A 113188-nucleotide genomic window follows, 5' to 3' on the forward strand; every position below is an offset into this window, starting at 1 on the left:
ATGCTGAGCATTGAGGAATCCGCATGGGTTGACAGGTATGTCGATGCGGGCGGCGAGCGGAATGAAGGAATCCAGCTCGTTCAGAAAATGAACGTTGCCAGAGGCATCGGCACTCCGAAGGTCAACAACGGCATTTGGCCCTCCGCGAACTCGGTTGAAGTCCCGGGCCTTTTCCCCTCCGAAGAAGTGCCTGTTTCCCCTGTTGCATCAGTACATGCCATGGGTTCGCAACATGGGGCGCCTCATGGTACCGCCGCGACCAGCCAGGCGGATTCGCCAGCGAAACGACGCGGCCGACCACCCGTGAATTGGCGCGAACGGCCAAAAACCCAGCAGGAACTTGACCTCTTTGAGCTCTCACTTGAGATCGAGAAAAAGAATGCTGCGGAACACGGGCAGCTCGGTTTTATCGCCACGGCCATGATCTATGCGTCGCTACCGCATAGCGACATCAACAGCGCAGTGTTCAAACGCAAGAACGGCAACATTGCGCTTACCATCATGAATGACCCCGACATCGGGCTGCCGTTCGGCAAGATTCCACGCATCATCACTACCTTCCTGTGCACAGAGGCCAAGCGCACAGAAAAGCCCGAAATAGAGCTCGGGCGGTCGCAAGCCGAGTTCGCCCGAAAGCTGGGCTTAAACAGCGGCGGCGGCGAACGCGGCGACCTGACCCGGCTTAAGGACCAGGCCGTGAGGCTGTTCACATCACGCATCACGCTGACAGGGACACCAGACTCCCAGTTTCACTGGAAGAACGTGGACCTCACACGCGACGGCATGTTGCTATGGAGCCCACATCAGCCACACGAAAAGTCAGCCTGGGAAAGTCGCCTTACGCTTTCCGAGATCTTCTTTCAAGAGTGCATGGAGCACAGCGTCCCGATCGATTTGCGCGTCGTTCACAAGCTCACCTCCCCTCTAGCCATCGACATATACGTGTGGCTGACATATCGCCTGAATTCGATTGCCTACCCCACTCCCATTTCATGGGACCAAATCAAATGGCAATTCGGCGCCAACTATGCCAACGATGCGCAGGGCCTCCGCAACTTCATCTCGGCTTTCAAAACGCAGCTCAGACGCGTCATGGCCGTGTATCCAGAGGCGAAGGTCACAACCGACTCGAAAAAACTCACCCTCATCCCATCCAAGAGCCACATCTCTTCCATCTCGCGCTAGAAGATGAAACTCAAGTACCTATTCGTCACCCTTGCACTTCTGACCTTTATCGCGTCCGTCAGGTGGTTTCTCGCCCAAGATGAGTTTGTCGCTTCCTTATTTCTTATGATGGGACTGGCTTGCTTGCTCAATGCGGCGAGGCCCGAGGCCAATAAGCCGGTCAAAGTCAAAGACCTCATAGCCCTGGTCCAGCCGCCGAAGTAGGCCTCAAAGGCGGGCCACCGAATACGGAGCCGCGCAAGCGGCTTTTTTTACGTAAGGATGGGTCGCTGCTGATTCCCTGAGGTCGTCAAGCCGAGCTTGTCCTCCCTGATATCTGGGGAGCGCACTTCAAGCGCTTTTCGCTGGCCGTCCCAACTTCTCAGGACACACATCAGAGGCACCTTTGTCTTTCCGCAAGCCGAGAAACGACGAATGTCTCAGGTGGCCTCCCTTCGTGCGCTCTTTGTAGGCAACTTCAACTACGACCTCGGGCCGCACCCAGTTAAACGTCACGTTACGCCCGACTGCCGAACGTGCAGATGGAATTCTCTCCTTGATAGGCGCCTTGTCGGCAGCTAACGGCTTCAGGAGCTTCAAGAGCTGGTTAATCGTTTTGCCGCCGAGGCCCGACCCTACTCTGCCGGCATAATGGACCTGGCCGGCATCGTCATACTGCCCAAGCAGGAGAGATCCGAACGCACTGGGAGAGCCTTCGGCCGTAGACCATCCGATGATCAAGAATTCATCTTTCTTTCGACACGGAAGCTTGATCCAGGTGTTGGTGCGCCCCGCCCGATAGGGCGCATCCCTGCGCTTTCCCATAAGACCTTCCAAGCCCATCTTGCAGGCCTGCTTGTGCAGGCCTGCCGCGTCACCAGGGTCCGAAAGGTCCACCACTTTGCTTCTTATGATCGGGCCATTGGCTGGAAGATCGCAAAGCAGCTCTTCGAGGGCGGCAGCGCGTTCGATGAAAGGCAACTCCCGTAAGTCTTTCCCGCCCCAAAAGGGGATGTCAAAGGCGACAAAACGGACGTTCCTTGCAACCTTTCTGCTGCGCATATTCTGCAGGAGGTTGAAGTCTGGTATCCCGTTCTCGTCAAGCACGACAAGTTCGCCATCCAACCAACCGGTGCCAAGTTTCAGCGCACTGATCGCGTCCGCCAACGATTGCACCTCTGCCGTCCAGTCCTTGGCGTCGCGCGAGAAGAACCGCACCGCTTTGCGATCGATGCGGCAGACCATGCGGTAGCCGTCGTACTTGATCTCGTAAACGTAACAGGGATCGTTGGGCGGCGCCCGCACAAGCGTCGCCAGTTGAGGCTTAACGAACTCGGGGAGCCGCGCCATCGTCAGGCCTGCAACGCCTCACGGACCTTTTGAACGCTGCTGGAGCCTGCCTTCTGCATCGCAGAGCGCAGAGCGCAGAGCCTCTTCAGTCACGCCCAATTCGCGTGTCCAATAACGTACTTCCCATTCCTCGTTCAGGTTGATCCGAGCCCGGTCTTGAGGTCCACGGTTCTGCAGGTCGTCTGCCATCACATCCTCGCTTGAAAACCCGCCGCCGAGCAACCGACGTGCCGAAGGGGCAACGCGCATGCGGCTTAAATCAGGATCGGCCCCCCTACCGGACCCAATGAGCTGGGATTAAGGTCACTTCTTTGATGGTGGCCGCGATGCCGTCAACTAGATGGCGAAATTGCGAACCGGTGCCATGCGATGGGCCGTGATGAAGAGCCTCAAACTTGATACCTTTTACAGGATCCTCGTCGCCGCGACCACCCGTCCCCGAACAGACATCACCGCTCTTGGCATGCCCGTTGGACGACAGATAGGGAGTCGGCCAAACGTCACTATGTCTACACACAGATCTCACTTTTCGCCTACTTTTTCACTCTTTCTTTACGCACAATCAGCGCGGTTCAAAGGCCTGGATCTATGGGCCACCCGGGATAGAGCTGTGGGCAATCCAACTTATCCACGATGAAATACCAACAAACCATAAGCTATTGAAAATAAACAGAATGTTTGTATTTCATCGCATATTGTCCACGATGAAACTCCACCGCGAAATGCGATGAAACACCAATAAATCCGGTGCGATGAAATGCCAACATGCGCTGTGACACAAGGCCTTTCTGGGCACCGCAGTCCACCACCAAGTATTTCCCAAGTATTTTTATATTCCTAGTAGTGAGGCTACGCCTCGCCGTGGATAAGCTGCCTATCCACCGACGCTACGCGTCCGTGGATAGTCGCTGCGCGATTCGCAGCTTCCCCACCGCGTCGAACCTTCGCGCCATGGACGACACTTCGTGTCGCCCACCGCCCGAAGGCTCCCAGTCGGCTGAAATAAATTCAAACCCTAAAACCAAGTTTTTAGACATAAAAAATTCGTTTTTTTGACGGGTGAAGTTGATAGTGGTGTATAGTCCACATCGCATCTGCGTGGCGCCCTGCCCGCTTCAACCTGAGCGAGAGGACTATGTTCTTCAAGAATCTCAAGATCTATCGCCTGTCTTCTGCATGGACCCTGACGAATGACCAGCTGGAAGCGAACCTGGTTAAGCAGGCGTTCCAACCAGGAAGCGAGCTTGAAATGCAAAAACTAGGCTGGGTTGCGCCTCGTGAGAACGGAAGACTTGCCCATGTCGTCAACGGTCAGATTCTGATCGTGCTGCGCGCCGAAACCAAACTGCTCCCCAATAGCGTGGTGAATCAGGTGACACGAGCGCGTGCCCAGGAGCTTGAAGAGCAGCAAGGCTACAAGCCAGGGAGGAAGCAAATGAAAGAGCTGAAGGAGCGTGTTACCGACGAGCTGCTGCCCCGCGCCTTCAGCCTGTACCGCGACACCCAGGTATGGATTGATCCCGTCAATCGGTGGCTGGTGATCGATGCAGCCGCTGCCGCCAAAGCGGACGAGGTGATCGGCATGCTGGCCAAAACCCTGGACCCGCTGCCTCTGGAAACGTTGCACGTAGCACGGCCACCCGCTTCCGCTATGACCGACTGGCTGGCCTCGGACGAAGCGCCCAGCCACTTCACGATAGACCAAGACACGGAGCTGCGTGCGTCGGGCGAGAGCCGCGCCGCCATACGGTACGTGAAGCATTCGATTGACGCCGAAGACGTGCGCCGCCATACCCAATCCGGCAAGCAATGTACGAGGCTGGCTATGACCTGGGCCGACCGTGTTTCATTCATGCTGACAGAAACGCTGGACATCAAGCGCGTCGTGCCCTTGGATGTGTTGAAGGAAAGCCCTGATGCCATCTCGAAGAATGACGATGAACGATTCGATTCCGACATGGCGCTGATGACCGGCGAGCTCGCGAAACTGCTTGCAGATCTGGTCGAGGCGTTGGGCGGCGAACATGCACCGGACGTTTCTGCTGCGCCCGAGGCGCCCGCACAGGGCGCGGGAGATGCAGGCAATGCGCGAGCGAAAGAGCGTGCTGGCATCGCTGCTGTACACCGTGCAGATTCGAAAGGGCACCGCCCAAGCATACGAAGTTCTGCCGATGGCGATGCGATATCACCCGCGTCCGACAGGCATGCCCTTGCATAGGTGGCGCGATGAACATCGATGGAGCAGGCACTGCCCACTCGCTCAGCAAAGCTGAAGTCACGATGAATCAGCACCCTGTGGCGTCAGGAAAGACCCTGCACAGGTCGCTGTGCGAGATCGCCGTCAGATGGCTCAAACGTGCGCGATCCGCAGGCGGCCCGGGTTGCGCAGTCGCGGTCAGCGAGTGCAAGACCGGACACGACGGCGAGATTCCTGATGCCATAGGCTTTCGCCATACAGGGTATGCGCCCACTGACGGAAGCGTGTTGATCGAGGTCAAGGTATCAAGGGCAGATTTTCTGGCCGATGCCCGAAAACATCATCGCAAGGCGGGCGGTGTCGGCTCCTGGCGCTACTACATGGCTCCGGAGGGACTGATTGATCCTGCCGAGCTCCCAGATGGTTGGGGACTGCTGCAAGTGAACCCGCGCGGCCACGTCAAGCCGCTTGCTGGGCACGCTCTGTATTTCAAGGGTCGGGACGACGAATACGTGAGCCAGGCCACCCAATGGCGCTTCCCAGAAGTGAATCTCACGCGTGAAAATTTTCTGCTCGTGCGGGCGCTGGCTAACACCGGAGACCCCCAAAAGGTCTTGGGAATGCTCAGGGAATCCAACAACCGGACGGCCAGGCTGTCCGCAGCAATCGAAAGAATTGCCAAGGCACTCGGTCTTCCTCAACACGCGTCATCGTTCGATGTCGAGCGCACCGCGTCAAGGCTGCTACAGCAGCTTGAGCGCTACCGGGACCACGAAAAATCCTCTCTTCTCGCGAGTTCATGATGGACGTAGTGGCAGACGTATCCAGGCCTGCAATACGCTACCATGGCGCCAAATTTCGGCTGGCATCATGGATTCTCCAATTCTTTCCCGAACACGAATGCTACGTAGAGCCCTACGGAGGCGCGGCGGGCGTGCTGCTACAGAAACCTCGCAGCTACGCCGAGGTGTACAACGACATCGACGGCGAGATAACCAATTTCTTCTCGGTTGTGCGTGATCCCGCATCGAGGGAGCGGCTTATCGAGGCCTTGCTGCTTACACCTTACGCTCGCGTCGAGTTCGACCTGGCATACGAGCCAACGGACGATCCGGTGGAAATGGCTAGGAGAACAGCAATCAAGGCCCAGATGGGCTTTGGATCCGCTGGTGCAACGAAGGGCAAGACAGGCTTTCGCGTGGACTCAGCGCGGGAATACGGCACTGCATGGAGTCTTTGGTCTCGGTACCCCGAGTCATTGTCGGCAGTAGGAAACCGATTCACCAATGTCCTTATCGAAAATCTGGATGCGCTGGATGTCATGACAATGCACGACGCGCCGACAACGCTGCACTATGTGGACCCGCCATATTTGCTTTCGACACGGCAAATGCATGGATTGAGCCGCTACTATCGGTACGAGATGACCGACACCGAACACGTACGCCTGCTGGACTGCCTGAAAGCCCTACAAGGCATGGTGGTTTTGTCTGGCTATGACTCGCCTGTTTATCGCGAGATGCTGTCAGCCTGGCCCGCGTATTCGACGCAAAGCGTTATTGCTGCTGGTCGGGGAAGCGGCAAACGAACAGAGATGGTGTGGATGAACCAGGCCTGCCATGACGCGTTGTATGGCGACGCAGGGCCGTTATTTCGAGCGCTGTAGGGCTTTTGGCCGTGTGTCGATGGTGAGTCCTTCCCCGCCTAGGAAAGTGCCGTTGCGGGCCCTACAACTCACTATCACGTTGGATAGAACTATCAATAGGACCGGACCAGGTATGAGAACGTCACAGGACGGTGTGTTTACCGTATCCGCTTTTCTCGGCGCGGCAATGCTTTTAAGCGGCTGCGCCGCGCCCCAAACCACTACGGAGGTGCTGCGCGACAGTCGTGTCTATCGGGACGATGCGATTGTGGCCAGATGCACGGTCAACGAACGCGAAGGAGTTCAAAGTAGCGGACCGTGCACCGTGGGAAGTCGTCGCGTTGTTGTCGGCGGCGAAGTGGTGTACAGACGCGGCGCCCAATGCTATCGGGACATCTACGCGCCTGACCGGAGCGAAAGCAATACGCCGGTGGTTCATGCCGAGGTGCCTTGTCCTGGCGCTTGACGCAGCGGGCACACCAAATCAAAAAGGCCGCTTTCGCGGCCTTTGACATTTGCATCTTGGAACTGTTGAACGTTCGCCACAGTTCAAATGTCATTCACCCTTTCCAGAATCGTTGCCTCCAATCGTCCACGTGCACGAAGTGGCGATTTGGATACCAACCAACTCCCCCGCCCTGGAGATACAGGCCGAGTTTAGCCAGATAGTCGGCTGGCACGTCCGGAATGGTGATGTCGGCCGCGCCACCCGTCTTATGTCTGCTGTTCTTCACAGCGCCTTCCGTATTGGCGTTCGTGGTCTCCGTGCGTAGACCCGATGTCACCACAATCAGGCGGTCTTGCTTGTAGGAGCGGAACCAGCCCTGTATGCCGGCAAGGATATCCAAAAGCCGAGGACTCATGTCCGTGGCAACGCCTGCTTTCACATCGCGTAGAAGATGGCATACACGCCGGTAGCCTGGGCCCACAATCGACCCATCCGCCCAGTATGTTTCTCGAATGAGCTCGTCGGTACCGGCGCGGCGGAGATAGAGCGTCCTGGGGCGTTGCCAGAAGTCGTTAGCCAGAACGCCAGGGGGGAACAGGAGGCCTGCTGCCGTGGCCCCTCCAAGAACGGAGGCCTTCAACAGAAATTGCCTCCTATCTGGAGACAGGAGCTCGCTTGCCTTGTGGTTCGTCAACATGGTGTCCAGCTTAGATATGTGCACCAGAAATCTTCTATCTCACATCACGTAAACCAACGAACCGTCGGGAATTGCAGCTGGGATGTCCAGCAGAACAGTGCCCGACAGGGAACCCATAAGTTTTCCTGCCGAGGCAATGCCCAGTGTGGCGGGCGCATCGCCTCCTGCAATCACGTCATCGACGGATATGCGGTTTCCATTTTCAGGCGCGATAAACACGTACGCACGTCCGCTGTGTCCTATGACCCTCACTCGTGAATCTCCCAGGAACCACGAGGGCGTGTAAGGAGCCAGCTCGGACGCCGATATCTCGCCTTCCTTCGCGGAATGCGCTGCCATGAACGACTGCGCTATTCCAGCCATAACGCGCATGCTCGCTGCGGAAACCTCCTGCGAGGAGGCTTGAGCCGAAGATTGCGATTCTGCCAGTATGGTTGCCGTAGTACCGCCCATCACCAGCAGTGCCGCGAGAACGTATGACAAGAAATACATTTTTGGATCCGAAAATCGGAGAGGACAATTCCTCGTTTAGAGGTGCAGTATGGCGTGCGCTTTGGAACATCCCATTGTGTTTTACCCGGCGCCATTATCATTGGGGGGCACGTCGCAGCGGATAGCGACGATGGTTCCGTCCGAGAACGTCTGGTAGTAGCAGAAATACGGCGACAACCTAAGATCTAGACGGTAATCTACCGAAATGACGGGACCGTGCGGCCCGGTATTCCCTGGGAAGGATCCAGGTGGGCCTTGAGGCCCTGTGGAGCCTGGCGATCCCGGTGGGCCTTGAGGTCCAGCCGGTCCTTGCGGGCCTGGATATCCGTTGAAATTGATTTGCGATAGCCACATCCCTACCGACCTGATGTAAGCGTCGTTGATGTAAAGGCTCCCCACCGCCGACTGCTTTGCGGCATTCGCATTGCCATTCTGGTCCAACGCGACGACCGACCAGTCGTTATGTGTCGTCTGCAACCGCCCGGTCATGGTGTCCCCGGTCACGTTCAGCGACCGCGCCCAGACACCCGATCGGCAATAGAGCGATTGCCCATCGGCGGCAGAGGCTACGGCACCATTCTGAAGAAGCGGGCTGCTTGCATCGCCAGCAACGGAATAGCACGGCTGTCCGACCACGGCCTTCGCCCCAGTACCCAACTGTAGGTAGGTCTCCATGGTATTGAGCTCAGGCTTCCCAGGCACACGGTGTCGGTACAGATAATCATTTGTCGCCATGCTGTCCTTGAAAAACAAGGCGCTTGCGATATGACCGGCAGGAACGGCTGCTCCGAAATCGGCAACAGGACGTTCCCACACGCCGCGTGTGCCGCACAAGGTACTCACGGCCACCTTGCTCGTTCCGCAGTAGTCTCCGGCAGCTACCGTGTAGCCCCCTTCTGCGCCGATGTACTGCGATACCATGCGAGCCAGCTCGTGACTTGCTGCCTGACCGCCCTCTCCTATCACCAGGGGATCTAGCTGCACCGCTTTAGGATCTACGCTCCTGCGAGTGACCCGTACATTCAGCGTCTGGCCCCAAACGTTGGTAGGTGAGAGAGACGACTGCACATAGCCATTCGTCACCAGAGTCGCAAAGGGGATGGTTGTCGTGCTTCCGACGCTGGGCGCGGCGGCGAGCAAATCCGAATAGTGGTCCTTGACATACATTGCTGCCGCATTCGCCACTGTCTTGTGGTGTATAGCAACAATCTGCGCTGTCTTCTGGTCGTTGCTGGTAGTCATTTGGGACATGCTAAAGCCCACCAGCAACGCGATCAGCGTCAAGCCGCCGATTGCTTCGACCGCAAAGCCACCTTTTGCTGCGCGCAGCTTCCGAAGGCGGGTCACCGCATGTTTGAGTTTCATCGTAGCCATTGCGTCCAATCCTATTGGGACTCAGTTATCACGCGGTACCACTCCAACGGACCGCGTTCTTCTGCGCGGTGATTTCATCAGCCAAAGCCCTGAAGTTTCCCTGGTTGATCTTCTCTCGAATTGCGGCTTCATTAGGTGCGCCGGATATGAGCAAAGTCTCCGACGTAAGCCTACAGTTGACGCCCTCCCCGTTAGACTTTGGAGTGCGGCGCAGAGATTGGTAGATGACCAGCGCGAGGCTTTGGCTCATGATGGCGTTTACGTCGGCAGCAGGGCCACCAATAAGGCTGCGAATTCGGATGAGACCGTGCGCGATCGACTGGGCATGTGCGGAGGCCAAAAGAAGATGACCGTTGCTGCCCGCCTGCAGGAATTCTGCCGCAGTGACCCCGTCGCGTATCTCTCCGATCATGAAGAGGTCCGCGTTGCTTCGCATGCCCCGGACAAGTTCATCAGCATACGTTTCCACTTCGAGTTGCAGCGACAGACCTTTGCCGATCGTGCCAGATAACCTGGTTTCGATTGGATCTTCCAGCACAAGCGCGAGCCCACCGTGCTTTATCAATCGGGCTTCGATCGCAGTGGAAATCGTACTTGTCTTTCCAGAGCTCATTTCGCCCAATACCAACACCGCGCCTTTCAGATCGGGATGCAGCAAAGCCTCTTGCGTTGCGGAGCTGAGACCAGATTCAGCGAGCGTGCGCTCCCACCGCTTTTTCTGACGCATGACGTACGTCACGCCTTGATGCGGGTTAGAGAAAACAGCGACGCGATAGAGAACGTCGTCGCGTATGAAAGAGAACTCGCGACGCCCAGTCCTTGAGGCCATTTCTTCGGACAGCGTTCTGAATTCGGCTATCTCTGTCTGAAACTCGTCCCCGGCTGGGGTGATCGACGCATCTTGTCCTGCAAGCCCTTTGAAAAAGGCGGATCCGGTTTGCAGGTACAGGTCGATGAAGTCAATGTCACACAGTCTTCTGGACACGATTACGCTACGAAAAGATGAAAGGGATTGGTGCACATCACGACTATTACAGCGAAGCTTATGAAGGGTCCGAACGGGAAATAGACAAACGCTTCGTGCTTGCTACCTCGCATAGCCATGATGCTGCGGACGATTAGGGCACCGACAACAGCAATACAACCGGCGATGATTACAGGCTGTGGGCCCAGCCATGTGCCACACGCCGCGATCAGCGATACATCCCCTTCCCCCACGGCCACCTGGTCACCTGTTCGCGACACGGCAAGCAGCCAGTTGGGGATGGAGAATAGGGTCCAACCAGCGGCGGCGCCGAAGATGGCTCTTTCAACCGGAAGGGGCACGATTTCACACGCAGACGCGAAGATCCCAGCCCACAGAACGCTTCCCACCAGTGAGCTGGGAAGGAGCTGGGTATCGAGGTCGATGAGACTAAGAAGAAGGAGTGCCCCAATGAATACGGAATAGGCCCATGCTGTTGGCGATGAAATACCAACGCGTAGCCAAAGCATTACGAATGCCATGATCCAAAAGCCACCAAGCACGGGTACCGCGACTCGGCGAGCTCTCGCCGACAGCACTCCAGGCATGAGTTCATCGACTGACGCATCGCGCGTCGCCTGGATGTCTCGGGCAAGTGCAGAGCGTAGGCGTGCGCCCGCCGAACGCGCAAGCCAAGGGGCGAGCATGGCAACCCAAGCGATCGCCAATGCCGATGCCCCTGAGAATAGCAACCCGTCCAGATGATTGGCGCCGGACATGATGTTAGTTTTGGCTCGTCAAGGCAATGTCCACCGCGCCGCCCGTGCCGCATGCTGCCGACGCCTCAGCAATCGTCGTGGGGATGTCCGTGATCGCGGTTGAGCCCACAGTGATGGCAGAAAATGAACCGGAGTTGGACAGCGTTTGAACCATCTTCGGACACTGCGTCGAAGGGACCGAGCCGAGCGAGATAGTAAATTTCTGCCCGCCGTCAGCGGAGACCACCGTAACAGTGCCACCCCAGTTATTGCGGATCTGCGCAGAGGCGCCAGTGCCCGTGACGTTCATGTTGCGCGGAACCACATCCGTAGACACAAGCACAGGCACTAGGTCGGTACCTTCGGGCCCATAGCCGCCGCGCGCGCTCTTCAGAGGCATCACGCCGGAATACAGACGGCTGACGTTCTCCGTTTCGGACGTGCCCCAGAAAATGATGTAGGCGGTGCCGATGGCAGCGAGGGCAAGGGCACCTATCAGAGCATACAGCCCCCACGTACCCATGAATTCGGTGATGAAAGATCCCCGAGCACGGCGCCGCTTGGAGATGGAAGATAGGGCGTTTATCTTGATAGCGGATTGCATAGTTTGCTCCTGCGCTTGGAAAAGGGTTTACATGATGCCCATCGCACTTTGCGATGCGCGTTGAATCAAGGCCGTGCCGCTCACAACAACACCTGCCACCGAAAAAAGCATGATCATCCCGACGTTTCGTACGACCTCGGCCATGTTCTCGACGTTCTTGATCGTCTCTTCGAGCCAGTCATCCGCAAACTGCGCGATGGCGGTTTCTACACCGGACTTTGCGCCGAGAATTCGCAGGTGTCTGATCGCCTCCGGATCCGGAAACTTGTAGCCGCTAACGTGAAGCGCATCGCCAAGTCCTTCGCCATGGTGTAGACCTGACCGCGCCGCTAGGATTCGTTGCCGGATGTAGGGGCTGGCATGTTCTGCGAGCTCTTTCAATGCATCGCCTGTTTGAACATTGGCCTGCATCAGCGACGACAGAGAGATGAGGAAGGTTGCACCGTTCACCGTTCGGTAAAGAGAGAACGGCCAAACATGATCCAGCAAGATCCGATGACGGCCGGTGTAATTCGGCTGCGACCAGCGAACAAGGAAGATGAAGCCGATGATCAAAACCACGGTATAGATTCCGTAGTTCACAACGAACTGCGACATCGCATAAAGCCCGTACGCGAATCCCGTCAACTGCGCAGGCTTAATCATGACCATTGACTGCGGAATCAGGTAGTACGCGGAGACGATCAGGACGGCCACCATCATGATCGATAGAAATATGTTGTAGACGAAGGCCTTGCGCATCGACGCGCCGATGCGCTGCTTGGCTTTGATGAAGCGGCTTGCCTGAACCATTGCCTCCTTTAGGTAGGAAGACTTTTCACCAGCAGATATGAGGAAATACTCGCCCTCGGGGATGTAAGGAGCCATCGAGTTGGCGAATGAAATGCCGTTATCCATTCCAGCCAAGATGTCTCTCATCATGAGAGCTACCTTGTCACGCGGCTTTTTCCCGTCGTCGCTGTAGATCTCGTACATATCCGTCAGTGCGACATCGAGCTTGTTGCCATTCTTCAGGTGTATGTAGAGCTGGTTGTATAAACGTATGCGTTGGTTGTTCGATAGCGTTCCTGCTCTGGAGCCGACGGCCAACTCTCCATTCGGAGACCCGTGCTTGTTCCTAAGCTTCCACATTGCATTTTCCTTTATGCCACCAGGAGTTCGTCGGTATCCAACAGGCATACATCGAGCTCCCCAGTCTCTGGACAGATGCGGCCCTCGTTGATCCGACGGAGCAGATGCGCACACTTCGTAATGCCGCCGTGCTGCTTCCAGTAGTCGTACGCGGCGAACTTGCTGACCTTATAGGCCTCCATCAGCGCGCGCGTTGGGGTTGCCACCTCAGCGATCACCGTCCGCCCATCGATGCCATCTAGGCATGAGCTGCATCCAGGGCCACGGAGCCAGACCGTTTCAGGCGTGCAGTACTTTTCCACGCGCTCTCGCAGGTCTTTCTGCAACTTGCCGCCGTGTTCTGTGAACTTGAGACGACAGTGCGGGCAAATAGTGCGAGCGAGCGACTGATTGACGATGCACCGTATAAGGGTGGGGTCATATAGCAAGCTGTCCGTGATGCCGAGATCACGTAGGCGGTCAAACACGGTAAGCCAGTCATTGGCGTGGATGGTCGTGTACATACCGTGCCCCGTCATCGCGGCGGCGAATGCCGCGCGGGCGCTACCGATGCTTCTCACCTCGCCGACCATCATGATGTCGGGATCCAACCGCATGCTATGCGTGATGGCATTTGCGAACTCGGCAGCAACGCCGTCGTCGTCCAAGCCGTTCTTGTCGATGATTGGCGTCTGCACTGCCCCGGAGATTGGAAATTCAACGGGGTGCTCGATGGTCAGCACACGGTGTTTCCCGCCGACATCTTCGCTGTACTCCGACAGCAAAACTTCCAAGGTAGTGGATTTTCCTGAGCCGGTACCACCGGAGAGGACGCAGATTCCCGTTCCCCGCCGCTTAGTCTCGTTAAGTCTTTCGACTTGTTCCGGTAGGTAGCCCAGCTCAGCGGTGGACGGTCTACCCGTACGTCGCTTATAGAGCAGGCGCAATGCCATCGCCACGCCACTTTCAGCAGGAGTGGTCGCAAGCCGTCCCGACCAAATCCCCGCTTTGTCCGCGTACTCTTTTCTCAGCCTCCCCTGCTGCCTTCGGTTCTCGTCAAAATTGGGATCACTCGAAGAGTCGATCATGGAGTTGTAGAGGGCGCTCATCATGTACAGCCCCTCTTCTGCCGACACTTCACTTTCAGTGTGCAGCTCTCCATGAATGCGGAATTGAATTTTCGCTTTGCTGTGAGCCACCACCATGTGGATGTCGCTCGCCCCTTTCAACATGGCATTGCGCATGAGGCGAATGAGGTATTCCTGGCGATTCGTATGCGAGTCCTGTTGACCGACGGCCTCGATTGCAAGCCCGGGGTTGCCCGCATAGATCGCTTCGATCTTGGTGAGAAAGACGAACTCCATCCGCACGCGGTCATGCCCAACCCAGCGCCGGATATCAGCGATCTCGCCTTGAACGTCGATGTCTCGTTTATGTACGCTGTTGATGTAAATGCACTCATCATCAGCAAACACGAGCTTCTGCCGCAGATCTGCCTTATGCAAATACGTGGCGTGGGGTTTGGGGTGGATCTCGTTGCTCATTTCGCTGCCCTTTCAGAAGCCTTGATTGCCAACCATCCGGCCGGGCATGGGCGGCACGGCATATCCCGAGGACTCCAGCGATGGCAATGGCGTAGGAGGACTCGCGGAGAAGCCGAGGCGAATCCGTTCCCCTTCTTTGGATAGAACGACCTGGTTAACGCTGATCGACTCGACCTTGTACCCTCCAGATATCACATCGCCCTCACGCGCATCCATGGTCATGTTGCCTGGATAGAGAAAGGTGGCGTACAGACTGTTTCCTACACCTTGGACCATCTTCACCGTTGGTGCATACGACTCTTCGATCTTGGCCGTAGTAACTCCCCTGCTTTTCAATTGAGCCTGGGCGTTCATCACTTCCACCTGAGCCTTGATAAGCAGTCGCTGTTCGTATAGGCGCCCCAGCATTCCGACGGTCGCCCCCTGAGCTTGCGGTGTGATTTGGAGGCCCGGCGAGTCAGAAGTAGGTTTCGGCACGTTGATGGCAGGATGTGCCAGTGCCAGTTGCGGTTCGCCCTTGGCGGGCGCTCGTTCTTCGCCTTGGGCCGGGAAGATCACGCCTAGTGCCAAGGACAACACAACAAGCCGTATAAAGGCGCTATCGCAGACCATATAGTTCTCCTACCGTTTTCCATGAAAAGGAGGCAGATTCCTCCTTGAATTGCGCTTCAATGATCGCTACCCGAATTCCGTCTTCGGGAAGCCCGCTCAAGATGTTTGAAGGGATGTCAGCGCTCTCGAAGACGAACGCATAGGTATTCCACGTCGGGGCCGGAGGTGCTGCATTCTTCGGCCAGGGGGCACCGTTTGGAAGAAACTCAGGAACGATCAGCTCAGACTCCTTCGCATCGACCTTGAACGGGAGATCAATGCGCTGAAAGTGCGACACGAACACGTCGCGGACGTTCTTACGCATCTGGTTGAGCTCGTCACCACCCGGAGACATGTTCATGGCCAGGGAGAACGTGGCAGTGTTGTCGTTGTTGATGAGCGTCTTGACATCGCCTGTCGGGAACACGCGCGAAAACTCCGTCAAGTAATCGACGTTGGAGGCTCCAGTCTTGCGCTCGTATGTGGCATCGAGCATCGAAGGTTTGCAAGTCGCTTTCTCGAAAGCCCAGCCGCCAATCGAAATAGGTAAGCTGTAGATGGCTTCTTGGCATAGGTGCAACATCTGACTTGACCGGGGCTTGAGCGTCCACGGCCTGGTCAGCGAGGTCGATGCGATGAGGCGCCGTTGTTCAGCGTCAAGCCGCGCGAGCTCTGCCCGGTGCGCTTCCTGCGCCTGTCGGATTCGCTCGCGCTCGGCGCGCGCGGCCATTTGATAGTAGGTCCATGCGCCGACGCCTACCGCACCGGCCACCGCGACGAGTCCGCCGATGCGAAGCCATTCCCTTTTCGATAGCCCAAAGGTGAGCTGCTTGAGCTTGTGTTTCTTTTTGGCGTTCTGTGGTGTAAGAAGGGACTCAAGTTTCTTTTCGGTACCGGCAAAGGACCACGACTCAGGCGCAATTATCTGATCGTCGGACCACTCGAACATGGAGTTCAACTCCATCATTCGCTGACGTACTCTCGCTTCGGTGCCAATGAAGTCACTGTCCGGGATGACCGCATTCTTATCCGCAGCGACTAGATAAAACAGATCCTCGGCCAATTGGAAGACGGATAGCCAGGATTGTCCAAGTACGTCGGTCAACACTGAGGCAGCGCTATACATCTCCTTCGTGACGCCTGATTTCTTGGAGACAAACCCTCCTTGAATGATCAGGCCTTCACGGATCACGACGATATCCATGCCGTGTTCCTTGCCGAACAGGCGCGCTTCACGCATGAAGTTAACCGAGCTCTTCAATGCCTGCCAGCGAAGCCCGACCACGAATTTCCGGCCATTGATGGAAAGGACGGTCACCCCACCCTTGTCATTCGGCTCCGCATCAAGCGTGTCGTGCCGCGACATCAGACACCCCCGGCTGACGAAGCCATCGTGGGCGCGGGCTCGGCGATGACCGGCGTGAGCACGATCACCAGTACTTCGCGCGTCGTGGACCGATCAAACCCGCCACCAAGAGCCATGAAACCCGGATCGCCTACCCCTGTCCTGTTGCCGGTATCGCTTGACTGCTCATAGCCTGAAAGGACAACCGTCTGGCCTGAGCGTAATGCGACTTGCTGGGAGAATGTACGCGAGCTGGTCTCCGGCGCCTCGGCGGTAACCTGGCCGTTGCTGACAGGTCGGAGCTTGGCGCGCGGCGATATGGACGCACTGAATTGAAGGATGAGATTGTCTGAGTCGATTACAAACGGCAGCACATTGGCGTTGAAGCCAGTCGTCACCGTGCCCAGCTCCAACGAACTGACCGCGCCCACGTTGGATGCGAGCGTCGTGCTGCTGTTTTTGACGTACCCCTGCTGTTCGGCGATCTGCAAAGGCGCTGGCTGCAAATTCAATGTGTTGATGGTAGGCGTTGTGACTACCGATACGGAGCCCTGCTTGGAGAGGGCTTCAAACAGTAGTTTGGTCCCGGAGAACGAGCTGTTTGCGGTATCCAGAACGCCGACGTTTCCGACCACAGAGTCCGCCGCAGGGGTCATGTTGCTTACAAGCCCAGCGCCGTATTTGCCGGTGATCTGCTTGTAGACAACGTTCCAGTCAATGCCGAAGCGATCGCTGGAATCCAGCGTCACAACCATAATGTCCACATTGATCCGCACCATCCGCCGTAGCGAAGCGTTTTCGGCTTTCAGGTATGTATCGATGCGATCCAGCACCTCCGGCGTATCCGTGACAGCCACGGAGCCAGTAGAAAAGGACACCGACAATTTGCCCTGAGGCGTGAGCATGCTCTTCAGGGTTTTCTCGATGTCCCCTGCGATATTGGTGGTGATCGCCACCTCGGTGTTTTGGGTGCTACCACCCGAGATTTCGACCGCGCTGCTCGATCCCGAACCTGAAGAAGATCCGCCGGTGCTGCCGGAACTGCTCAGTTGGTTTCCGGAAGCCACGTTGGTCTTCATCGAGGTCTTGCTCGGGATCGCGGTGATCCGGAACACGCGCGTATCGAGGTAATAGACGCTGATGATCCCGTCCGCATAGCGCCAGGAAAGACCCAGCCGTGAGGTCACCACATCGAGAAGTCCACCGACGGGCTTGCCTTGCCATTTGATATTGGCGACAAGCCCCATCTGGCCCAGATCGGCGGCATTGCCTCGCATCTGCGGCGTAATCTGATTCTGTCCGCGACCATTGCCCCCTTGCGGCATGCCAGGCGCCATGCCGGGCGGCAACGGCGGCAATGGAGGCAGCGCTGATGAGGCAAGCTCGGTGTAGGCGGTATTGGCGCTGGCACCGCTTAGATAATCCACCGCGTCTTTCGTGATGCGAACGGGCACACCGCATAGGCTCGTGATCGTCTGCCCGAACTCGTAGATCGACACCGGCTGGATAGGTGCGAAAGTCACGTTGCAGCGCAGTGCTGCGGGTAGCTTCTTTTCGACAGTGACAGGCACGGGCGTGCGCGACACCCATGGCTGTTCCATGACGCTCACGGTCTCGGGGCGTTGTGAGCGCGATCCCCGCAAATCGTCCGTAACGGTCTGTGCGGTCGTATCGTTCTTTTGCAGCGTTTCCTTCGTGCGATCAAACGATCCGCATCCAGCAAGCGTCGCGAGAGTGATCAGGGTTAGTATGGCGCGGCGCATTACTTCTTCTCCTTCACGACGACGAGCTTCTGGGAGGGATAGATTTCAACTTTGAAGGGACGCTTGGCGTCCTTGTAGAGCTCGAACGTGCGCGTGATGACATCGAGATATTTGCCGACCATCGTGAAGCGTTCCTCAATGGGATAGTCCAGCAGTTCGGCCTCCCAGCGGACATCCCAACCTTCGCGGTGAGACCAGTCTTGAACCGTCTGGCGTAGCGTGGTGCCTGCGTTAGCAATCCATGACGGCAAGGGTTCCGCATCGGCGGTAGGCTTCACTTCTACAACGTCGCTCTTTTGCTCCGCCGCCACTGCCTTGGTTTCCTCAGCTTTCACAGGCTCAGGTGAAGGTGCTGACGGCTTTCCGTTGGACTTCGGAGCCTCTGGTTTGCTGGTCTTGTCGGCAAGCGGCTTGTTGGTTGCGCCTGCCGCTTGGGCAGGCGCCTGCTTGATGATTTTGGTGGCATCCTCGGCCAACAGCTTGCGCGCTTGATCGCTACTGCCGTCGGACTGAGCTGCGCCGGGCGCAGCTTGCGACATGACCGGCTGCGCCAGAAATTGTTGGAGACTGCCCGGGGCTGGTGTCGCGGCGGCAAGCGGAGGGGCAGATGGCGCGGCCACTGGCGCAGGCGCGGTAGGAGCGGCCTGATAGGGGGCAATGGGTGCGGCAGGCGGGTAAAGGGCGGGGGCAGCGACCGGAGCGACTGGGGTGTATGGAATAGGCGCTGCCATGGGTTCCGGCTCGATCACCAGGCCCGCGTGCGCTTGGGTGATCACGGCCAGAATCGACAGCAGAAAGTAGGGTTTTCTCATAACCAGTTGCATGCTCGGGTTGAGAGCCCCATCCGGGGCGGGTAATCAAAACGCGCCCAGGGGTTGCCCCCTGGGCCAGTGCCCGCTAGAACGGGATGTCGTCATCCAGATCCGAGGGGATGCTCGCGGCAGCAGCAGCGGCATTGGCGCCCGCCAAATCCGGGCCAGGCGCGGCGCCCGTGCTGTCCTTCGGACGGCGTAACAAGCGAACTTCGGTCACGACCGGCTGAATGCGGCTTTCGCGCTTCGGGGTGCCATCTTCATTGACACGATCGCGGGATTCCCAGACCTGCTTGCGCAGATAGCCACGCACATGGATTTCCGAGCTCTTCTTGACGTATTGCTCGAAAACGCCAGCCAGCCCTTCCCGGTAGACGGTCAAGTCAATCCAGTCGGTGTGCTCGACCAGTTCCTTGGTGTCAGGCTTCTTGTACGAACCGTCCACGCCGAGAGAGACGAGGACGATCGGCTTGCCAGTGTTCGAGTTGTAGCGAATTTCCGGATCGGCCCCGACGAAGCCCGTCAGGTCGAACATATTGTTGATGCGACTCATTGCTGGTCCCCTAAAGGGTGAGGTTGGTAGATAGATACCTGCGGGTATCTGTATTGCAGCCACCGGCCCCACTGTGCGGAGAACCGGATCAATTTCTGCCGATAGGCAGCATTGAATTTGGGGGTTGCAGAGTGATAGTTCGCTGCCCACACCCAGAAGTCGGCGCCCCGCTGCTCGCGCAGACACCTTGCAAGCAACCAGGCCGCGACTTCGGCGTTGTAGCAACCGCGACTTGCCACGTCCTCAGGACGAATTCCCGCGTTGGCGAGAAGCCCGCCTGGTCTGAAATGAACGGTGTTGATCCCGAAGTGGCCCAAGTCAAGTGACTTGTTCGAGTTCCCTATTCGGTCGCCATTGGCTCCCATCTCGATGCTGGCAATTCCCAGCAATACATTTGCTGGGACGTTCTGGCGCTGCGCAGCAGCGATAACGCACTCGATGGTGGCCGGGCGATACCCGTAATCGGAAATTTGAGCGTACGATCGATTTTTTGTATTTTGGATGCCGTCCTGCGGCGCACCGTCCGAAGGGGTGGCATGCGTGTAACCGCAAGCCAGGGCCAGGAGCGCTGCGACGGCAGTAGGGCCAACGGACATCCTCATCGGAACCACCGCTCATTTCGGAGAAAGCGCAGGAACGCACCCTCAACAAAGAGGGTGCCAGTCTCGACCTGCCAGGCTCGATAGCTGGCCTTGAGTGCCACCGCGCCGCACGCCAGGCCCAAGGACGCTAAGTTCGCTGCGTAGACTAAGCTCGCGCCGGTCGCCAAGCGATAGAGAAATCCACCAAACGCCGCGACGCTCAGGACAAAAAAGATGCGTGAGTGGATCGCATACTGGCGCACGCGCTTTTGTCGCGCGGAAAACTCCAGATCACCCAGCGCCTCGACAGCTTCCTGATTGCGCATAGAGCGCACCGTGTCTCTTACTGCCTGCTTGTCCGCGACCTCAAGAAGTAAAAAATCGCAGTGGGTACACGCCCAGGGATAACGCACGTCGGAAACGTCCGCAGCGGAGTCGCGCTCATGGCTATGGCGGATCAGTACGCCGTGTTTGCACTGTGGGCACGTGACATTCCTCAGGGAGGCCCACAAGTCCCGAATGAGCCGGTTGCCCAAGCGCAACTGCGACAGGCCAAGCACGCCAAGGGGCATGTCCACGAAGACGAATTTCGCCGCTTTTCTCGGTCTATGCAAAATGCCCACGCGAACACCATCGCCCATCAAAAAAGATAAATCTGATTATCTGTCAAAAATAGGTGATGGTCAATTTCTGAGTGGAGAAGAAATAACCCTACTTAAAGTCGCTTTTCACGATGCGTTGGGCTTGGGATGCTAGGTCGTCCAGATTCAACTGCGCCTGGTCAATCGTCACGGGACTGGGCTCTGGGGGATGGATATAGGTCGTCTGCTCAGAGATCGCGGTCTGGGCTGCGGATATGCGGTCTTCAGCCGCCCAGCGCTCTTCCAGGCTGTCGAATGCCTCACCGCGCGCGACAACCTCCATCTCCAGCATCGCGTCGCGGTCGGCCACCGAGAGCGGGTCTTCCATCCAGTCAGAATCCTCGGCGATATCGAGCTCCATCAGATGTCGCCTGAGGATGGGTAGGGCACGTTCCCGGAACGATCTATGGTCCTGACCGGTCAGCATCAGGTTCGTTGTTACAAGCGCACCGTCAATGCTTATTTCGTCTTCATCAGAGGCTTGGCCAAGCGCCTGTGCGCCTGAGTAGGCGGCTGCCTGTTCATCATCGCCTGTGTTTACGTCGGCGATATCGTCTATGGCACCACTTGGCTGGGTAGCGACGCTCATGAGGGCGCGCGTCACTGCGCTGACAATTGCAGCGGTGGGTTCGGGCGTAGTGGACTCCGTGGGCGGCGTGTTGCCGTTCGACGGTGGAACTGTTGTAGGTGCCACAAGGGCGTTTTTGAGCCCCCCTGCGGTGGAACCCGACTTGGTATCAGGCGTGCCCTGCTCTGCCGCAGCGCTGCCGTCCAAGAAAATGCCGAGGGCGGCGCATATGGCGTCGCGGCGGCTCAGCTTGGGCTGGTCGCTATCATAGTTATGGGCCAACGCGGAAGCGAGCGATGTGAGCACGTGGTCCGCCTTGATGCAGCTTCGGACGCTGGCCACGAATGATCCTTCTACCAAGGACCGAATCACCATGGCCTGGTTTGCGCGGGCCATAGGAAGCTCCGAAGGCTCCGGCGGCTCGATGGGGATGAAATCGTTGATCCGCATCTCGCGCGGATTGTCGCTGGCCGTATAGAAGCCCATCCCCCGAATTACCCGGACTCCGCCGCGCTTGCCACCATCTTCCTTCTTGCCGATGAGAAACGTGAACTCGCCGTTCTCCTGTTGCGCCAGGTCGTCATAGTCCAGACGGCCCCTGCGCTCCACTGTCACGTTGTCCTGCTGCTGGAATCGCTCGGCGAGCCCGTCAGTCTTGCGCTCATAGGACGAGACCCTTGCTTCATCCGATTCGCCAGCTGCGCCCACAATGCGGTCCCAAGTTTCGGACTTCAGCCCCGAGGTAAGCCTGCCGACTGCTCGGATGTTCGTGTTCTCCCACGTCGCGTCCGCCTCTTCAGCTGATGACTTCTTCAACGACGAGAAGTCCTGTGCAGCGAACACAACGGCGAATCCAAGGGAGCGCGCTTGCGCCGGAGCAACGGCAAACCCAATAACTGCGTAGTAGCCGTATTCGTCCAGGATGCAGTAGAAGGGCACTGGCGCATTTGTTGGCCTGCTGTCAATGATCTCGCGGACCTGGCCTTCAACACGGTTGCCCAAGCAGCCTGCCATCATCTGCTTGATAGACCCGACAATCAGCTTTCCGAGCATTCGCATGGAGTCAGGCGCACGCTCCAGTGCAGGCAAAAGGGCACCAAGCAGTCGGCGATTGACCACAACATCGAAGAAGTCAACATCCCCCCTCTTCGTCTTGAAAATGTGCCCGTAGTTGAAGGTCAAGTCGTTGAAGGTGCGGGTCAACTGCATGACTATGAACCCATGTTGCTCCAGCGTCTTGGTTTCCTGCTTTTTGGCCTTTGCTTTTTGATAGCCCGGGAGCGTCAGAAGATACGAGCGCAGAGGTGCCACGATGGTGTCAAAGAGCTCACCGTATTTGCCGCCATGCTCCCACACCAGCTCTTCGATAACGTTCAACTCGAAGTAGCTCAGGTACTCTTCCGGCGAGAGATTGATGAAGCCCTTGTCGCGCATGTAGACAAGCGGCCGCGTGAGCGCCGCAACGAAGCTAATCGCGCGCCCCTTCCACATATCACCGCCACCACCGGAATCATCCAGAAGCGCAACAATCAGTTCGATCAACATGCCTGATGAGTTGTTGCCCATCATGTTCATGTTGTTCGTGACCTTATCGGCCTGCTTTTCTACGAAGTCGCGCCCTGACGTGATGAAGTTGATGAGCAGGATGTCGCATTCACGCGCGAAGAACCGTGCGAGCCTGAAGATCTCTTTTTGCAGCTTGGGATCGCCCTTCCCATCCGTGTAGATAAAGCCAGTGTTTTGCACCAGCGCATTGGCAACTAGGCCGAGCAAGAACTCGGTCTTTCCGGAACCTGTAGTGCCCAACACGAGCATATGGGTACGTAAGTCCGAATTGTTTGCGTACACCTGTTCCTTTGTTTCGAGATCACGCCCAATATATGTGATACCGGCCCCAAGTTGTCCTCCCGGAGTCGATCCATCCCGTAGCTTCGCCAGCACTGGAACACGGTACGGAAAATTGAAGAGCTGGTGGTCTAGCCGCACGTATTTGCGCTTGTATGCCCAGGCCGCGAGCAGTAGCAGCTCACCCGATAACGGGATGGCAATGAGGCCAACAGCAAGTATGACGAGCACGATAAGCCCGAGTATCACGCCCTCTCCTGTGCGAAGTCCATCGGACACGCGGCGTGAGAACGGCCGCGTGTCCTTGCGGCGGCGCGAAGTCGAAATCTCGTGCTGGCGAGAAGATCCTTTGTACTGCACCGATAAGCCCTCCCCTACCCTTTGCTGTCCGGCGCCACTAGGCCGTTGCTTCCAATTCAGTCAACTCAGCACCGCCCAAGCGATACTCTGCGATCAACTCATTACCGATCCGCTGCACGATGGCCTTGATCACCTCGTCGTCGACGAATTCAGCCTCAACGTTAGGAGCGGCCTCGCTGCGCATTCTGTCCACTGCGCCCTTGCATGACCCGCCCGGAAAGCGCCTGGCAAGCAGGCGCCGCGCAACCATGCGTGGCATCGCTTCATAGAGAATGTCTCGCAACTGCCGGTCCTCGGCTGTCGTGGAAAGTGCCCATAGGCGCTGTGGCCCGATGTTCAAGGTGAATAGCTGGCTGTACGTCTGCGTCTTGGTGACAAACCGCGCAAGATAGGTGGCGCCTGCACTACTAGGACCGTGAACGAATTGATTCAATGCGGCCTCTTCCACGTTGGAAAGCCCGATGTGCTCCCGAAGCCACCTACGTGTGCTCTCTGTTCCAGCATCCAGCAGGAAGATCGCCGTAGCGATGTTCATGATTGAGCCGAAATCCTCGGGCAGTTGACTGCCCAGGATGATCTCCATCTTCCACTTTCTTGCCTCACGGCCATCTTGGAGAAGCTGCTCCTCAAGCCCTTTTTGGCCCCCAGCCCGGTGAAGCTCGTCCATGCACATGATCTTGTCTTGCGCAACCAGGTCGGCAATCATGCGGGCGAAATAGGGCTTGGTGCGATCGCTGAAGTAAGGCAGGTCTTCTTTCGAGTACGCGAGTTTCTTCATGAAGGATTCGCGCGCGGCCATGAACATCAACGCAGTTTGCTTTTGTGCAGCGGCCGACCCTTTTGAGGTTACGTCCTGCAGATCCAAGGCGGAGACCCTTGCGGAGCCAATGTCGAACTGGGTCGGCCCGGAGAAGATGGGAAAGTCCGCGACTGTTTCACGGATTCCAACGATGAACGCTTTCAACAGGCTCCCGCCAGTGTCGGTTGTCTGCTCACCGTACTCGTTTTGCACATTCTCGCTGGATGCCACAGCCATCAGATCATTGAGCGTCGGGACGGCATAGCGTTGGGCCACCTCAGCCTCATAGAACATTTCCGCGTCAAAGAATGCATCAACGAGCTCCCAATAGCTCGTAGCGGGGCGTGTGCGATAGCCCAGCTTCGCTACCGCGCTGTCAACTGTCGCAGACTGGCCTGGTTTGTATGTCGAAGGTGTGCCACGCTCCGAGTCGTCCGAGCGGTACTCGTAGGCGAGGTCGATCATTCGCCCAACAAAGCTGCTCATGCCGGTATAGGGTGCGCCATTACGCTCCGAAGGCGTCACGAGCATGGTGATGAAGTTGCGGGCGTATTCCCGCCCACGGGGCAATGCACGACGCTGGCCCAGCGGCGTGTCGAGGGGGTTCATGCCGTCTTTCGCGGTGTTCTGCAGGCGCTTATAGAGCGCCTGGTGCTTCAGCTCTGGGGGCAACCCGTCCCGCAGCAGATCAACGAAACCGGACGATGAAATACCAATGTCGATGATCCCTATGTAGGGGAGTTGCGTGGCGCCGGGGAGCAAACAAGCCTCGACATGACTGTTGTTCATGAGCACAGACTTGCCCGATCCAGGCTTGCCTACGACGGCCTTGATCCACGTCGTCTGCTCATCGGAAAACCGTTCTTCACGCAAGATCTTGCCATCGAGCGTCCGATGGATCGCGGAGCCCCGGGTGAAGCAGGACGTGGGCCGCGAAAGAGGCAAGATGGAGATAACCTCCTCCAGAGGAGCAGGACAAGGTGTCCCGATATGCACAGGGGTAAGGCCTAACGCGCTGCTCTGCAAGGCTTTCATCGGGTTGCCGGTGCGTTCAGATGCATCGAGCTGTCCCCAACCAGAAAGCGTGCGCCACAGTTTCGCTTTGCGAAGGGCAAGTTCCTTAATGCCCTCATCCGTATGCCGGGCCCATGTCATGGCCGAGATCCGTAGCTTTGTCGTGGCGATCCCGTCGCGCTTCTGCTCCTGCAAGGCCTTTAGGCTCATCGTGATGTCGCGGTTCTGTTCGCTCGTGAAGCCGAGCAAATTTCCGAAAACAGACTGAATAAGCGTCGTGAGGCCAGACAAGCCATCCGATTCCAGCATGAAGGAGATGACGTAAGGCAATGCTCTCCGCTGCCCCCCTTCCCGAGTTTCCGCGCGGTTCAAAGCATCGAACAGGCTATTGAAATACTGCGGATCTCGCGGCGGAATAGTAACCATGAGCGGAGCGTATACCCGTGAGCCAATCCGAACTGTCGTGGGGTCCGGAAGCCTTTCATTTTTTCGGTCCCCGCCCTGGCCTAGGGCCACCATAATTTGGGAAGGCAAAGGTGGGTAGAGAAGGCCGGACGCGTCATGCTCCACGCTGTCTTCCTTCCAGCGAAGCGGGATCTTTGTGCCCGGAATAGCTGGGCGCCAGGCTTTCGACGTGTATTCGGAATATACGGAAGCACGGACTTCTCGTATTGCTTCGCCGACAGGCAGAACGTCAGCAGCACACCCCATTTTGGACGAATTCAAATCGCCCACGATCTTGCTGACGAATGAAACATGGCGGTCCCGTAGGTACGATATAGGACGCAGGAGGTTCTGTGCTTCAGATGCCGAAGGCCAATGATGTTCCTTGCGGAAGCGATTGGATGCGTCCGATGCCATTCGTTGTTCAACTGGGTCCAGCAGTGCAGGCCGCGACCAGAACACCAAGAAGCATTCTTCGTCGTACACGTATTTGGCATACGTTCTTACCGACTCGTCAATCAAGTCGTCTATTGACAAGCCGACGCGAGCTGCCGTTGCCCTTTGCTGAGCTGCATTCTCTTCAAGCGTTGACGTGGCGTCCAGATCGCGGCGGAACACCACCTGAATGGCGTGCCCACGCTGCTTGAAGTAGGGGGCAAGGGAGCTGGTCAGCATGGAAACCATATCCTCAAATGCATCTCGGCCAACGATGTTCTTCGCGCCGTGGAAGCGCACGATTGACGCCATCGAGCCGTCTTGGGCGACGAGCGCCGTCTCGTTGTCAACGGTTTCCAAGTCGCAGTAATCAGAGACATCTGTCTTCAGTGCCGAGAGCAATTGCAACAGCAGCAGTTCAAGTTTCCCGCTCATTCTTCGTCACCTCTTCAATTGCTTTTTGCACGAAACTGCGTATCACGTCGTCGTGTGTTGGCCCCATGTCCTTGCGCAGAATCAAGGCATCGAGTTCCAGGAGTCGTTTGTAGCTGCACTTAGATCGCAAGAAGCCTTCAATTGCGGCAAGGCTGTCGGCATTACTCATGCTCGTGCTCCCTCTACGCGAGCTTCGGAGAATTTCGACGCGGGTGGCATGAGCGCCAGGTCAGTCGCGATATCGAGCGTGCGCCTCAATCCGCCTTCCGGGTATCTGGCGACGACGTTTCCGACTCCGTAGCTCATCACGACGACGCCGCGAGCGTGCAGGCGCTGCGCATAGTCGAACATCGTCATCCGGTCACAAGAACGGAGCCAAGCGGCCGCTGCTGTATAGCGTGTCGTGTCCTTGTATCGTTGACGGCTTACCATGGCCGTCCAGACTTGTTCGGCGACGAGCCCCAGCGTGTAAGACAGCTGCGCCATCGACCCGGAGGGCAGCATTGCTGCTTGAGGCAACACCTGAGCCTCTTTAGAGCAGATAAGAGCGGCATGCACGTTCACATTGGCGAACTCGCGAACGATGCGCCATTCGAGATCGGTCAACCATTCGCGCACCTGTCTCGATCCACTGCCCCATGACAGCACCTCAGCCATCAGTGGGTTGACGTTGGATATTGTGCATCGGACCAGAAAGGGCGTTTTGATGGACTCTAACCACTGGTCTGAACCTGAACCGACGGATCTCTCTAGTTCCCAACCTGCGTCCGGAGGGACCGGCGTGGCGAGAACGTGTGCGGCATGAGCAAGGCGGTTGCGCCGTAGGGTGACTGTTGGCGACGACGCACTGTAGTTTGCGGTCTGTATGACACTTACCGATGGATGGTCGGCAATGCCTTCAAAGAAGGGATAGTAGGCATCTGGCAAGGCGCTTGCAGGGGCGTTTATCGCGGTGGCAAAGTCATCATTGAGGCGTGCGGACTTCACTCTGACCTTGTAGTCGTTGGTCGCCACGTCCGCTACGCGTTGCGCTACGGTTGCCATCGCGGACACCGTGATATCGGGCGAGACATCACTTCCGTGGACGCCCAGCTCGGTGGTGATCTGGCCAAAAAGCGTGCGCAACCACCCATCGCTTCTGAAATTCGGATGCCTCGACAAACCTGCCTTGAAGAAATTGTTCCAGGTCAAATTTGTCAGCCAGAGTACATCGCTTGCAAGGTCGTGCACGGACTGCACACGCCTTGCCGGTTCTCCGCCGACGGACGCCCAGGCGTCCGATAATGCCACCACTGTTCTGTCATTGGCGACAATGTTGCCGGACTCATCAAAGTAGACGGCGCCCACACGCATTAGCGAACCTCATGCATTTGGCGAGCCAGACGAGACCAGGCGCCAGGCAAGAATTGATCGCGGCAGTGTTGTGCGTAGAACTCAAGCTGCCCGGCATGGAATGCGTTCTTGGTGGATACCAAACGCAGGTCAGCCAGCGATTTATCGCGCGCTGCATAGAGATCGTCATCGGCGCCAGAAAGTATCTGGGTCAGCAGGTACGGATCGCTGAGATCGCAGTCAAAGGGCCGCTTGAGTGTGTCCATGCCACGCGACGTGAACAGCGCGAATAGCGCCTGCAGGCGATCCGCGATTGCTGGCTCTGCAAAGGAGCTGGTGACATGAATGATTCGACAGAAGTGGTTAACTTCCGTCTGGGTGAATTCGGGCAATGCTGCCAGAAACCCGGCATTTCGCATTGCAAACATTCCGAGATGATGAACCTGATGGCAGAGAGTGCACACGGTGACGAGGTTGTTCTCGGTGTTGTTCGTGTGGTCATCGTCCATGTGGTGAATCTCTTGGTACTTGGAGGCCCGAAACCCACAAAAGCGACAGGTGTAGTTGTCCCTGGCGAGGATCGTTTTGCGCATCGGCTCGAAAGCCTCATCGGCTAATGCGGCATGCTCGTCATCACGGCGCCAGATCTTGCGCTTGACGCCGATGATTGGTTGCGCGTCATTGCGCCCAGCGCGTGAGAGCTCCGGAACCTTGGGTAGCAATGGGCTCATCGCGTTCGTGCCTCGCACCTGAACAGAAGTCGGGGATGTAAGCGGCCGGAGGGGTCGGGCCCCCCCTGCCCTGGCGCTGGCAGCTCTGTACTAGTTGCCAAGGAGCGAGTTGCGGCTGATCCACATGATCGTGGGTACTGCGAGCATCAGGCCGCCAATAAAGATGCCAACGATGGCGCTGGTAGGCTTTTCGCGTTCATCCTTGGCCGCCTTCCAGATGGTGTAGGCAGACATGATGGTGATGATCAGCCCGATGAACGCCGCAATGGCGAGCATCAAGGAATTCACGCTGTCAAGAATGTTCCCGCCGTTCTCAGCGACGTTGGTCAGTGTCTTCCCGCCCGAGGCATCTTGGGTGAGGTCCACCCTGGTCAGGGCTGCTTGAGCCACGGTCGCGTGAAACGAGACCGCAATCAGCAGAAGCTTGGTGTGCGCGTTCTGCGCGATTCGACCAAGTATGTTGGCGCGATGTTGCATGGAGGTATCTCCCTGGTAGAAAGGTGGGGTGTGGTAGGGGTTACTTCAGCGAGGAAAAGAGCGAAATGAAGTTGAAGCCAACGGTGTTGTTGATCACATCGGAAAACCACTTGAAGTTCCAGGCGAGCACGCCGCCGAGAAGCCACGTCAATGACGTGCCGAAGGATGCGGCTGCCGCGCTCTGCTTGTAATACCGGTTGATGCCCATCAAGCCCTTCACGATCGCTACGAAGCCCATCGCCTGCAGCAAAGCGAGCAGCGCCAACGTGACTGCCAACGCTTTTTCTTGCGCGGTGGAGCTCGGGCCTGGCGTATATGACAATGTGTCCGCAGTCATCCGAACGGCGGCGTAGTCTCCCGTAAGCGAGCGCGAGAGAACTCCTACGAATTCCAACGTTCCGACCGAGAGCAACAAAGCCCCGATGAGAAGCTGAATCACCCCGCCTGTGGTGCTGTATGCGCGCTGACTGGATATGTGCTTCGACAGGTTGTCATTGTTGGCCCCCCAAAGTTCGACCAACGCTCCGATCGTCAGGTACATGCCCATTGCCATGGCTGCCACCTGCATGAGCATGATGATCGAAGGGATCACCTTGCCGATGCCAATCAGCATCGTCGCAAGATCCGGAAAATTTGAGGCCAAGCTTGTGTCCATGGAGTGCTCTGCTGGGTCTTAGGTCTACTGATTGGACGCGGACGAGATCATCGGCGTGTTCGTCGTCCGAATAGATTGCGTCTGTGCGACCGGGCCCGGTTTTGGAGGCGCGTCAGTTTTGAGAATGGAGATTTCGCGCTGTCCATCAGAAAGCCATACCCGGTTGCCGAGCTCCGCTCGTACTACAAAACCTTTGGGTGGTGTGTACGGGGCATTGGTGTGCTCTGGCACGCTGTCTACCGTCTTTACGGGGCGCCCGGTGTCCGAAAAGACAACGGAGACCCCCGGATTCAACATGCGGTCTTCTTCTAGTGCACGAATTCGCTTATCCAAAGATTCGATTCGTGTGATCAGGAGTTGAGCTTGTTTTGCAGCTGTCTCGTCTCGGCTGGCAAGCGCTTTGGTGAGCTTGTTCTCCAGGCTTTGCGCGTCTTCCTTGGCCTGGCGCAGAGCGCTTTGTGTGCTTTCGAGCTGGACGCTCACGATGTCTGGGCCGACAGTCGCCGGTGCAACCGCAGCGGGTGCAGCGGGCACGGGCGTGGCTATATGCGCTGCGGCGGTTTTGGCAGAGGGCGCTTCTTGGACCGTGTTGAAGTGTGCCGGTATCGAGGCTTTCTGTGCTTTAGGTTTCAACAGGTGTATGACGAGCACGGATACGACAATGAAGCCGACAAATCCGCCGCCGAAGACAGCCATGAGCTTTCCGAAAGACCAGTTTTTCATCGTGCTGTCTCAGTTCTGTACGTACACGTCAGACAAGAAGAACACTGCGATACCCTGGTTCTTCGGTGTCGAGAAGGTCGCCTGGCGATCGAAGCCACGGCGGATTTCCTGGGAAAAATTCGTTCCCAGTTCTCCTACGCTGGTAGCTATCACCTGTTTGTTTGAGGGCTCCTGTGTGCTGGTCACCGTGGTTCCAGATGGAACAATCACGGCAGTTCCAGGTGTCTGCGCGTAAGCTTTGCCGAATCCAGACAAGAGGCTTGCCGCACCTAAGGAGCCGTATCGCTCAAGCGTGTGATGGTCGATGTTCTCGGCGACTCCAAGGCTGGCATTTTCGGTTTTCATGGCGACCGCATTGATGCTCATTGAGGGCCGTCCATCTTGCGGGGCGAGCGTCGTGAACCTGAACCCAATATCGTCGGGCCGCTGCTCTACCCTGCCGATTAATATGGAGCCTTCCCACGCACCGCCACGGACAACGGCCATCACATCCATGCCTTTGTCCGTGTTCACCTCCGGAATTGTCTCTGCGTAAAGCACGTTGCCGGTTCGAATGACCGGCGTGCGCTGTGACGACTGGGCTGCGCTCGCCTGCTGAACGGTTCCGGTCGGCTGGCTTGCTGCGGCCGTGGCATTGACGGGCAGCGTGTATGCGACAACGCTGTTGCTGCCAATTTTGTTCAGCGAATCTTGGCCCAGCATTTTGTCAAGCTGCTTTAGCACGGTCTCTTGCTTCTTGGTGACGTACGCGTCGCGCTTTTTCAGCGCGTCCTCGTAGGCTTGCGTTTGCCGGCGCCGCGCCTCTTCGAGAAGCCTCCGCTGTTCGCTGTCCGTTGCGGTTGCACTGGGCACCGGCATGGTGGCCGGTGCTGCCTTGAAGCCTTGGTTTCCTCCGAAAATATCGTTTGTCCCGTTCGGCTTCTGCTGAGCCTCGTCCGGCTGAATTTGAGGTATGAAGGGAGGCTGATAGCTGCCACCGGAATTTTTGGCTTCTTCTGCCTCTCTTTTCGCGACATCGTTGCGTCGAGCAGCTTCCTTTGCGGACACTGGATTGATGTCTATGGGCGCAGAAGGGGCTGTAGGTGCCTCAAACTGCGCGGTATTCGTGTCCGCAACCTTATTGCGCGCACTGGTGAGCGTCCTCACACCCACCGCGATCATGATCAAGATGACAATGGCGGCGCCAATGATCGAGATTCGGCCGATGCCGTGGCCGAATACCGATTTGAGATTGCGGCGCCATTCATCGGTCCTGGCTCTGGGCGCGGGCCTGGCTTTGCGCGCAGGCATATCTGGTGCTTCAACAGGCGAGCTTGGCGTTACATCATCCTCGGGCTCATAGCCCGATGCTCCAATCGAGGGCTCTGAGCGCACATGCTCTTGCGGCTCGTCGTGGTTCTCGCTCATCTAATGTTCACTCGATGAAAATCGTTACGGCGCGGCCACCGGCAAGCAAGGTGACCGTATCGTGCAGGCCAGCGTAGCGATACACCGATACGCCAGATGTGCTGCGAGCCGCTGCTATGTATGCGGGGTACTGTGCGGTCGCATTTGTGCGCAAGTAGAGGTTGTTGTGGTACGACCACGCGACAGTGCCTTCGAGCCCACGCACGCGCAGCCTTTTTGCTTGCTCGGGCGGAGTTCCATCCATGAAATAGGGCAGATCGCTGTCGATCGTAGGAAGCGACGTGATGCTGACCGTGCCTGATGCATCCGGGTTTCTGCCCGGAACCTTGGCGTCAACTCGAACATCCACGTCGTCTTGGCCGCTAATAAGCGTCAAGATGACCGGCGTTGAAAGGCCATTGAGCTGTACAGACACGTTTCCGTAAACCACGGGGCTAAGTGGCTCAAGAGCGAGCACATTGGTAGGCGTCTCGTCTTTGCCCGCGCCCCCTCCTTCCGTATGTCCGTCGCTAAACAACTGCCGATTGAGCGACACCCGCTTGATCATCCATGGATTGCCATTTACGTCGGAGAAGACGATAGAGGACTGCTGCCCCCGAGATAGCCGAATAATGGGTGGTGGTACCCCTGGTTCCAGATTCACGGCGAGGGTCCGGGTAACAGGCCTTGCAGGGGCGACGTAAGGGGTGGCTTTGTAGCCCTCTCTTTGCAGATAAAGCCGCTTTACGCGGGCAGTTTGTTCAGGGGTGAGTTGCAGCTGCTCCAGATCTCGGATCATGTCCTCCGAAATCTGTGCGTCGCTTGGATACTCGACCCTGGGCGCGGCTGCGCCCAAATTATTGGGAGGCATCGGTGGCGGTGGCGGCGGTGCGTCCTGTGCTTGCCCGAGCGAGGCGTAGCTCAGGCATAGTGCGACGACGAAAGATCGGTACCGGCGCATCGCTTCAATTCCGGGGAGGCTTGAGGACGACTGACTCCACCGCGATGCCCTTCTGGTTGGCGGCGGACGCCTGTATGCGTACTACCTTCACTGAAGCGCGAAACTCCTGGCGGGAGAGCGGCTTCTCAGAGCCGCCGACGTAAAACTCGATCGCGATCGGCACAACGACCGTCCAAGATTGGGGGATGCCCGTAGCTGGGGACATTTCCTCCAGCTGCGGCGTTCTGGTGGCCATGGAACGAAGAATCAAGCGTCCATCAATCACGCGGCGCAGGTTGCCAGAGCTATCAAGTCCTTCCATGAAGGCTCTTCGGCCCGCCTCGGTGTACCAACGTGCGGCAGCCTCGTTGATCAAGCTGCGGTAATTCACGTAGTCATATGAATATGAGTTCAGGACCGCATCCTTTGCGAAGTTGGTGACATCCGCGCCGCTGACGCGCGGCGTGCTTTCGGGGGTCACCTCGCAGATGGCGCGGTTATCTGTGGTGGGGATGTACCGATACTTCGGGAAGGCGTAGAGCGTCCCAGCGATCACAATCACTAGGCCCCCAGCCAAGACCAGGTTGGTACCCCAGACGCGCAAGTTCCGGCGCTTCAGGTGCACAACTTCCAGTTGAAGCCGCGACACCTCGCGTAGTACCGATGGCGCTTCGCCTGGCGTGGTGTCGGACGCAAGCTGCAGGAGGCGATCCTCGGAACCGGCCCCATCAGTTTTCTGATCTACGCGCGTCTTTTTCTTACCGAACATGGGGGAGTCTCTGCGTGGTTCCATCCAAGACACAGACCGTCGCGGTCCCGTCGTAAAAGCTGATGTTCTCCAGATTAGAGAAGGCCAGCAGCCATGCCGTCAGAAGCAACAACAGACAAAGCAGGATGGGGTTGAGCAGTTCCCCCGCTTGCGCCACAGCGGACAACAAGCGGCAGAAGCGGCGCAAGCCTCGGGTGTCAATCTCCCTTCTCGGATGACCCCACGAGCTGCCAGATGTCCGCGTAAGCATAGTAGTTTTCTCCAATCAGCGTGACATTCTAGCGGGAAATTAGAAATGCGCAACGAGAAGAATTTGATGCAGCCTCATCAAATTCCTTATCGTCATCAAATTTTGATGTCGCGTCGGCTGGCTGATTAGAAATGATATGCGGTCGTCCTGCCACACGCTGACCCGGCTCCCAGCGCAAACTTGGCGCAAAGAACGCGTATTGAAAGCGTATGTAGTGCGGGATCTACGCGCAAGTATCGGAGCGATACAGCGTTAAAAATGCGCGTACTACCGCCATTAGAGTGCAGCCATAGCGGCTCCACCGCGCGGTGCGGCAACAAGGCGCCAGTTAGGTGGTCGCCTTTGCAATCCGCTGGCACCTGGGTCACGCGGTAGAACTTTTGACGCGTGGTTCACGTTATTACTGCCCAGGCTCAGAGCAAGCGGCTGCGCTGGTGCCAGCGCCCCGACTAGGCGGACGCGGTGGGCAGCGTTGTAGCGTTTCGAAATGGCCTTCGGCAGGGCTAAAGGGCGTGCATCACAAGGGCTATTGGTATTTCATCGGTCGGTCGAAGCAGATTGTCACATGGCGCCGGGGCTCTTGAGCCACTCCGTAGCTGCCTGGAGCGTCCGGTCGTCCGGTCGAGCCACATCGGGCTTTGGCGATTGCCCGCTGACAGCCATAAGCGACTCTGGGGATGGGCGAAATGTGTTTTTCATCCATCCACTCATTTTTTTGCCATAGTGACTCTTTGCGGTGGCCGGGCTCACATGCCCAAACAGGGCCGCAATTTCACGATCGGTCAGCCCACTGGCTTTGGCATTGGCTACAGCTTGGTGACGGCTGCTATACAGGGTTGGACGTGCGGCGGAGCCTGGTCGATACCCTGCCCTCTTGAGCGCGTTGGACATGCAGTGCCGGAGCGGGCCGAAAAAAGACTTTGCGAGCTGATCTTGAGAAAGCGTCGGGTTCTTGGCTCGATGCGCTTCGATGAGTCCAAGAAAGTGAAGCAGTGTGGCCAGGTCTTCCGCGCTGATGGAATGCAGGAGGATCTCTCGGTGGGTTCCGTTGGCACGCCCGTGTGATGCCTTGCTATTACGCACTATGAGCCCGAGGCAGGAACTGCGCGCTCGCGCATTGGGGCCAAGGTATGAAAATGTCGCCGCGTCAAACCATTCCTCCGGGCGCAACCCAACAAGCAGGTTTGCTCTCAGAAAGGCGAGCAAAGTCCCCACGTAAACCACGCCAGGGGTGCTTTTCCCATAGAGCTCCAGGGTATCGAGTGCGTCCTTGGGGAGCGCCTTCAGTTTAGGACTCGAAGTTTGTGACGTTCGGCGCGGTAAGGAGTTGGTTGCAAGCGCGCGGACGCTTTCGTAGGCCTGTTCGTACTCGCTTAGCCCATCGCTGCCATGGGCAATGACAGCCTGCGCCGTTTCTGCGAGCCAGAAGAGGACTGCCGCCTTCAAGGAGCGGGCCGTAGCCTGGGCGATTTTCTGCTGTGCGAACAGCCAGGCCAGGTGTGCAGCCATCCTGGCCGGAGTGACCTTGGTGGCATTTCCCTCAGCGGCGCGGATCTGGTTTTCGAGGACCAGAATTTTTCGGGCGTAGTCATCGCGGCTTTTGCTCTGCAGGCTGGCGCCAACCCACTCTTCGCTGCTGATGCGATCAATAAGCGTTAGCGGCGTTTTGCTGCCATCGATTCGAACGTTGCCATCATTGATTGCCATTGAGGTTCCTTGGCGGATGTTGCGGGCCCGTGGCCCCAGCGGCGAAGTGTGTCGCCAATGGGTTCGCAGCCTTCGGGGTGTGCATGGGCGGGGCGTGCCGCCAACCAGGTGTCATTGCGGCGTTCCGTGCTGACAAGCAGCTTGAGTTGATCGCATGGGGGGGCTGGCTGGTCACATGTCCCGTTACTTCCCATACGTTGCCTCGTACACATATATTCACTCGCGTGTTCATTGAAAACGTCATTCGTTATTGCGGCTATTAAGCCCATTGCGGTAACAGAAAGTCGCGTTCATTGAAGCGGCTAGTGCATGTTATTTGAGATGCAGGCGGTTTGCATAGTATGTGCAGACCTTTTTTTTGTGGTGTACAGGGACGGGAAGTAACGGGAAGCTGCTGGACCGTGACCATCCCAAGTCGGTCGGCGATCACGTTTCAATTCGAATGCCCGGCACGGCCTAAGAAATTTGTTCTCCGTATCCGCAGACGTTTCTCATACGGCGGGCAGCAATGCGTAGTTTTGTGGCAGCAAGCAGTCGTGTTGCCGTCTGAAAAACGTAATGAAGTTGCGCGCACCTGGCAGACAGAGCGTAAACATTGCGTCATAATGGCGTGAGCTGTGCGATTATAACGTGGTGGTATGAGTAGAAACCGCGTACGGAACAGTGTGACGACTGCGCGGGTACCGTGTGTCAAAAAAGCTGAGTTTTGATGCCAGGGCGTTGTCTGTGCGTCGAGAATGTGTAATGATTCGGCTGGGCTCGGAGCCACGGCCTTGTATGGCTGTGCCAGCGAACGGACGCAAGGCGTGTCGTACGGTCTTTTGCGTTCGGCGATAAACCTTAGAAAATTGACGTTATACGTTCTTGAGTGGAGCCATTACATGATCTGGAAGATAAGGCGAGCGTGGGTCGTCCTGGCGGTATTCCTCGGCGGATGCTCCTCACTCCGGCCTGGTGACGACGTGACCCCCGACGTGTACGCAAATCGCCTAATGGCGGACAAGATGGCGGTGGCCGCGGATGCTCAGCGGCAGTACGCCGCCCTAGTGGCGGAAGGCAAAGCGAGGGTTGAGCGTAAGCAAGAGATGCTGGAACTGGACCTCATCAACGTCGATTACATCGGCTTGCCCCAGGAGCTGCTCCAGACTCTCGCGTACCGGTACGGTTATCGGTACGTCGAGGTGGGGCAGCCCACCCAACTTCGCGCTATCAACATAAAGATGACGAGCGTGACCCCGACGGATGTGCTGCGTTCTATCGGGCAGCAGATTGACCGGCAAGCCGACGTGGTGCTGAGCATGCCGGCAAGGACTATCCGGCTCACCTACAAAACCCCGGTGCCAGCAGGCGGCAAAAAGAGGGGATAGGCCATGCCGATGGATATGCCGCCCATGAGCCTGGAGCAGGCCCAGCGGCTCTATGAGGGGTCTGCTTACGTCGAAGTGGTGGATCAGTCTCGTGGTGGCAGCGCGGCGACCGCTGCCGCGCTCATGGCGCAGCAGAACGATGCCCAACGCGCACGGTCGCAGGCGCTTCTGGATACCGCGTTGGGCATCGGTGTCAAGGCCGGCATTGCCTGGCAACTGGACAAGATCCGACGTGACGTGAAGGCCAACGAGCGAAAGCTGGACACGATCTACGACTTCGGCAATTTGATGATTCAGGGCCGGGTGGTGCCGCCCGTGATCGTGCAGGCGACTGATCTTTATAACCAGGACGGCGATCTTACGCTTCGACTTTCTGGGGCCTATTACAAAATCGAGTCCCAGGCAAAGTTCGCTTCCGTAGCACCGTCTTGGCGTGGTTACCTGTCATTCCCGACTGCGGGGACGTTGCCCTCATCTTTCAACATGATCAAGCCCGCGACTTCGGCGGAAAAGAGTCTGTGGGAGCAAGGGGTCGCTGATGGTTGGCGTCAAGGAATAGAGCAGGCCGACATCATGCTGGAGCACTCGATGGACAGGCTCAATCGAGACTTCATAGGCATGCTTCGCTTCCACGAGTTTGTTCTGCAGGGGAAGATAACCATGCCGCTTATTGCGAGCGAGTCCATCCCTGTGACGAACAACGGCTCGACCATGGCGGTGGACGAGACGCTGTTGCGCATTACGGCGCTATCGGAGTTCGACGGCGATATGAAGAAATGGACGGGTCTCACGCCTTCGGCAGCGCCGAACAGCGATGTTCGCACACCGTGGATCACATCGGCGCCCCGTGCGGCGGCGCCGGCGCCTAGCAGCGCCACGGCCCAGACCTTTCCCGTAGTAGGGCAGGGGAGTTCAGTCCCGAGCGGGGTGGTGGATGGACACGACAATTGACAATGGCGGCGAACCTGGAGCGCTCCTGGAGCGGCTGGAGTGGAGGACCGCATATCGAGATCCGTTCAGGTTCCAAACCTCGGAGGACTTCAAGGCTCTGATGCTGGAGACCCTTGCGCAGGGGGCCAGCGATATCCTGATTCAGCCCGGATATCCGGTTTGTGCCGAAGTGAACGGAGGCCTCCGGGCTGTCAGTCACCGCGCGCTCGATGATAGCGAAGTGCGCGAAATCCTCGTCCTGTGCGCAAACCGCGATACAGCGTGGACCGATATCGTCGGTGGAACGGCAGTCAACACTCGGTATGAGGTCTTTGATCCAAAGCTACGTGATTTCCGGGGCGACAAGGTGCGGCACAAGTATCGCGTCAATGCGTCGCCGATTGCATACCACGGGCAGACATCATGCCAAATAGTGATGCGAGCCATTGCGAAAGATCCTCCGGTTTATACGGAACTGGGGCTGACGGAAGACATTGTTCGCGCTGCATGTCCGGAGGACGGCATAGTGTACGTCGCTGGGCGTACTGGGTCTGGAAAGACGACCACCTTTGCATCGATTCTTCGCTTCATTCTTGAGAATGACACGCCTATAAAAGGCAATCTAGTTACTCACGAAGAGCCGATTGAATTCACTTTTGAGTCGATCGCCAGCAAGCACTCGATAATTGTACAGTCCCAGATCCCCACCCATTTTGCGGATTTTTACGCTGCCAACCGTGAGGCGATGCGGCGTAAGCCAGGCCTCATAATGATTGGCGAAATGAGGGATGAAGAGACAATCCGTGCAGCGGTGGAAGCCTCACAGACCGGACATCCAGTATTCGGTACGGTGCACGCCACTAACGTCGCTTCTGTTGTGCGCAGGCTTATTTCCAGATTCCCTGAGGCTGAGCGCGCTACAGCGATCTACGACATTATCGAAAGCGCCCGCTTTATTATGGCGCAAACTCTAGTGCCGGGCGCAAATGGGCGTCGAGTTGCAGCGCGAGAGTGGTTGCAATGCGATCAGAGGGTTCGAGATGAGCTCATGGTCATGTCCGATATGGGGCGAGTGACGGGTACGCTCCGAGACATCATGCGGGCGCGGGGCTGGTCGTTCGTCCAGGAGGCCGACAGGTTGCTCGCAGATGGCGCCATCAGTGCCGCCACGGCGGCACAACTGCGTCAAAAAGCCGAGGCTTAGCGTCGGCGACGGACGACAGTGCGTGACAATGGTGGCAGACAGTGTTGACACGGCGGTTGTATCGCGCGATGTTGTGTGGTACGATCGCGCCACATGTCGCCTTGATAGTGTCAAGAGTGTGTAATCAATTTGATAAGGGTGGCGTGAGGAAGCATGAATAAAGGCCGTTATCACTGGTCGAATTTGGCCCGAGAGGTTTTGTTCTTTGCTGTCCATTGGGCTGCTGCCGTGCCGTGGATTGTCCTGATTTTTTATCAGACCTGGACCATTTTCAGCGCGGCAATCCTGTCAGTCCTGGTGCTGTTTTACGTACGCTTCATTTCCAAAATGACGTTGCCTGCTGCATGGCGGTCTGTTTGGTACTTGATAAGTGGGCGTGAAAAAGCAACGAATAACTGGTTTAAAGAATTTATTCGTCAACGATAAATAAACTGCGAAGGGTAGGTACATATGGGCAAGGTAAGTGTTGTCGGCGTGGATGATGGCCACTACGCGATCAAGGTGGTCCTGGAGAACGGGACGACTTTTTCTGTGCCGTCGCGCGGCCGCGCGGGGCGCCATATGATTTCCTGGCAAAGCGACGAGGCTGGCCTGTACAAGACGGAAGAAGGTCATGATTTCACGGTGCACGAGCATCTTGAAGGCACCGACGACACGAGGTTTGCAGACTACCCGCGCTCGCCTCTGAATCGGGTGTTGGTCCATCACGCTTTGCGCAAAGCGGGCCTCTCTGGTAAAGATGTGTCCATCGCTACTGGGTTGCCGGTGTCCTATTACTACCTGGCCGATGGGCAGCGTAACGACGCACTGATCCACGCCAAGCAGGAGAATCTGCGCAAGAAGGTGAGCAGCGGTGGGCAGCCTATGGCGAACATCGTAAAGAACGTGGTGACCACGGAAGCGATTGCTGCCTATTTCGATCAACTCATCGATATGGACGGTTCCCCTTCCGAACAGTTCGAGACTCTCAACGATTCCGTGGTCGGCGTCATCGATATCGGCGGAAAGACGACCGACTGCGCCGTGATCTTCCCCGGTGGACAGCAGGTGAATACGGAGCGTTCGGGTTCTAACGATGTTGGCGTTCTCAGTCTTTACAGTGCTATCGAGTCGAGGCTGCGGTCGCAATTCGACTTGGACAACGTTCCCCCGCGAATAATCGAACATGCAATCAAGACGGGAACGGTCAAGCTTTCGGGACAGGTCGAGGACGTACGAGAGTTGTTGGTCCGCGAGAAGGAAAACCTGGCCGAACAGATTATGGCTGGTGTGCGTACCAAAATCGGCTCCGGGAAAGACTTGGATTCGGTTTTGTTTGTCGGCGGCGGCGCAATCGTGATGGAGGATCAGTTGAAGAAGTATTTCCCGCATCACCGTTTCGCCAAGCAGCCCGAGTTCGCGAATGCGCGTGGGATGTTCAAAATCGCCAAGTACGTTTTCGGCAACGAGGGTGAGTAAGATGGCGAGCAAACCGCTGAGAACCGGCGTGTTGCTTGCTCCACGCTACCCAGTGGAACGCGATGCAATAGCTCTGCTCAAGGCCGTACCCAGCGGGGAGCGCACAACGTTTTTGCGCTCGCTGGTTTTGATCGGCTACAACGATCTTCGTAAAGATCGCGAGCAGGCACGTGAGCGCGTCCAACAACCCAACCGAACAGGGAGCGATCGTGACTAATCAAGCCGCAAAAAAAGAGCGGTTCGAGATCCGATTGCGGGCCAATATCGCGGCCGAGGCGGATTTGCTGGCAGAGCTTGAGGCCCGGGATGGCGTATATGGGGGCAAAACCGAGCTGCTTCGAGAATGCCTACGGCGGGGGTTTGTCGCGCTACGCACGGCTGTCGATAAGCAGCCTGCTGACGCCACGGAAGAATCGATCCTTGACGCGTTGGCTTCAACTTTTCCGACAGGCGAATATAGCTACCGAATCGGCAAGCTATACCTGGATGCAAGGGAAGCGGTTACTCACGGTACGCCTATGGAGCCGTCGGCGTCAGACGTGACCCGGGATAACCGGGATGACCAAACTCGCAGCCCTGAGAGCGCCTTTCCTGCTTCAGAACTAGCAGAGGCCTCGTCACCTGCAGGCCCGGTGCCCCAACCTGAGGCGCCTGTATCGGCGGACTCGCCTGGCCCTGTGCAGGCATCAGAGCCCAGCGATAACCCGAAGCCAAGGCCTCCAGCGGTGGATTGGGGTCGGCTGCGCGGAATTGCGGGGCGTGAAGATGATGGAACGGAGAACAGGTAAAGCGCGGTAGACAGGCCCTCAAGCGTGCTTGAGGGCCTTTTTTGGATCTTGAGCATGGCAACAAGCAAGTCCCAAGGGACAGACCGGACATTCCAATTCAGCGATCCAGCAGCCGTAGCCGGAATCATCGTTATGGTGATTGCCGCCGTATGGATCGCATGGTATTTCGCACATACGCAAATCAGCGCGCTGTATGTATACGTGCGCTATGCAGAGGTGTGGGTTTTGAATTTGGCGGGCGCTTTTTTCAATCTGCCCGGTATTTCGTCTGCTCACAATTGGGTGCAACGGGTATGTGCGCCCGAGAGAACTATTCTGCTATGTACGCGGGATTTTTCAACGCTTAGTTGGGGAGAAATCACTTCTTCATCCATGGTCTTTAATGGTCTATGCGTCATTATTCTCGGCGGTTGGTGTTTTCGCATGTTTCGCCAAGTGTCCCGCACCCACCCCGGCTTTCGATTTACCAAGAATCACTCCATTAAGTCGTTCGTGAAAGAAAATGCCGCGCTGTACCCCCATCTAAAGCTTGTGGAGAGGCTAGACTTGGTAGCCAAGCCGCTTGCCGATCCGCTCTTTGGCATGAGCCTCACGTCTCGGCAATTTGCGTACAAACACCGCCTTATCAGCGGGTGGCAAAAAATGGCAGATGGCCAGTATGTGCCCGTTTTGAACCGGGAGGCTGCTACGGCGGTATTTCTCGCGCAGCTCGGCCCTCATTGGACTCGTTCTGCGGATCTGACGCCTGGGGAGACGCTATTGCTCGCAATAGTCCTCCCACGGGTAGCTGCGACAGACCCCCGTATGGATGATGCGGCATTCAAGAATGCGATGGCCGATAGTGATGGTCTCATCAAGTGGTGTTGGGACCACTTCACGTCGTCGGTGGAGCGCCAGGGCAGAAAGCGGGAGAGCGGCGATGACGGCTATGCATGGTTGCGGCCTGCATTTGATCTGTCCTATCCCAGGCAAATAATCGCGCGCTATCTGATGCACCCGGAGGTAAAGCAGATCATCGAGCAGCATGCATTCCGCAGGACAATTCTGTATGCGTGCTATGTCCGCGCAAGTGCCCTCGGCGTATTTCCGCCTGCGGACGTGCGATGGCTGCGGTTTTACGATCGGGAGCTCTGGTACCTACGCAGCAGCATCGGCAGGCAGGTGGCTTTTGCGGAAGGCGGCTCGGCCGTCTATTGCCACTACCTATACGAAGCAAAAGCGGGCTGCGCCATCGTTGAGCCCCAGCTCGACAAGGCCGTGAGCGGGCTGGAAGCTGCCATGCACGGGTTCCGCTACACCGAAGCCGACAAGAAGGCGTATGAGGAAGCCAGGGGATAAACGATTCGCTCTTTTGGTGATATGATCGGGCGGTTTTGTTAGAATTGTGAAACCGCTGATTTCTGACGAGAGAATAGAATCGTGAACATCGGAAAGTTGCTGGTTGCGACGGCTATTGCCGTGCTTCCCGCTGCGCAAAGCGTCGCCCAGTCCCCCGAGGCCGTCATTTCCCGCTATGGAAAGATCGTCCGCAAGCTCGATCCTGGCGTCGGCGGTTTGACGGCGTGGCAAGTAGAGAAAAACGGCAAGCAGATTACCCTATATACGACGCCCCCGGCGCCGAATATGGCGGTCATCGCAGGTGTGGTATGGGATGCGCAATCGGGACGAAACATCTCCGATATGCAGTTACCCGTGCTCACGCATGAATCGACGGGATCCACGCCACCCGCGATGGGTGTTGGAACTTCGCGCGCGTCGGCCATGTCCGGGAATTTTACGGGGGACATTCCCCAGGCCATGCATACGGTCGATTCTCTCCAGGGCGTCAAAGAAGGGCAGGGCGGCGTTGCGGACACGGTGTATGTCGTCATCGATCCACGGTGTCCCTATTGCCAACAGGCCTATGCAAAGACACGGCCATACGTCGCTAAGGGGTACTCCATTAAATGGATCCCCACGACTGCTTTGGGCGACAAGGCCAACGGCACGCCGATCGCGGCGACGATTTTGCAATCAAGTGACCCTGCGGTGTTGGCCCGGATCCTCGGCAAGCATGAGCCCATCAAGTCAGAACCGACCCCTGAAACGATAAAGGCGCTTGATTTGAACCTGGCCTTCATGTTTGCGGCATTCGAGCAGAATCAGGAGCCAGGCCAGCAAGCGGGTGTGCCCGTAGCTTTCTATATCGACCATCGGACTGGGCGTCCCAAAATGATGACCGGCTTAACCGATGATGCCGTTCTGCAAGATATTTTCGGGAGTCTCTAGGTGAAACTTTCAAAAGTCTCCGGCACGAAGACGACGGAAAGGTTTTCGCCTTTCGTGCAAATCACCGCGATGGACAACCGTATCGCAGTAATGTTTGACAGCGATTTTGCCGGGGACACCCTGCGTATGCCGCGCGTCGTGATGCTGCCTCGCCCCCCTACCGAGATCTCATGCGAAGTCGAAGGAGGGCAGTCCGAGTACAGAGTCAAGCTGCTTGCGTCGCATGATGGCAGCGTTCAGTGCCATGACCTGGCAACGATCGCAACGACGGATAACCTCCCCCTGGTCGATGTACGGCAGGCAGTCGCCAGCTCTTTCGGGCGTGCTCTTCAATCCTATCTCCGATGGGAGTGCCGTGCACTGGGAGCGTACAAGGAGCCGCAATTGACGAGCCCCGGGATGGTCGGCGCCGTCCCGGGCGAGCCGGCAATGTCGGCGCCTATCACGCAATCTGGAAAAGGCAACCGATCGGTCTGGAGGTCTGCGGCGGTGGTCGCCGCTGTCGCCGTTGTAGGGTTCTGCCTTGCCTATGGGCTATCGGCTCGGACTGGGCACGCCGCTGACCCTATCCAGGCCGCTGTCGCCGAGAACATGGCTCAGGATCCCGCCTCTATTACCGCTCAAGTTGAGCTGACCAAACAAACCCTGCGCTCCATGGGTCTGGATCCCGGGCGGGCAGGCGATCTTGGCTGCCTAGCCGCGCAATGATGCCGGTGGTTGAGCCTTCCCTGCAGGGGGATTTCGGCCTGATCTCGGTCGCCGAGCGTGTCCAGTGGCGTGAGGCCTTGCCACGCCATTTACTGGGCGCCATGAAGCAGCGTGATGGGAGCGCACTCCCGGCCTGGAAGGTCGCAGAGCATATTCAGCCCACCCTGATCACGATTCACGAATTGTTCAATACCGCCCCTCTCGCAACCTTGCACACGCTTGAAGAGTATTTCTCACCGGCCTCTCTCGCGCATCGGAGTGACTATGCATCCTGACACCGCTATGAATGACGAAGCGGAAGATGTTCGCGAAATCCAAAAGTTCGCTCAAGGCTTTCGTAGCCTGCTGATCCCTTCGCCAGCGGTGCTGGCAAATACCGCTATTCTGCTGAAGCGCCTTGTCCTCCTGAGCGACAAAGTGCTGCCGGTCAAGAGCTACTTCAACATGGTGCAGGAGATGCAGCGTGCGGCATTTCTCGCCGAAGGTATGGCAGCAGATGCGGTGCAAGCCGAAGGGCTCACGGGGGAGCGCGCGGCAGAGCGCACGCGAGAAATCATCCGCGAGGTCGAGGCCAAAGGTGCAACTTTCTGGTCTATAGCAGCCAAGGATGCCAAGGGCGAGCTCAAGGAGCGGCTTCAGCAGTTGGACCAAGATAGTCAGCGGGCCCTATGCACCGAGGATACGTTTGTGATCGTCTGCTCGTACCTCAAAGGCGAAGTTGCCAAACAGGGTAGCGTCCACTATTTGCGTGGTCAGTCGCCGGACTTCAAGGAGACCAAGAAGCATCGGAATCCTTTGGACCTGTCCAAAGAAGTGGTGCTCAAGGGGCTGTCATCCGCGCTGGCGCGACCTGATGCTGAGCGCGGCTCCATCGAGCGCGGACAGATCGACAGCGGCTTCAACCATCTTGCCCGCCTGAATAGCCTTGCAATCATCATGCTGGACGTGGTGGAGTGGATCCGCGTATGTGAGAAGAACGGCACTCCATGCCGGAAAATCGACGTGCGAGCGAAGTTCGACCTGTCGCATACCGACTACGAGCGGGTCATGGCCATGGCCAGGCGCGCGGGGCTGTACACGCTGCGAAGCCACAAGAAGGATCCGAGCAACAGGTACACGCTGAAGTCGAAGATCCACCAACGGATCGTGGATCAGGCCGCGATTTTTGGGTACACGCCTCAGAAAACGCTCAACAAAATTCTGGACGATTTTTTCCGCCTTACCGACTACTCCGCGCGTCTCGGGCGAAGTCCGGAGCAAGTTTTCAATGCGCTCGTTGACCAATCCAAAGAAGATCCGAACGCGTAGGGCAAGGAAGGGTACGGTATGGGCAAGCAAGACGGGGACGAGGGCCCCAAGATCAGCGCTGAAGACCAGAAGCGCATCGAAAAGGGGGCTCGCCAACTGGCCGCGTACGCGGCCTTTTTGCGGTGGAGTGCCAACTTCTCGCGAAACGAGATCACAACGCACCCCAGTCATCGCCAAATCATGATGCTCTCGCCTGTGCAGAGCGGCAGGTTCGCGTTCACGCTGGAAGGGAGCACAATTCTGCTCGGCACCCAGCCTTTTGAGGCAGCGTGGATGGCGCATATGCCGTTTGACTGCGCGTACCTGTCAGACCGCCTTTATCTCTGCGTGACAGGCGTGTCGCTCATGGAGGTGCACTTCCCTCCCATCGCCCTGGGCATTCATGTGGCGGGCGCGGAGAAGCGCGGGCAGTTATCGCAAGGCCGGTTTGTTCAGCCTGTCGGTGTCGAAGTGCAGAATGGCGCCGTGACGGCCGTAGGGCGTCCCTACGGCCTCGGTTTTCCCGTCAGGCAGGGTGAGATCACCTCGGGGCTATTGGAGGCCACAGCGGCCCGTATGCGGTCCCAGGATATGTCCCGGTTCTTCTGAAGAGAGGATTTCAGTGCGCCCTGTTACCCGGGCAAAAGCACCGTGTAGCGCATTAATTACCCATCCCAGCAAAAAGCCCGCGTTACGCGGGCTTTTTGCTGGCCGGACACATTCTATCCACAGAATCTGTGGAAATCTCTATGGGCGCAGTGAACGGTCGCGAAACAAGCAAGGTCAAGCTTCCGGCCGGTTCCACGAATCTTCTTCAGCGAGGCCAACTTCGTCCAGGCGACGGGTCATGCCACCTTCCGCCCATTCGCGGTCAAGGTTCACACCCTTTGCAGCGTTCTCGATCGCGAACTCTCGTCCGATGATGGCGGCTTGAACGGAAGACAGAAGGGCAGGCGAGGGCGCTTTGTATTCCGACAACAATTCCTTGGAGACTTCAGGTGGCAGCTTGCGGATGGCTTCACGTACGCCGGCGCCATATTCTGAAAGCACGGGCTGCTTGCCCAGGATGATCTCGCGATCCTGCGATGGGAACATCGAGATCCCCATGCTTTGAAATTCTTGGGCCGTAGCCATAGTCACCTCTTACCGGTTGTCGAAGTCGTCGCTACGGTCCAATGTCCTGTCGTAGCGAGAGAAGATCGCCGCCGCCTGGCGCGCCAGGCAACGCTTTTCAGCATTGTTGAGCAAGCTCCGAATGGTTTCCGGCTTCGAGCTCAAGCGCTGGGTTTGATCATGAAGCAGTCCTACGAGGGCCCGACGATCGTTGGTCGATCCAGGTGCAGCATCAATCGCTGTGTATGCCTCGCTGTAGGCTGATGTGAGCTGCTCCGCCGCAACGGCGTCGCCTGCCACCGCGCGCGGCCCGTAGGCCAGCGTCGAGACGGCAGCGCCACCAATCCGCCGCAGCGCGGCGATCTCTGCGGCACGGCTCTGCATGACACGGCCAGAACTCATTGCATGCGGCGGGTTCGATCGGAACCACTCCGCCTGGCCATCAGCCAACGTTTCAACTGTCCGGCGAAGCTGCTTTCCTTCTTCTGTCGGCTGCAATATGGCTGCCGCCACGTTGTCGAAAGACAGCATTTGCGCGTGCTCGACGTGCTGCATCGCCTGCGCTCGAAGGAGCGCAGTGCCGATTACAAAACGACTGGCCTCGCGTATGGATAGCTGCATAAGTTGGGCTTCTAGAGGGTTGGTCCGAGGTCTCCCAGACGATTATTGACCAATGCGCGCGCGCGTTCCTTTACGCCTGGGCCTCCTGGCAGAAGCCCGATTGTGTTGGACCCGAGGACACTGAGCAAAATATCATTGCTGGCATAAGGGTTTTCTGTGAACAGGCTGGCAGTGGCAGGCGTTAGCGTGCTGCGGTCAAACACCCATCGTAGCTGTTCAAGATCCTTACAGACAGGAATTATAAAGGGGCCATACCCGTCTTCATACTGCTCAATCAGCGTATTGAAAACAAGCTGCTTGTCGGCCTCTAGCGCCTTTTCCTCGATCCTCATCCGGGGGCCGATATGCGACGCCACGGCTATGCGGACATCCCTGATGGGGTGTGACGCCAGGGGTAGCAGCGTCTGTGGATGGGTGGAAGGGTTTGCGGCTAATGCTCGCATTGCCTCCGTATGATGGAACCCGTGTTCCAGAAGGGCATTTTGAAGCTCACGTGGAACGGTGGGCTGCCGCGCCGCTGCATGGGCAACGGCGCCTGATTCTCGCCCTTCCATGAACAGCGCGACTTGTTCCGCACCGGACAGGCGGTTTGATTGGGCGAAGAAGAATTCGGTGGATATCCGCTCTGAGTCCTCGGAGAACTCTGCCAAACGGGCGCGGAAGGCCTGTTTTGTCGCGGAGGCAACCCCGCGTACGAGAGCACGCAAGCCAAGGGTATTGGCCTGGGCGGTGTGCGCGCCGGTCGGCAGGCTGACGCCGGCATGCAGCGGCAGGCCGATGCGCTGCGCGATCGGCCCCCGGGCTTGCCTCTCGCTCAGGAAGTCCACCGCGCGCTGAAATTGTACGGTTCTGTCGGCCATGGCAAGTCCGCCTAGGGTTTGGTCAGGAGCGTGGTGCCGGTCGCCTTCAAGACATGGCTCCGCACCTGCGGCCGGGACACGATGATCTCCGCGCCTCCTTCGCGGTAGCGAACCATATCGTTGCCGCTCACGCGCAGTTCGGCATCCAGGGCCGACCCGATTGCGGCGAGCGCGCGTGCAGACAAGCCAGGAAGCGCGGCATCGCTCGAAAGCGAAGCGGTGCGCTGCGCGCCCGTGTTTTCGAGGTCGTGGACGTATAGCACGTCCAAGTCGATGCCGGGAAAAAGGTCGGGTATCAAAAACGTCGAATTTGCATCCTCTGCCACGGTTGCCAGGGCCTCAAAGGCTTGTCGAAGCTCGCCTGTGTCTAAACATTCGAGCAACCCCGGATAGGCTTTGGTATGTACCCATTCGGCCGCTTTGTCAAAAATCTTATGTTCAATCATTCTAACTATCCGTCCAAATATCGGCTAATATTCTATGGATTCTATATGTACCCTATCGCAAAGAAAAGGGGATAGTAATGAGCATGCCATTCGCTCCGTGCACGGATGCAGCGTGTACGGACGACACCTCGGTAGAGATCCTCAAATGGGTTTTCGGCCCCGTGATCAACGGTCTGTTGAACGGCGGAGACACTTCGAAAATTGAGACATCGGCCAATATCTTGGCGACGATGTTCAGCGTCTACGCCAGCGGAATCATGATCGTCGCCGGGTTCATCGTCAGTGGCGTGGTGATGGGCAGCGTCATGAATACGGCCAATGACGGAGAGGTCATGGGCAAAAACTGGTCAACGCCCAACACCATCATGCGGGTGGTCTCGGGCGGGGGAGTTCTGCTGCCTACGGCAAGTGGCTTTTCCATCATCCAGCTCATCGTGCTGATGCTTGCCCTTTGGGGGGTGGGCTTCGCAAACCTCACTTACCGGACTGGCATGACGATGGGGCTACTGAGCCCAGCCGGGATCGTAAGCAATGCGGCTGCGCCCGGTTCTTACTATGGCATGCGGGAATTCGCAAAACAGTACATGGGCGCAATGTATTGCGCCCGTGCTGCCAATGCCGCCTACACGATGGCCTCCGGATCACGACCCTCGGTGCAATTGAACGGCGGCGCCGGCACGCCGATAGGTAGTCGCATGGAATACAGCTTCGCAATCAGCGACACCAACAGTGCGACCAACCTAGCCGGGGGAGCTCCCATTTGCGGAGTGGTGAAGCTTTCGCTGTATAGCGCTCAGAATCTCACGGACCCGACCGAGAAGGCGCTCGATTCCTTAAGGGTCGCGGTCCAGCAGCAGAAATACACCGAGGTCCAAAGCCTCATGGCGGACATCAAGTCCTTCGTGGACTCATGGCCCACATCAATCAACGCGGATGGATGGGACAGGGTTGATTCCTCTACCTTCAACGATATCGTCAAGCGACACGAGGACCGGATCGCTACTCAGCTCCTGAATAGCCTATCGCAACAGCAAGGCGCAATGGACAAAGGCATGGAGACGTATCTCAATGACACTTTGTCAAAAGGAGGATGGGCGTCGGCTGGGGGCTGGTTCCAGCGCGTCGGCATGGCTCGCGGCACCTTGGCGCAAATCTTCGCCGAATCAGTGGGGTCTGTTTCGGCTCCGACGACGAGCGGATTGCCGCAAAGCGAGCAAACCAGGGAATTTGCGAGCAGCGTCAACACCATCCCTTATATCGTGCAAGCCAAAGCAGATGGAAAGCTGCCCGACGATGCCAAACGGAATTTGACCGCCGAGAGTTTGAACGGTCTTCTACCAAAAGACATCGATGATTCCATCAATATTTCCACCGTGCAGCAGAACATGGCTTCGGCGGTGTCACGTTGGACAAACGGGATGATGGAAGCCATTGTTGGGATGGCAACAGGAGCAGGGAATGATGGAAAAGCCAGCGCGATTTTTCCATGCGGCTCTGCAGGTGAAATTGGTGGCTCCATCAATCGCATGAAATGCGTTGGGGACTATCTGACCCTGCAATATGTCGCGGTCCTCGGCACGGACGCGTTTCTCAAAACATCAGCGACAGGAGCCCGAATAGCTGCGGGCGTAGTCAGTGGCGGCAAGTTCCTGGGCACAGGTCTTGAAGTTGACAAGGTGGTCACCCCCTTCTGGGATTGGATGATGGCCGTTCCGATCCGCTGGCTGAGCACCATAGGCACCTATCTACAAACCCTCGCATTCTATTTTGGCGTGATCATTCCCACGTTTCCTTACACGGTTTTCATGATCGTGGTGGTGGGTTGGATCCTTGCGGTCTTGCAAACGTGTGTGGCTGCACCCCTATGGGCAGTTATGCACATGACGCCCGATCGGACCTTCATTGGATCGCAAACCCAAGGCTATTTGATGCTACTTGCCCTGTTTGTTCGGCCTGCATTGGCGGTGCTGGGGCTTTTCGCGTCAATGCTGATCTCCGACCCCATCATCACCTATATCGCCAAAGCATTCTTCACCATGCACAGAGACGTGGCCAGCTCTACTGGCGCGATCGGCTCTGTGGCTTCAATAGTGACGTTCTTTTGGTGGCTGATCGTGTTTGGCTTGACCCTTATGCCCGTGCTGTGGATGACTTATGGGTTGCCCCAAGCTCTCCCAGACGAGGTGCTCCGCTGGATAAGCGCCGGCATTGGCGACCTGGGCGCAAGCGCCGCAATCCCCGAGGTGCGTGGCGGGCACCAGAACGCGCAACGTATGGTTGACCAGCTTTCCAACGGCCCCCGAACGACCAGAATCGGCGGACCTGAGCGTCCGCGCGGCGGAACGCCTCCAAATGGCGGGCCAGGCGGTGGCAGGGGAGGGGGTAGTGGGCGCAATGAAACTCTGCTGAGCGTCAACCAGCAGGGCGTGACACCAAGCCCCACCAATTCACCCGGATCCACGTCCTAGTCCAAGAAATGTCGGTGGAACCATCATGACACTACTTCCGGCGTTGCAACCTATCGTTTATGGGCTGACTTCCGAAGTCCTGGCATACGAAGCTCTTGCCCGTTGGCGCCGCGACGGCAAGATTTTAGGCCCGACGGATCTTCCTGAAGCTCCGCAATGGAGCGGAGTGGACATTGACATGCTGTCGGCCATTCTCGACCGCGCAGAAACGGTGTCGGGTATCGCACCGAGGTTATTTATCAATGTCAGTGCGAGCACGATTTCCGAGCCAGGCCGCTTGGCTACGTGGATCTCGCACCTGGCGAAGATCACAAGCTACGCCACGTTCGCCGTCGTGATCGAAATAACAGAAGGAATTGGCGACGACAAACTGCAAGAGGCATGGCCTCAGCTCAAGCGCCTTGGTGTCAAGCTGGCTTTGGACGATTTCGGTGATGGGCGGTCATCCAGGGCACGGCTTGTCCGCTATGACTGGGACTACTGCAAGTTCGAGGGTCACACTGTACGGGACCACCGCATCCAGGAAGCCATTAGGTATTGCCAGAACAGCGGCATTCTGCCCATCGTGGAGCGGGTGGAACATCAGAAAAGCAGCGAAGAGTTCGCGGATATGGGACTGCATTGGCAGCAAGGCTTCCTACACGGGCGTCCCGTGCTTGTCGATAACCTCGCCGAGAGGACTGGCAATGTCGTTATCGCATGAGCGATGCAAAGTCGCCGCTGCCATCGCGCTTTTGCAGAACGCAACCGTACCCGGATGACCATGAATAGCCATCCACGCAAGCCGCCGTAAGGCCTCCCAAAAAGTAAATCATCCAGTCCACGAGACGCCTATCTCCCGCCAAGCCATGGCGGGTAGGGATTCTTTTGCCCAAAAGGTTTGAACCTATGCCGACATCTCGCAATCAACAGGAAGGGTTTGCACGTCGAGCTCGCCGTATACGAAGCGTGAGCGCCCTAGTACTTCTCGCGTTCGCAGTCCAAGGCTGCACCGCGCCGCTGACGGGCACCCGCCTCCAGGCTGCTCCCCCAAGTGCAGCGCTCCCGGGGCAGCCTTCCTCGGCGGCAGATCCCCTTGGCAACGTCATGCCGCATCGTGTGCTTCCCCAAGAGACATCTCCCAATCAGGCGATGTCGGAGGCGAGCGCCCGAAGACAGTCTCAACAGGGAGGGGCGATTAATCTGGAAGGACAGACGATCGATATGGCTGGAAGTGGCCGCTCTGGCGCGGCCCAGTCATTCGTATCGGGCTTGGCCGTATCTGGGGCTCAGAAGGCCATGCAAGACTGGCTGAATCAGTTCGGCACGGCACGCCTGGGGCTGGATGCGGGGTCTTTTCACGGTGGAAGCCTCGACATGTTATTTCCGCTGTACGACGCCAAGAAATCGTCGCTGATTTTCAGCCAGGTGGGGGTGCGCCGTAACGATCGGTTCACGGACAGCTACCGAACCACCGTCAATGTGGGCCTTGGGTATCGCCATTTCTTCGACAAGGTGATGTTGGGGGCCAACGCCTTCTACGATGCGGACGTGACGCGAGGGAATCGGCGGTATGGCCTGGGCGCGGAGGTGTGGGCCGACTACCTCAAGCTCAATGCCAACGGGTACTTCCGCACGAGCGGCTGGAAGAAGTCGCCTGACATGGACAACATGCTGGAGCGACCGGCTAACGGCTTTGACCTCCGCGCTGAAGGCTATCTGCCGCAATTACCTCAGGTGGGTGCCAAGCTCATCTACGAGAAATACTATGGGCACGATGTCGGGCTTTTTGGATCACATGATCGCCAAGAAAACCCCTCAGCCTGGACAGTCGGGCTGACGTACACCCCGGTGCCGGCGATGACCTTCGGTATCGAGCAGCGCATGGGGCAAGGCGGTCGTAATGAGACGGCCTTAACTATTGGCATGCGGTATGCGATCGGTGTGCCGCTGAACAAGCAGTTTGCGTTCAATGAAAATGCGGTGGCGGCGAGCCGCAAGCTGAAGAATATGCGCCAGGATCTGGTTGAGCGCAACAATGACATCGTGCTGGAATATCGGCAGGATCGCATCATCGGCGTACAGCTGCCAGGCACTGCGAGCGGTATTGAAGGATCGCAGCTTACGTTTCCAGTGAATTTGGTAGCCAACAAAGGTACGCCACAAGTTCTGTGGTCGGGCTCAGCCGCAGGTTTTGCGTTGCCTTACGGTGGATCGGGTAGCGGAATCCTGACGCTGCCGGCATACAACCCGAACGGCAATAACACATACCAGCTCGTGGCAACGGCGGCCGAAGGGACATACAAAGTTCAATCCAATGCGATGACCATCACGGTGAACGCGGCGCCCGTGGCCGCTTTGCGCGTTATGCTGGAGCGCAGCAAAGCCGTCGCATCGGCCGATGGCACCGACGCGGTGACATTCACGGCCACCGTGAAAGACAGTAAAGAGCAGCCAGTGGCCGATACCGCGGTTGCCTGGAAAGTGACCAAGGGAACTGCATCGTTCAAGTCCTTGGCACGAACGACGAATCGTAATGGCCAGGCTGCGGCCGTCGTGACGAGTTTGAAAGCGGACGACGTTGCCGTGCAAGTCACGCTCGCGGATGGTACAGCGGCCCAAAGTGACACACGCTTTTCGGTCGATACGGCAAGCGCTGCGGTCATTCAGTTGGACGGCGCCCCGTCCACGCCTCAAGTTGCAAACAGCACCGACGTGTTGACGCTTAAGGCCACCATCAAGGACAAATCCGGCAGTAATGTCGGCGCGGGCATCGTCGTGCATTGGCATGCTGACCGGGGTGTACTAAGTGCGGCCTCGTCTCTGACAGATGACAACGGGGTGGCAGTGGTCAATTTCACCGCGCCCTCTACTGTCGGCGATGTGCATGTGACGGCAACCGGCGCGGCGGGCGATCCCGGCAAGATGGCGACAATTACGTATGTAGCGGACCTGGCAACCGCCACGGTGGCGCAGTTAGATGGCGCACCAGCTGGCAGTCAGCCTGCTAATGGATCGGATGTCGTGACGCTGCAGGCCACGGTCAAAGACAGGAACGGCAACCCCGTAGGGCCTGGCGTTGCCGTGAGCTGGAGTACCGACATTGGCACGTTGAGCGCCGGAACCTCTTCCACCGATGGCGACGGGAAGGCTCAAACGCGGCTGAAGGCGCCGTTGTCTGCAGGTACTGCCCACGTGACGGCAAAAGCCGCAGCGAGCGATGCAGGCAAGACGTTAGCGATTGAATATGTGCTGGATTTAAATTCCGCACGCGCTGAGATTACTGACGTTTCGGAAAATTGGGACCAGGGCGACTTCAGCAGCCGGTACTGGGACATCACGGTCAAAGCATGGGATGTCTCAGGAGACGTGAAAGCGCCGGGCGCGACAGTCACCTTCTCGTCCACCAGCGAGGGTAACTTCATGACGCCTGTTACTGTAATCGCAAGTGGATCGGGCAAGGCAAGTGCACTATTCCGAATCCCTTCGGGCGATCTAGCATGCGGGGACTCAAGGTCTGCCACCCTTACAGTCAAGGCGTCGGCCAGCGATCCGGGCGTTACCAGGGTTCTTACGGCATTCGGTGACTGCTGAGTTCGCCCCGGTTTATAGGCCGGTCCTGGGACCGGCCTACGCGCCTTGTTTGCGAGGGGATCGAAAATGCACCAGGTGCACCAGACCAATTTCTGAAGGTGCGGGGCGGCAGCGGCTATGCCGCGCCACATCACAGCGGTGGAGTGCTTCCGGCAAAGATAGGGCGTTCGCCCACTACATGCCAGCCGACAAGCTCTCCGTCTTGTCTTCCTGGGCCATGACCAGCAGATCGGCGATAAATTGCCTTGTCTTAGGCAAATATCGGTCGAAGGTGGGGTCGAGATCAGGCGCCATCTTGATGGTGCCTTGTTGGAGGCCCTTATCCACCTCACGGGCATACTTTTCCGCGAACAGCTCCCTGGCATGTTGTGCCTGGGGCGTGTTTTCGCGCGTCAATTCCTCTAGGACGCCTCCGACGGCCGAGACGAAGACCATGGTGCGGTTGTATTGCCAGAGCTGATCTGCGTACTGCTGGGTGCGCTCCCTATAGCTGGCATCTAGTTCTTTCACCTGCTGTTGCAGCTTCTCGTTCGCGCTCCGAAGCGAGATGATGAGCTCCCGCAGGCTGGTATCGGCTTTGCGAAGCAAGCCGTTCTCTTGGCGTAGCCGCTGATTCTCCTCTTCCATTGCGGCAACTCGCGCTTCCAGGGCGTCGATTATCTTGGCTTGCTTGTCCAGCTCTGCCTTCAGGCGCTCTTTGTCGGCGACATGCTGTGCAGTGAAGGCGAGCTGCTGACGCAACCGATCATTCGCTTCCCGGACTGCCTCGTCCCACCCCTCTTGACGACCTTGAGCATACGCTTGGTCTGCTGCCACAGTCGCCTCCTCAGCCAGCCTGCGCAGCTCCATGGCATGGCCCGCATCAGATGCCAAGGCATGCTGATAGGATCCGATATAGGACGTATTGCTGCGATTGCCGCCGCCTGCCGGGATGCCGTTGTTGATCATGTCGCGTCCTTGTGCACGAGAGGTGAGTGCAAATTGTACTGCGGATAGTGTGCGGCGTTAATGTGTAAACAATGCGTAAACTACGCGGCGCCTGACTTCTGCACAACTACCCGCTCTGCGGCCAGCACCGCCTTGTCGGTTGACAAGCCGAATGACGCCGCGCGGGCGAGTGCAGCTGGCACCCAGTCGGAAAATCGGCTGTCATCCAGCACAGACCGAAGCGCGAGCAAAGGGACGCAGTGTTCGACCGACGCGTCCACGTAAAACAGGGCGAACCATTCTGGGATAAGCCACCGCTGGTCGTCATGCTCTTCGATCGAGAACGGAATGGCAAGCAGACCCGGCATGGAGGCAAGCTTGGGGCTTTGAAACCCTTGGCACAGCCAGTACGCAACCAGGTCCAGCTCACCCGCCTGTATAGGCACTAGCGCGATTACTTGGCGCGAGGTGGAACGGACGTAGATCCCTGGCGCCAGTGCAAGGCTCGCGTCCTCGGTCGCCTGATACGGGAGCCTATCCATGAAGTGCCGGAGCAGCCCAAGCATCTCGGCCGCCACGGGAATGTCCTGGGCGACATGGGGATTCGATTTTCCCCCCATCAGTGCCAGTACAGATCCCGCCTCTGCGGCCTCGGCGACATCAAGCAGGTGCAGCAGCTCATTACGCATGGGGTTCTCGGTCATGCCAACGCGGGATGGTTTCGCAGGCTCAGGGAAACCGCCCAGCGCACGATGAAAGACCAGATGAGCCCTACGACAAGGGCTGTAGGAACCAAGGCCAAGAACGCCAGGATCCGGTCCTCCATGCTCAGTGCAGACACAAACATGACCGGGCACCACACAAAACAGGCCGTGATGATAGGCATAACCAACAGGCGCCGCCCCACGTCGGCGTCGCGGGGGCTCGTCCCCAGGCAGAACCACACGAAGCCCACCATGTAGGCGGGCGAGTATAGGAAAGCCAGGATGAGATAGGCAAAAGACGCAATGCCAGTGGCTTTCAAGGCGCCTGTGAAATCACTCGGCACGACCTGTTGACCGATGATGGCCGTGGCCACCACAAAGGCCATCACAGCGAGGAGGATGGGCAAGGATAGAAGCCATAAGGCGCGGCGCCGGAAGCTGCGCTGAAAAGCCGCATTGCGACCCGTAGTGTATATCGTGGAAACGAACTGGCGTTGCGCAAGCATGCGGGCCTCGATATGGTTAAAAATGTTTTTCTAACACCCAATTCTAACCAAACCAACAGATTTATTGTGTTTCCGTAGCAACTTTCTCCGGGGCGGCGCGGCAAAAAAAAAGCATCCGGGCAGGATGCTTTAAGCGAAAGGGCAACACGTTGGCATGCAGCGCATTGCAGAGGCACAGCTTACCATGTGGCTTCACCCTCAAAGGCCACTGCGCTGACGCGCTTCGCTTGTCGCCTTGCCAAAGTAGCGCGCTACTTCGCCAAGGTCCGGGGAGGGTACTCTTGTCGGGCGTGCAGCACCGATAGGACTTCGACGTAATCGGCCTGGACGCGATAGATGACGATGTAGTTGGGGTGCGCCACGATCTCCCGCGTGCCCGGCACCCGGCCGCGTTTGAAGATGTACGGGTGGTCCGCAACGGGATGCACGGCGCTTTCAATCAGCTCATGGATGGTGATGGCGGCATACACATCGAACTCTGCGATGTGGTCCGTGATGCGATCCAAATCATCGAGCGCGGGCGCACTCCAGAAGATGGGAAGCATGACCTATCGGGCTACCCGGCGGGCAGGTAAAGTCATGCCTGCGAAGGCGCTATGGGATTGCTTTCCGCATCTGCCAGCTTCGCGGCAAGTTTTTGACGAATCAGCGCCATAGCCTCGTCGTGCGGGATGCTGGGCCGAGGGTCGTCAAGACTGGCTTGCACCTTCGCACGGAACCAGCGGTCATAGCTATCCGCTTGTTCTTGCGTCTCGAACTCAGAGACTATCGGGGAGAGGGCAGTGCTCATGGCAAGCTCCTTGTGTCTCTTCATTTTAAGGCATTCCGGGGATGATAGGGGCCCCCGCTCCCCGGCCTGCATGGAGGTTTCACGCCATTCTGGGCCAGTCAGGGCAGGGCGCCAAGGTTGGCTTGCAGGTCGGCCAATTTCTGGGCATCTTCCTGGCGCTTGCGGTCAATCGTCTTGGCGTAGATCCGTGTCGTGCGCGGGTCGGCATGCCCTAGCTCGTCTTGGGTCGTTTCAAGCGAGGCTCCCGCTGCCAGGCGGTGGGTGGCATTGGTATGTCGCATCCAATGCGTGGTCATTCGCATGACTTGGCTGCGGATGTGCTCATCCGGACAGTCGCCTGCGGCCGATTTTGCCAATTCGTGCACGATCAAGCCGATGGAGCGAGGCGTCAAGGCCCGCGAACGGGCTCCCACGTTGATTGTCGCCACGAGTGGGATGTTCTCGCCAGGCAGCGGGAAATCTGCCAGGCCCCAGCTTTTTCGGTAGCGCATGAGCTCCTGCAGCAAGCTGGAATTCACGGCCACCATGCGCTCTTTTTGCCCTTTGCCAATGACGCGCAACAGCCAGCCGCTGTCCGTCCGTAAGAAATCTCCCATCACGCCGTTGGCCGCTTCTTCACGGCGCAGTCCGGCATGGTAGAGCAGGGCGAATAGCCATCTGGCGCGAGCGGCGACCGCGCGGTCGCGTGTGCTGCGCTCCGGCCGGTTGCACACCCAATCCCAAAGCCAAAACCAGCTATCGAGGTGCAGAGCTCGTTGCTGCCGCTCCGAACTGATAACAGCAGGCTTCATCGACAGCTTGAACACGTTGAATTGCAGATAGCCCGCGTCCTGCAGGTATGAGCACATGCCGCCTAGAATCGTCCTGGTCTGGGCTATCGAGGCTGATGATAGCGGCGCCGCGAGCACCTGCGTTGGTGCTAGGACAACACCGCGCGGCGGCTTTCGAGGCCGGAGCCAATGAGCTGGAGGATTGGCCAGGTGGGCGTAGAACAGATGGGCGTGGTCCACCTTCATTTCCTTAAGCGACAGGCCGTTCTCGCCTAGCCACAGCAGTAGCCTGATGGCTTCACGGCGGTACGCGTCAAAGGTGTTCGCGGTGCGACTGCCCTTGGCCCTGATCCAGACCGCAGCCGCCTGGGCATCTGTTTGGACGCCCAGGGCATCGCCAACCGCCTGATCGGCACCAGGCGCAAGCAAGCGTCCGGGATCCAGTTCGGCCAAATTCATTGCGTGAGAGTCCAGGTACCATCGGACGAGAGCCGCACGACGGTGGGGGTGTCAACGCCCTCGATAGTGACTCGAAACCATTCAGCACGACCCGGGACCGTGGGGTCAAGCGCCCAGCTTTGTCCGCGCCCATCCGCTGCCACTGCATGTTTTGCCAAGGCCGCTGCGGCTTCCTCTCCAGTCAGCGTTTTTTTCTTCATGCTCATCTCCAACAGACCGACATTGCCGCTCATGCGGCCTCGGGTTCCCATGCTTCGAGCTTCTTTTCTAGAAAAGGGATCTCTCTTTTAAGCCCCGCAATTTCGCCTTCCAATTGAGCCACGTGACGGCGGAACGCCTGGGGCCAGAGCGGATCATCACGAGTGACCCTTTCGAGAGGTCCGTTGTACATGCGTTTCACGAGCAAAAATTCGGGATGCGTCCCTCGGCTGTCATAGGCACGGGTGGCGGTCGCAAGTTGCGCGTGCAGGGTCGAGATCAGCCATTCCAGTCCTTCGCTGGAGACCTCAAGTGGCTTGAATTGGATGCCAGGGCAGCTGGCCGTCTGCCAACCGGAGCCAGGCCGCTCGTAGCCGTGATGAGCCATGGTTCCTCGCTGCACGGCAATACGGCGGAAGCATACCGGGCAGGTTTTGACGACCTTGTTGGGGTTCACCGGCTTGGACGGTGCCAGGCTCGGGGCTCGCCCTTTGACCACCTTATTTTTAAGGGACGCAACAGCCTCTGAAAGGGGCAACACCTCGGCGCAGAAGGTTCGCATCGCGTCCACGGCTGGCCCTGACGCTTTCGACCTGCTGACCTTCTTGCTCGTAGAGATGATGTCGTGCAGCCCCATAACCATGATGCTGTTGTAGAGCAGCCGCACGTCTTCCGGGTGGGATTCCCATTTTCCATAAAAAAAGGGCTCGCTCACGTGCAGCTTCCACGCCTTGTCGACAATCCGCGAGAGGGTTTCCTTGGCGTCGCGCCATACGACATTCCGAATGGAGCCTGCCTCCACCCCAGCTAGTACCTGTTCCACAGCCATATCGAACCGACTGGGATCCGCCAAGGAGTCGCGAAGGATGGGGAACTGCCGTGGAGTCATGAGCATGTCCTTTTTCTAGGCTGGAGCGGAGGGGTCGCATCCCGCTGATTTTGTTCCACGGGAATCTCGCGAGTCCGCATCTATCGCTTCAACCCATTGAAAACTAAAAAGCTTTTGGGATTTCATCGACATTGAGGCCGTGGAACATTTTCGTTGTCGGCGACCTGCCGCCGACCATCACCCCCGATATTTCCCATAATAACAGTTATGGGAAGAAGAGCGCAAGAGAAGTACCAAAATGAACCATGTACGTTCATATATGTATTGACATCGGGCCGGAGCGGGCTCACAATGCCAATACGTAAACAATGCGTAAGCAGAGAGTGATCACGATGAACAAGCCGCTTTATCCGATCGACATCGACGCGCTGGCCGAAGACGCCCTGAACGCCGCGTGCCTGCTCATCCAGCAACGCCTGGGGGTTAAAGACGGCGACCTCGCGGGCGTTTTCTTCTCCGACGACACCACCCGCAACGAGCTGCGGACCTACATCAAGCAAGAGCTGGAGATCGGTGAGGGCGATGTGGCCAGGCGCCTGCGCGGAGGCAGCGAGGATCACGATGCTGACGATGGCGACGAGGCCGAATGCCATCCTGATAACCACGGGCCGCTGTCCAACCTCCCGCACGACGCCTGAGGCAGCACGAACCGGAGCAATGACCATGCGCGCCAAAACCAAGAAAGTAAAAGACGCACTCGCTGGCCTGCCGAGGCTTTGGGTTCGCACTTGGCCGAACGGCGTGTGTTTGGTCGGCCAAGAGGGCGTGCAAAGCGAAGAACGCCGCCAAGCAGCGCTTACCGCCCTGAAGAAAGCAGGAATTGCCGGCCGCGCTATAGGTGAACGCGGAACTAGCGGCGAGTACGGTATCGAGATTGATGATTAACAACGCCGCCCCGGTTCGCCGGGGCAGCACGAAGGAAGGACCGTGAACAAAGACCGCCGTGCCAAACTGGCCGACCTGCAAGGCAAGATCGAAGACCTGAAGAGCGAGCTGGAATCGCTGCGCGACGAAGAGCAGGAGTATTACGACAACATGCCCGAAAACCTCCAACAGGGCGATAAGGGGCAAGGCGCCGAGAGCGTCGTATCCAGCATGGACGAGGCGATCTCAAGCCTGGATGACGCCATTTCCTCGATTGAATCCGCTTCGGAGTAGTCGCGATGTCCAAGACCAGCTTCAACACGCGTCACTTTCGCTGGGCCATATGCGAATGCTGTAGCGGCCACGGTAAGGTTGAGCATCCTGCCTTCAAAAATGGGTTCACATCCCAGGAATGGAGCGACATGGCGAACGACTGGGACGCCGAAGGCGAGACGAACGGCCAAGATCGCTACCTCGCCGGAGCGTATGACGTTCCGTGCGACGCTTGCGAAGGAACCGGCAAGGTGCAGCAGCCGGACTTCCGCGCCATGGGCCGTGATGAGCGGCGCGCCTATGTGAGCTACCTACGCGAACAGCGCGAGGTCGCCGAAATCGATCGCGTCATAAGCGCAGAATCGGCGGCGGAGCGCCGCCTGGGAGGCTAAAGCTATGGGGTCAAAACTGATCAGCACCGAGGATTTGGAGTCGATATCCGAACTCGAAGTGGTTTTTGGCACGACGCGCTTTCTGCCTGCGGCAGAAGAAGTACCCAGCGCGTTTCACAGCAGGGGAAGCGTCTACAGCCGCCTCGCCGAGGCGCTGTTCTATGGTGGAGAGCTGCCGAAGGGCGAAGTGCTCTTCCGCAAGGATTTGGCCGAAGATTCTTTGAAGACGGGCGCACTGGTTGTCCGCTTTGCGACGGCACATCTGCGATCGTTTGAGCCGAAGCACGAACATAAGATCGCAGGCGTCGCCTACCTCCTATCGCAACTGTGCGAAATCAGGGAGTCGATCTGATGTGCATCTATCCCTTTGCGGCGCAGCGTGCGGACCACCTGCAGGGCCATGTTGCGAAAGCCGTTGTGCGCTACACGCCCTGGTGGGGCATCCCGTCCGCCGTGCGAGTGCGGTTCAACCCCTGGTTGTGCGTGTTCCATGATGAACCAGGTGGCCCGAAGCCGTTCGTAGCGTTCGGTGGACGCGAAGGCATGGAGGCTGCCGTAGAGCACGTGATCGGACCCGCAATTTCCTCACGCCAGGAAGCCCCCCGATGAATGATCTCATCAAGACGAACGAACGTATCGAGAGCGTCGCCCGGTTTCAGTCTTTGCAAGCGGGCCAGTATTGGCGCGCCCTCGACACGATAGCCCACGAGGGCATTGACAAGGGAACGGTGCTGCTCATCCAGTCTATCCGCTGGATCGAGGACAAACCACACACTGTCGTCTTGCGGGCGCACCCTACCAAAATCGGCTTGCAGACCACGGTGAAATTCATCGACGCCGACGGCGTGGAGCAAGAGCGTTGGCTGCGCTACGACGAGCATCGCTTCCTCCTGAAGGAGTTCCTTGACCGATTCGAGCACGAGCCCGATCACCAACGAGTGCGCACTGCGGAAATTCAAGAAGTGCAAGGCCGCATCGGCGCCCTGCAGACTGAGCTGCTGCAAGCGCAGTCCGACCCGACTGTGCTTGCCCGAGTCGTGCAGGATCAACTCAATGCGCAACCTGCACTATCCAACACAGCCATTGCCGACATGGCAGTCATACCGACTAGCACATCGCACACTGATCCGGAGCTTGCAGGCGTCGTTACCGGAACCGTGGCCGACGCCATCGGCGCGGGGATCACCCCTGACTCGATCGATGCGCTCAGGCAAGCGGCCGGTCGTGAGCACCAAATCGCGACGATTAAAGCCCAGTGGATCCAAGGGAAAACTGCCGAGATCGCCGCGACGATCAAGGCCATTACGCCCTTCTATGAAGAGCAAGCTGCCGCCGCGCTGGCGCAGACCGAAGATGTCCGCACCTACGTCGCCCAGTTGATGGAGGGCATTGAATCCCTCGACCTGTATGTGGGCAAGGGCGTGGAAGTGACCACAATCCGCGAGGGCCAAGCGGCGCCGAGAGCGGTGCCCCTGACGTTTGTCCAGAAGAAACTCATGATGGACGAAGAGCTCGCCGTGTGGGCCGACATCGATGAGTGGTTCGACTTTTCCAAGGAGTCTTTGTTCTTCGACGCACTGCGAAACCACGATGACCTGGTGCGTCAAATCTTCCCGACTGAGCGTTGTGTCCTCGTGATGGCAACCACCCGACGCTATATAGACTATGGGGACACCTGGGCCAACAATGTTCGAAACAAGGAGAGCCACAACGTCTTCCTGATGATCCGCAACGGCATGAACATCCATCGGGTCTTTTCGCCGGTAGAAAGCCACTTGGGAAGCGCTCGATTGTTCCCCTCGCGCGACGATCAGGAACGGATCTTCCGTGGCCTGGACGGTAGCCAAATCAAGTTCGAGGACGTAGCCTACTCCGATCGGCATGCAGCGCACGAGCGGTTCGCATTGCACTACAAGCGATTCCTACTTTTGGCATGTGGGCTGGATCATCGGCTCAAGTTGTTCGGCGACTTCTACGAAGGCCCTCCCAATCTGGATTTTGTTTCGCAACGGTTCCAGGAGCTGTATTGCCGCTTTCTGCATGACGACGATGGCTCGGGCATGCTGCCGGGTGAAGCGCGCATGCCCCTACAGGAGTGGATCAACGAGAAAAACGCCTTTCTTCGGTCGGGCTCGCGCGTTCTATGCAATTGGGCAGAAGTGATGAACCCTTCGACGGCCCCGGCCGCGTGCAAGCCCTACGGCAACCACGACCGATTCGAGCGCCGTTACCGCCCCGCCGAGGGCATGGGCGTCGCCATCGCGTATCGGAGCGCGCAGTCATTATGCGTGGATGTTCAGGTTGCTGGGCATACGGCCAGCTATGACGATCGCACATTCAATTGCAAGGTCAACCTGACGAAATTTTCGAACGGCCATTGGGCCTATACGGACCTGCCCTACCTCTGCCTGGACGCCGTACAGCCCGAAGATCTGCACTGGTACATCCATAACCGCGACACGCGTCAAGACCACCTCTCTTACATTCGATTCTTCAAGCATGCGTTGAAGTTCCTGCAGAACGAACTGGCGCGTGAGCGAGATACTCGGCAGCGCCTAGCTCAAGCGCTACATGATGGCGCTATCGCGTCGGGCGAGGAAGCTTCCGCGATCGTCCAACAATCCGTCATCGCCTGGCGCGCGGCGCACCGTGGCAAGCCGCTGCCTCAATTTCACGATGGAGCGTCATCCGGCGCCTGGAAGTCCCTGCTCGACCAGATGTACATGCTTGCGGGTGAAGGTAAGCGCCAGGCCACGGAAGTCGCTCATTTTGTCGCCATGCTGGGCTACCAGCCACTGCGTCTTACCCTGTCGGGCGCCGCCAAGCTGGTCATATACGCGGCCCCCATACAGTCCGAGATGGATGATCGCCTTGAACCTCACCTATGGGTGCATCGAATCTCCGTACAGCGCGGCAAGACCGGGTACACGGAAAAGTCACGCGGATGGGCAATATTGCCTCAAGCGCTGGCGTCCGAAACGACGATCCACCAGTGGCCGGAGGCCGAAGCCTGGATTGGCAAGACATCCATCTTCCAGTCTTTCGAGAATAAACAGGCCTTGTTCGCTACCGTAAGGGGTTCCACTGCTCGATTGCGCCCCTTCTCGAAAACCATGGATCCAGCCACGCATGCCCGCGAACTTTCTTTGTGGGGGGACTTACGTAGGGAACTGCTCGCCGCTGATAAGAAGTACGTACTCAATCCGGATTTCGCCGTGCCATTCGGTCTGGTCTACTATCCCCGCAGCAAACAACTCGGCTTTCTGTGTGTTGGTACATGGAAGCCTCACACCGTTTTGCACCGCCTTGCCCCTGACGAGGCTTCGCGCGCACACGTGCACGCAAGCTACTTGCGGCCCTATGCCAATAAGGAAGCGGCCTCGGAAAGGCTGACCGACGATGACCCTTATCCGTGGTCCCTCATAGAGGCCGCTGTTCCGTTCACTGGCGCCCTCCATCAAAACTATGTGCACAGCAAGGTGGGCGCCAGGCTGATGACGGCCAACGGCCGCAGCCCGATCAAGCCGCTGTTGCAACAGTGGTTCGTCGGATGGAAGGCTGATGCAGCCAAGGCCGGAGCGCGCTACTGGATTTCGGAAGAAGCGATCTCTGAAAACGGAGAGCTCGTCTTTGACGAACTGTTGGGTATGAAACTGCCGGTAGACTACGAGCCCGTCACGGTGAAGGAGATCGAACTCCATGGCAGCGACCCACACACCACTATCAGCCATTGGTTTGACATCTGTCCCATCGGAACCGAAAGCGAGGCGCTATTGATTGGCGCTCAATACACGGGGTATAGCAGTCGCGAGCACATGGCCCATTCTCTGGCCGAAGCTCGGACCTTCATACAATCGCAAGCCACAGCCCATGGCGCGATCGCATTCCGCGAGACGAACGTGCCTGACGCGGCGCCGCCACCGCTCGGCATCGAACGATGGTTCGTTTCCTCTAACGCCCAAAAATAGCACTACACAAGCAAAGTTCCTCATAAAGAAAACCGATGAAAGTCGATCGAAACTTCAACAAGCGTTCCGCACCGCTAATCGATTGTGGCCCGCTAATCAAACATGGCCGAGGTGATGCCCTAGGCATCTGTGTCACGTTGATCCCCTCGGCTGACCAGGTAGACCGGGTGGATATCGGTGATCTTCGAATGCACATGACCCCAGCCGATGCCATTCAATTTGGCCTGGATCTGATCGCTGCTGGCCGCGATCGCCTCAAGGCCATTGGGAAGCTCGAATGATCGACCTGAATGAAGTTTCCACCTCCCTGGCTGCGACGGCAGGGTGGGACAAGATGAGCGCCTACGAGCGCGCAAAGCTCGCCTGCGGCGCGCTGACGCGCGCGGGCGCTGCTGTTCCAAGCTGGACGACCATCCGCGACATCATAGGCAAAGGTAGCGCCGGGGACATCAATCGGGCCAAGAAAGACTTTCGTCTTGAGCACGCGGATACGCTGCGCAAACTGGAAGGGTTCTCTGCCGATGGGGTTCCGCAGTCCCTTACGCCCTATGTCGTCGGCTTATGGCGTGAAGCCATCTCGCACGCGCAACGCGCGTTTGCCGACAAGGAGCGAGTATGGGAAGAGGAAGTCGAGCAGGCCGTGGCGGGACATCAGCACGCTGAAGCGGAGCTTGAGCGCGCCCAGGCCGCAGCGCATGCAATGCAGGCAAAAATCGATGGCCTGGAGCAAGCGCGCCTCGCCCTGCAGGAGCAGTTGCAATCGGAACAAGCAGCTCGCATTCAGGCCGAGAAAATGATTGACCAGATCCGCGCCGACCTGGTTGGACAGCGCAATCGCCTTGATGCCGCACTGGCGAATGCGCAAACTGAGCTGGGGAAAGCCATCACCAGGCTCGAAGCGACTGAGAAACGGTCGATGATGGAAATCGAGCGAGCGCGGCAGGATGCCGCGCAGAAAATCGCAGACGCGAATGCTCGCCTGAAGGGTGAGCAGGACAAGTTGCTGTTGGAAACGACGCGCCTCTCCAAGCAGCTCCAGGACGGTCGTGACAACGCCAAGCGCATACAAGACCGGAACATCGTGCTTGAACGAGAGAACCGCACGCTTATTGACCGCGCCCAGCGAGCTGAGGCGCGCGCCAATGACCTGCAGGAACAGAACGCAAAACTACTTGCCAAACTAGGAAAGCCGGAGTTCGGCAGCGGCCGGGGAATCGTGAGAAGGCTCCGTCGCAAGAAAGGACAGCGCGCCCTCCCCGGCACCAACCGTAGCTAACTTACAGCGCACCCATCGGCGAGCGCCGCGCTGGATGCAGCATGGTGTTTTCCGTCCTGTTAGGCCGATACCGCTCGGGCCACCGCGTCACGGTTCTCGGCGACGAACGCGTGAACTTGGCCCCTTACTTCCGTATCGGAGAATCCCCATGCGAGGCCCTGTCCAATCACATTGGCGGGTAGCATCATGAACAGGATGCGTCGTTGCTCAACGGTCGGATCAGAGGCGATTCCGGCCGCGCTGAGTGCATCGGACAAGGCGTATAAATCTGAATCCGACTCGTCCGTGTTGACCCAATATGCCTTGCGGACCGCATCGAGCCGCTGGGCGTCGCGACGATCCTCTTCCTCCTGCCGCATACGTGCACGCTCCTTCTGTTCGGGAGTCGGTTCCAGTCGACGTTCAAGCTCTTCATAGGAGATTCCAAGTCTGTCCGCCTCCGCTTGCAGCAGTTGGCTCCTCCCCTTGCCCGTCGGCCCGATGATCATGAAGTGCTGGGGGCCATGCCCGATGATCATGAAGTGCTGGGGGCCATCACCCTCGTTCATAGCAGCCCAAGTTGGGGTGTTCATACGTGTTTCGTTCCTTGGTTTCCGAGCTGGTTAAGCTGCCACCTTTGTATCTCACCACCCTAATGGGTATGCCGGAAAGGTCACCCAAAAGGAAAGGGTCATATTGCTTTCCGGCTCCTTCGCCCAGATATAGATCCCCGCCTCGTCGATATAAAACACCGGCTGGCCCTCGATCTCCCCGATCTTGGCCGTGTGCGCCTTATAGCGCGGCGCATTGATCACTTCACCGATCTTGGCGCCCCACTCCTCCGAGACCGCCCATTTCAACAGCGATTCACGCGTCTCGTCGGCAATGACATAAGACTTATCCAGGGCTCGCACGGTCCCCTCGACGGTGCATCCGCGATGGCGATAGAACTCCCATTGCTCGTCCGGCATAGCGGTCAAATGAGCCAGCACGATGGCGCTGAACTGCGGAAGGTACGGCTGAAGGTTGAGGCTGTCCATAGTGGCGCCCGTCACTTGATCATGCTCTTGACGGCGTTCTTGCGCGCGAGATCGGCATTGTGCTTTTCAAGTGCGGCCTGGTCAGCATTCGGCTGGCTGCTGGCAGCAGCTTTTTCATCGTTGCACCCGGAAAGAAGCGAACTGGATATCACGATCGCGGTGCACAGCAGGACGCGGCACAGAATGGCATTGGGCATGATTCCCTCCACTAAAAAGTTGACGACATACGTACTATAGTCCACAATCCTCGCATCGCAAAACGTGTTTTCTGATGGGTATACCTTGTGCTGGACACAGAAATCGAAGATCGCTGCAAGTCTGTACAAAGTGGGTGGCTTGAAGCCCTCATCGCCACCACTAAAAAGGACTGGCAGAGCTCTCTGCCGAGCTCGCATACGGCAATGCCGGCGCAAGCTGCTTTTCATCCCACTACACGCCGCAGTAGCCGCGCACGCACCCTTGAGGCCGAGCTTGTCCGCTAGGCAGATCCCAAAACCCTGCGCCGTGTAGCGGCGGCTGCTTTCCCCGGATGTACAAGAGCCTCATGAATTTTCCCTGCAATTTTCTCGTTGTGGCCCTCATTTCCATGCAGGGCGTGGCGCAGGCGCGCCCCGACGCCCAAGACCCCCAAACCAGCAGAGGTCAGTTGGAAATGGCCCTGTCCTGCCATGGCGGTGCACAGCCTCACGAGCTGATCAGTTGGATATCGAACTTGGGCGGAGGGCCCATCATGGATTCCGCTCGCTCTACCACCGGAGCGGAGTACACAATACCCAATCCCGTCTACGTCCTTGGCTTCCCCGCGACGCGGTTCAATATCCGGTCCTTTCGTGGGCAGGACCGGGATTTCGCTGTCTACGAAACGGTCTTCACAGACAAATCATTCAGGTCGATCGCAAGCATCGCGGGGCTTTCTCCCGATGTGGCGGGCAACTATGAGCGAAGGGTCGGGAACAACCACCTCTTCCTGCGGCAGCAGGGCGACGTCACATACGTGACGTGCGCGATGGGAGTGCATGGCCCCGGGCTCGCCCAAGCGCTGCATGCGCCCGAAACCGATGCTCCGCTCAGCAATATGGAGAGTCAGGATGCAGAGCCCCGGTGAGCTGAGCATCGACACGCTCAGCGCTATCCGAGAGGTCAACCTCTCATACCTGTTGGTGGCAAAGCACCTGCTGCGGGACAATCGCGCGAGCGCGATGTTTCGCCTGGGGCTGGATGAAGAGACCGCACAAATTCTGCTCGCATTGACTCCAGCTCAGACTGTCCAAATCGCGAGTGCAGGTAGCCTGCTGTGCGGTTTCCGCTTGAATGAAGCGAACCTTCGAGCGCTCGGGCTGGATGAAAGTCGCCCCGCCGCGCGAGTCGCTGGTCATTACCTCCACCACGTGACCATACTGCTTGCCAAACAGGCGCTGGCCGGCGAAACGCGGTAAAAACTTGGGTCCACAAGGAGGTATCCATGGGGGTCAACAATAGCGGTAGTGCGCGCTGCCAATTCTGCGGCGCGGAGTACCGACTGTTCACCATCTTCAATCGGGATATGCAAGGCCTATGCAAGGCATGGCGCCGCAGACATGAACGCGCGTGCAGCAGCCGCACCCCGGCCCAGCGCCGAAAATGGGCCAGGCCATACATCGGTAAAGGTATGACCGAGAGCAGTTTGACTGTGGATCTGAAGCACCCGGGTTTCCTTGAAAGCACTGCCGAAACTCCTACCGAAAGAAACCAGGTGAGCAAAGCGCGCGGTAAGCCCGCGATCGTCGCTATCACGCCGGCAGGTGCCGACCACCAAGTGGTGACGGTGCAGGGCGGGCAAATGCTATATCGGCGTACACCGTGCTCGGATTGCCCGTGGCGCGTAGACGCCACAGGTGAATTCCCCCCCGAAGCCTTTCGGCACTCCGCCACGACCGCATATGACATGGCGTCAAACACCTTCGCGTGCCATCAATCAGGTGCCAAGAAGCCTGCCATCTGTGCAGGCTTCCTATTGCGGGGCGCAGACCACAATCTGCGTGTTCGCGTCGCTCGAATCAAAGGCGAGATTCGCGATGACGTAACGGATGGTGGCCATGAGCTCCATGAAAGCTACAGAGACATGGCCGTCGCCAACGGCGTCGATGAAGACGACCCTATACTGAGACCCTGCAGGTAATCCATGATCGAAACCTGGAAGCAATATACCTGCGATGGGTGTGGCGAGACGGAACACTATCCAACGCCCAACGCCACAAACGCGGATGTCCGGCAGTACATGCGGCGTTATGGCTGGCAGAATCATGGACGCCTTGACTATTGTTCTAAATGCGTGAAAAACGGCAATGCCGCGCGCCGCGTTGATGACATGAACCATTGACGAGACACCACATGATCCAGGACGAGTTCCCCAAACCCGCGACAGCCAGCACCTTGGACCCCAGCCATGTCCGCATAACTGAGGTCAGCCAAGACCTTGCTCAGCTGCGAGCAGCCTACGATGAAACCCCACCGACAGAAGAAGAACGGACCGCGCTTCTGCGCCTGGTAAAGCACGCCCAGGGGAACACTGGTCAAAGCCGCCGCGTGGCAGACTTCCTTCTAGCGTGGTGGGATGCAGGCCGTTGTGGTGGTTTTGACATGACCAACCTGTGGGGCATAGACCGCGCCATCGCTCGTGACATAGTGACTGTGTTCGGCCTCATCGCGAGGCTGGCGAAATACCCGGACCATATCGACCAAGCGCTGGAAGCCGAATTCCAGGCTATCTCCAAGACCTGGGGGCCAGACGCATGATGTCTGGCCAGCAGTTTGAAGAACTGTCGCTGCCTGAACAAATCAAGGCAATGGGCGGCAACACTTATCTCGACGTTCGTCAGCTTGATGATGGCACGATTGTCGGCTTGGGTAAGCTGCTATACACGACTGCCGTCTATATTGATATGTCGCTTTGGGGGTGGGCCCATAGGTACTGTTTCAAGGACCGCGATCTCGCCATCGCGGAATACCGCAAGCTCAAAAACGGCGATGAAACGCCAACGGGCTGGATCGCACATCGCCCGTGAAGTCGCACCTCCTTAGGCACGTTCCGTTCTACCTAAACCGCTGTTCAACCACCAACGATAATGGACAAGAAGCTCAAGCAGATAGAAAGCGAAATCGCGAAACTGGAGGCGCAGAAAGAACGGCTTATCCGGAACAAAGCGATCCCAGCCATCATCGCCCAAATGCGCAACGCCGGCATCACGCCGCAGGATATCGCCAACGCCTGGGAGCCCTACGCCGCCAAGCGGACGCGCCAGGATGGGCGCATCCTCGCTACCAAAGCGGCTAAGAGGAAACGAACGCCCAAGTACCGGAATCCAGAGACAGGGGCTACCTGGAGCGGCATGGGCAAGCGCCCCTTTTGGTTGCGCGACGCCTTGACGGCGGGCCGCAGCCTTGAAGATTTCCTGGCCTGACCCAAGATCGGCTGCTCAACAGGCCCCGCCATAGCAGGTCATGAAGAAAGCCCCTCGTCCAGCGTGCTGGGCGAGGGGCCGACAAGCGGAGCGCGTCAGTGTTTGTATGACGCAAACCCGACATCCCTTTCGTTTTCCGTGCTGCTTTCAGACTGTCGGCGGAGCCGGTGGCTCTGGATCGCAGCAATGCGTTGGGTACTCCGAGCGCGCGTCTTCGAGCTTCGCACCGCCTTGGTAAAACCATTCGAAGTCGTCTCCGCTGTCCGCTATCGCCAGCCGAGGCTTTTCCCAAGTCGGTGCCCACACCCAAAGCACCCTTCCTGCAAACCACTCTTCCCCATCGTCAAACTCGCGCCATTCCGGTTGCATCACTTGCCTCTGCTCTTTGAAATATTCTCCGGTCTTCGTGCAGCGATTCGAGCGTGATACTAACCTGACCGGCCGGTTTTAGATGCTGGGGCTCGGGCGGGCCATCCGCTCATCGTCCACGATGCCGGCGTCCTCCGGCAGCACGTCAGACATGCCCAAGGGCATCAGCACGTCATCATCGTCCTCATCGGACGCTGTCGTCAGCGCCTTGGCTGCGGGGCTTGCGTCCACAAGACGCTGAACAAACGCCGCGTCGATCACCGCGCCGGCATTGTCCTGACCGTACAGCACCTGGTGCAATGCCTGCTGTGTCTTCTGCGCGTCCCAACGGGCGTTCACGCTTTCGACCAGTACCTTCTGATAGCGGCTGTTGATCTCCTGCAACGCCGACTCCACGACCTCGACCTCGATTCCGTTCGCCGATGTCCGCACCTTGCCGGCGAACTCCTCCCACTTTTGGTGGTGCACGTCGGCTTGCTTCATCTCGTCAATGATCTGGGCGCCGATCATCTGGTAGACCATATCCTCATCTACGCCCTTGGTTTTCATCCCATCCATGATCGTCGTGAAGTTCGGTTCGATCATGTCGAACACGGGGGCAATCGCCTCCGCGTTCAGCCCAGCTTTCTTGGCGGTTTCCAGCAGCGCTTTCTCGAATCCAGCCCAACGTGGATCGGCGCGCCCAGTTCGCACGACTGGCGCGGCCGGTTCAACGCCTGCAGGAATGAAATTGGGCAGTTCATCGCCGATCGGCAGCCGACGCTTTGAGCGATTTTCCGGCAGCATATTTGCTGCCAGTGCCCCGTCCACAATCTCACGCAACTCCGGGGCGTAGCCAAAAATGTGATCCACGATCAGCTCCGCGTCGCGCGCGGCACGGAAGATCTCGTGCTGATCACCCTTGAGCATCTCGCGCCACACACCGGCATACCTGCCGCCGTCGTCTTGTTTGCCTTGGATGCCAAGCATCGATGTCAGGAAAACCGTGGCAATATGAGCCCGCAGCTCTTCGCGCGCATGCGCCGCATCCCCGACAATATGCGGTAGGACTGGGGCTTTTCGATCCAAGCGCGACGCATGGCCGGTCCAGCGTGCCAGCATGCCTATCACCGTAGCGTAATAGTCGTCCTGGCTCTTAAAGGCGTTGCGTGGAGGTACTAAGATTTTGTCTGGCTCACGCGTGTAGTACGCGCCATTCACGACTACGTACGATCCGATCTGACTGGAGCTTTCATGCTCTATGTCGGCACCAGTGGCCCTGATCAGCTTTTCAGCCACCTCATGTGCCTGCCAGGTTCGCTCGCGCACAATCTCCGGCAGACCCAACACGTCGGCGCCGTTGAAGAGGGCGGCATAGAATGGACGGGGCTTGGTGCGAGCACGGGCCTGCTCTTCCGTTTCATCGTCTTCTGCTGAGGCATCTTTGTCATCGGCCTTGTTCAGCTTGAGCCAGGGCACGCCCCAGTCCCAGTATTCGACATAGGCTGCTTTCGCGCCTGCGCGGATGCGGTACCCGGCTTCATTGGCCTGCTTAAGCGTCATCCAGCGAGGATCCGAAGATCCGCGCCGCAACTGCTCCAGCAGCAAGCCCACATTGTTGCCACCTTTATATTTGACGCCAGACACGGGATTGAACGGGCGCGAAACCACATTGTTCCGCACCTGTGCCCAAGGAAGTCCATCGTGCTCTTCCAGCCCCTGAATGAGCCCCTTCGTCAGCCGTTGCCGAAAACTGTCACGGGTCGCCATGTCACTCTTCCTCTTCTTCCACGATGCCGATCCCGTTGTATACGGGGTTGCTCAGGATCTCCTGAGGCATGTCCGCTTCGCACATCTCGGCGGGCAGCCGCTCGCCCGTTTCCATCACTGCCTGGACGTATTCGTCACTGTATTGCATGACACACCTCAAAATGCTCAATGGTTTCGATTGCAATCAGATGGTCTTTCCCATCGGCACTCATCACATGGATGAATGGCTCCTTGGGCATGCCGACAGCGCCAACGAGCTCGATCCCCAGGAACGTCCGCATCTTCGTCTCACCAAGAATCAGATCGCCCAATGGCGAGCGCCAATCGCGGATTTTGAATTCATAGGCCTGGTTGGGCACCAGGTGTACCGCCTCGCTTAGTTCCATATCAGCGTCGGCCCACTCAACGCGGCTCGAAAACGAATTCGACCTTGCTGTTGTCGGCCGTCAATCGCAGGCCAGCAGAGAATGGTCGTTTCGTCTTGCTGCTGATAAAGCCGTGAACCGCACCCAAACTGCCATTGGTGAGGAGTTCACGAGCCTCGTCATCGGACAAGTCCCGGCCCGCGACCTTGCGCCACAGTTTGAAATCGCCGTTTTCGCACACGAACTGAGGATGCTCACCCCACTTCACGTGTACGACACTGCCACAGTTCGGGCACGGCGCTCCAATCGAATTGCCCAGCGGCACCGGCTCGCGTTCCGCGAACTCGAACTCAACCTTACTTTCGGCGCCAAGCTTCAGACCAGCTGAAAACTTCCGATTCGTCTTGCTGCTCACGAAGCCATCAAGCGGCTTGATGGACCCGTTCTGCAACAGTTCCTGCGCTTCCGCGTCGCTGAGATCGCGCTTGGCGATCTCGCGCCACATCTTCCAACCACATGCCGCCGCACACTCGAAGGTGCGAACCTTTGCCTGGACACCAGGGTTTCCGCACTTCGGGCACGGCACGGCCAGTTGCGCGACGGGCGCGACGGGCATATCTGAAGCTTTGCGCCGGATCACGTCGATCATGTCGCGCGTCATCGCGGCGATTTCGTCCATGAAGGCACGACGGCTGTATTGCCCCTTCTCCATCAGCCGAAGCTTTTGCTCCCATTCCCCTGTCATCTTGGGCGAGGTCAACGAGCCCACGCCATTGGTCTCCAGGAAGGTCACCAGGCCCATGCCCTTCTCGGTAGGCACCAGGTGCTGTTCCTTGCCCTCGCGGCGCAAGTAGGGTTCTTTTGCACGCCCCTGGCCGTCCTGGTCCGACAGCAGCCCTTCGATCGTCGCGGCACGCGTTGCCGGCGTGCCTAGCCCACGCTCGCTCATGGCGTGGCGCAGCTCGTCTTCATCCACGAGTTTGCCGGCGCCTTCCATAGCGGCCAGGAGCGTAGCTTCGGTGAAGCGTGCGGCAGGCTTGGTCTGCAACCCCTTTGCCTCCACGCCTCGCGTCTGCACGGGCTCACCCGGCTGTACGGCGCAAAGTGCCGGCGTTCTGTCGTCGTCTCCCTGGCCACCGTAAACCACACGCCAACCCGGATCCACAAGCACCTTGCCGGTGGACTTGAACGTCTCACCGGCCACCACGGATATCCGAGTGGTCAGGCTGTACTGTGCTGCCGGGTGAAACACGGCGATGAACCGCCGTACCACCAGGTCGTAAATCTTGGCTTCATCCGGATCCAGCCCGCTGGGCGCGGTTTCGGTCGGGATGATGGCAAAGTGGTCGGAAATCTTGCTGTTGTCGAAAATCCGCTTGTCTGCGCGCACCCATCCGCTGTCCAATACACGCTTGGCGTGTTCGCCAAACGCTGCACGCGAACCCAAGCTTCCGAGCACCTGCTTTGCCGTGTCGATATAGTCCTCGGGCAGCGCCGTCGCATCCGTTCGCGGATAAGTCGTGGCCTTGTGTTTTTCGTACAACGCCTGTGCAATATCAAGGGTACGCTTGGCAGAGAACTTGAACCGCTTGTTCGCTTCCCGCTGCAACGTGGTCAGATCGAACAATCGGGGCGCAGCGTTCGAAGTGGTCTTGGACTCATCGGTAACCGAGCTGGGCGCCACGCCATCGCACATCGCGACGATCGCCAAGGCTTGGCCCTTATCGAAGATGCGGGCACCCGCCGCATCAGGGTCTTCACCCTCGCCTGCCTTTTCCCCCTGTCGCATCCATCGGCCCGAATAGGTTCCGGCCTGTGCAGCGAAGGTCGCATGCACCTCCCAGTAATCCTTCGGCACGAAATTGCGGATCTCACTTTCACGATGAACCACAATTGCCAGCGTGGGAGTCTGGACCCGCCCTGCCGTCATTTGCTCATAGGCGCCTTTCTGCCGCTCGCGCAGGCGCGTGATGCCACGCGAGCCGTTGATGCCGACCAGCCAGTCCGCCTCGCTGCGACATTTCGCGGCGTCGGCCAGCGCATTGAACTCGTCCCCCGGCCGCATGCCTTCATAGGCCTGGCGGATCGCGTCCGCCGTCATGGATTGCAACCACATGCGTCGGATTGGCTTTTTGCAGCCAGCCGCCTCGTAGATCAGCCGAAAGATGAGCTCACCCTCGCGGCCCGCGTCGCAAGCGTTCACGACTTGCGTCACGTCTTCTCGCTTCATGAGCCGTGCGAGCAAATTGAATTGGGGCTTGGCGCGGTCCAGGACTTGAAGGCCGAAGCGCGGCGGAATTACCGGCAGCGTGTCGAGGTCTTTCCCTGTGGTCTGCGCTTCAGGCACATGCAGAGTTACCAGATGCCCAACGGCAGAAGACACCAGCGCGTCGCCGCGTTCGAGCCAGCCGCCCTCGGCCTTTGAGAAACCGCCCAGGGCCTGCGCAATATCGCGGGCGACCGACGGCTTTTCCGCGATGACAAGTATCTTCGACATGCCGCGCCCCTTACTGCTGGACGCTGTACTGCGCAGCGCGCGCGTGAATCCTGAGTGCCGCTGCTTCCTGTGCTTGTGCCGCCCGTACGGCCTGCCCATAGAGCGCGTCACCGGACATAGATTCATCGCTGTTCCGCGCCATTTCCCACAGCACGCGCATCACGAAAAGCGCATTACCTTCCGGGTCCAGGCCTTGATCGCGCAGATGGTCGATCACACCCTGGGCCGTATCCTGCAGACCGCTCGCCTGGAGAAAATCGGCGATGGATCCCAGACCTTTCGGATTCTGACTGGGGTGAATCACGATTGGCGTGATGCGATCCGCGTCGAGCATGTCCCAGTACGTCGAGCCGTCGCGCCCGACGCAGACGACCTTTCGGCCACCGGCCAGGTCGTCCATTTCAAGGTAAGTACCCGGCTGAAACTTCATCGTTTTCATTGTCAAAATCCTGATGTCGGTCGGTAGAAATGGTGCTCAAACCACACATTTCTATCATATCAGCAACCATCATAGATGAGTCTTTTTTATTGACTTCGAGGTAATTCTCGATCAATTTTGACAAATTTTGATGTCCGAAATGCCGCCCAACATTGGCGCTCCATTCCATGCCTTTCTTAGTCAAATCAAAGGATTGTGTGACAAGTTCGCGTGTCAGAAATTTGTTCACGTGATCGACCATCGTAGATGGTCGACCCAACCCGTTCTTGCTCATGAAATGCAGCAGCGACTGGGCCGGAGTCCACGCCTGGAATCCCGGCGAGATCGGCTCGTTCCACAAGATCGACCCCTTTGCATCCCGTCGATGCCAAGCCAGGCCTTGCGCGGAAGAAGGCAACGTCGAAGTCTGCGCGGCATTTGGCATTTGCAGCTCACACGGCACGCCGCATTCGATCAAGCGCCTTGTCAGGTGTACAAGCACCCGCTCCTCAAAAGGCAGCAAGGAAAGCTCACGGTTCAACGCCAAACCGATGACCATGGGGTTAGGGGCTTCATGCGCATACTCGCCTCCAGGTTCACGCACAGCCGTAAAGAGGCCAGGCACGAATCCGGCGCCGCTTGCGCGCGCGATCGCGGTAATTCGCCGCACCGCCTCGGGCGTAATCGCACAGTCCCTGGCCCTCGGGTAGGTCATCTGCCCACGCTCGTAGAGGTCTTGCATAGCGCTTGAGACCTCGGACACCTCACGCCCCGTCGCCAGGCTTGCGGACAACAAAATTTCATCGTGGTTCATCGGACGGCTCGCCATGGTGCCCTGTTTCACTGAACCCACGGACAGCCGCGCATCAAAGTGCGTGACATCAGGCACCGCCTCACCAGCGAAAATGGGTCTTCTGGCGATCCAATCCCCTTTCCCATCATCACTTGATGCTGCAAAAGTGACGATGCCCACGACCGGCACCTTCGATTGCAGCTCAAGCAGCAATGAACCCTGCACCCGCCCGACTGCCCCCTCTTCCCCCGACAGCGACCCGATAAGGCGATCCACAATGCGCCTGGCGTCACCACGGCAAGCCGTCATTTCATCGAATGGCCCGGCCGCAGCCAATGCAGCCTTCACTTCTGACGGGGCCAGCGATTTCAGCCGCACGCGCAACACCTTTGACCGATCCTTATCAGCGATGCAAAAGCGAAGCACGTCACGGGCGATCACGTCCCCCTCTTGGTCGTCATCAGAGGCGAGATACACGTGCTTGGCTGACCTGGCCGCTTGCTCGATCTCCAAAGCGACACACTCGCGGTCGGGCTTCAGTCGATAGGCCAACTCGCGATACCTATCATCGATACCTATCGGCTTGAAGCCATCGGGATTGGTGCCGATATGCCCCACTGTAGCCAATACGCTGACATCCCGCATTCCGGCCGCGCGCAGCGCCGCAATCAACGCCTTGCGCTTTCCAGGCGCTTCAATCACAAAGACATTGGCAGGCATAGATTCCCTTACATGCTTAGGGTCGGACGCGACTCATCGGACAGCACGTCGTTCTGTTGGGCCTGGACGGCGCGCCCTATTTCGATGGCGCCGATGACCAGGCCGTTTTCGTCTTCCACTCCTCTCTCACCAGCCAGCGCTGCCCGTGCCACCAAAGCAGCTACCTCCGATGCTGATCTTCCAGGAGAAAGCCGGATGGAGATCCGCACATCATCGTCTGCCACAGCTTGCTCCGGCTCTGCAAAAGAAATGGAACCGACCGTGTTTCCGTTGATGTCGCATACGTCAACCTCCTCCCCTGGCGTGCGGTCCATCTGCTCAGCAACCGCACGAACGATATTGGCAAGCTCATTGCGCATGCCCACGTCCATGAAAGCCGCGGTATCGGGGCGAATCGTGATCACCGCGACGGAAGGCGCAACCTCGACCTCGGCGTCCAGCCAACGATCGACCTTCAGGTGCGAGACCTCGGTAACCGCAACCCCTTTGTATTCGCCATGCTTTTTCACCTTGAAGCGTGCCGCAAAGGTGCGGTCCACAGCTTGAGGCTTGAGCAGATCGTCGGGCGGACTGGAGGTGCGCCATGACAGCCGATTTCCGTTTGAATCCCGGAAATTTAAACGCCATTGCAACCCGTACTGGGTATCCCAGCTCGTCACAGAGTGGAACGTGAGCGGTTCATCACGCTTCTGGCCAACCTCACCGACATGAACCGATGGAATCTCGGCGTCACGTTCCTTGGCGTGCTGCCGCTGGTGCCCTGCTACCGCGCCCGCCGCAAAGGCCAGATACTTGCTCTTGAGCTCTATGTTTTCGTTTGAGAACAGGGTCTTTACGTTGCTCGTGAATGAGTCGTCGTTCTCCGATTTCAGCCACCAAGCAATGATCTTATCGGCGTATTGGGCGTGACGCTCGTAGTCCTGATAGAAGCGATCGCGACGCCTTGCATCCCGTTGAAGCTCTCGATCAAGCCCAGCGGCACGTTCATACGTGGCGAGCACGAAAGCCTCTTTGGCCTTGGCAGCCGACACAAAGCCCTTATCTACTTCCATGCAGAAGAGAACACGAGCAAGATAACCTTTGACCGGCATCGCGGTCACGCGCCCGGTGTCGGCGCTGAACGATTCTTCACCGTAGTCGCTCCAGAACGCATGCATCTGCTGCGTGAAAAGCGCAATGCTCGGATCGACTCCGGCGAAATCTTCCAGGCAGGTAGAGCCAACTTCTTTGTAATTGCCTTGTCGATCTTTGAGCAAGTAACTGAGCTTCCTGGCACGCTTCGTGTTGCAGTGCTCGCAATTGATTGCGCAGTTAGCATGTGAGCGCATCACTTCCACGTCATCGGGATCGGTAGAGACGGAGAACAACAAGTTGCCCGCTTCTGTCGCCTCGATCTGACCCACAACGGACCAGTCGCCCAACTTGACAATCGGGTAGTCCAACGAAAGGCGATTGACCAGGAATACCGCGCGTCCGAAGGGCGGCTCATCTCCCTCCATGAGCCGGACAATATATGCCTCGGTACCCGCGCTCGTATCCTGCGTCTTCCAGTAGTAGCGTTGCTGGCTTGTTGCGACCACCTTTATGGGGTCGAGCCCAAAGGCCTCCGCCTTCTTGTTCAACCGTGCAAGCGAAGACTCGAAATCGTCCATCCCGTGAAGGGGAACAAGGACATCGCTTTGAAGACGCGTAGCCATAGTCACGGCTCCAGCCCGCGTGCGTCCAAATCAATTTCATTGCCATCCGCATCAGTGATGAATAGCTCCTTGTCATCACTCCCTGCGTAGTCGCCGAACCATGCTTTGCGGTAAACACCTATCGCATCGCCTCCGGCATCGCGAACATAGAACTCCTTGGTAAGGAATCCATCCAGCTCGACCCAACCCGTCAGAGACACATCGGGATAAAGCGCGCCATGCTCGTTCTTATCCCGGTTCCACGCTGCGATCTCGGCTTCCGACAGGATCTCCAAGCCGAGAGCTCGAAGCCGCCGCTCCGCTTCGTCCACACGAGCCGACACATCGTCCGGGCCCACGCTGGCGTGCTGCCCAAGCGCGGTGGCCGGGCGTACATCATCAAGCGTCAATCCGCATGCGCGCGCCGACTTCACATACTCGATGCAGAAATGGGACAACATCACGCTACCGAACACCCGCGTGATCTCCGAATCGGCCAAGCTCGCGATATCCTGAGTCCTCATCGTCTCAATCAACTGATCAAGCCATTTCGGATCATCCCCGCCCTGGGCGAGCCGATTTTTTATGCCATTAATGCGTTCGTACCGATCGACCTGAGGGCTCTTCTGCAATTCCGGCACGCGATACTTCATCAGCCATTCCGGGCCGAGCGTGTTGCGCACCCGCTGCAACGCCGCCGAGTGCTCCTCTGTCATTCCGGGATAACGGGCTCGCTCCCAGCAATCTCGCAGCGCGGATTTCCAGTTTCGGCCGTTCTTGTCGCGAAAGGTCGCCAGCGCTTCCTCCTGCAAAGGCGTCAGCGCTTCTACCTCGTGGGATTTCGGGTGCTCGGCCATACGTCACCTACATCGGGCTCGGGGCATCGTCGTCTGCACGATTGCCGTTCTTCTTGGCCGCTTCCACGGCCTCCTCCACGCTGCCGACTGAAGAAAGAAAATCGCGCATGTCTTGTGTGATCGTCAGTTGATCCGATTCGCGTACCCACTCACCCTTCCCACGAATGGTCACATAATCGGTACTCCAGCCGTCGGTGATGGCAATATGCCCGTTCGGCATTTGGGCGACATAGCTTTCGCAAGACGGCGACGTGTACAGGACGAGCTCGCCACTTTCATCGCGCAGCCCATTCCGTGCCTCACCGCTGCTAACAACCAGCTCATCTTCGATGTCGCGATCCAGCGCTGTGAGAGGATAAAGGTCATCGAGGATCAAGCCACACTGGCGCGCAGCTTTCGCATACTCAATGCAGAATCCTGACAGCACAACTTGGTCAAATACGCGCTCGATTTCCGCATCATCCAGGCTCGTAATTTTCTCGGCCTGCATCTTTCCCAAGATCCCATCCAGCCATCGGGGATCCTGGCCATTGGTGGCGAGCCGCTCCTTCAGGTCTTCTTTCCAATTGAGCGCATCGAGCAGGGCATCGCCATCGATGGCTTCGAGCATTTCGGCGCTTACGGAAATCCCCCAACTGCCGTCCATCCGATTCGCATGCCCGGACGCGAGGCGCAAATTCACGGTGGTCGCACGGGGGTCGAATCCGAACTCCACGTCTTGGATCAGTGCGAAGTTGCCGCTCTCAATCGTCACGCGGTTCACTTCTTGCAGCAGCTCCCGTACGTGAGCGCGCGCCATCTCTTTCGCGATATCCAACCGATCCTGGTCGTACCCGCCCTCTGAAGCCATTACGGCCAGCTTCGTATGCCTTTCAGCCAAGTAGGCGAGCCGTACAGAAAAATTGTGCGCGTCGGCATTCTTCATGCCGCGCTCCTGAAGGCGCAAGGCCAAATCACGATCCATGTTGTTTCCTCTCGGCTTCCGGCAAGGATGATGGTTAATTACGCTAGTTCAGGCGCATCGCCACTCATGCGGCGCTCGTACTCTTCGAAGGAGACACGCCCCAGCACGACATCTTCAAGCGATTTAAATTGGTCGCCACTGAGCTTGTCGAACTGGTTTTCTCGCACTATCTGCGGCTCTTCATAGCCGTTGGCGACCTCGCCCTTGGCGTTCACAAGCCACACCTCGCCCTCGCCCTGCCCGTATCCTGGCTCGAAATCGGGCGCAGTCACCACGTACCGATACTCGTCTTCGGCAATGCCCGAGTAGCCATCTTCGGCGAGATAGACCCGGCCCTCGGCAAGGGCCTTTCTCATGTCAATCACGCCATCTTGCTCCAACGACGGCGCGGCCTGGTACAGGTAGGAGCCGACGACATTGCCATTGATATCAGTCAGCGGAAAATCATCTTTCCCACTACGGACTGTCGAGGCAGCGTCCCGCAGGATGCGGGCCACTTCACTTGCAGCATCGTTTTCGAATGCCGCATTGCCAGTCTCGATAACAACTCGCACCGCTCCATCCTGCAAGGGTCCGTCTGGGAGCTTGTCCGCGACATCCATGCAGCCAACGCGATTGCCATTGATGTCGTATAGCTTGAAGTCGGCGCCCCAAAGGCCTGGCAGCGATTTGATCTTGTCGCCGGCATTTTGGATGATGCGAGCAACCTCTTCATTGCGTCCCGTATCGACAAAAGCGGCATTGCCCGTATCTTCGATCAAGAGCGTCACATACAGCTTTTTCATTTGAAAATCCTCCCAAAACCGTTCGTCGCTCAGTTCCCGCACGCGCTTTTCATCCAGGGGCACCCAAAGCGGTTGACCCCGAAGATCAATCTTGATGGTGCGGTCATGCGGATCGTCGTGGAAGGTCAGACCATCCACACCAGGCAAGTCACCAAATAGCGCCTTTACGCTCGCCTCGATTGTGCAAATGGCATGGTCCTCCTTACTACTGAGCCCCCCTTCGTGAGCGCTCAGCCGCGCCAAAATGCAATGTTGCGCCGCGAGCTCTCGCATCTGCTCCTGCAATTGCAACGCGGCCGAGAGCGATAGCCCAGTCCCTTCGCGCAGCGCCTCCACGAATTGCCGCTGATTCTCTGCGAGGTTTGCCATCCGCGCGGCATCGCCGACCGCTTGTATCTGCCCGATCAACTCAAGAGACTCGTCACATTGCTCTTGGGCATACTCTTGGAAGTCGCATACAACAAACGGCCCTTCTTCCGGGCACGCTTTCATGAGCTCCGCCATCGCATATTCGGCTCCTGTCTTGGAGAGAAGGGTCACGCCCTCGAAGTCGGGGTCCGGCAATTTCAGGCTTAGGGATGTCTTACCGTTCGCATATAGTCTGCCAAACGCGCGGCCATGCTTATCCAGCACGATAAGGCGGTTCGTGGTGAGTACGTTGGGAGGCCGGTTGGCGGCTTCTTGCCACGCATTTGCGTGCTGTCGCAGTGTGGCGATGGTCTCAGTGCGAAGGTCTTCGGTGTCCTTCACCACGAGCGTCTCGCCGTCCATGTCGAAGGAAAGCTGGACGGTCTCTCCAAGCTGATTTTTCACCTGCACATGCTTATGGCTCTCGACTAGCTCCGCCAATTGATCCTCTGGGACGTTGGCGCCATGGGCGGTCAAGCCGTCTTCATCCCGCGTCGTCTGCACCACCACCGGCTTTCCGTCCACCAGCCAGAAGCCGTCTTTGCCTTGCGAGATCTCCATACGAATTCCTTGCTCGTTCATAAAATAAGCGCGCACCTGCGCTGACTCTTCGGGCGACAACCGGCGAACATTCTGGATGTCCCAGACAAAGACGCTTGAAGGCGAAGCCCAATCGTCGTTCTCCCATACTTGGATCCCCCCGTACCCAAGCTGCCGCGCCGCTTGAGGAAGCGGAAGCTCGTCGGCCAGGAAGTAGTCCACGAAAGGCTTTCCGCGCTGCGCGGATTCCAGCGCTTCGGTCAGTCTCTCGCGATCCTGCTCAAACAATCCTGGGTGCTCCAACGCCCTGGTCAGAATCGACTCGGCGACATCTTTGTCTGTGGTGTCCGCTATGCGTACCTGACCCAGGTCATAGACCTCGACGCCGGCGTTGGTCGGATCGAAATAGGTGCTACTTCCCTGCGTGGAAAAATAGGCACCATTGGGGCCTATATCGCCGCGCCTGACGCCCAGCAGACCCACAGAACGTGGAAGTTCAAAAGCCATCGCGTCACTGCATCACAGATGCCGACGTGCCGCCCAGATAGCTGGCATATAGCCGGAGCACATCATCCAGGCGCCGCAAGCTGCTTTCGTCCACCTTCGCGTCGAAGTTGTAGTCCATATCGGCTTCTGACACCACATTGAGCAACACTTCCTCGTCATCGAGCACCACCGTCGCGTAGAGGACGTTGCGCGCTTCATCCCCTTCGCGCTGGAGCAGCCCGAACTCGATGACGTTATCTCGATGGCTCAGGGTCGCCGAGAGACTGGACTCATCCGGCGAACGGCGGACCACCCATTGACGTCCGAACTCCCGCACACCGTCGGGGCGCACGATCACCTCTTCGTCTTTCTCCTCGCCTGGTCCAGGCAGCGAGCTCATAAACGACAGGACGTGCTCCCGCACCATCCGGCAGGTTGCTGCGGTCATGTTGATGCTCCTTCGCAAAAAAGGCGCGACCCGTCAAAGACGAGTGCCGCGCCCGATTGATGTTCCAGTTTGGCGATCGCAACATCCAACGGATGCCCTTCAAGCCATGATGATCGCTGGTGATAAAGCCGCACGAAAGCGGCCAACCCGTCCAGGGTGTCGAACTGTTGCGCCCGCGACGCTCCCAAGCTCACCAGCTCGATAGGTAGGCCAAGGTCGAACAGGTAACGCACCGTCTGCTGCGGCGCGCGCGCTTGTATTTCAGCGTGAGTTTCCCCAAGTACTGTGGGCTGCATTTCAGCGGTCACCACAAGGAGGCGACTCGTATCCGCGCACATTGATCGCGCGAAAGTCCCGGCCACAAGGTGCCCGCCTGCGCAGGCAAAGGCTCGTGTACGGCACAAGGCCTTCCCCAGCCCTGCCGCCTCGTACTCGGGCAAGGCAAGCTCAACGATTGGGGTGCCAGGCAGCGTGGGCAAGTTTTGGCCAGGCGGAATCCAGGCCGACATCGCCTTCGCGCTTAGTTGTGGGCCAAGCAGATCCGTTCCCATGAGCCACCATTTCTTAGCATGGCCGCATGTTAACTCACATGGACATCAAAAAACAATTTTTTTGACGGGTCAGATTGACACACTACCGACGAGGCCCCGCCGTTTTTTAGAATAGCAGCGGGCCAGCAACCCACACCAAGGCATAAAGCGCACCCCCACCACAATATATGTGCTGGGGGTCTCCCTCCGGCTCAGCGCTCACTGCGAACAGCACGGCAAGCAGCGACGTGCCCACGCCAAAGAGCGCGGCTGGCAGATTCATGTTCATCCTTGATTCGACGGTGGGTGGCCCCGCATAACGTCCGCTTGTCCGGACGCTATGGTTCAAACTCCTGACGCTCAGCAGGAGCGATATCCCACACGTCATCGAGCACGGCTGTCGATGCAAGCGTTTCCTCGGCGTTCATGACGTGGGTCTGCGGCGCCCGATCAATCGCCTCTACTGTGCGCCATAGCTGTTTTCCCAGAGCTGCGGAAACGCTATCCTGGCCCGCTGAGCCGATGGCTCTCACACCAGCGCTGATGAGCGTCTCCGCGCGGCAACCCGCTTCGACGCCAAGTGCGGCCTCTACGGTTTCTATCGTCCGCGATGCACGCGCAAGCACCGCGTAGGTGTGCCCGGCCAGCCAACCCACATCTGGCGTATGCCCCACTTGGACCGATTGCTCTAGATGCTGCGCAACATCGCGTAGATAGGTTTCGTAATCCACGATGGCGCCATTAAGGAACACGGCGGCCGCACCGGCATAGCCTCGCACGCCAGTGGTTTCGTCACCCTCTTCCTTCAGGCGAGCATAAAGCTCCAGAACGGCCGCTATAACTGCACTGCGCTTGCGCGAGCTGCGCTCTTCCGGATCCTCGCTATCCCCGTTTGCCGCCGTGAATGCCTCTGCGAGCCTATCGCGGCATTCGGCGAGCACCCGCATCACATAGCCGTCCTGAGCAAAGAGCAATACATCCCGATCAAACGCCCCGCTACGTTCCGCGTCCTGCAGGTCCGCGATCACAAGCTCCTTTAGGAAGGGCTGGTAAACGGGGGTAGGACATTTGCGATCCGGTTCCATGTCCCCTCTACCTTCCCAGGCTAAGGCCCCCGGTGCCCATCACGGCGCGACGGTTGTCCATCGCCCCTGCCGGGATCGCCGGCACATCATCGCGCGCGGGCCGCTCCATGCTCTCGGGCAGGACGTAACCCATCTGCTCGACTGCCAGCGCATATACCCGCACCAGGTCGTGCCGCAGGTGGAAGATGACGCCTTCAAACACATCGGTGACGTAAGGCGCAACCTCGGAAAAAGCTCGGGGCTTCACCGGAATCGCATGCACCGGAAATACCGGATTCGGTGCGCCGAGCTCAAACTCATAACCGCAGCCACCCATGCCAAGACGGCGCGACAGCGAATCTGCCATGACCAAGGCACAAGGCAAGGCGATTTCGGCTACATCACTGGCGAAAAGCCGCCCACCGTCATAAATGAAATTTGCCCCAGCTTTGATTTTTTGGTCAGCCAAGCCCGTCATCAGCGCTGTCAGTTGCGCGCCCAATCCTACGTGTGAATCCATAATCCTCACCAGTTTCAGCGTCTCTTCTGAGACTCGACAATGAGCTCCGACATCTCGGATACTCGTTCAAGCGTCCTCGAATGGGCCTCGATAACATGGTCATACGACATGCCACCAAGGCGCTCGTACTGCGCGATCATGATGGACCGATCCACCGGCGCCATCGACCGCAGGCGCATTACGTCCCGCGCGGCGTGGTGCTTGTAGACTTCACACATCAGCCCGACGCTCACACCGTAAAGACGTTGGAGCACAGACTGCCTGGTGAACTCGATCGCGTCGGAGGGAGTCAGCATGTTTGCGTGCTTCTCCGCTTCGGCCACCACAGCCAGCAACAAACGATTTACCAGGGCCTCATGGTCGGCTTGGTAGTAGTCAAAGAGATTGACCAGCCCATAGACCTTCGGCAAAGCCTCCATCGCGCATAGCTTGCGCGCGCGCTCAAGATCAGGCGCCTCGGGGTATCCGACCATCACCCCGATGGCCTGATGGTTCACGACCTGCTCGAAAAGCCGCAGTAGCACCGGTTTGGATAGCGAACGGCTCTTGCCAGGAGCAAGTTGGGCCCACTTCCATTCCTCTGTCACAACATCCAACGCAATGTTGGTCAAAGCGTTGAAGGCGGGCGCAAAGTCGCTGCTATCGGAACGGACACCAAGCAAGCCGAGCCCAGCCTCGCGAATGGAGGCGACACGATCCATTATGGAATCCAAACTGCGCAGCAGATCGGCATCGATCACGTCACCGCTCATCGCCGTGGCCATGCCCACGACGCGCGACGCGAGTTTGATTCCGGCGCACCGGCGCCGCGTCTCGGCCGCAGCGATCCGACGAACCTCGTCGTCATCGACCTGGACGATTGTGCTGTCATCGTCCAGCGTCTGATCAAGGCCATACAGCGCCTGGGGATCAAAGTTGGTCACAACAACTCCACCACTGAATCAAAACGTATCATTTGATACTTTATATGAATTTATCAGTTCTTTTCTGTTTATCGGCTTACGGAAGGCCTTCTTAAATTTGTCTGCTTTCCAAGACAAAGCGCCCATATTCCCCGAACTTGGCCCTTACTGAGACAATTTGGCCCACATCATCACTCCAACGCACGTTACAAAAAAAATCACAAGTATGTTGAATTGATACCGCATCCATAGCTGCCGACATGCCCAGCGCAGCGGCCTGGCCCGAGCAGCCTCAATTTCGGCCACCAAGTCGCGACGGACGCGCTCCAGGCGATTGTTGCTATACGACAGGTCTTTTATCTGCGCGCAGCCGTGCCGGAGATACTCCACTAAGCCCCATTCCTCAATGTTCTCGCCCCATACCTCCGGGGCAACGGGGGTCAGCTGCGCAGCGACCATCGTGGAGAGCGATACCCCAGATCGACGGTCTGGGGTGTATTCGAAGACGATGCCGAATTGCTCATATAAGCGGTTCCTCCGCTCACGATTCTCGTCGGACCCATCCACAGTCGATAGCGAAATCTGGCGCACTTGCGCTGTCGGCCATTGCTTGGCCCAGCGCACCACCTCGTCAAGCAGGTATGTGCCGATGTGAGCGCCACGGGGAATCCCCTCGCCATTGACCATCACGCTGCCGCCCGTGATGCTTACTCTTCCTGACCCGTCGGGAGACCAATCCCATCTCCCCATAAAACGGTGGTTGTTGAATCCCCCGCGCGCCCCATCAAGCGCCACATAGGAAAGCGTAATCGCCGCGTGATGCTCGCTGCGGGACTCTTCGCGGTACACCAGCAAACGACATTGAATGCGGCTTGGCTCCTTTCGATCCCTTACCACCAGCACTCTCGCCGACGGTGGCATTTCATCGCTGGATCGGCCACGCCAGTTTTTCCAGAACAGGAGCGACATGCCCGCGCCCTCAAATGAATTGACCGTAGGAGCCGAGCACGTATTCGGCTTGCCGATCCACGCAGATCCAGCGACGCCCCAACCTTTCGGCGGCAAGTCCTACCTTGCACCGACCGGCCAGGCAATCGACAACCAGTTGGCCCCTCTCCGTCAAAAACTCGATGAGAAACTGAGCCAGGCGCACGGGCATCGATGCGCCATGAGTGGCCAGGCCATGCTCCGCGCAATACCGGCGATACGCGGCGTCACGATCGTCTGCACAGCGCGCAAATTCAAGGACATTCTTCGGAATTCTTCCTTCGGTTTGCCTGGAATACGCCCCCACGCGCTTTCTATAGGCGCCGTCGGAATGCACCGCGCCTGCCTTTATCCCGCCCGCCCGCACGAAGCGGGAGTGCTGCTCGCTATGCGGCTCCAAAACCCTCCGGTTGTCCGCGAGAACGCGGTCCGGATCGTTGGTAAGCCAGTACACGGGCTCATATGCCGTATTGAGCTGCACGCGCTTCTTGCTCGCCCATGCGACCGGGCCAGGTGGCTTGGGAGAAGTCCAAATGATCTCGTCCATCTTGTACAAGCCCAGGCGAGCGTGCAACGCCAGTATCAACCGTTCCCGATACAGCGAACGTGCCGGCGACCTCTGCATGAAAACGTCATTGCCGACGTTCAAGCAAATGGATCCGCCTTGCACCAGGTTGCGCACGACAGGCTCAAGAACCTTGCACAGCCAATCGACATAGCGCGATTCGGGCACATTGCCATAGGCGCGTGGCTGTGCAAGTGGATATGGCGGCGATGTCACGATCAAGTGGATGGGCTCCGAGATCTTCGTGAAGAAATGCTCGCACGATGAAATAACAGCGATACCCAGCTCCGTCGAAAAGCCGAGGATAGCGGCGCCATCGGCAATCAACGGCAGTCCGCTTCCGTCAATGCCCTTTCCTGTCAATTGCCACAAACCACGCTGGCCTGCAGGTTCAATTACCCCGGCATGCTTTAACGTCTGCTGATACCACCGCACGCGGCGTTTCAAGAGACTCACGGGGGACTGCGCCTGGCCCACAGGCCGCCGCTCCTCAAAAGCCTCGCTACTGATACCTGTTGCCCTCGCCACAGCGTCGTAAAGACGCTCCTGGCTCACGGGTTCACCGGCCTGCACGTAAGTCTCAGCCACCGCCGCGAAGAGATTCAAATCCTTCACTCTAGCCCCTTAATCAAAGAAGGTATTCTGAAAATAAGGTTGATGGATGTTCTAGCGGCGGTCCCGCAGCCACCACTCCCGCCCAGGTGCCCATTCCTTTTCTGGAACAGGCGGGGCGTCTATGCGTTGATATTGCTGACGCCCCATCCACTCGTAGTCGTCGCAGGTTTCGAGAAAAACGAACTTCCCTTCTGAATGAAGAAACGCAGGCATCTTCGGTGCTGGGTCTTCCCGGAACGGACCGCTCACGATGGCGATATTGTCCACTTCGCTGGCTTCCGAATTTGCCGCGATGCAGATTGGTGTATCAGGGCTTACGCCCGACTTCAGCAGCGCATCAAGATAGTCACGCAATTGTTGGACGTTCATTTTTAAGCTTCCATGAAAGAACTACGCCTTTTACAAGCGGCTTTTTTTGTATACCGTCCATAGAATGCGGCACGCCGCGCACTCGCTGGCGTTTCATATCCGGGCACCCGCCCATCAGATCCCGGCGTCTCGCAGGGCAACGCACTGCTTCGTCGTAAGGGATTCTTCCGCGACCGTTTCGAGACCTTCGTAGACCATCACGGCCCAGATGTCGGCAAGGAGGCCAACCACCGGGCCCACCGAAACGCCATCGCCAGGGCCTTCACGCTCGCCCCAATACGCCAATGCGAGCTGAATCTGATTCAGCGTGTACTGCATGCGTCCTCCCGCAGAAACGCTGCTACACCGCACTTGTCAAAACCGTGCTTTGCCTCCCACTGGCGCGCTGCCGATTCCAGCACACCATGCTTGTCGACTTGGCTCAAGGTTCCACCCCAATCGCGGATGGCATCGATAGTCCTCCCGATAGCGAAAGCGCCTTTCGCCGCACCATCGGCCCTGGCGTCCCCGTACTCCTGAATGCACGCGATGATGTGCTCCGGTACGCGAGGCCGTTTGTCGTCCTGGGCAACGGGATTCGGCTCTATCTGGCGTTGTTGCAACAAGCGGGCCTCATGAGGCCCGCCGTCGCCGGTCCCCTCCATCGGATCGACACCGATCACTTCGACATCACGTTTGTCAGAAGCTTCCATCACAAGAGGACGGAGTTGCCGAATCGACTTCAGGCGCAGCCGCTGCGCCCCGTCCTCCACGGAGCTATACGCGGCGCCGATAGCACCGCTCATTAAGTGAAGGAGATCCGCCTTGGCGACAACGTACTCCTCGCTTTTCGGCATAACCACGCCGGCAATGATCTCTGTGAAGGCCTCATGCGCCCTCACTGCATTGGCTGTGTCGCCCTTGAAGTGCCGAGCGATGATAGTGCTCGCGTAAGCAAGCAGTTCCTGGGGACTATTCGCCATTGTCCACCCCCAGTTCTTGCTGCGACGCCGCTTGGGCGCTATCGCGCTTACGAGAAGCAATCTTCGCTTCGGCCTCTTTGATCTCGGCGGTCGCACGAACAAGGTTCAGCAACGTCAGGGCATCAACCTCGATCCGCTCACCCTTCAGGTCTTCAGGATTTTTCTTCTCCATAGCTGCCAGGCGACGGCGCGTCGCGCTGTCGAAGCTCTCAACTGCGCCGCGCAGGGCGGTCACCACAGACCCGACCACTTTCGGGGGCAGCGTGGGCCCGCGCATCGTGCTCCGCGTTACCTTGGCCTTCCCTTGCGCAACCGCTTTCTCGTACTCCCCTCGCAAGAATGCGCCTGCCTTCTCCCGGTACTTGCGCACAGCTTCGATAGCCACGTCGGCAGTCACGACCCCATCGCGTACCAGCTGATGCACATCCGGCTCGGCCGTCGCCAACAGCAGCATCTGCTCGACGCGGGCGGGCGTGACGAGCTGCTTCCTGGCGATATCGACGTTCGAGTGCCCGTTCCGGTGGAGACGCAAGTACCCCTCAGCAATCTTCAACGGCTTGAACTTCAGGCCATCGTTGCTCTTGAGCATCATATGGACCCGATCGGACTCGTTCCCACGGAAGGGCACGGTATCAACGAAAGGCAGCTCTGCACCCCGTTCGATGGCCAACAGGGCACCGCGCCGACGGCAATGCCCCTCGACAACAAGGATGCGCCCGTCGCCGTCCGTGCGAACAATCCAGGGCGGTACGAAGTTACCCGCCATATAGGACTGCGCGAATCCCTCGATATGGGCGATCACCTCGGGATCGTCATAGTCCCTCAGATTGAATCCCTCTTCCTCTTCCACCAAACGGGGATCGATGCGGTAGAGGTCGTTCTTCTTGACGCCAGGGATATTGGTGTCAGCGGCCATGCTTTTCAGGGACCGGGACTTTTCAGGTTGAGACGAAGCCATGATCACTCCTTTGTTGGGTCGGGCGAGGTTGCGATATGGACTATAGTACATGTTGCACGATCATTTTGCAAGACTATAATCCACATTAGATGCATTGATCATGCTCCATCCTTATTTTGCCGCGTCACCCACGGGTTGGCGCTCATTTTTTCGTCTCAAGGAATAGCCGTTCATGAGCAAGCCCGATCCCACCGCGACACGACTATCCCAGCACGATTTCAAGACTGAAGTAACAAAGCGCGGCTGGACGTATGCCGCGCTGAGTAAGCGTTGGGGCGTCTCAGCGAATTGGATTAGCAAGCTTTCCCGGGACACCGACCGGGCGATGCACTGGGATGACGCCGTGCGTGGCCTGCCGTATGTCACCGAGAAGGCTGGACCATAATCATTTCGTTTCATCTTATAAAAGTGGCGTATAATCCACATAAAAATCGAAGGAGCACGCCATGCATGTTCGCTTTGGCACGGACGCCGGGGCGCGAAGTCGCGGTCAAAGCCAACCCATCACATGGGACAGCACAAAGGTAGTGAACGGTCACTGCCTCATCGTCGGGATGTCTGGCGCCGGAAAAACTCACCGGCTCCGTGACCTGATTCGACAGATGCAAGACACTTGCGGCGGGAAACCGCTGCGGGTCCACGTATTCGATGTGCATGGCGATATCGAGCTGCCCCAGGCCAGCAGCGTCATGTTCAGCGAACAGACTTCTTACGGCATGAATCCGCTGCGGGTTAATCCTGATCCGCACTATGGCGGCGTGCGCAAGCGCGTCCAGGGCTTCATCGCCACGGTAAATCGCGTCATGCGGGCTCTCGGCCCCAAGCAAGAGGCCGCGCTTCGCAACATCCTCTACGACTTGTACGCCCGGCACGGTTTCAAGCACGACGATCCCAGCACCTGGGTCATCGATGAGGGTAAGGCCCAACTCGTTTCAGATGGGTCCGACGGCAAGCTGTACATTGATGTGCCCCTAGCGGAAATCCCTGATGCCAAGGCACTGGGTGCCGAATGGTGCCCAACGCAGCGCTGCTTGCGCGTTGCCACGGACCAGTACACCGGAGCCATCACACGATGGCCCCCAAAGATCGCCGCGCAAACGCACCCCGCGATTAGCGATGCCCTGCGCATGGCACGCCACATCCTCCAGATGAGTTTCCTGGGTACTGGGGTGGAGGCAATCACCAAGCTGGAAATTGCGAACAAAGCCGCCGCTGCGTACCAACGCAAACGCATGGAGGCGCTGCGTCGCGGCGACAAGTCATTCGCGGACGAGAAGCTAGAGGCGGATCTCACGAAGGCCAAGACGAAGGCGATCGAGGCCTATAGCGCTTATGCGGAAGCCATCATGACCGGGAACGAGCTCACCGATGTCATGAAGTACGACTCCACTGACGTACTGAAATCCGTCGTTGACCGCCTGGAGAACCTGAATGCCATCGGCGTATTCAAGGCCCAGCAACCGCCTTTTGATCCCGACAATCAGGTCTGGCGCTACAACATCAAGGCGCTTTCGATGGAAGAGCGCAAGTTGTTTGTACTCTTCCGACTGGAAGAGCTCTTCGCCCAGGCTGTGCAGCGCGGCGAGCAAGACGACATCGTAGAGGTGGTGGTTCTCGATGAGGCGCACATCTATGCAGACGATGACCCTGAGAACATCATCAACACTATCGCCAAGGAAGCTCGTAAATTTGGCATGGCACTGATCTGCGCGAGCCAGTCGCCCACCCATTTCCCTGAAGACTTCATTTCATCGGTCTCCACCAAGATCATTCTCGGGATCGATGAAAGTTACTGGCGCGGCTCAATAGCCAAGATGCGCGTGACAGAAGAAGCGCTGGCTTGGATCAAGTTGCGCAAAAGCATGCTTGTGCAGATGAAGCGCAGCGGCGAGACCCGCAACGAATGGCTTTGGACATACCTCGAACAATCCCCGCAGAACTGAGCAGGAACATGAACCGTCAAGAGCTGATCGAAATCGTTGCGGCCCAAACCGAGCAATCTCAACGTGCCGTCGATCGCATGTTGGCCGCACTGATCAACACCATACAGGACACCGTAGCCGGCGGCGAGAAAGTGTCCATCCAAGGTTTCGGAACCTTTGAACCGAAACATCAGCAGGCGCGGACCGGTCGCAACATCGCGACCGGCGATCCCGTTGAAATTCCAGCCACTATCAAGCCCCGGTTCAAGCCTGGCGTGAACTTTCGCAAGATTGTCGCTCCAGGTTCTTTTCCGGAACAAATTTCTGAATAGGGAATGCCATGAGAAAAGCCATCACACTCGCCCTCGTCACCCTGTTTGCGCCCGCAGTAGCGTGCGCATCTCCGGTATCACAAGACACACATGGACCGACTGACGGCATGGGGCAGTACGTCATCACGTCTCAAATGTTGAAAAACGGCACGTCAATGCATCAAAGCAAGATATCGACATTTGGCGACGGAACTGCCGGGGGAGAAGAACAGTTCGAATATCCAATTATCAGCGGCGCCACGTGGCGTGCTTCGTCTACAGAGCCAGAAATCCAACGTAGTGTGGTAAAGACTGGCTACGCGTTTTTTGCCACCTGCAAGCCCGCTGCGGCTCCGGACGTGGGCAAAATAGAGTGCCTGTTGCAAGGTCATGTCACCGACCTTGAGAACCCACAGATGGTTTCTCCGGAAACCCAGGACGCGATAGAGAAGGCCATCAAGAAGGGTTACTTGACGCTTGCGCTGCCCACAGTTGACACCCATTACTGGAGCCAGTCGGTCGTGCTGCGTGACGGCGAGCAAGCTGTCCTGAAGATGGAGCCATACGAGCTCAAGGTGACGGTCCAGAAACACTGATTATGGATCACACGACATCAATCAATCGCGGCATCGAATTGTTGGCATTGTGCCAAGCGCTTCAGAGCGAAAAGGACGGCGTTGTCCGGCCCGCGCCGTCCACGGTGGACAGGTCAAAGACGCTTGACCAGTTCGCGAAGGACATCGATGCAGCGACAACCTATATGGCTGCGCTGCACAAACTGATTCCGCAGATGTTGCGCCTGGCAGAGCTTGGCCGGAAGCTTGAGACCGAAGGCAAGCTGAAACTTGAAAACGGCGATGATTATTCAGCCGCTGCGCTGAATTTCGTCCTGCAGGAATATGGCCTCGCCCAAAAAGCTCACGACGAAAGGAAGTGAAGAACATGACCAGGACTCCCACGCCACACGACCGCTTGCAGCGCTTTGCGCTAGGTGGCCGAGAAACTTGGAAAGCCTACTGGCACAGAGGCACAACGCTTCTGTGTGACCACGGGGGTCGCACGCTTTGGATGGCTGTTCTGCTGATAATTACTGGCATGGCATACAGCACGCGCCACTACCCAGTCGAGCTGGGTGTGCAACGCGTGGTAGCTATCGTGGAGGCACTCGGCCTCGCCATTACGCTTTCGTTGCCGGTGATTGGCGCATTAGCACATGCCCACAATTCGTGGAGCTGGCATACAGTTCACGGCGAACTTTATCGTTTCATACATGGCTTGGCGATTTATGTCATCACACTTTGGACGATTGGAGCTGTGGGTGATGACACCTATCGTTGGATCTCAGCAAATCCAAACGATGCGGCAGCGGCTGCGGTGGCAGTGTGGATCTGTTGGCTCATGCTACGCGTCACATTAAGACCGGCACACAACCCGAGCTTCGCTCGCAGCGACGCCGCTGTGGCGCCCGGTATTGCGCTTCTGCCTCGCAGAGCCACAGCGCGGGACGCTAGGTACACCGCTGCCCATGAAGCCGGACATGCACTGGTGTATGCCGCACTCGGTAGGCTCCCACCAAATGTGCGGTTAGTTGTGAATCCGCATGCCGATGAGAACGGCGTCATCGGGTTTGTCACGGCCATCGACAGCGAGCACAGGCTAGACGAAACATCTTTCGTGGAATGGCACATGCTGGCTTTGTTGGCCGGAAAACTCGGCGAGACTTCCCTGTATCGCGAATCCACGCTAGGAAGCCGTAACGACCATACACGATGGCTCAACATTGCACGCGTTTATCTTTCCAATCACCATCGTGGCATCTACTACACCGAACCCCAGAACAAGTTTGAGCAGGAGCAAAATGAGGCCAAGCTCAACGCACTACGCAGCGAGCACTTGAAGCTGCTGGAGGCGCTTTTCGAGCGTAATGCTGACGTGTTCAAGCAACTTGCGGCAGCGCTACTGGACAAGCGGAGCTTGGGCCGCGAAGACCTACTCCCGTTTCTCGCCCGCGTGCAGCTCCCTCCACGCTTCCCTCTTCCGTTCGGCCCCTTCCAGCAGTTCAGCAATGAATGGCCCATGAGGGCAGAGACAGCCGAAAGTTAGCCTACTTCTGGTCGGGGGGCCCATCCACTAACGAAAGCCATCGCGGGATTTCCTTCGAGAGTAGGTCGCCGAAAGACACGGGGCTGTTCGGCCCGATTGGGATTCCGTATCCCATCCTGATGAAGTCTTGCTGTAACTCAGGCACCATTAGTGCGGTGTTCAGCATCCTGTTCAGGCGAGCTACCACCTGCGGCGGCGTGCCCGCTGGCACCATAAGCCCACCCCAGGTATCGACGTTCAAGTTCGGATAACCCAATTCCTGCACCGTCGCTATGTCCTTCGCGATTGGGATCCTGCGATTTGACAAGACTGCGACCACTCGCACTGTTCCGGCCCGTATGTGAGCCATCGTTGCTGCCAAGTTCTCGAACTGGACATCGACCCGCCCTCCAATCACTTCGACAAGCGCGGGCGCGCTGCCGGTGTGGGGAACGTGCTCCATGACGACGTTCGCTTCACGTTGGAACAACTCACACAGAAGATGTCCGGTCGATCCAACACCTGAGGACGCACACGTCAACGCCCCTGGGTGCGCTTTCGCCAAGCTGATCAGATCCGAAATGTTTTTGATCGGGGAATCTGCTCGGGTGACTATCAGATTGGGGGTGACTGCCAAAAGCCCGACCGGCAGCAGATCCCTCGAAAAGTCATAATCCGCGTTCGCGCCTAGTGCTTTATGGAGCACGTTCGGCCGCCCGCTCAAGAAGAGGGTATAGCCATCAGGCGCGGCGCGTGCCACGGCCTTGGCTGCAATGTTGCTGGCCGCGCCTGGGCGATATTGGATGATCATCCTGTGGCCGAACAGGGCGGTCATATGCTTTCCGAGAGTTCGCACCAGCCTATCTCCCCCGCCGCCTGGAGGGTAGCCGATAACAATCGTGATTGGCCCCTGTGGGAATACGGGCTCCGTCGCCGATCCTGCCTCCGCCGCGAATGGGGCTACCCCGGCCGCTGCCAGCATCACTGCGGCCAATTCTCGCCTTGTAAGCTGCATCACTGTCTCAATCGTCCTTTGGTCAGGTGGCGCAACGCTACGCCATCCAAGACGCGCGCGCGCAACCATGAATAGAAATCGGACGAACCCCGGCCTCGGGGCCCTTAGGCGCGCTGCCTGGTCCCCTGCTACCCCTCCCGATGAGCTGGCGAAATTTCGGCCTATAATTCATTGTTTTTATTGAGTTTTACCTGTAAATTGGAAAACACGCACCCATACAGGTAAAACCATGCAATTTGTAGAGCTGGAAGACGAGCAACGGCTGAACTTCGTCAATTCCGAGCAGCTATATCGGGCCTGGCGGGAAGCCCGGGAATCCCTGCTCCAATACCGTTACGGTATGCGTTGGGTCGACCGTAATGGCAAGCGATACCTGGTCCGGTTCATAGACGCAAAGGGCAATGGCCGATCCCTGGGGCCGGAAAGCGCCAAGACACATGAAGTGCTGAAAAATTTTGACGCCGGCAGGATTCAAGCCCGCGAGAAGTATGACGGGCTCTCGCAACGGCTTCTCACGCAAATCAGGCTCAATCGTGCCCTACGCCTCGGCCGCGTACCGCGCCAGGCCGCCGAGATCCTTTCAGCGATGAACGTCTCGGGGCTCGATCGTGAATTTCTGGTGGTCGGCACGCATGCGCTATTTGCCTACGAGGCCATGGCCGCTGTACATGTGCATCCCGGCGCCCTTGCATCGGATGACCTGGATCTGTGCTTTGACGCAAGGCGCCCCCTGCAGCTCGTCAGCGACAAGCTGAAACGGCATGATGCCGAAGGGCTTCTTGGTTTCCTTCAGAGCGTAGACAAGACCTATGCCCCGATGAAAGCAAAGGGCGTTTTCCGAGCCGTCAACGCCACGGGCTTTATGGTGGATCTGATCACCCCTGAGCGGTCTATGAGGCACGCGGACGCCGTGACCTTCGGCGCGGAGGATCTCGTCGCCGCCGAGGTGCCCAACTTACATTGGCTGATCAATGCGCCCAAGGTGCAACAGGTCGCGATTGCGTCCAATGGCCGTCCTGTGATGATGCAAGTTCCTGACCCCAGGGCCTTCGCCTTGCACAAGGCATGGCTGTCGCAACAGCCCACCCGCGAACCCGTAAAGCGGCAGCGAGACAAGGGCCAAGCCATGATCGCGGTAGCGATCGTGGGCCAATACCTCCCTCACCTGCCCTTCTCCCCAGACCAACTGCGATACCTGAGCTTGGATATGCTCCACCTGGCTACAAACGCCATTGCGCCTGAATCCGAGGACGACATCCTGAAAGATCTGCGGGACATGGGAGATGATGGCCCGTCACCCTAAAGCGACTTGTCGGATGCCGAGCAGACTACCGGGGTAACAAGCCAGGATTGTGCGTATTCGATCACACGCAAGCCCTGCTCTACCCTTTCGAGCCCGGTCAAGGTCCAACACTCCGGCCGCGCGCAAACGAGCACAGCATCGAAGAGCGCCCCGGCATCATCTATCGGCGCACCGGACCTCGCATCCTGTAGCCGCGCAACCTTCGACGTACGGTTCCACTCGGGAACATGCTCTTCGGCCATGAGCAGCACGCCTCGGTGTGGGCGGGTCATGCATGAGCGGAATCGAGGGAGCGTCCACCCTTCATGGCGTAACGCAAAGACTTCGACAACAAAAGGCATGGCTGTTCCTTGTACTGTATAAATATACAGCCATCTGAAAGAGCCATGCATGCCGCGCCTGGGCGTCAGCAGTCACAGCGCTTACAGGCCCTCAATATCGAAGTTTGAGGCTTTCGCGCAGTGCTTGAACGCGTTTAGGTAGCCCACCGCTGCGTCATGAGAACCACCGCACTTCTCGTAAAGGATGCCGGCAAAGTCTGCTTCCGGGATGTGATCGATGTCCGCCGCGCTTACGTTGGGGTCGAGGAGCTTCTGCTGGTTTATGTGATCACGGCCGATATAGATTGCCGCAATTAGCTGCCGCTGCACCTTTGCCGGATACTTACTGAGCAAGGTCGCAGCGTCGGCTTTGGTCTGCGGGGGGCTGGCCAGCACGTCTTGGATGGCGCTAGAAAGGGTCATACTGATCTCAGTGGATGATGGGCCAAAGAGGATAGCGCGAGTTACGCATCAGCATAAGTCCTTGCGTCCCCAGCAATTTACCTTCGCAATAAATCCTGGCTACATGCGCATACCGCCACACGCAATGCAATGTTCCGTCCACTCCGAATTCGGCCTGATATCGAACATGACATGCGGCGCGGTACGGATGGCCTCACGCGCCTGCGCCTCATTATCAAAGCGCACAGGCAGATGCCAGCCCGCAAGCTCCCGTTCGTAGGGCTCGCACAACGTCGAGCCGGGACCATCCGCGATACTCCATCCTCCCGTGCTCAGCTCCACGGCGTAAATGCCACCGTCGAATTCGACCGCTTGCACGTAGTCATTGGTTCCGCGCATCTCCCTCGCTCCATTAATCTAACGTCAGCTCATCGTCGTTTTGCTGGCCTTCAAGGCGACGCTCGAACTCCGGCATGGCCAGCACCGTTGCATCGGAGGGGATGATGGAAAGCGAACGCAGATAATCGGTCAGCCCGGACACATCGCGTTTGTCTCGCATGAAACCATCATCAAAGATGCTGGCCTCGTCATCGTCCAAGCGACCGCCCGCGCGAATTTCGTACACTGTGCGCCCATCCACGTCACGCACGTCGGCCAGGAAATCGCCACGCTCATCAAGGTCGATGTAGTAGCCATAGATTGCAGCCATGATTATTTTCCTTCATTGGTATGAGTTACGGCTCAAGCACGGCTTCTTGCTCAGCTTCCTTCAAGCAAGCAAGCCGGTATTCGGCCATGAGCGCATCAAAGAATGCAGCAAGATCCCGTCTGTCCTCGCCCGTAGGATTCGGATTGCCCACGGGGTGCTCGGCGTAGCGCGCCTCATCGGAACCGAACACCAGGTAATCGCTACGCCCGCCTGCCTCGGTTATCTTATCGATCACGTAGGCGGCGCCCGCGCGCGCGAACAGCTCTCGCGTCGTCGCCCAGTATGGGCTTGATCGGGTCTTGTCGAGCTTTTCGGCCTCCTTCACAAACTCCGAAGGCAAGCAGTTAGATCGGCCACGGAACGCCGCAGGCAACTCCACCCCCAGATCTTTGGCCGCTTTCACCGACACAACCTTCGCCAGATTAGTCATCATGAACTGCAGGTTGCCCTCGATCTTGCCCTTCACCTTGGTGAGTGCCGACTTCGACGTGCAATGGGCACGCAGCGTCTGGTACACCTTGTCGGCGAAGTCAAACTGTCGCGAGAAATTTACCGCGCCGTCGTCGCGAAAGCCGTCTTGCGCGAAATCCGGCCGCGAGCGTGCGGCCTCAATATGCCGGCGCGCCTCGTCGTAGAGCGCAGCCTCCGCGTTCTCATACTCGGCCTGCAAAACGTCGAAAAGCCTGTCCCGCACCTCCTGCGGCTGACCGTAGAGCCAACTACGGGTGTATTCCAGGCCCTTTTTGGCATTGGCCTCGGTCCGCTCCAGGATCTCATGCGCCTGGGCCAGGCGCCTATGCATCCGTCCGGATAGATTTGCCATCACGGTCCCCGTGCCTACGACCGCTTCGCTTAGGTATCCGCGTTCGCCCCCGAGGTGGTGATCCAACGCGTGCATCCACTCGTGAGCAAGAAAACCAGCGCCATTCATCCGGGTCAGATTGATAACCCGCCTTGCCGGCTCATAGTGCGCGAGCGCGGCGTTCCTTCCGCCGCTTCCTCGCGAGCCGAACGCCACCCCCAAGTTGCCCCCCAAGGACAACCCCTTGGGCGGCACCTTCAGCGCTGCGGCCAGGTCGCAAAGGGCGTCAAACGCCATATTGAGCACCTGTTGCCGCTCATCCTGAGGCAGCCAGTTCCCAAACTCCACGCCCCGAAAACCGAAATGCTCCAGCAGATCGTCTGCCTGGATATCGCGACCACCCCGCCAGTCCTGGCCAGATCGCTCCACCCGATCCAGGTGCGGCCGATGCAGCTCTCGGTCCACCTCCGCCTTGGCCTTCTCCTCGTCGCGCTTCTCTTGGGTTTTCTCGGCCTTCGGCTTGATCATCGACCGCCACTTCTCATCTTCCGTCGGTTCTCGGTTCCAGATCTCGATCTTGCGCCGAATCTCGCGATACACCTGAGAGGGAGTGCGCCCATTGCTGCCGCTGTAGAACACGTCACAGGCCTTTGATCCCCATTGCACCTGTATCGGCCTGCCGAAGATAGTATTTGTGGGATTGCCCTCGTGGTCTCGGTTTCCGATGACGAATAGCTCTTTGCAGGCAGCGTTGAAGTCGTCCAACGTCTTCACCGTCGCCATACGGTCACGCACGATGGATATGGCTTTGATGTAAAGGGCGTCCGCCTCGCTGTTATCCGAGGGAGTCGCGTAAAAAGTCGAGCCCCTACGGGTAGGCGCGGGCAACAGTTTGTCTTTGACGACCTTTATTCCAAGCGCTGCCTCGGCCTGGACGCCATCAGCGCGCATCGCCGCATAGTCCAATGGAGCCCAGATATTTTTCTTGACCACATACAAATCGCGTTCTGCCTCGTTCATCACCTCCAAGTCGTCGGCGACCATCGCACGTTTGGCGAAATCCTTTCTTGCTCCACCAATCTTTTCGCCCGCATCTTCATGACGGACCTTCTTCTCTTTGGATGGGTTAACCACCTGGCCATCCGACACGGACGTACTATTCTCCGAGCTGGCCGTAAAGCCACTCGCAGCTCCGCGTACGACATTCGACACCGCCGCGAGCTCTTCGCGCGCCAAGGCCTGCGCATGCTCACCCATGAGTTCGTGGCCGCGCGCAAGCGCCTTGTTGAGATCGGCCTGCAGGGCTGTGACTTCATCATCGCGCAAGCTCGCATAACGGGCGCACAGGCGCGACAGCCAATACATGGCGCCTGACTCCATCTCGATCAAGGGCTTGGCACGGAAGGTGCCGCGACGCTCGTGCTCCATCCCGTCGGAGAGATCGGACAATCCGGATGTCACAACCGTGGGGTACTTTTCGCAAAGCTCCGCGTGCGCTCCTGCGACTTCAGTAATAGATCCCCATAGAAAATCCGGCAACTCAAGCGAAGCGGGGTTCGCTGCCCACGCCCTCCACTGCGCCATGTTGCGCTTCACGATTTGCCCGATAGCGTGCGCTTCGCGTAGCGCCCCGGCAATTACGCCATTCTTGACCACACCAAGATAGTGGGCAGGGTCAGCGTCCATGAGCTCGTGCACATATCGCACATCTTGGAGGGCCTGTATCTGTCCTTTGTCCGATACCCAGAGCGGCAGAGCATAGGGAAGATCGACCTTCTCTATCTCCCCAGGACGCCAGCCGTCTGCCAGCGCCGTGGACTCATCCACATAGAAAGGCACCAGCGCGTTGGTGCGGTAGCCCGCAGCATTCAGCGCGTGGCGCACTTGTGACGCGTTGCCCAAGCCACGCCGGGTAATGAGCGGATTGGCTCGCTCACTGGCTCGCTGTGCCTTCCAGAACTCTTCGATAGACTGCGCCTCGTCCCACGGACGGTTGAAGGGATTGATCTTCGGCGTCCACACGCCGACAGCCTCTATCGCAAGCACGTCGCGCACGAAGGCGTGCCAGATCTGCGGCATGTCGGGCACAGGCGCCGTCCGTAGCGCAATGTCCTCGACATCCATTTCCTTCAGATCACCCGCATCCACGCCTGGCACTAAGGCCTGGATATCTCTCAGGGTGAACTGCGAACGGGCAGACATAAAGCGCGTCGCGCGCACTGCGCCACCGTCAGGCGAGGGCTCGTACACCACCAGCGACTTATCGCCAAACCCCAGCCGCTCGCACGTGTTCAACCATGCTTCCTGCAACGCGGCGCGGTGTGCCTGGGTCCGATCCCACTTCCAGTGGGCAGTAAAGGCCTCTTGGTCGAACACGTCCAGACATGTAAGGGATGCGCCGCGCAACGGCGATTTCGGCAAAACCCTAAGCTTTGCGCCAAACCGTGAAAGATCAAACCACCTCACCGTTGCCACGACTATTCCCCCCTCACCTGGTCACACCACTACACGCTGTCAATCACACAGTACGGACACTCCGGCCAGGGCCAGGGTGCCTTCAAGACGCCGTAAAAACCGCTGCGCTCCGCATTGCTTTCCATCAATCAAGATGGACTGCACCTGACCGAACGTGCCCTCTTCGCGGTTCCACTGTGCCTTGAAACCAGCTGTCGGATGACGGCTAGACTCATCCTGCACACCGAGCTCGATCCGGACGCTGGGGCGAATGTCACCAGGGTCAGTGCATAACGAGAACGACACATAGGCCTCGCCGCAATCAAATGTGCGCTCGACCTCAGACCAGTCATCGTCAGCAGAATCAAACGCGCATTCAAGGACGATGCGCTCGATGCTCCTGAGCGCTTGCCGAACATCGGCTACCAATTCCAGCTCAAGGCTCATAGTCAGCCCCCCGATCCTGCTCGGGCTCAGCATTGCGGCCCCGAAGGAATTCAGCCACCCCTTCGAGCATTTCCCTGATCTTGAGCGCAATCCGCTCTATGGCTTCACGGAACCGCTCTGCATGGGATTTCTGTTCGCCCGCAAAGACTGGGCTTTGGGTAACAAGCCCTTCCATCTTCTCGCGTGTCCCCTCAAAGCGCATACGCATATCGTCATAATCAGGGTTCTGGCCCGTCTCCAGGTTTAGCAGTTCCTCGCTGCCTCGCCCATATTGACGTATCCAGCTCTCCAGGGCCCGATCCATCCCCTTCTTGCTCTCTTGGGCATCCTGGCTTTCGCCCACTGCCTCAATAAACTGCGTGCGAAGACCTTCCAACTCACCACCCGGAACCATCTTCGCCATCACGTCGGCCACATTGGCGCCGGTCTGGCTTGCGTGCTCTTCGATCGCACGGCGGACATCAGGCAGCTTGCCGCTGGACCAGAACTTCGTCAGCGAGCTCTCGTAGGCATTGGCCATTTTCTCGGCCTGCTCCACGCGGTACTGCGAGATCTTGGGCAGCACCGAAATTCCAGGCGCAACGCGCGGAGTACCCTCAGTTGCACCCAAGCGCGCCTGACGCCGCGCCTCGACATCCGAGGCGATGCCACGCGCTGCGTTGCCGATGCCGCGCCCCACGGCCCCTGCCAGCGCCGCCACGCCTCCAACCAACCCCAGCCCCCCTTCAGCGAGGTTCCGCAACCCAGATTGCGCTGCTTGCGCGCCTTCCCCTGCCGCCGTCGGCGCACTGCTCGCGGCCACCCCCGACATGCCCGCGCCTGGCGACGGGTGGGACTGCGGCTGCTGTGGCGCCGCTGCTTGCGCTGCGGCAAGCAGCGCCTTGATGAGCTCCGGGTCCACAACCCCTTCAGGCAGAGCTTGGCCGTCATCCGGTGCATTGTCGCCAGGCGCCGTAGGGGTGGAGGCCCGCGCATCAGCTGTGGACGTGGCACGGGCCTTCTCAGGCAGAACAACATCCTCCAACTCGATTCTGCGTTCACCGTTTATCCACCGTTCCTGCGTACCATCAGCACGTGTCACGGCGGGCCCATTCTCACGATGCAGCTTTCCATTCTGGAACCACTGTTCCTCACGGGTGCCGTCCGGGAATACCTTGATCAAGGCAGGGGCGCCATCCCGATGGATATGCTCTCCCGCGTACCAGGTCTCCACGCTAGTGCCGTCGGCCAATGTCTCGCGGGTGACCGGCTCGGCGCGGCGCGTCGAGCCGGGATCCTTCGTATCGGCTTCCCCCTGCGCTTCACGTGGCTTCATCTCGGGCGCATCTTTGGGGATGAAATCCGGCATGGAGCCGGGCTTCAACTCGTTGCCGTCATCATCGTGGTCCGGTGCCATCTTCAATTTCCTTATCAATACTGTTCACTTAATCTGATTGACTTCTTCACGCCCCGCGACATCCGCATTGCGCTGCGCCTCCGCAGACAGCCGATTCGACCGCGCGGCGGTTAGTGCAGCGAGCAGTGCATTGATTCGCTCCTTCTTGCGGAGGATTTCCGCATCCAACCGCGTGGAGACGCCCTCGGCCAGGTTGTAATCCACCCAGAGCGCACGACTCGATACCTGTGTAAGGTTCGTGTTCCACTGCGCCGATGCAAAGCGACGCATACCTTCAGTCTGCAACATCTCAAATGGGCTCATAGCGTCATACTCGCCCAAAGGCGGCTGCGGCAGCGCTCCATAGCCGTCACTATCGGAAAGCCGCGTCGCAGGCGACTGTCCTGCCGCTTGCGCCGCTTTCGCATCCATGTTGGCCGCTGCAACGGCAACATCGTCAAACTGCGCATTTGGCGCTACGCCACCATCCGGCACATCGCCGAAGAGGATGTCGTGCTGCGCCTTTGTATCGCGGCCCAGAATGGGGTACTGCTCCGGATGACCGTCTTCGATCGGAAAGGTCGCGCAGAAGTACGGGGCAGGATCCGTGCGCCACCCCAAGCCGGAGGCCTGGTTCACAACGGACGGCAACTGCGCCGGATCGAATGGGCCGAGCTGCGCTTTCTCACTGAACGCCTTCGCGCGAGCTTCGTCGCGCTGGGCGGTGCCGTACTCGAAGTGCAGATGCTTTGCCATGCTCGTGGCGGGCGTGTTGCCCGAGATGCCGATTTGCTGACCGGCCCTGATCTTCGCTCCTGGCTTGATGCCGTCGGCAAACCCCGCCAAATGGAAATAGCTCACCACATCGCCATTATCGCGCTTGATAAAAACCATGTTGCCTGCGGACTGGCTAAAACTCGCAACCGTCACTACCCCATCGGTGGTCGCATACAGCGGCTGCGATTGCCCGCTGGTCGAGAAATCCAACCCGCTGTGGATGTGCGGGGTCTGGACGGCCGAACCATGATTGCCGGCCCCACCCGGGCGAAACTTACCGAATCGACCCGAAACTACCTCCTTCTGCGTCGGCGGAATCATGCAGGTGGACTGCGCTTGCGCTTGGCTTGTCACCAAGGCCAGGAATGTCACAAGAACCGTCGCCGCAGTCCTCAAGCGCATCACTTGATCCCCCGCCGTGCAGCATCTTTCGCTGCCTGGGTAGCGTCGGCCTGGACCCGTGCTGCGCCGACCGCGCTATTGGACTGAGCCTCGGCAGCCAGGAGCGCGGCCAGATTGGCCTCGATGCGCTCATACTGGCGCAACTGGCGCGCTTGTATGGCCAAGTCAAGCGCCTTGATTTTCAGGTTCTCTATCAGCGCGCCGCGCTCATTTTGAGCGGCCATCACACGCGACCAGGCCTCATTGGCGTCAGACCCACCAGCATAGCGGGCGACTTCATCACGGAACATCTGCGACAGCGGCACGCCTTTCCCCGTCTCATCACCTTCAACGCCGGAATGCTCAAGCTGAATCGACTTGAAGGACGCCACCGCAGGCGACAACACCGCGTCTTTTCGCGCTTTTGCAAGCATGTAGGCCTCTTGCGCTGGACCCTTCAACGTATCAAGGGGAGGATCCGGCAAACCTACGATGTTGTTGATGAAAGCGTTCTTCGCTTGATATGTTGCGTCTCCCTCATCAGCGGTGTCGAACAGGGTTGCCAGTGACATGCTGGCCCCGGGCGTAGCCCCAATCGATGTACACAGCCCGGCTTTGACCATATCCGCCGTGCAGGACGCTTGATTGTCCTTGAAGAGCTGCGCCGCCGCTTCCACTCGCGAGGCATAGCGACCCGGTGCCGCCATCACTTCAGACTGAATGCGTGAATTGAGCTGCCCTGCCATATCCGCATCGCGACTGGCCATGACGGAACGCGTCGCATAGACCTCACACGGCGAGAATCCTTGACCGAACTCCCCACCATAATCAAATCGCGCCGCCTTCACGCGTTCGGTCTGCGCGATGACGCCGAGTCCGGTCGCAACCTGCTGTGCCGTCGTCCGATTCACGTCGGCCAACTGGCTCGCCGCTAACGCCTTTTGCTTCGTAAGAACGGCCACCGCAGAAGTCAAGCGTTCGCTTTGAAATTGCAACTGCGCCGAGAGAGACGAATCCACAGATTGCAAGGCTGCATTGAGCACTTGTGTTGCGTTGGCGAACTGCGGTTCAACCCAGCTATTTTCGTACTGCGGAGGGCAGACTGCGGCCCGCGCTATCGTGGATGCCCCGATTCCGATAGCGATCAAAATCCCGAGCCGCGTGCATTTCGCGACGGCTACGAGTTTCGGCGTCACCCGGATTGCCATCATTTCACCTCGCCGCGCACTGCGCCCTTGCGAGCAAGCTCATGCTCGGCCACCGGATCCTGCGCGCTGCGATCAGCGGCAAGGACCAACAACGCCGCCAAGTTAGCCTCGATTCGTTCACCCTGTTCATACTGCCGCTGACGCACCCAGGCCTGGAGCCCTGCCATCTTCGCATGCTCCACCAACAGGCCTCGCGTACTTTGCCGCGCCATGGAGCCGGACCATTCCTTCGCTTCACTGCCACCAAAGTATTGGTTCACGCGCAAGGCCAGAACTTCGTTGGGAGACTTCCCACCATATTCCGGGCTCTGCGTGTTGGCCGCATCGATCATGGCTAGGCTATAAGCCGGGATCGATTTCATGGCCGATTCCCGAGCCACTGCTACGGTCAACGGCTCTTTGGCCACATCACCCGCTTTTTTCACCGTCTCCGGTATGGCAATAGGCTCTCCGACCACGTTCTGAATGTACGCCTGCCTGGCCTTTGCCTTCAGCGTGTCGGGCGAGGCTGGCTCGAACAATAAGGCTGCATTGAGATCGCCTCCTGGAAGTTCGCTCACTGAGCACAATCCGGCCTTCGCCTCGTCGGGAGTGCAAAAATTCTTCTGGTGATCTGCCAGCCTGGCGACCGCTGGCGATACCCCGGACCCTGAGGAAAAGACCCGACCAGGCGCGACATCCAGCGAAGCAAGCTTCGCTTTGGCGGCATCCGCTGCGCCTGAGAACGCTTGAACAAGCGTCTTGTTCTTTGCCATCGTTCCGCAGGGATCGTAGCCCTGGCCGGTCGCTGGATTGAAAGCCAGATAGGCCTTAGCGGTTTGGTCGCTCAACCGTTGAGCGCGAACCGCATTCACCAACTGCCGTGCAGCTTCACGAGTGCCGTCGGCCACCACGCTGGCCGACAACGCCTCCTGAGAGGTCGCAACCGAGATCGCGGAAATGATCTGCTCGAACTTGTTCTGCATCTGAGTGGCAAACGATGCCCCGAACGAGGCAATATTTCCAGATACTTCCGAAGTTTCCTTGGCGATCTCCTGGATCGTCCAGGTTTCGGCAGGACCACCGCCGTATATAGCCGCGTGAGCACCTTGGGCCGACGTACACAGGGCGCATATCAGGATCCACCGGGACGCTTTGCGAATCATCATCTTACTGTCCTGTCAACACGGGAACGCGCCGGTCGGTCACCTGACCGACAAGCGAATTTGCAGCGAGCGAACTCATTGCTGCCAACCGCATCTGATTCGCGGCAGCACCTTGGCAGGCAGCACTTGAACAATCCACAGCCGCACTTGCGCGGACATCCGTCAGCATTGCAGTGTAGGCATAGCCTGCGAGCTCCCCTTCAGGGGACAGCGTTGATTGCGAGAAGGCACCAGCGTAATTGCTATCCCAACCTTGCATGGCATTCGGCACGAGGTCGCATGCACCACTCCTGGCCTCCGACACCGTGCAGTAGGTGTTCTTTCGCTGCGCGATGATGGCCGCATCCGCCTTCGCCTGCGAGCTTACCCGTGAGCTTGAAAAGCTTTGCATAAGCCTGGTCGCATCACGATCTCGCTGTCCCAAAGCCTCTACGCGCAATGCGCCCTCCGTCTGTGCCTCGCACAGCAGCGTGCTCGGTTGTCCCACCGCTGGGTCCACCGACACAACGGCATTACCCACTCGCTCTGACATCTCGATAGCGCCGATCGCCGACGCAAGCAAGCTTTCCGATCGCACGCGGCTATCGTTCTGTTGCTGCGCTGACACTGCCGTCTGCTGTGTTGTGACCGACCAGGACGAGGCCTCGCCTCGCAAGGTGTTCACAAACGTGACCACGGACTCCCAGGAGAGAGCAGCGGCACTTGCCGGCGAAGCTGCAAGCCATCCCAACATAAGCGCGATGGCGAGTCGTTTGTAATTCATCGCCATCATCAGTTGAATAAGGAACCAAGACGGTCAATCACGGATGATCCGGTGCTCGACGCAGGGGAAGCTGAGGGCACAGATGATGCGGAGTACCCAGATAGTTGGCCTTTCAGCGCGCCTATGGAGCTGTTCAGCCCATTGAGTTGAGCCTGCGCATTTTGCAGCGCCGACTGGTAGTTTGAGCAATTGTTGTAGGTCTGCGACAGACAACTCGACAAGCGTGACTGCGCCTGCGAGACGGCCTGTTGCGCGGGGCCTACCTGCGCCTGGAGATTCGCAAGCTGGCTGTTGACGTTGTTGATCTGGCTGTTGCCCGTGCTGATTTGGCCCAGTGCTCCCGACGAGTCAAGACCGGCACCAGGCGACCCACTCGAACCGCTCGAACCGCTGCCACCGAAATCAAGCGGCGTGCCGCTGAACGGGTTGAGGTTCACGTCGTAGTCCGTCTGCGCAGGAGGCTTGGAGTATTGCGAGCCCAAATTGGGGTCGATGGTCGCAAGCGCTCCGGACATCAGGCCATTGCTAAGACCATTCAGATCACCGATTCCACCCATCCCGGTGCCCGAAGACAGACCATAGATCGCCTGATTGATAGACGATGTGGTCATCATCCTGGCCTGGTCCACCGCCGAGCAAACTTTCTTCTTGGCGAATTTCACCAGTGCATTTGCAACCGCATCCCGGACGGAAGAAAGGCTGGGAATCGCAAAAGACAGATCCCATGTTCCCAGTAGGCTCGAAAAGCAGTCACCCGATGGCGAGAAAAGCGCCTCCGTGTTCGGCATGGCCGAGGCCAACTCCGTATGGATCTTCAGCGCATTCTGGATGGCGTTGCCAATAGTCCCGGGCGTGTTGCCGGTCGCGCAAAGCTCGGCCTCCTTCTTGATGCTGTCGGCGACGACTGAAGTCTGCTGAGAAAGCAGGTTGCTAGAGCCAAGAGCTGCATGCGCCGCAGGCATGCCGCCCAACAACAGCACAACCACACTCGCGCGCACCGCCGAGGCAGCCGCACCCAAGCGGAAATCACACGACATCACGGTAGCTCCCCATAATCTGCATAATCCGAAGCAGCCTGGCGCCGGAAAAAATGCGCCCAAGCATTTGCGCACGTTCGAACACAACGAGCCTGTGACGCACGGTGGATACCATCACGTCATCTCGGCTGGTGGATTCAAGGGTGCTCGCCAACTGCTCGATGAAACGGTCATTTTTCTGGGCCAGATACCGCAAAATCAGCATGCAACGAGAGGTGGTCAGCCCTGCGAGCAACGTAACAAGCGGATCCACTAGATGGTCCAGCACGGCGGCGTGCTCTTGCATCACGTGCTGAAGGTTCCCAATGAAAGCCCGCAGGAGCATGCTGTCCTCGCTCGACAGCGTATGCTCGCGGTAGTCCACAGCCCAGCGATCCACGCCGTCAAGGCCGAGAAGAAAGTTGAGCGTTCGGGCCGCGTCACCGCCGCTCGCGCCTGCCACGAAGTGCGACAGCACCGACTGGCTATCGAGATCCAACTCGCGGATAGCCGCGCCGTCCCAGACGGCTTCATCTTGTTGCGCCATTTTAATTGCAGCCATCCGAAAACACCGTTTTGGACCGGACTTTTTGATTCTCTATCAAAAAAATGTCGTCGGCAACATTATGACATGCTTCTAAGGTGCAAAATCGACTTCTTTCTCAAGCGAGGCCGCTAATTGTTGCTCAAATTTCGCCTTCAAAGCTTGGAGCACCGCGTGGTCCGGTGTCGGCAAATAGAACTTCCCGACATGCCGGTTGACCTGCAACCGTTTGAGCAGTTCTGGCATATCCTCCCGAGGCACATCGACGCTCATATATGCGCGCGTGCCAGCCAGCTTCAGACGCATACTGTGCACAGCGGACTTTTCGCCCAGATCGAATATTGTCCCGTCGCTCATCAAACTGCCCGCCCGCGACCGGGTGCCGGGGATGACGAACCGGAAGCTTCGGCCGTTGTTGAGCACCTCGAACATGATGCCATCCCCTTTTTTCATGTCCTTCACGCCCGCGTCATAGAACCGAAAGGCGCCTGACCGCGTTCGCTCGGCATAAGCGGGCTGGTTCGGGTCCAAGAACGCGTCGATGTAGTCGATCATGTCGGCCGCATCCAATCCGATGGGCAGCGCTTTCACCATGTCGGGCGTAATGCGGTCCTTCAACAGCACTGCCCGCTGCCGGTTTCCTTCCGCATCCGTAAAGAGCACGGCCGAGCCCAAGCGTTGCTCGTTGGCGAGCTCGCAAGCGCGGAAAATATTGCCTCGAAGAACATATTGGGTCCGATCCACCACGCCGTCAGGCGCCTGGTTATAGGCGTCCAGTAGCCGTGAGACGCTACGCTTGATGTGGTCCGGCGCATTGGCAAAGTTATCGGGGTCCAACCGTTGCCATGCACCGCGACGTAGATCCTGATCCTGGTTCCGCACCGTAGCCAACGTAAGCTCGCGTACTTTGTCTTCCCCGGGAAAAGCTACTTTTGCACGGTACTTGGAGAGCAAGAACAACTCTTCACGTCCATTGGGAAAATGCACCGACGTGATGATGCCGGTTCGCTCCCCTTGGAAGGTATCCTCGTGCACGACGGGCACTCCTGGGCGGAATGACGACAGATTAGCAATCAGCCAGTCCACCCGCTCCGCCGCGCTTTTCGCCGCCGCCGCTTCCTGGCTCGCCAGGATGGAGGCCAATGGCGCCTCACTTTCCCGCATCTTCGCCGGCAGCTGCTTGCGCACCCAACCATCCCGCGATCCAACCAGTTGGTCGCGCAGCGTGTGCAACCCCGCGCCGTCGGCACCAATCGCCTCCGCGTAAAGCTCGTTTCCGATCGATATCAACTTCTTGAGCTGATCTGCCCGAATGGGCTTGACCTCCTGTTCGTACTTCAAGGTGACCAGCTTCACTGGCTGATCGAAGGTGCTGCCCGATGAACGGATAACGCCGCTCTGGAGCTCTTCTTCGCGCACCACCCGGGCGCCCCAGTCGAAAACGTCCACCTTAAACGGGTTGATGCCACGTTGGGTCAACTCTTCGAGCTTGTCGGCAAAGCGCAGCGATATCTCGCGCAAGATTTCCTCTTGTCGCGATACGCTGACCATCATGAGCCGGCCCATAAGCTTGTTGATGTACTCGCACTCCTGGTTGAAGCGGCGCACGTCATCGTCGTCATCGCCAGGCAAGTCGATGTCCAGGCTATGAGCCACGTCCGGATTCTCCAGCAGCCATTCAAGAGCAACCCGGTCGCCTACATCGTTCAACAAGTCGAAGTCTTCGCCTTCTAGATTGGCGTTTTGGCGATTGCTCGTCGTATTCGCCGACAGCCTGCGCAGCTTCGCGTTGTGCATCATCGTCGCCCGCAGTTCTGCGGGCAGACCTGATTCTAGGCTCGTGATGCGCGGCGCAACGACCTGGCCCTTGCGATTCACCCTTCCCATCCACTGGAGAAATTCGGCAATATTGGCGGCTTTCTGCGCGACGATGAAATTGCGTTGCCGGATATCGGAGTCGTCAAACCTATCGGTCGCATGCAGCGAAATACCCGTCGAACCGGAACGGGTGATGATGATGGCCTCGTAGCGTCCATTCTGGAACCCAGCGACATTTGCCACGGCATCGCTCTTGCCATGAAACTGCACGCTCCAGCGATCTGCGTCGGCCTCTTGAGGCACAAGCGAAGCCTTGCGCCCGGACACCTCGGCCACCGGGAACCCGCGCTGGGTGAGCTCCTTCTTGATGACGTCAATAGGGGTGAGACTCAGGTCTGGAAATGCCCGGATTCGCTCGCGCAGCGCCTCTTCCGCTTCCCCATACTCTTCGCTGCTCGCCTTTTCGCGCTGCACGTCACCATATCGACCTTGAATCTTTATGATCGCAACACGGTCTAGCATGATCTCCAGTAGTTCGCGGTATTGCGGCGGGCTATCCAGTGTGGCAGTACGCAGCGAGTCATTGATCGACGCAACGAGCTCATCGCGTCGAGCCAATTCCTCCGCAGTCAATGAACCACTGCGTTCGTCCAGATCAGCGAGCTCTGCTTCAAGGTGATCGATCCCAAGACGACGAGAGAGCACCTGGCGCAGCAACGACTCGCCGGTGTTTTCTACCGCAATCACCGGCTTTCTGCCGTTGGCGAGATCTTCAAGT

119 protein-coding genes (1 of these 119 cut by a window edge) are annotated in these 113188 nt (G+C 58.2%); 40 read left to right on the forward strand and 79 right to left on the reverse strand.

Translation table 11 applies throughout. The features are described 5' to 3' along the window. Complete coding sequence (locus BAU07_RS27630) at positions 1–1185, forward strand: replication protein RepA (protein WP_232338383.1); 1185 nt, start codon at positions 1–3, stop codon at positions 1183–1185. 330 nt (positions 1186–1515) lie between these two features. Here the strand turns inward: BAU07_RS27630 and ligD are convergent, their stop codons facing one another. Together ligD and BAU07_RS27010 are read right to left on the reverse strand one after the other, a co-directional pair. Next, entirely contained in the window at positions 1516–2514 is a 999-nt protein-coding gene (ligD, locus tag BAU07_RS26055) for a non-homologous end-joining DNA ligase (RefSeq protein ID WP_066665773.1), read from the reverse strand. Positions 2515–2532: 18 nt separating this feature from the next. Beyond that, positions 2533–2703: a DUF3606 domain-containing protein gene (locus tag BAU07_RS27010; RefSeq protein WP_084026141.1), complete on the reverse strand. Its 171-nt coding sequence runs from the start codon at positions 2701–2703 to the stop codon at positions 2533–2535. Between the two features lie 946 nt (positions 2704–3649). On the opposite strand from BAU07_RS27010, the gene BAU07_RS26060 reads away from it, so the two are divergent. Genes BAU07_RS26060 through BAU07_RS26070 form a run of 3 tightly spaced genes read left to right on the forward strand, consistent with a single transcriptional unit; the run spans position 3650 to position 6377 of the window. Next, positions 3650–4732, forward strand: a complete 1083-nt coding sequence (locus tag BAU07_RS26060) for a recombination-associated protein RdgC (protein WP_084026120.1) — start codon at positions 3650–3652, stop codon at positions 4730–4732. A gap of 8 nt (positions 4733–4740) precedes the next feature. Then, complete coding sequence (locus BAU07_RS27295) at positions 4741–5514, forward strand: adenylosuccinate synthase (RefSeq protein WP_157122567.1); 774 nt, start codon at positions 4741–4743, stop codon at positions 5512–5514. Next, positions 5511–6377: a DNA adenine methylase gene (locus BAU07_RS26070; RefSeq protein WP_232338384.1), complete on the forward strand. Its 867-nt coding sequence runs from the start codon at positions 5511–5513 to the stop codon at positions 6375–6377. The genes BAU07_RS27295 and BAU07_RS26070 overlap by 4 nt, the downstream gene beginning before the upstream one ends. A gap of 539 nt (positions 6378–6916) precedes the next feature. Here BAU07_RS26070 and BAU07_RS26075 read toward each other — a convergent pair. From BAU07_RS26075 to BAU07_RS26205, 27 genes are all read right to left on the reverse strand, one after another. After that, positions 6917–7501, reverse strand: coding sequence for a YcbK family protein (locus BAU07_RS26075; protein WP_066665955.1), 585 nt, complete (start codon positions 7499–7501; stop codon positions 6917–6919). A gap of 39 nt (positions 7502–7540) precedes the next feature. Then, positions 7541–7993, reverse strand: a complete 453-nt coding sequence (pilM, locus tag BAU07_RS26080) for a type IV pilus biogenesis protein PilM (RefSeq protein WP_066665777.1) — start codon at positions 7991–7993, stop codon at positions 7541–7543. Positions 7994–8074: 81 nt separating this feature from the next. Next, the gene (gene pilV, locus BAU07_RS27695) at positions 8075–9367 is read right to left on the reverse strand and encodes a shufflon system plasmid conjugative transfer pilus tip adhesin PilV (protein WP_066665779.1); all 1293 of its coding nucleotides are present in this window, start codon (positions 9365–9367) and stop codon (positions 8075–8077) included. A 28-nt stretch (positions 9368–9395) separates the two neighbouring features. Next, the gene (locus tag BAU07_RS26090) at positions 9396–10352 is read right to left on the reverse strand and encodes an ATPase, T2SS/T4P/T4SS family (protein ID WP_066665780.1); all 957 of its coding nucleotides are present in this window, start codon (positions 10350–10352) and stop codon (positions 9396–9398) included. Between the two features lie 2 nt (positions 10353–10354). After that, positions 10355–11110 (reverse strand): prepilin peptidase, encoded by a 756-nt coding sequence (locus tag BAU07_RS26095; RefSeq protein WP_084026121.1) that lies wholly within the window; start codon positions 11108–11110, stop codon positions 10355–10357. 4 nt (positions 11111–11114) lie between these two features. Beyond that, positions 11115–11693, reverse strand: coding sequence for a type 4 pilus major pilin (locus tag BAU07_RS26100; protein WP_066665782.1), 579 nt, complete (start codon positions 11691–11693; stop codon positions 11115–11117). Between the two features lie 27 nt (positions 11694–11720). Continuing rightward, positions 11721–12824, reverse strand: a complete 1104-nt coding sequence (locus tag BAU07_RS26105; protein ID WP_066665783.1) for a type II secretion system F family protein — start codon at positions 12822–12824, stop codon at positions 11721–11723. A gap of 11 nt (positions 12825–12835) precedes the next feature. Further along, entirely contained in the window at positions 12836–14347 is a 1512-nt protein-coding gene (locus tag BAU07_RS26110) for a GspE/PulE family protein (protein WP_066665784.1), read from the reverse strand. A gap of 12 nt (positions 14348–14359) precedes the next feature. Then, positions 14360–14959: a type IV pilus biogenesis protein PilP gene (pilP, locus tag BAU07_RS26115; RefSeq protein ID WP_066665789.1), complete on the reverse strand. Its 600-nt coding sequence runs from the start codon at positions 14957–14959 to the stop codon at positions 14360–14362. Further along, positions 14946–16304 (reverse strand): type 4b pilus protein PilO2, encoded by a 1359-nt coding sequence (gene pilO2, locus BAU07_RS26120; protein WP_066665791.1) that lies wholly within the window; start codon positions 16302–16304, stop codon positions 14946–14948. The genes pilP and pilO2 overlap by 14 nt, the downstream gene beginning before the upstream one ends. Then, complete coding sequence (pilN, locus tag BAU07_RS26125; RefSeq protein ID WP_066665793.1) at positions 16304–18046, reverse strand: PilN family type IVB pilus formation outer membrane protein; 1743 nt, start codon at positions 18044–18046, stop codon at positions 16304–16306. Before pilN ends, pilO2 begins: the two co-directional genes overlap by 1 nt. Continuing rightward, on the reverse strand, positions 18046–18858 hold the full coding sequence (locus BAU07_RS26130; RefSeq protein WP_198168953.1) for a TcpQ domain-containing protein: 813 nt from the start codon (positions 18856–18858) through the stop codon (positions 18046–18048). Before BAU07_RS26130 ends, pilN begins: the two co-directional genes overlap by 1 nt. Positions 18859–18943: 85 nt before the next feature. Next, the gene (locus tag BAU07_RS26135; protein ID WP_066665798.1) at positions 18944–19411 is read right to left on the reverse strand and encodes a single-stranded DNA-binding protein; all 468 of its coding nucleotides are present in this window, start codon (positions 19409–19411) and stop codon (positions 18944–18946) included. Then, positions 19408–20013, reverse strand: coding sequence for a lysozyme family protein (locus BAU07_RS26140; RefSeq protein WP_232338385.1), 606 nt, complete (start codon positions 20011–20013; stop codon positions 19408–19410). Before BAU07_RS26140 ends, BAU07_RS26135 begins: the two co-directional genes overlap by 4 nt. Then, positions 20010–20615, reverse strand: coding sequence for a hypothetical protein (locus BAU07_RS26145; protein ID WP_066665957.1), 606 nt, complete (start codon positions 20613–20615; stop codon positions 20010–20012). Before BAU07_RS26145 ends, BAU07_RS26140 begins: the two co-directional genes overlap by 4 nt. Positions 20616–20703: 88 nt before the next feature. Then, positions 20704–23406 (reverse strand): TraM recognition domain-containing protein, encoded by a 2703-nt coding sequence (locus BAU07_RS26150; RefSeq protein WP_066665802.1) that lies wholly within the window; start codon positions 23404–23406, stop codon positions 20704–20706. Positions 23407–23443: 37 nt separating this feature from the next. Next, positions 23444–26533 carry a type IV secretion protein DotO gene (locus BAU07_RS26155; RefSeq protein ID WP_066665805.1) on the reverse strand — a complete coding sequence of 1030 codons (3090 nt, stop codon included), beginning with the start codon at positions 26531–26533 and terminating at the stop codon, positions 23444–23446. Beyond that, complete coding sequence (locus tag BAU07_RS26160) at positions 26517–26702, reverse strand: hypothetical protein (RefSeq protein ID WP_066665807.1); 186 nt, start codon at positions 26700–26702, stop codon at positions 26517–26519. Before BAU07_RS26160 ends, BAU07_RS26155 begins: the two co-directional genes overlap by 17 nt. Further along, positions 26699–27886, reverse strand: coding sequence for a hypothetical protein (locus BAU07_RS26165; protein WP_066665809.1), 1188 nt, complete (start codon positions 27884–27886; stop codon positions 26699–26701). The genes BAU07_RS26160 and BAU07_RS26165 overlap by 4 nt, the downstream gene beginning before the upstream one ends. Continuing rightward, a complete protein-coding gene (icmJ, locus tag BAU07_RS26170) occupies positions 27886–28596 on the reverse strand; it encodes a type IVB secretion system protein IcmJDotN (RefSeq protein ID WP_066665812.1) in 711 nt (236 codons plus the stop codon). Before icmJ ends, BAU07_RS26165 begins: the two co-directional genes overlap by 1 nt. 90 nt (positions 28597–28686) lie before the next feature. After that, on the reverse strand, positions 28687–29073 hold the full coding sequence (locus BAU07_RS26175) for a DUF6750 family protein (protein WP_066665814.1): 387 nt from the start codon (positions 29071–29073) through the stop codon (positions 28687–28689). A 40-nt stretch (positions 29074–29113) separates the two neighbouring features. Continuing rightward, complete coding sequence (locus BAU07_RS26180; RefSeq protein WP_232338386.1) at positions 29114–29728, reverse strand: hypothetical protein; 615 nt, start codon at positions 29726–29728, stop codon at positions 29114–29116. A gap of 24 nt (positions 29729–29752) precedes the next feature. Next, on the reverse strand, positions 29753–30451 hold the full coding sequence (locus BAU07_RS26185; protein ID WP_157122568.1) for a hypothetical protein: 699 nt from the start codon (positions 30449–30451) through the stop codon (positions 29753–29755). A gap of 9 nt (positions 30452–30460) precedes the next feature. Then, on the reverse strand, positions 30461–31858 hold the full coding sequence (locus BAU07_RS26190; RefSeq protein ID WP_084026125.1) for a DotG/IcmE/VirB10 family type IV secretion system protein: 1398 nt from the start codon (positions 31856–31858) through the stop codon (positions 30461–30463). 7 nt (positions 31859–31865) lie between these two features. Next, complete coding sequence (locus BAU07_RS26195; protein WP_232338387.1) at positions 31866–32636, reverse strand: DotH/IcmK family type IV secretion protein; 771 nt, start codon at positions 32634–32636, stop codon at positions 31866–31868. A 166-nt stretch (positions 32637–32802) separates the two neighbouring features. Then, entirely contained in the window at positions 32803–33546 is a 744-nt protein-coding gene (locus BAU07_RS26200) for a DotI/IcmL family type IV secretion protein (RefSeq protein ID WP_232338388.1), read from the reverse strand. A gap of 811 nt (positions 33547–34357) precedes the next feature. Next, entirely contained in the window at positions 34358–35503 is a 1146-nt protein-coding gene (locus tag BAU07_RS26205; protein WP_066665824.1) for a site-specific integrase, read from the reverse strand. Between the two features lie 881 nt (positions 35504–36384). Between BAU07_RS26205 and BAU07_RS26210 the strand changes: the two genes are divergently transcribed. The 11 genes from BAU07_RS26210 (at position 36385) to BAU07_RS26255 (ending at position 46122) form a co-directional block, all read left to right on the forward strand. Next, positions 36385–36870, forward strand: coding sequence for a DotD/TraH family lipoprotein (locus BAU07_RS26210; RefSeq protein WP_066665828.1), 486 nt, complete (start codon positions 36385–36387; stop codon positions 36868–36870). A 24-nt stretch (positions 36871–36894) separates the two neighbouring features. Continuing rightward, complete coding sequence (locus BAU07_RS26215; RefSeq protein WP_232338389.1) at positions 36895–37821, forward strand: type IV secretory system conjugative DNA transfer family protein; 927 nt, start codon at positions 36895–36897, stop codon at positions 37819–37821. Next, positions 37805–39004, forward strand: a complete 1200-nt coding sequence (locus BAU07_RS26220; protein WP_066665832.1) for an ATPase, T2SS/T4P/T4SS family — start codon at positions 37805–37807, stop codon at positions 39002–39004. The genes BAU07_RS26215 and BAU07_RS26220 overlap by 17 nt, the downstream gene beginning before the upstream one ends. Positions 39005–39157: 153 nt before the next feature. Beyond that, complete coding sequence (locus BAU07_RS27300) at positions 39158–39430, forward strand: hypothetical protein (RefSeq protein ID WP_157122571.1); 273 nt, start codon at positions 39158–39160, stop codon at positions 39428–39430. 24 nt (positions 39431–39454) lie between these two features. Then, entirely contained in the window at positions 39455–40462 is a 1008-nt protein-coding gene (gene parM, locus BAU07_RS26225) for a ParM/StbA family protein (protein ID WP_066665834.1), read from the forward strand. Positions 40463–41304: 842 nt separating this feature from the next. Continuing rightward, positions 41305–42588: a secretion/conjugation apparatus DotM-related subunit gene (locus BAU07_RS26230; protein WP_066665961.1), complete on the forward strand. Its 1284-nt coding sequence runs from the start codon at positions 41305–41307 to the stop codon at positions 42586–42588. A gap of 81 nt (positions 42589–42669) precedes the next feature. Beyond that, positions 42670–43518, forward strand: a complete 849-nt coding sequence (locus BAU07_RS26235; protein ID WP_157122572.1) for a hypothetical protein — start codon at positions 42670–42672, stop codon at positions 43516–43518. Further along, complete coding sequence (locus BAU07_RS26240; protein ID WP_066665839.1) at positions 43519–44226, forward strand: hypothetical protein; 708 nt, start codon at positions 43519–43521, stop codon at positions 44224–44226. Beyond that, on the forward strand, positions 44223–44501 hold the full coding sequence (locus BAU07_RS26245) for a hypothetical protein (protein ID WP_066665841.1): 279 nt from the start codon (positions 44223–44225) through the stop codon (positions 44499–44501). The genes BAU07_RS26240 and BAU07_RS26245 overlap by 4 nt, the downstream gene beginning before the upstream one ends. Then, entirely contained in the window at positions 44491–45534 is a 1044-nt protein-coding gene (locus BAU07_RS27435; protein ID WP_066665843.1) for a hypothetical protein, read from the forward strand. The genes BAU07_RS26245 and BAU07_RS27435 overlap by 11 nt, the downstream gene beginning before the upstream one ends. 18 nt (positions 45535–45552) lie before the next feature. Next, entirely contained in the window at positions 45553–46122 is a 570-nt protein-coding gene (locus BAU07_RS26255) for a hypothetical protein (protein WP_157122573.1), read from the forward strand. A 174-nt stretch (positions 46123–46296) separates the two neighbouring features. Here the strand turns inward: BAU07_RS26255 and BAU07_RS26260 are convergent, their stop codons facing one another. Genes BAU07_RS26260 through BAU07_RS26275 form a run of 4 tightly spaced genes read right to left on the reverse strand, consistent with a single transcriptional unit; the run spans position 46297 to position 48553 of the window. After that, positions 46297–46647, reverse strand: coding sequence for a hypothetical protein (locus tag BAU07_RS26260; RefSeq protein ID WP_232338390.1), 351 nt, complete (start codon positions 46645–46647; stop codon positions 46297–46299). A 9-nt stretch (positions 46648–46656) separates the two neighbouring features. After that, positions 46657–47247 (reverse strand): hypothetical protein, encoded by a 591-nt coding sequence (locus BAU07_RS26265; protein WP_066665847.1) that lies wholly within the window; start codon positions 47245–47247, stop codon positions 46657–46659. An 11-nt stretch (positions 47248–47258) separates the two neighbouring features. Further along, positions 47259–48107, reverse strand: coding sequence for a hypothetical protein (locus BAU07_RS26270; protein WP_066665848.1), 849 nt, complete (start codon positions 48105–48107; stop codon positions 47259–47261). An 11-nt stretch (positions 48108–48118) separates the two neighbouring features. Then, a complete protein-coding gene (locus tag BAU07_RS26275; protein ID WP_066665849.1) occupies positions 48119–48553 on the reverse strand; it encodes a hypothetical protein in 435 nt (144 codons plus the stop codon). A gap of 77 nt (positions 48554–48630) precedes the next feature. Here BAU07_RS26275 and BAU07_RS26280 point away from each other — a divergent pair, with 77 nt between their 5' ends. From BAU07_RS26280 to BAU07_RS26290, 3 genes are all read left to right on the forward strand, one after another. After that, positions 48631–51021, forward strand: a complete 2391-nt coding sequence (locus tag BAU07_RS26280; RefSeq protein ID WP_066665851.1) for a DotA/TraY family protein — start codon at positions 48631–48633, stop codon at positions 51019–51021. A gap of 25 nt (positions 51022–51046) precedes the next feature. Continuing rightward, positions 51047–51724, forward strand: coding sequence for an EAL domain-containing protein (locus BAU07_RS26285; RefSeq protein WP_066665853.1), 678 nt, complete (start codon positions 51047–51049; stop codon positions 51722–51724). Between the two features lie 500 nt (positions 51725–52224). Beyond that, positions 52225–54594: an inverse autotransporter beta domain-containing protein gene (locus BAU07_RS26290; protein ID WP_257739353.1), complete on the forward strand. Its 2370-nt coding sequence runs from the start codon at positions 52225–52227 to the stop codon at positions 54592–54594. A 174-nt stretch (positions 54595–54768) separates the two neighbouring features. Here the strand turns inward: BAU07_RS26290 and BAU07_RS26295 are convergent, their stop codons facing one another. The 8 genes from BAU07_RS26295 to BAU07_RS26325 all read right to left on the reverse strand — a co-directional run bounded on the left by BAU07_RS26295 (position 54769) and on the right by BAU07_RS26325 (position 59837). Next, complete coding sequence (locus BAU07_RS26295) at positions 54769–55542, reverse strand: hypothetical protein (protein ID WP_066665856.1); 774 nt, start codon at positions 55540–55542, stop codon at positions 54769–54771. A gap of 80 nt (positions 55543–55622) precedes the next feature. Then, positions 55623–56210 carry a hypothetical protein gene (locus BAU07_RS26300; protein WP_066665965.1) on the reverse strand — a complete coding sequence of 196 codons (588 nt, stop codon included), beginning with the start codon at positions 56208–56210 and terminating at the stop codon, positions 55623–55625. Positions 56211–56221: 11 nt separating this feature from the next. Further along, a complete protein-coding gene (locus tag BAU07_RS26305) occupies positions 56222–56731 on the reverse strand; it encodes a hypothetical protein (protein ID WP_066665858.1) in 510 nt (169 codons plus the stop codon). A gap of 251 nt (positions 56732–56982) precedes the next feature. Further along, on the reverse strand, positions 56983–57276 hold the full coding sequence (locus BAU07_RS26310) for a type II toxin-antitoxin system RelE/ParE family toxin (RefSeq protein WP_066665859.1): 294 nt from the start codon (positions 57274–57276) through the stop codon (positions 56983–56985). Between the two features lie 32 nt (positions 57277–57308). After that, positions 57309–57521, reverse strand: coding sequence for a type II toxin-antitoxin system RelB family antitoxin (gene relB, locus BAU07_RS26315; RefSeq protein ID WP_066665967.1), 213 nt, complete (start codon positions 57519–57521; stop codon positions 57309–57311). 98 nt (positions 57522–57619) lie between these two features. Then, complete coding sequence (locus BAU07_RS26320) at positions 57620–58750, reverse strand: tyrosine-type recombinase/integrase (RefSeq protein WP_084026130.1); 1131 nt, start codon at positions 58748–58750, stop codon at positions 57620–57622. After that, entirely contained in the window at positions 58747–58950 is a 204-nt protein-coding gene (locus BAU07_RS27310) for a hypothetical protein (RefSeq protein ID WP_157122574.1), read from the reverse strand. Before BAU07_RS27310 ends, BAU07_RS26320 begins: the two co-directional genes overlap by 4 nt. A 29-nt stretch (positions 58951–58979) precedes the next feature. Next, a complete protein-coding gene (locus tag BAU07_RS26325; RefSeq protein WP_157122575.1) occupies positions 58980–59837 on the reverse strand; it encodes a hypothetical protein in 858 nt (285 codons plus the stop codon). A 332-nt stretch (positions 59838–60169) separates the two neighbouring features. On the opposite strand from BAU07_RS26325, the gene BAU07_RS26330 reads away from it, so the two are divergent. The 8 genes from BAU07_RS26330 to BAU07_RS26355 all read left to right on the forward strand — a co-directional run bounded on the left by BAU07_RS26330 (position 60170) and on the right by BAU07_RS26355 (position 66610). Beyond that, positions 60170–60475, forward strand: coding sequence for a hypothetical protein (locus BAU07_RS26330; RefSeq protein WP_066665868.1), 306 nt, complete (start codon positions 60170–60172; stop codon positions 60473–60475). Between the two features lie 25 nt (positions 60476–60500). Next, positions 60501–60722, forward strand: a complete 222-nt coding sequence (locus tag BAU07_RS27315; RefSeq protein WP_157122576.1) for a hypothetical protein — start codon at positions 60501–60503, stop codon at positions 60720–60722. A gap of 42 nt (positions 60723–60764) precedes the next feature. Then, positions 60765–60995 carry a hypothetical protein gene (locus tag BAU07_RS26335; RefSeq protein ID WP_066665871.1) on the forward strand — a complete coding sequence of 77 codons (231 nt, stop codon included), beginning with the start codon at positions 60765–60767 and terminating at the stop codon, positions 60993–60995. Positions 60996–61000: 5 nt separating this feature from the next. Beyond that, a complete protein-coding gene (locus BAU07_RS26340; RefSeq protein WP_066665873.1) occupies positions 61001–61366 on the forward strand; it encodes a hypothetical protein in 366 nt (121 codons plus the stop codon). Positions 61367–61370: 4 nt separating this feature from the next. Further along, a complete protein-coding gene (locus BAU07_RS26345; RefSeq protein ID WP_084026131.1) occupies positions 61371–61718 on the forward strand; it encodes a hypothetical protein in 348 nt (115 codons plus the stop codon). Positions 61719–61971: 253 nt separating this feature from the next. Next, positions 61972–65334 (forward strand): hypothetical protein, encoded by a 3363-nt coding sequence (locus tag BAU07_RS26350; protein WP_066665876.1) that lies wholly within the window; start codon positions 61972–61974, stop codon positions 65332–65334. A gap of 35 nt (positions 65335–65369) precedes the next feature. After that, on the forward strand, positions 65370–65615 hold the full coding sequence (locus BAU07_RS27320; RefSeq protein ID WP_157122577.1) for a hypothetical protein: 246 nt from the start codon (positions 65370–65372) through the stop codon (positions 65613–65615). After that, positions 65612–66610, forward strand: a complete 999-nt coding sequence (locus BAU07_RS26355) for a DNA-binding protein (RefSeq protein WP_066665878.1) — start codon at positions 65612–65614, stop codon at positions 66608–66610. Before BAU07_RS27320 ends, BAU07_RS26355 begins: the two co-directional genes overlap by 4 nt. Positions 66611–66669: 59 nt before the next feature. Here the strand turns inward: BAU07_RS26355 and BAU07_RS26360 are convergent, their stop codons facing one another. The 3 genes from BAU07_RS26360 to BAU07_RS26370 are packed head-to-tail and all read right to left on the reverse strand — an operon-like array spanning position 66670 to position 67826. Continuing rightward, complete coding sequence (locus tag BAU07_RS26360) at positions 66670–67182, reverse strand: hypothetical protein (RefSeq protein WP_157122578.1); 513 nt, start codon at positions 67180–67182, stop codon at positions 66670–66672. 51 nt (positions 67183–67233) lie between these two features. Further along, on the reverse strand, positions 67234–67629 hold the full coding sequence (locus tag BAU07_RS26365; RefSeq protein ID WP_066665882.1) for a hypothetical protein: 396 nt from the start codon (positions 67627–67629) through the stop codon (positions 67234–67236). A gap of 11 nt (positions 67630–67640) precedes the next feature. Further along, a complete protein-coding gene (locus tag BAU07_RS26370) occupies positions 67641–67826 on the reverse strand; it encodes a hypothetical protein (RefSeq protein ID WP_066665884.1) in 186 nt (61 codons plus the stop codon). 347 nt (positions 67827–68173) lie between these two features. On the opposite strand from BAU07_RS26370, the gene BAU07_RS26375 reads away from it, so the two are divergent. The 7 genes from BAU07_RS26375 (at position 68174) to BAU07_RS26400 (ending at position 71069) form a co-directional block, all read left to right on the forward strand. Beyond that, positions 68174–68734, forward strand: coding sequence for a hypothetical protein (locus tag BAU07_RS26375; protein ID WP_157122579.1), 561 nt, complete (start codon positions 68174–68176; stop codon positions 68732–68734). Then, positions 68718–69065: a flagellar transcriptional regulator FlhD gene (locus BAU07_RS26380; RefSeq protein WP_066665888.1), complete on the forward strand. Its 348-nt coding sequence runs from the start codon at positions 68718–68720 to the stop codon at positions 69063–69065. The genes BAU07_RS26375 and BAU07_RS26380 overlap by 17 nt, the downstream gene beginning before the upstream one ends. A gap of 383 nt (positions 69066–69448) precedes the next feature. After that, positions 69449–69787 (forward strand): DUF6283 family protein, encoded by a 339-nt coding sequence (locus BAU07_RS27640; protein WP_335617544.1) that lies wholly within the window; start codon positions 69449–69451, stop codon positions 69785–69787. A gap of 3 nt (positions 69788–69790) precedes the next feature. Continuing rightward, a complete protein-coding gene (locus BAU07_RS27645; protein ID WP_084026132.1) occupies positions 69791–69988 on the forward strand; it encodes a hypothetical protein in 198 nt (65 codons plus the stop codon). Between the two features lie 11 nt (positions 69989–69999). Then, positions 70000–70404: a DUF7673 family protein gene (locus BAU07_RS26390; protein WP_232338382.1), complete on the forward strand. Its 405-nt coding sequence runs from the start codon at positions 70000–70002 to the stop codon at positions 70402–70404. Further along, positions 70401–70673, forward strand: coding sequence for a hypothetical protein (locus BAU07_RS26395; RefSeq protein ID WP_066665892.1), 273 nt, complete (start codon positions 70401–70403; stop codon positions 70671–70673). The genes BAU07_RS26390 and BAU07_RS26395 overlap by 4 nt, the downstream gene beginning before the upstream one ends. 60 nt (positions 70674–70733) lie before the next feature. Beyond that, positions 70734–71069: an H-NS histone family protein gene (locus tag BAU07_RS26400; protein ID WP_066665894.1), complete on the forward strand. Its 336-nt coding sequence runs from the start codon at positions 70734–70736 to the stop codon at positions 71067–71069. Between the two features lie 447 nt (positions 71070–71516). On the opposite strand, the gene BAU07_RS26405 is transcribed toward BAU07_RS26400, so the two are convergent. The 21 genes from BAU07_RS26405 to BAU07_RS26500 all read right to left on the reverse strand — a co-directional run bounded on the left by BAU07_RS26405 (position 71517) and on the right by BAU07_RS26500 (position 91616). Next, positions 71517–73187, reverse strand: coding sequence for an ArdC family protein (locus tag BAU07_RS26405; RefSeq protein WP_066665896.1), 1671 nt, complete (start codon positions 73185–73187; stop codon positions 71517–71519). 1 nt (position 73188) lies between these two features. Continuing rightward, positions 73189–73335 carry a hypothetical protein gene (locus tag BAU07_RS27330; RefSeq protein ID WP_157122580.1) on the reverse strand — a complete coding sequence of 49 codons (147 nt, stop codon included), beginning with the start codon at positions 73333–73335 and terminating at the stop codon, positions 73189–73191. Continuing rightward, entirely contained in the window at positions 73322–73573 is a 252-nt protein-coding gene (locus BAU07_RS26410; protein WP_066665897.1) for a hypothetical protein, read from the reverse strand. Before BAU07_RS26410 ends, BAU07_RS27330 begins: the two co-directional genes overlap by 14 nt. Positions 73574–73589: 16 nt before the next feature. After that, a complete protein-coding gene (locus BAU07_RS26415; RefSeq protein WP_066665898.1) occupies positions 73590–76049 on the reverse strand; it encodes a DNA topoisomerase 3 in 2460 nt (819 codons plus the stop codon). A gap of 10 nt (positions 76050–76059) precedes the next feature. Then, positions 76060–76488 carry a hypothetical protein gene (locus BAU07_RS26420; RefSeq protein ID WP_066665899.1) on the reverse strand — a complete coding sequence of 143 codons (429 nt, stop codon included), beginning with the start codon at positions 76486–76488 and terminating at the stop codon, positions 76060–76062. After that, positions 76451–77980 carry a toprim domain-containing protein gene (locus tag BAU07_RS26425; protein ID WP_066665901.1) on the reverse strand — a complete coding sequence of 510 codons (1530 nt, stop codon included), beginning with the start codon at positions 77978–77980 and terminating at the stop codon, positions 76451–76453. Before BAU07_RS26425 ends, BAU07_RS26420 begins: the two co-directional genes overlap by 38 nt. 8 nt (positions 77981–77988) lie before the next feature. Next, complete coding sequence (locus BAU07_RS26430) at positions 77989–79677, reverse strand: hypothetical protein (protein WP_066665903.1); 1689 nt, start codon at positions 79675–79677, stop codon at positions 77989–77991. A gap of 2 nt (positions 79678–79679) precedes the next feature. After that, positions 79680–80513 (reverse strand): hypothetical protein, encoded by an 834-nt coding sequence (locus tag BAU07_RS26435; protein WP_066665905.1) that lies wholly within the window; start codon positions 80511–80513, stop codon positions 79680–79682. A 7-nt stretch (positions 80514–80520) separates the two neighbouring features. Continuing rightward, a complete protein-coding gene (locus BAU07_RS26440) occupies positions 80521–81477 on the reverse strand; it encodes a hypothetical protein (RefSeq protein WP_066665907.1) in 957 nt (318 codons plus the stop codon). A 38-nt stretch (positions 81478–81515) separates the two neighbouring features. Then, positions 81516–83717 carry a hypothetical protein gene (locus BAU07_RS26445; RefSeq protein WP_066665908.1) on the reverse strand — a complete coding sequence of 734 codons (2202 nt, stop codon included), beginning with the start codon at positions 83715–83717 and terminating at the stop codon, positions 81516–81518. A 4-nt stretch (positions 83718–83721) separates the two neighbouring features. Then, on the reverse strand, positions 83722–84144 hold the full coding sequence (locus tag BAU07_RS26450) for a hypothetical protein (RefSeq protein WP_066665909.1): 423 nt from the start codon (positions 84142–84144) through the stop codon (positions 83722–83724). After that, positions 84141–84455 (reverse strand): hypothetical protein, encoded by a 315-nt coding sequence (locus BAU07_RS27335; RefSeq protein ID WP_157122581.1) that lies wholly within the window; start codon positions 84453–84455, stop codon positions 84141–84143. Before BAU07_RS27335 ends, BAU07_RS26450 begins: the two co-directional genes overlap by 4 nt. 557 nt (positions 84456–85012) lie before the next feature. Then, positions 85013–85702 carry a hypothetical protein gene (locus tag BAU07_RS26460; protein ID WP_157122582.1) on the reverse strand — a complete coding sequence of 230 codons (690 nt, stop codon included), beginning with the start codon at positions 85700–85702 and terminating at the stop codon, positions 85013–85015. Between the two features lie 64 nt (positions 85703–85766). Continuing rightward, complete coding sequence (locus BAU07_RS26465; RefSeq protein WP_198168950.1) at positions 85767–86258, reverse strand: hypothetical protein; 492 nt, start codon at positions 86256–86258, stop codon at positions 85767–85769. A 14-nt stretch (positions 86259–86272) separates the two neighbouring features. After that, positions 86273–87181, reverse strand: coding sequence for a hypothetical protein (locus BAU07_RS26470; RefSeq protein WP_066665914.1), 909 nt, complete (start codon positions 87179–87181; stop codon positions 86273–86275). Between the two features lie 144 nt (positions 87182–87325). Then, entirely contained in the window at positions 87326–88129 is an 804-nt protein-coding gene (locus BAU07_RS27340; RefSeq protein ID WP_157122583.1) for a hypothetical protein, read from the reverse strand. A 10-nt stretch (positions 88130–88139) separates the two neighbouring features. Next, on the reverse strand, positions 88140–89327 hold the full coding sequence (locus BAU07_RS26480) for a site-specific DNA-methyltransferase (RefSeq protein WP_084026134.1): 1188 nt from the start codon (positions 89325–89327) through the stop codon (positions 88140–88142). A 51-nt stretch (positions 89328–89378) separates the two neighbouring features. After that, a complete protein-coding gene (locus BAU07_RS26485; RefSeq protein WP_066665916.1) occupies positions 89379–89696 on the reverse strand; it encodes a hypothetical protein in 318 nt (105 codons plus the stop codon). Positions 89697–89810: 114 nt separating this feature from the next. After that, positions 89811–90014: a DUF3717 domain-containing protein gene (locus tag BAU07_RS26490; protein ID WP_066665918.1), complete on the reverse strand. Its 204-nt coding sequence runs from the start codon at positions 90012–90014 to the stop codon at positions 89811–89813. Further along, positions 89999–90658: a hypothetical protein gene (locus tag BAU07_RS26495; protein ID WP_066665920.1), complete on the reverse strand. Its 660-nt coding sequence runs from the start codon at positions 90656–90658 to the stop codon at positions 89999–90001. Before BAU07_RS26495 ends, BAU07_RS26490 begins: the two co-directional genes overlap by 16 nt. Beyond that, entirely contained in the window at positions 90648–91616 is a 969-nt protein-coding gene (locus BAU07_RS26500) for a hypothetical protein (protein WP_066665921.1), read from the reverse strand. Before BAU07_RS26500 ends, BAU07_RS26495 begins: the two co-directional genes overlap by 11 nt. A gap of 172 nt (positions 91617–91788) precedes the next feature. Between BAU07_RS26500 and BAU07_RS27030 the strand changes: the two genes are divergently transcribed. From BAU07_RS27030 to BAU07_RS27035, 6 genes are all read left to right on the forward strand, one after another. Continuing rightward, complete coding sequence (locus tag BAU07_RS27030; protein WP_084026135.1) at positions 91789–92001, forward strand: transcriptional regulator; 213 nt, start codon at positions 91789–91791, stop codon at positions 91999–92001. Between the two features lie 61 nt (positions 92002–92062). Continuing rightward, on the forward strand, positions 92063–93559 hold the full coding sequence (locus BAU07_RS26505) for a helicase HerA domain-containing protein (protein ID WP_066665922.1): 1497 nt from the start codon (positions 92063–92065) through the stop codon (positions 93557–93559). A gap of 8 nt (positions 93560–93567) precedes the next feature. Then, the gene (locus tag BAU07_RS26510) at positions 93568–93870 is read left to right on the forward strand and encodes an HU family DNA-binding protein (RefSeq protein WP_066665924.1); all 303 of its coding nucleotides are present in this window, start codon (positions 93568–93570) and stop codon (positions 93868–93870) included. Positions 93871–93878: 8 nt separating this feature from the next. Next, complete coding sequence (locus tag BAU07_RS26515; RefSeq protein ID WP_157122584.1) at positions 93879–94445, forward strand: hypothetical protein; 567 nt, start codon at positions 93879–93881, stop codon at positions 94443–94445. A gap of 2 nt (positions 94446–94447) precedes the next feature. Then, positions 94448–94786: a hypothetical protein gene (locus tag BAU07_RS26520; RefSeq protein ID WP_066665928.1), complete on the forward strand. Its 339-nt coding sequence runs from the start codon at positions 94448–94450 to the stop codon at positions 94784–94786. A 131-nt stretch (positions 94787–94917) separates the two neighbouring features. After that, entirely contained in the window at positions 94918–95952 is a 1035-nt protein-coding gene (locus BAU07_RS27035; RefSeq protein ID WP_198168951.1) for an FtsH/Yme1/Tma family ATP-dependent metallopeptidase, read from the forward strand. Between the two features lies 1 nt (position 95953). Here the strand turns inward: BAU07_RS27035 and BAU07_RS26530 are convergent, their stop codons facing one another. After that, complete coding sequence (locus tag BAU07_RS26530) at positions 95954–97015, reverse strand: Bug family tripartite tricarboxylate transporter substrate binding protein (protein ID WP_084026137.1); 1062 nt, start codon at positions 97013–97015, stop codon at positions 95954–95956. A 160-nt stretch (positions 97016–97175) separates the two neighbouring features. Between BAU07_RS26530 and BAU07_RS26535 the strand changes: the two genes are divergently transcribed. Further along, positions 97176–98249: a GSU2403 family nucleotidyltransferase fold protein gene (locus tag BAU07_RS26535; RefSeq protein ID WP_066665932.1), complete on the forward strand. Its 1074-nt coding sequence runs from the start codon at positions 97176–97178 to the stop codon at positions 98247–98249. Between the two features lie 422 nt (positions 98250–98671). Here the strand turns inward: BAU07_RS26535 and BAU07_RS26545 are convergent, their stop codons facing one another. The 13 genes from BAU07_RS26545 to BAU07_RS26605 all read right to left on the reverse strand — a co-directional run. Next, complete coding sequence (locus BAU07_RS26545; protein WP_066665935.1) at positions 98672–98992, reverse strand: hypothetical protein; 321 nt, start codon at positions 98990–98992, stop codon at positions 98672–98674. 99 nt (positions 98993–99091) lie between these two features. Beyond that, the gene (locus BAU07_RS26550) at positions 99092–99370 is read right to left on the reverse strand and encodes a hypothetical protein (RefSeq protein ID WP_066665937.1); all 279 of its coding nucleotides are present in this window, start codon (positions 99368–99370) and stop codon (positions 99092–99094) included. Positions 99371–99383: 13 nt separating this feature from the next. After that, entirely contained in the window at positions 99384–99680 is a 297-nt protein-coding gene (locus BAU07_RS26555; RefSeq protein WP_066665939.1) for a hypothetical protein, read from the reverse strand. Between the two features lie 25 nt (positions 99681–99705). Then, positions 99706–102858, reverse strand: coding sequence for an LPD1 domain-containing protein (locus tag BAU07_RS26560; RefSeq protein WP_157122586.1), 3153 nt, complete (start codon positions 102856–102858; stop codon positions 99706–99708). A gap of 138 nt (positions 102859–102996) precedes the next feature. After that, positions 102997–103383, reverse strand: a complete 387-nt coding sequence (locus BAU07_RS26565) for a hypothetical protein (RefSeq protein WP_066665942.1) — start codon at positions 103381–103383, stop codon at positions 102997–102999. Beyond that, on the reverse strand, positions 103373–104779 hold the full coding sequence (locus BAU07_RS26570) for a hypothetical protein (protein WP_066665944.1): 1407 nt from the start codon (positions 104777–104779) through the stop codon (positions 103373–103375). The genes BAU07_RS26565 and BAU07_RS26570 overlap by 11 nt, the downstream gene beginning before the upstream one ends. A gap of 24 nt (positions 104780–104803) precedes the next feature. Beyond that, complete coding sequence (locus BAU07_RS26575) at positions 104804–105907, reverse strand: M23 family metallopeptidase (protein WP_335617543.1); 1104 nt, start codon at positions 105905–105907, stop codon at positions 104804–104806. Between the two features lie 29 nt (positions 105908–105936). Next, complete coding sequence (locus tag BAU07_RS26580; RefSeq protein ID WP_084026140.1) at positions 105937–107127, reverse strand: hypothetical protein; 1191 nt, start codon at positions 107125–107127, stop codon at positions 105937–105939. After that, positions 107124–108272 (reverse strand): hypothetical protein, encoded by a 1149-nt coding sequence (locus BAU07_RS26585; RefSeq protein WP_066665945.1) that lies wholly within the window; start codon positions 108270–108272, stop codon positions 107124–107126. Before BAU07_RS26585 ends, BAU07_RS26580 begins: the two co-directional genes overlap by 4 nt. Before the next feature lies 1 nt (position 108273). After that, positions 108274–109032, reverse strand: coding sequence for a hypothetical protein (locus tag BAU07_RS26590; RefSeq protein WP_066665973.1), 759 nt, complete (start codon positions 109030–109032; stop codon positions 108274–108276). An 8-nt stretch (positions 109033–109040) separates the two neighbouring features. Then, positions 109041–110069, reverse strand: coding sequence for a hypothetical protein (locus tag BAU07_RS26595; RefSeq protein ID WP_066665946.1), 1029 nt, complete (start codon positions 110067–110069; stop codon positions 109041–109043). After that, complete coding sequence (locus BAU07_RS26600; protein ID WP_157122587.1) at positions 110059–110610, reverse strand: type IVB secretion system protein IcmW; 552 nt, start codon at positions 110608–110610, stop codon at positions 110059–110061. The genes BAU07_RS26595 and BAU07_RS26600 overlap by 11 nt, the downstream gene beginning before the upstream one ends. Positions 110611–110685: 75 nt before the next feature. Continuing rightward, positions 110686–113188: the final stretch of a strawberry notch C-terminal domain-containing protein gene (locus BAU07_RS26605; RefSeq protein ID WP_066665949.1), read on the reverse strand. 3560 nt of this gene lie beyond the right edge of the window; only the last 2503 of its 6063 coding nucleotides appear in the window; its start codon lies beyond the right edge, outside the window; the stop codon is at positions 110686–110688.

It is taken from the genome of Bordetella flabilis, assembly GCF_001676725.1.
In the GTDB taxonomy this organism is placed as follows: Bacteria; Pseudomonadota; Gammaproteobacteria; order Burkholderiales; family Burkholderiaceae_B; genus Bordetella_C; species Bordetella_C flabilis.

What these genes read in the sequence shown, in the direction of transcription:
- BAU07_RS26220 (WP_066665832.1), top strand. Translation starts at nt 37,805, where the DNA reads ATGGACACGACAATTGACAATGGCGGCGAACCTGGAGCGCTCCTGGAG.
- BAU07_RS26180 (WP_232338386.1), bottom strand. Translation starts at nt 29,728, where the DNA reads ATGGACACAAGCTTGGCCTCAAATTTTCCGGATCTTGCGACGATGCTG.
- BAU07_RS27640 (WP_335617544.1), top strand. Translation starts at nt 69,449, where the DNA reads ATGCTATATCGGCGTACACCGTGCTCGGATTGCCCGTGGCGCGTAGAC.
- BAU07_RS26590 (WP_066665973.1), bottom strand. Translation starts at nt 109,032, where the DNA reads ATGAATTACAAACGACTCGCCATCGCGCTTATGTTGGGATGGCTTGCA.
- BAU07_RS26105 (WP_066665783.1), bottom strand. Translation starts at nt 12,824, where the DNA reads ATGTGGAAGCTTAGGAACAAGCACGGGTCTCCGAATGGAGAGTTGGCC.
- BAU07_RS26580 (WP_084026140.1), bottom strand. Translation starts at nt 107,127, where the DNA reads ATGATGGCAATCCGGGTGACGCCGAAACTCGTAGCCGTCGCGAAATGC.
- BAU07_RS26490 (WP_066665918.1), bottom strand. Translation starts at nt 90,014, where the DNA reads ATGCAGTACACGCTGAATCAGATTCAGCTCGCATTGGCGTATTGGGGC.
- BAU07_RS27645 (WP_084026132.1), top strand. Translation starts at nt 69,791, where the DNA reads ATGATCGAAACCTGGAAGCAATATACCTGCGATGGGTGTGGCGAGACG.
- BAU07_RS26230 (WP_066665961.1), top strand. Translation starts at nt 41,305, where the DNA reads ATGGCAACAAGCAAGTCCCAAGGGACAGACCGGACATTCCAATTCAGC.
- ligD (WP_066665773.1), bottom strand. Translation starts at nt 2,514, where the DNA reads ATGGCGCGGCTCCCCGAGTTCGTTAAGCCTCAACTGGCGACGCTTGTG.
- BAU07_RS26485 (WP_066665916.1), bottom strand. Translation starts at nt 89,696, where the DNA reads ATGAACGTCCAACAATTGCGTGACTATCTTGATGCGCTGCTGAAGTCG.
- parM (WP_066665834.1), top strand. Translation starts at nt 39,455, where the DNA reads ATGGGCAAGGTAAGTGTTGTCGGCGTGGATGATGGCCACTACGCGATC.
- BAU07_RS26325 (WP_157122575.1), bottom strand. Translation starts at nt 59,837, where the DNA reads ATGACTCCACGGCAGTTCCCCATCCTTCGCGACTCCTTGGCGGATCCC.
- BAU07_RS26555 (WP_066665939.1), bottom strand. Translation starts at nt 99,680, where the DNA reads ATGGCTGCAATCTATGGCTACTACATCGACCTTGATGAGCGTGGCGAT.
- BAU07_RS26390 (WP_232338382.1), top strand. Translation starts at nt 70,000, where the DNA reads ATGATCCAGGACGAGTTCCCCAAACCCGCGACAGCCAGCACCTTGGAC.
- BAU07_RS26405 (WP_066665896.1), bottom strand. Translation starts at nt 73,187, where the DNA reads ATGGCGACCCGTGACAGTTTTCGGCAACGGCTGACGAAGGGGCTCATT.
- BAU07_RS27340 (WP_157122583.1), bottom strand. Translation starts at nt 88,129, where the DNA reads ATGTCGCTCCTGTTCTGGAAAAACTGGCGTGGCCGATCCAGCGATGAA.
- BAU07_RS26440 (WP_066665907.1), bottom strand. Translation starts at nt 81,477, where the DNA reads ATGGATCGTGATTTGGCCTTGCGCCTTCAGGAGCGCGGCATGAAGAAT.
- BAU07_RS26340 (WP_066665873.1), top strand. Translation starts at nt 61,001, where the DNA reads ATGTCCAAGACCAGCTTCAACACGCGTCACTTTCGCTGGGCCATATGC.
- BAU07_RS26290 (WP_257739353.1), top strand. Translation starts at nt 52,225, where the DNA reads ATGGCTGGAAGTGGCCGCTCTGGCGCGGCCCAGTCATTCGTATCGGGC.
- BAU07_RS26505 (WP_066665922.1), top strand. Translation starts at nt 92,063, where the DNA reads ATGCATGTTCGCTTTGGCACGGACGCCGGGGCGCGAAGTCGCGGTCAA.
- BAU07_RS26355 (WP_066665878.1), top strand. Translation starts at nt 65,612, where the DNA reads ATGATCGACCTGAATGAAGTTTCCACCTCCCTGGCTGCGACGGCAGGG.
- BAU07_RS27030 (WP_084026135.1), top strand. Translation starts at nt 91,789, where the DNA reads ATGAGCAAGCCCGATCCCACCGCGACACGACTATCCCAGCACGATTTC.
- BAU07_RS27315 (WP_157122576.1), top strand. Translation starts at nt 60,501, where the DNA reads ATGCGCGCCAAAACCAAGAAAGTAAAAGACGCACTCGCTGGCCTGCCG.
- BAU07_RS26415 (WP_066665898.1), bottom strand. Translation starts at nt 76,049, where the DNA reads ATGTCGAAGATACTTGTCATCGCGGAAAAGCCGTCGGTCGCCCGCGAT.
- BAU07_RS26495 (WP_066665920.1), bottom strand. Translation starts at nt 90,658, where the DNA reads ATGGCGAATAGTCCCCAGGAACTGCTTGCTTACGCGAGCACTATCATC.
- BAU07_RS26275 (WP_066665849.1), bottom strand. Translation starts at nt 48,553, where the DNA reads ATGATTGAACATAAGATTTTTGACAAAGCGGCCGAATGGGTACATACC.
- BAU07_RS26165 (WP_066665809.1), bottom strand. Translation starts at nt 27,886, where the DNA reads ATGCGTGTGGGCGCCGTCTACTTTGATGAGTCCGGCAACATTGTCGCC.
- relB (WP_066665967.1), bottom strand. Translation starts at nt 57,521, where the DNA reads ATGAGCACTGCCCTCTCCCCGATAGTCTCTGAGTTCGAGACGCAAGAA.
- BAU07_RS26155 (WP_066665805.1), bottom strand. Translation starts at nt 26,533, where the DNA reads ATGAGCGGGAAACTTGAACTGCTGCTGTTGCAATTGCTCTCGGCACTG.
- BAU07_RS27295 (WP_157122567.1), top strand. Translation starts at nt 4,741, where the DNA reads ATGAACATCGATGGAGCAGGCACTGCCCACTCGCTCAGCAAAGCTGAA.
- BAU07_RS26110 (WP_066665784.1), bottom strand. Translation starts at nt 14,347, where the DNA reads ATGAGCAACGAGATCCACCCCAAACCCCACGCCACGTATTTGCATAAG.
- BAU07_RS26305 (WP_066665858.1), bottom strand. Translation starts at nt 56,731, where the DNA reads ATGCTTGCGCAACGCCAGTTCGTTTCCACGATATACACTACGGGTCGC.
- BAU07_RS26190 (WP_084026125.1), bottom strand. Translation starts at nt 31,858, where the DNA reads ATGAGCGAGAACCACGACGAGCCGCAAGAGCATGTGCGCTCAGAGCCC.
- BAU07_RS27435 (WP_066665843.1), top strand. Translation starts at nt 44,491, where the DNA reads ATGCATCCTGACACCGCTATGAATGACGAAGCGGAAGATGTTCGCGAA.
- BAU07_RS26500 (WP_066665921.1), bottom strand. Translation starts at nt 91,616, where the DNA reads ATGGCTTCGTCTCAACCTGAAAAGTCCCGGTCCCTGAAAAGCATGGCC.
- BAU07_RS26600 (WP_157122587.1), bottom strand. Translation starts at nt 110,610, where the DNA reads ATGGCTGCAATTAAAATGGCGCAACAAGATGAAGCCGTCTGGGACGGC.
- BAU07_RS26395 (WP_066665892.1), top strand. Translation starts at nt 70,401, where the DNA reads ATGATGTCTGGCCAGCAGTTTGAAGAACTGTCGCTGCCTGAACAAATC.
- pilN (WP_066665793.1), bottom strand. Translation starts at nt 18,046, where the DNA reads ATGCGCCGCGCCATACTAACCCTGATCACTCTCGCGACGCTTGCTGGA.
- BAU07_RS26370 (WP_066665884.1), bottom strand. Translation starts at nt 67,826, where the DNA reads ATGCCCAATGCCATTCTGTGCCGCGTCCTGCTGTGCACCGCGATCGTG.
- BAU07_RS26060 (WP_084026120.1), top strand. Translation starts at nt 3,650, where the DNA reads ATGTTCTTCAAGAATCTCAAGATCTATCGCCTGTCTTCTGCATGGACC.
- BAU07_RS26345 (WP_084026131.1), top strand. Translation starts at nt 61,371, where the DNA reads ATGGGGTCAAAACTGATCAGCACCGAGGATTTGGAGTCGATATCCGAA.
- BAU07_RS26285 (WP_066665853.1), top strand. Translation starts at nt 51,047, where the DNA reads ATGACACTACTTCCGGCGTTGCAACCTATCGTTTATGGGCTGACTTCC.
- pilV (WP_066665779.1), bottom strand. Translation starts at nt 9,367, where the DNA reads ATGGCTACGATGAAACTCAAACATGCGGTGACCCGCCTTCGGAAGCTG.
- BAU07_RS26445 (WP_066665908.1), bottom strand. Translation starts at nt 83,717, where the DNA reads ATGGCTTTTGAACTTCCACGTTCTGTGGGTCTGCTGGGCGTCAGGCGC.
- BAU07_RS26070 (WP_232338384.1), top strand. Translation starts at nt 5,511, where the DNA reads ATGATGGACGTAGTGGCAGACGTATCCAGGCCTGCAATACGCTACCAT.
- BAU07_RS26295 (WP_066665856.1), bottom strand. Translation starts at nt 55,542, where the DNA reads ATGATCAACAACGGCATCCCGGCAGGCGGCGGCAATCGCAGCAATACG.
- BAU07_RS26380 (WP_066665888.1), top strand. Translation starts at nt 68,718, where the DNA reads ATGCAGAGCCCCGGTGAGCTGAGCATCGACACGCTCAGCGCTATCCGA.
- BAU07_RS26595 (WP_066665946.1), bottom strand. Translation starts at nt 110,069, where the DNA reads ATGTCGTGTGATTTCCGCTTGGGTGCGGCTGCCTCGGCGGTGCGCGCG.
- BAU07_RS26210 (WP_066665828.1), top strand. Translation starts at nt 36,385, where the DNA reads ATGATCTGGAAGATAAGGCGAGCGTGGGTCGTCCTGGCGGTATTCCTC.
- BAU07_RS26140 (WP_232338385.1), bottom strand. Translation starts at nt 20,013, where the DNA reads ATGAGGATGTCCGTTGGCCCTACTGCCGTCGCAGCGCTCCTGGCCCTG.
- BAU07_RS26515 (WP_157122584.1), top strand. Translation starts at nt 93,879, where the DNA reads ATGAGAAAAGCCATCACACTCGCCCTCGTCACCCTGTTTGCGCCCGCA.
- BAU07_RS26320 (WP_084026130.1), bottom strand. Translation starts at nt 58,750, where the DNA reads ATGAATTTGGCCGAACTGGATCCCGGACGCTTGCTTGCGCCTGGTGCC.
- icmJ (WP_066665812.1), bottom strand. Translation starts at nt 28,596, where the DNA reads ATGAGCCCATTGCTACCCAAGGTTCCGGAGCTCTCACGCGCTGGGCGC.
- BAU07_RS26535 (WP_066665932.1), top strand. Translation starts at nt 97,176, where the DNA reads ATGCAATTTGTAGAGCTGGAAGACGAGCAACGGCTGAACTTCGTCAAT.
- BAU07_RS27010 (WP_084026141.1), bottom strand. Translation starts at nt 2,703, where the DNA reads ATGGCAGACGACCTGCAGAACCGTGGACCTCAAGACCGGGCTCGGATC.
- BAU07_RS26270 (WP_066665848.1), bottom strand. Translation starts at nt 48,107, where the DNA reads ATGGCCGACAGAACCGTACAATTTCAGCGCGCGGTGGACTTCCTGAGC.
- BAU07_RS26160 (WP_066665807.1), bottom strand. Translation starts at nt 26,702, where the DNA reads ATGAGTAATGCCGACAGCCTTGCCGCAATTGAAGGCTTCTTGCGATCT.
- BAU07_RS26360 (WP_157122578.1), bottom strand. Translation starts at nt 67,182, where the DNA reads ATGAACACCCCAACTTGGGCTGCTATGAACGAGGGTGATGGCCCCCAG.
- BAU07_RS26280 (WP_066665851.1), top strand. Translation starts at nt 48,631, where the DNA reads ATGAGCATGCCATTCGCTCCGTGCACGGATGCAGCGTGTACGGACGAC.
- BAU07_RS26245 (WP_066665841.1), top strand. Translation starts at nt 44,223, where the DNA reads ATGATGCCGGTGGTTGAGCCTTCCCTGCAGGGGGATTTCGGCCTGATC.
- pilO2 (WP_066665791.1), bottom strand. Translation starts at nt 16,304, where the DNA reads ATGTCGCGGCACGACACGCTTGATGCGGAGCCGAATGACAAGGGTGGG.
- BAU07_RS26430 (WP_066665903.1), bottom strand. Translation starts at nt 79,677, where the DNA reads ATGGCTACGCGTCTTCAAAGCGATGTCCTTGTTCCCCTTCACGGGATG.
- BAU07_RS27035 (WP_198168951.1), top strand. Translation starts at nt 94,918, where the DNA reads ATGGCTGTTCTGCTGATAATTACTGGCATGGCATACAGCACGCGCCAC.
- BAU07_RS26330 (WP_066665868.1), top strand. Translation starts at nt 60,170, where the DNA reads ATGAACAAGCCGCTTTATCCGATCGACATCGACGCGCTGGCCGAAGAC.
- BAU07_RS26425 (WP_066665901.1), bottom strand. Translation starts at nt 77,980, where the DNA reads ATGCCTGCCAATGTCTTTGTGATTGAAGCGCCTGGAAAGCGCAAGGCG.
- BAU07_RS26350 (WP_066665876.1), top strand. Translation starts at nt 61,972, where the DNA reads ATGAATGATCTCATCAAGACGAACGAACGTATCGAGAGCGTCGCCCGG.
- BAU07_RS27310 (WP_157122574.1), bottom strand. Translation starts at nt 58,950, where the DNA reads ATGAAGAAAAAAACGCTGACTGGAGAGGAAGCCGCAGCGGCCTTGGCA.
- BAU07_RS26130 (WP_198168953.1), bottom strand. Translation starts at nt 18,858, where the DNA reads ATGAGAAAACCCTACTTTCTGCTGTCGATTCTGGCCGTGATCACCCAA.
- BAU07_RS26195 (WP_232338387.1), bottom strand. Translation starts at nt 32,636, where the DNA reads ATGATCCGAGATCTGGAGCAGCTGCAACTCACCCCTGAACAAACTGCC.
- BAU07_RS26585 (WP_066665945.1), bottom strand. Translation starts at nt 108,272, where the DNA reads ATGATGATTCGCAAAGCGTCCCGGTGGATCCTGATATGCGCCCTGTGT.
- BAU07_RS27630 (WP_232338383.1), top strand. Translation starts at nt 1, where the DNA reads ATGCTGAGCATTGAGGAATCCGCATGGGTTGACAGGTATGTCGATGCG.
- BAU07_RS26365 (WP_066665882.1), bottom strand. Translation starts at nt 67,629, where the DNA reads ATGGACAGCCTCAACCTTCAGCCGTACCTTCCGCAGTTCAGCGCCATC.
- BAU07_RS26095 (WP_084026121.1), bottom strand. Translation starts at nt 11,110, where the DNA reads ATGTCCGGCGCCAATCATCTGGACGGGTTGCTATTCTCAGGGGCATCG.
- BAU07_RS27330 (WP_157122580.1), bottom strand. Translation starts at nt 73,335, where the DNA reads ATGCAATACAGTGACGAATACGTCCAGGCAGTGATGGAAACGGGCGAG.
- BAU07_RS26175 (WP_066665814.1), bottom strand. Translation starts at nt 29,073, where the DNA reads ATGCAACATCGCGCCAACATACTTGGTCGAATCGCGCAGAACGCGCAC.
- BAU07_RS27300 (WP_157122571.1), top strand. Translation starts at nt 39,158, where the DNA reads ATGAATAAAGGCCGTTATCACTGGTCGAATTTGGCCCGAGAGGTTTTG.
- BAU07_RS26530 (WP_084026137.1), bottom strand. Translation starts at nt 97,015, where the DNA reads ATGGTTGCGCGCGCGCGTCTTGGATGGCGTAGCGTTGCGCCACCTGAC.
- BAU07_RS26570 (WP_066665944.1), bottom strand. Translation starts at nt 104,779, where the DNA reads ATGGCACCGGACCACGATGATGACGGCAACGAGTTGAAGCCCGGCTCC.
- BAU07_RS26300 (WP_066665965.1), bottom strand. Translation starts at nt 56,210, where the DNA reads ATGCGTAATGAGCTGCTGCACCTGCTTGATGTCGCCGAGGCCGCAGAG.
- BAU07_RS26520 (WP_066665928.1), top strand. Translation starts at nt 94,448, where the DNA reads ATGGATCACACGACATCAATCAATCGCGGCATCGAATTGTTGGCATTG.
- BAU07_RS26375 (WP_157122579.1), top strand. Translation starts at nt 68,174, where the DNA reads ATGAATTTTCCCTGCAATTTTCTCGTTGTGGCCCTCATTTCCATGCAG.
- BAU07_RS26260 (WP_232338390.1), bottom strand. Translation starts at nt 46,647, where the DNA reads ATGGCTACGGCCCAAGAATTTCAAAGCATGGGGATCTCGATGTTCCCA.
- BAU07_RS26265 (WP_066665847.1), bottom strand. Translation starts at nt 47,247, where the DNA reads ATGCAGCTATCCATACGCGAGGCCAGTCGTTTTGTAATCGGCACTGCG.
- BAU07_RS26565 (WP_066665942.1), bottom strand. Translation starts at nt 103,383, where the DNA reads ATGAGCCTTGAGCTGGAATTGGTAGCCGATGTTCGGCAAGCGCTCAGG.
- pilP (WP_066665789.1), bottom strand. Translation starts at nt 14,959, where the DNA reads ATGGTCTGCGATAGCGCCTTTATACGGCTTGTTGTGTTGTCCTTGGCA.
- BAU07_RS26465 (WP_198168950.1), bottom strand. Translation starts at nt 86,258, where the DNA reads ATGGATTCACACGTAGGATTGGGCGCGCAACTGACAGCGCTGATGACG.
- BAU07_RS26545 (WP_066665935.1), bottom strand. Translation starts at nt 98,992, where the DNA reads ATGACCCTTTCTAGCGCCATCCAAGACGTGCTGGCCAGCCCCCCGCAG.
- BAU07_RS26550 (WP_066665937.1), bottom strand. Translation starts at nt 99,370, where the DNA reads ATGCGCGGAACCAATGACTACGTGCAAGCGGTCGAATTCGACGGTGGC.
- BAU07_RS26450 (WP_066665909.1), bottom strand. Translation starts at nt 84,144, where the DNA reads ATGACCGCAGCAACCTGCCGGATGGTGCGGGAGCACGTCCTGTCGTTT.
- BAU07_RS26200 (WP_232338388.1), bottom strand. Translation starts at nt 33,546, where the DNA reads ATGTTCGGTAAGAAAAAGACGCGCGTAGATCAGAAAACTGATGGGGCC.
- BAU07_RS26400 (WP_066665894.1), top strand. Translation starts at nt 70,734, where the DNA reads ATGGACAAGAAGCTCAAGCAGATAGAAAGCGAAATCGCGAAACTGGAG.
- BAU07_RS26100 (WP_066665782.1), bottom strand. Translation starts at nt 11,693, where the DNA reads ATGCAATCCGCTATCAAGATAAACGCCCTATCTTCCATCTCCAAGCGG.
- pilM (WP_066665777.1), bottom strand. Translation starts at nt 7,993, where the DNA reads ATGTATTTCTTGTCATACGTTCTCGCGGCACTGCTGGTGATGGGCGGT.
- BAU07_RS26205 (WP_066665824.1), bottom strand. Translation starts at nt 35,503, where the DNA reads ATGGCAATCAATGATGGCAACGTTCGAATCGATGGCAGCAAAACGCCG.
- BAU07_RS26255 (WP_157122573.1), top strand. Translation starts at nt 45,553, where the DNA reads ATGGGCAAGCAAGACGGGGACGAGGGCCCCAAGATCAGCGCTGAAGAC.
- BAU07_RS26075 (WP_066665955.1), bottom strand. Translation starts at nt 7,501, where the DNA reads ATGTTGACGAACCACAAGGCAAGCGAGCTCCTGTCTCCAGATAGGAGG.
- BAU07_RS26420 (WP_066665899.1), bottom strand. Translation starts at nt 76,488, where the DNA reads ATGAAAACGATGAAGTTTCAGCCGGGTACTTACCTTGAAATGGACGAC.
- BAU07_RS26510 (WP_066665924.1), top strand. Translation starts at nt 93,568, where the DNA reads ATGAACCGTCAAGAGCTGATCGAAATCGTTGCGGCCCAAACCGAGCAA.
- BAU07_RS26310 (WP_066665859.1), bottom strand. Translation starts at nt 57,276, where the DNA reads ATGCTTCCCATCTTCTGGAGTGCGCCCGCGCTCGATGATTTGGATCGC.
- BAU07_RS26435 (WP_066665905.1), bottom strand. Translation starts at nt 80,513, where the DNA reads ATGGCCGAGCACCCGAAATCCCACGAGGTAGAAGCGCTGACGCCTTTG.
- BAU07_RS26215 (WP_232338389.1), top strand. Translation starts at nt 36,895, where the DNA reads ATGAGCCTGGAGCAGGCCCAGCGGCTCTATGAGGGGTCTGCTTACGTC.
- BAU07_RS26185 (WP_157122568.1), bottom strand. Translation starts at nt 30,451, where the DNA reads ATGAAAAACTGGTCTTTCGGAAAGCTCATGGCTGTCTTCGGCGGCGGA.
- BAU07_RS26410 (WP_066665897.1), bottom strand. Translation starts at nt 73,573, where the DNA reads ATGGAACTAAGCGAGGCGGTACACCTGGTGCCCAACCAGGCCTATGAA.
- BAU07_RS26135 (WP_066665798.1), bottom strand. Translation starts at nt 19,411, where the DNA reads ATGAGTCGCATCAACAATATGTTCGACCTGACGGGCTTCGTCGGGGCC.
- BAU07_RS27320 (WP_157122577.1), top strand. Translation starts at nt 65,370, where the DNA reads ATGAAAGTCGATCGAAACTTCAACAAGCGTTCCGCACCGCTAATCGAT.